Genomic DNA, 109,005 nt, shown 5'->3' on the forward strand with positions numbered 1-109,005 from the left:
CCCAGTCGCTCAGCGACAAGCGCATCCAGTAGGCCCGCCATGACCGACACCGCAAGCCCCCAGACCTTCAGCTCCACCGGCCGCGACACCTTCGTGGGCACCCCGCGCAGCCGCATCGACGGCCCCGCCAAGGTCACCGGCCTCGCCAAATACGCGGGCGAGTTCGCCGCCCCCGGCCTCGCCTATGGGTACGTGGTATCGAGCGCCATCGCCAAGGGCCGGATCATGTCGATCGACGCGACCAAGGCCGAGGCAGTGCCGGGCGTCCTCAAGGTGCTCACTCACGAAAACCGGCCGCGCACCGCGTGGCGGGACAAGAACTTCCAGGATCAGGTGGCGCCCCCTGGCTCGCCGTTCCGCGCGCTCTACGACGATCTGATCGCGTTCAGCGGCCAGCCGGTCGCCCTGGTGGTGGCCGAGGATTTCGAAACGGCGCGCTACGCCGCATCACTGGTCCACGTGACCTACGCGGCGCAGGAGCCGGGGACCGACCTGGGGGACCTGCGCGGCACCGCCTACGACCCGCCGGGCAAGCGCCAGGGCATCAAGCCGCCGCCGAAGCCCTGGGGCGACGCCGACGCGGCTTTCGACAGCGCACCGGTCCGCGTGCAGGGCGCCTACAGCCTCGCCGACGAGCACCACAACCCGATGGAGCCGCACGCCTCCACCGTCGTTGTGGAGCAGGACGGGACCTACACGGTCTACGACAAGATCCAGGGCGTCTCGAACAGCCACCAGTATCTCACCAACGTGTTCGGCCTGAAGCCCGATCAGGTGCGGGTGCTCAACCCCTATCTCGGCGGCGGCTTCGGCTCGGGCCTGCGCCCGCAATACCAGCTGTTCCTGGCGATGCTGGCCGCGCAGGAGCTCAAGCGCTCCGTCCGCGTGACCCTGACCCGCGACCAGATGTGGAGCTTCACCTACCGGTCCGAGGCGCTGCAGACGATCGCGCTCGGCGCCGAGCCGGACGGAACCCTGACGGCTCTGCGGCACGACGCCGTTCAGGGTACCTCGCAGTACGAGGATTACCAGGAGGTCGTCGTCAACTGGTCGGGCGTCCTGTACAAATGCGACAACGTCGCCCTGGGCTACCGGCTGGTGAAGCTCGACACGCCGACCCCGGGCGACATGCGCGCGCCCGGCGCGGTCACCGGCGTGTTCGCCATCGAAACCGCCATGGATGAACTCGCCTACGCGACCGGCATGGACCCGATCGCGCTGCGGCTGAAGAACTACGCCGAATCCGACGCCACCGCCGAGGGCAAGCCGTTCGGCTCGAAGGAGCTGCGGCGCTGCTTCGCGCTCGGCGCCGAGCGCTTCGGCTGGGCGAAGCGCAAGCCCGAGCCGCGCACCACCCGCGAGGGACGGGAGCTGGTCGGCTGGGGCGTGGCCACCGGCATCTGGGAATCGATGATGATGCAGTCGAGCGCCATCGCGACCCTGACGCCGGACGGCCGCCTGACGGTCGGCAACTCCACCGGCGACATCGGCACCGGCACCTACACGATCCTGACCCAGATCGCTGCCGATACCCTCGGCCTGTCGATGGAGTCGGTCACCACCAAGCTCGGCGACACCCGCCTGCCCGAGGCCCCGGTCGCAGGCGGTTCATGGACGGCGGCCTCCTCGGGCACCGCCGTGATGAAGGCCTGCCGCAAGGTCGGCGAACAGGTGTTCAAGCTCGCCCGCGCGATGGAGAACTCGCCGCTCGCCAATGTCGATTTCGACCGGGCGGTGTTCGCGGACGGCCGCATTTCGGTCGCGGGCGATCCCGGTCGCAGTGTTGCCCTGGTGGAGGTGCTGCAGGCGGCAGGCGTCGACAAGGTCGAGGCGGTCGAGGAGGCTGGCCCGGACAAGGACTTCAATCAGGCCTACGAGGCCTACACCCATTCTGCCATCTTCGCCGAGGTGAAGGTCGACGAAGAGTTGGGGCAGGTCCGGGTGACCCGCATCGTCTCGGCGATCGCGGCTGGCAAGATCCTGAACCCGAAGACGGCGCGCAGCCAGATCCTCGGCGGCGTGGTGATGGGGATCGGCTCGGCGCTGGAGGAGGAGTCGATGCTCGACCACCGGATCGGCCGGTTCATGAACCACAATCTCGGCGAGTACCATGTGCCGGTGAACGCCGATATCTACGACATCGACGTGATCTTCGTGGACGAGGAAGACAAGGCGAACCCGCTGGGCGTGAAGGGCCTCGGCGAGATCGGCATCGTCGGCACCGCGGCGGCGATCACCAACGCGGTGTTCCACGCCACCGGCAAGCGGGTGCGCCACTTGCCGATCACGGTCGACAAGCTGCTGTGAGGAGCGGGGTTGGAGCCGCTTCGTGGCACGTTGTGGGCTGGGTCTCAGATCAGGTTCCGCTGACGCTCAACCTATCCGGGAAAGGGCGGCGCAAAATGAATTGCGGCGCCTTCTCCCAGGCGCATGCAGGATCAGCTGAATGCGACTCGGGACCCGGCGCAAGGACACGCCGCACAGCGGCGCTCTCTGAAAACCCGTGAGCCACCTGCTGCAATCCTGGCGCTTCTGGGCGCTCGCCGCCGCAGGGTTCGCGGCGCTCACCGCGATCCTCGCCAAGCTCGGCGTGTCGGGCGTCCCGTCGGATGTTGCGACCTTCCTGCGCACGGCGGTCATCTTGATCTTCGCCGGCCTGATCGTGGTCGCCTCCGGGCAGGCGAGTGGGCTTGCGCAGATTTCTGGCCGCAGCCTCGTGTTCCTGATCCTGTCCGGGCTCGCCACCGGAGCGTCATGGCTCTGCTATTTCCGGGCGCTGTCGCTGGGCGATGCCGCCCGGGTCGCGCCGCTGGACAAGCTCAGCGTCGTGCTGGTGGCGATCCTCGGGACGAGCCTGCTCGGCGAAACGCTCAGCCTCGCCGCCTGGACCGGCGTCGCTCTGATCGCCGCCGGGGCCGCCCTTGTCGCCTCCGGCTGGTGACGTCGCACACCGATCCGTTAACCCGACCGGCGCATTCTGGCGGTGCCTCGTGCAAGGGGACCGCCATGGATTGGCTCTACCGCGGCTTCGAGACGTCGCTCCTCGGTCTCGCCCTATGTCTCGGCCTCGCGGCCTGCCTGACGCTGGGCGCCGACAGGCCGCCAAGCGGCGCGCTCGCGATCACGCTGCCGATGCTGACGGTGACCGCCCCCGCGCCCTGAAGCGATCCGTCAGGCGCCGTCCCGCGCGGCGCGGAACATGAAGCCCCGAGCTTCTTCATCCATCTCGGCCTTGAACGTGTGGCGACCCTTTAACGCTTCCGCCGCCTGGGCAGCCGGCCGGGCGTTGATCGCGTCGAGAAGGCGCTTCACGTTGGGCAGGTCCTTGAAGGCCTCCTCGCCGAGCACGAACGGCACCATCCGGGCCCAGCCCCACACCGCCATGTCGACGATCGTGTAGGTCTCGCCCAGCACGTAAGCGCGGTCCTTCAGCCGCTGGTCGAGGACGCCCCAATGGCGGCGCGCCTCGTAGGTGTAGCGCTCGGTGGCGTAGGCGCCGCCATCCCGCGCGAAGTGGCGGAAATGCACGCACTGACCCGAGAACGGCCCGATGCCGGTGGCCACGAACATCAACCAGGAGAGCATCTCGCCCCGCGCCGGCTCGCCCCCGGGCAGGAACAGCCCGGTCTTGCCCGCGAGGTAGAGCAGGATCGCGTTCGAATCGAACACCGTCACGTCGCCGTCGACGATCGCCGGCACCTTCCCGTTCGGGTTGATCGCCGAATAGCCGGGGTCGAACTGCTCGCCCTTGCGGGTATCCACCGGCACCGTCTCGTAGGGGAGGCCCATCTCCTCGAGACAGAGGGCGACCTTCATGGGGTTGGGGCTGAGATTGTAGAAGAATCGAATCACGGCGCTCTCCCTGAACGATCCCGGAAGGATGTCCGAGGCCGCGCGCTGCACAAGCCGCAACCGCGCAGGGCGGCTATTCGGTCACGATCTTGTAGCTGCGGCCCGGCACCAGCGCGGCGCCGCGTTCCAGCCCGTTGAGGACGAGGAACCGGTCGAGCGCCCGGTCGGGCACCGCCATGCGGCGGGCGAGTTCCTCGGCGCTGGTCGAGGCCGCCTGGACCACCTGCAGATGCAGGGGGCGCAGCACCGCCTCATCCGGGGAAATTGCCCCGAGGGTCTCGGTCCAGCGGCGGAAGGCCGGGTCGGGATCGGTCGCGCCCTTGGCAGCCATGATCATCCGGTAGGTCGAATCGCCGATCCGGATCGCCGCGAGGCGGAAGGTCCATTCCTTGCCCCGCGACAACGCGAAGGCGGCCGGGTGGCCGGCCACCTCCCGGGTCTCGAAGCCCGCCGGATCGAACGCGTCGTTCCAGCTCGCCTTCAGCACGGTGTCGAGGGGCTGGCCGTCCTTGGCTTCGATCTGGTCGAACAGCAGGCGGCGGTTGCCGTCCGTGGTCGTGCCGAGGACCGCCGAGCGGGTGTTCTCGACGGCGAACCCGTCCGGCACCTCGAACGCGATGCCCAGCCCCGGATGGATGAAGAGGTGCCCCCGCACGGCCCCGTCGTGCGGGTTGTCGCCGTAGGCGAGTCCGTCCACCGCGGCGAGGTAGGCGGCCCGGTCGTCGGTGCCAATGCCCGGCGCGCCGATGCGGCGGGCCGCGCGGGTGACCTGGGTGATGCGCTCGGCCGTGCCCGGATGGGTCGCCAGCATGTCGGGCTCGGTGGCGCTGTTCGCCTTCAGCCCCGTCGAGCGGTTGAGGGCGGTCAGGAAGCGGCCGGCCGCGAACGGATCGTAGCCGGCCTTGGCCAGCGTGCGCACGCCGGTGGCGTCGGCTTCCAGCTCCTGCTCCCGGGAGAATCGGGCCAGCGCGAAGCGCGACTGGCTCTGAAGCTGCGCGCCGGTATCGGGATCGTTCAGCACGTCCCGCACGACCCGGCTGACAAGCGCCGAGCGCAGTTCCAGCTCGCTGCGGGCTGTGGCGTGGTTGAGGGTCACGTGCGCCATTTCGTGCGCCAGCACGGCCGCCACCTCCGAGGTGTCGCTCGCCAGCGCCACGAGCCCGCGGGTGGCATAGAGCCGCCCGTTCGGCAGCGCGAAAGCGTTGACCACCGGCGAATCGAGCAGCGTCACCACGTAGCTCTGGTCGGGCCGGTCGCTCGCCTTCACGAGGCGGTCGGTTACCTCCGTGAGCATCCGCGTCACGTTGGGCGCGCGGGCCTCGCCTCCGAAGGAGGCCACGAGCTTGAGATGGTCGGCGTCTGAGACGCGCTCGCGACCCGTCGTGCGTGGCGCCTCCACGGGGACCCGCACCACCGCCGGCTGAATGGTCGCCGCGGTCTGGTCGGCCACGCAGGCACCCAGCAGAATGCTGAACGCCACGGCTGCAGCACAGGGTGCCGCCGCCTTGCGCGGGAAACATCCCGCCACCCGAAATTCCCCCGTGATCCCGCCCATCGCGATCAGCGCCGCAGCCCCCGTTCCGTCTCCGGGCCGGCCTCGGGCCGGTCCGCCTCGCCGAGGACCTCAATGGCGTCGGCCCCGACCTCCAGGGTCGGACCGCGCCAGATCTCCAGGATGCCGCGTACCTGCACGGTTCGGCCTTCGAGCGAGGCCGCACTCAAACCACGGGCACGCACCATTCGCCAAGTGCGTTTCGATACCGTCACCGTGAGCGCGTCCGCGCCCCGGGCCCCGAAATCGAGATAGGTCCGGGCGCCGCGCTCGCCGACATGGTGCAGCCGGCCCTCCACCACGACGAAGCGCCCGGCGAACGCGCGGAGCGCCGGGCCGTCGGTTGCCGCCGGGAGCGGCTCCCGCCACAGGCCGCGGCGTTTTGCCTGCGCGGCGGCCTCGACCAGATGCAGGGACGGGCGGCACAGCGAATCGGCCTCGTTCGCGTCGGCGAAGGCGAGACCTTCGCCGATCAAGCCACCCGCGAGATCCGTGTCGCCCTCCGCGACTTGGATGTCGGCCCGCTCCCGGCCCCAGCGATCGGGGTGCCCGCGGGGCGTCACCGTGAGTCCGGTACCCCGCCGCGCCTCGAGCCAGCCCCGCGCCGCAGCGGCGGGTTCCGGGGCGTCCGGCCAGCGCAGGGAGTCGAGCACCGCACGGGCCCCCGAGGCGAGGCGGATCTCGCCCCGGAGCCCGACGCCCTCCAACACCTCGGCGCGCGCCGGTCCCGTCATGCAATCCGCCACACCGCCCCGCGGTGCGCCCCGCACGGAGGTCACCGTCGCCCACGCCGCCAGCAGCGCGGCTCCGATCCGCTTCGCCGCGCCCACCGTACCGCGCATCCGACACCCCGGGACATCATGCGCCGTGAAGCGCGCCTGTCCACCCGGGCGCGGTTGGCCTGCGGCGGGGGAAATGCTATGGAGCCCGCGGTTGTCTCCGTAGCTCAGCTGGACAGAGCACAGGTTTCCTAGACAGGTTCAATTGGGCGTCGCATCGGGAAACCGCGCGGCGGATCCGCTCAAAGTCGGGGAAAGCTTCCGGCGCCGGCGTCTTACCGTCCGGTACCCTGCCAATCCCGAGCCAAGCCCGCCCGGCGCACTCGCGCCTCGCGGGAAGGTGTAGAGACTAGACGGGCGGCACCTAAAGGCCGGGCGCGAGTCCGGTCCAGGGTGAAGGGATAGTCCAGACCACGAACGCGGCTCCCGGGGCGCGGCGGCGAAAGCCGAAGTGGTATGAAACCTGGGGTCGCAGGTTCGAGCCCTGCCGGGGACGCCATTCTTTCAGGTCCAGGGTGCCGCACAGCCAGACGGTGCGGCCGGATCGTTCACCTTGTCGATCGCCCACCGGTGACAAGTTCGCCGGCGCGCGCTAAGCTTTGCCGCCAGGAATCGTGGCAAGGGGGTGGGCGAGCTTCTTCATGGCGGGTCAGAAAACCGATCAGCGCGACGTCTATGTCGGGCAGCGCATCGCTGAGCAGCGGCGGAAGGCATCCCTCACGCAGCGCCGCGTCGCGCAAAGCTTCGGTATGTCTGCCGCCCAGCTCCAGAAGTACGAGAAGGGCACGAACCGGATCAGCGCCGTCCATCTCGACATCTTCTCCCGGATGACCGGCGTGCCGATGGACTATTTCTTCAAGGGCATGCCGCGGACCGATGACTTCGTCGCCCCCGGATTCGGCGAGCGCGAGCAGGCATCCCTGTCCGACAGCGGGCTGAAGGGGTTGGCCGAGGTCGTGGGTTGCCACATCATCGAGAATTGCTCCGAGGAGACCCGCCGCGACGTCGCCGACGCGATTCGGGCCCTGGAGAACAAGCTCGGCAACTAGAACGGTGCTCCGAAAAGGCGTCATCGGCTTTGGAGAAAAGCTGAGCCGGAGCGATAACTGATAGCATCGTGCCGATTGCGATTCTCGACACGATGAACTCGGTATTCAGCACCGGCCGTTTTTCCACTCACATCGTCCGTTATAGCGGATCCGTTCGGCAATCCGTCTTGACCGGACTCGGGTCGGGTGCGAGAACCCCAACCCAAACTAGGGTCAAGCGCCGCGATCGCGCAGGCGTGCTCTGCAGCCGAGGCCGTCCATGCCGCGTTCCAACTACCTGTTCACCAGTGAGTCCGTCTCCGAGGGGCATCCGGACAAGGTCTGCGACAGGATCTCGGACACCGTGGTCGACGCCTACCTGACGGCGATGCCGGAAGCGCGGCTTGGGGTTGAGACGCTGGCCACCACCAACCGCATCGTCATCGCCGGTGAGGTGCGTGGACCGGACTCGGTCACCTTCAAGGATCTCGAAGCCCTGACCCGCGAGGCGGTGAAGGATATCGGCTACGAGCAGGCCGGCTTCCACTGGAAGAACAACGACGTCGCCATCCACCTGCACGCCCAGTCGGCCGACATCGCCCAGGGCGTGGACGCCGCCGGCAACAAGGACGAGGGCGCGGGCGACCAGGGCATCATGTTCGGCTACGCCGCCGACGAGACGCCCGAGCTGATGCCGGCCCCGATCTTCTACGCCCACCGGATCCTCAAGGACCTCGCCGACGCCCGCCGGGCCAAGCAGGGCGATGCCGCCAAGCTCGGCCCCGACGCCAAGAGCCAGGTCACGGTCCGCTACGAGAACGGCCGCCCGGTCGAGGTGACCCAGATCGTGCTCTCGACCCAGCACCTCGACGAGTCCTTGGACTCGGCGGACGTGCGCGCCATCGTGGAGCCCTACATCCGCAAGGCCCTGCCGGAGGGCTGGGTCAACGAGAGCACTGCCTGGCACGTGAACCCGACCGGCAAGTTCGTGATCGGCGGTCCGGACGGCGATGCTGGCCTCACCGGCCGCAAGATCATCGTGGACACCTACGGCGGCGCTGCGCCCCACGGCGGCGGTGCCTTCTCGGGCAAGGATCCGACCAAGGTGGACCGCTCGGCGGCCTACGCGGCCCGCTACCTCGCCAAGAACGTCGTGGCCGCCGGGCTCGCCCGCCGCGCGACGATCCAGCTTGCCTACGCGATCGGCGTGTCGAAGCCGCTCTCGATCTATGTCGACCTGCACGGCACCGGGAACGTGGACGAGGCCAAGCTCGAAGGCGTGCTGATGGACGCCCTGGACCTCTCGCCCCGCGGTATCCGCACGGCGCTCGGCCTCAACAAGCCGATCTACGCGCGCACCGCGGCCTACGGCCATTTCGGCCGCGCGCCGGAGGCCGATGGCGGCTTCTCCTGGGAGCGGACCGACCTCGCCGACAAGCTGAAGTCCGCGCTGGCCTGAGCCTCGCGCAGTCCGGTTTCAAAAGGTCGAGACCTTTTGCGGGTGCCGGGCTAAAGCCCTGCTGTTGGGCTGCGCCCAATGTCGGGCTCTGCCCTGACGACCCGCCAAAGGGCTCGCGCCCTTTGGAAACCCTTCACTCTTGCGCTGAACCGGCCGAAACCAAGTCGTTGCCATGTCTGAGATGAGCCAGCGACCCGGCCAGCCGGCCGAGGAGCCGGAGCGTGCCTTCTTCGGCCGGCGCAAGGGCAAGCGCCTGCGCGGCGAGCAGGAGCGGCGGCTCGCCGATCTGTTGCCCAAGCTGCGCGTAAGCCTGCCGCCGGACGACCGGCCCCTCGATCCGCGCACGCTCTTCTCCGCCCCACCTGAAGCGGTTTGGCTCGAGATCGGCTTCGGGGGCGGAGAGCACCTCGCCGCGCAGGCCGCGGCCCAGCCCAAGATCGGCTTCATCGGGGCCGAGCCCTTCGTCAACGGCGTTGTGAAGCTGCTCGCCGCGATCGAGGCGCGGTCCTTACGCAACATCCGCATCCGTGACGAAGACGTGACCGCTCTGCTGGCGCGCCTGCCGGATGCCTGCCTGGACCGGGTCTACCTGCTCTATCCCGATCCGTGGCCGAAGCGGCGCCAGCGCAAGCGCCGCTTCGTCTCGGACGCCTCGCTCGCGGAGATCGGCCGGGTCCTCAAGGATGGTGGCCTGTTCCGCTTCGCCAGCGACATCGACGACTATGCCGGCTGGACCCTGGTGCGAGCCGCGCGCTGCCCGGTGCTGACTTGGACGGCGCGCGCGGCGTCGGACTGGACGAAAGCCTTCCCGGACTGGCCCGGCACCCGCTACGAGGCCAAGGCGCTGGCGGCCGGACGGCGGCCGACTTACCTCGAGTTCGCCCGTCTCCCGCGCGGCTCCGAAACCTCAGCCTGACGCGCGCCCGGCTTCCCCTTCGGCTGCCCAGGCTCTAAGCCCGCAGGGATGGGGCACCGCAATTCCAGGGGACCACCTTGCCACGGCCACGCTCGGGCGGCATCCTGATTCGGTCGCGACGGGCGGGAGGCCAGCTCAAGCGGGAGCGCGCTGGGGCGCGTTCGAGGATTCGTCCAAGTGAGTGAGCGGGTGGCTCAGGGCCCGGCGGTGGACGACCCGTATCGCACCGGCTTCGAGGAGGCCGCGATCGGCCTCCTCGTGCTGGCGGCGGACGAGAGCGTGATCGCCGCCGCCAACCGGACCCTGCATGATCTGATCGGATGGGACCCGGGCACGCTGCCCGGCCGGGCGGTGGCCGACGTGCTCGGCGGAGGCCCAGGAGACCGTCAGAACGGCCTCCAGGCCGGCCTTCAGGTCTGGCGGCGGACGGATGGCAGCCCCCTCGACGTGCGGGTAAGCCGGGCCGGCCGCACCCTCGTGGTTGAAGCCGTGGACGTGGATGTGGCCGCCCATTCCGAGGCGAACAGCGAGGCGCTTTCCGCCGCGGGCCTCGGCGAATGGCGCTGGGACCGGGCCACGGGTCTCCTCACCCTGTCTCGGCGCGCGGCACGGATCCTGGGCCGACCGCCGGGCCGCTCCGTTTCGTGGGAGGACATGAAGACCAGCCTGTCTGAGGCCGAACTCGCGCGCCTCAGCGCGCTCATCGCCGAGGCGCGCGCGACCGGTTCGCCCTATCAGTTCGACACGCCCATCACGGTGGCCGGGCGAACGGTGATCCTGCGCGTCCGGGGACAGGCGGTGCTTGGCTCCGACGGCGAGCCCGCCAGCATGGTCGGCGTGATCCAGGACATCACCACCCGGGTCGAGGCCCGGGACGAGATCCTGTCCCGCGACCAGCGCCTGCGGGTCGCGACCACGATCGCGAAGCTCGGGATCTTCGAGTGGCACATGCTCGAGGACCAGGCGATCTGGGAGAACGAGCACATGTACGAGATCTTCGGGCACGCGCCCGAAGACGGCACCATCGGCAAGGCCGAGTTCCTGAACGACATCCTCCACCCGGAGGACCGCCCGGCCGTGCGCAAGGCGATCTCGCGGGCGCTGCGTGAGGATGGGATCCTGCAGATCGGCGGCCGCATCCGGCGCAAATCGGACGGCGCATGGCGCACGATCGACATGGCTGGCCGATTCGAGCGCGATGCCCCCGGCCGCTTGCCGCGCCGCCTGATCGGCGTGGTCGCGGACGTGACCGACCGGCGCCTCGCCGAGGAGCGCCAGAGCCTGCTGATCCGCGAGCTGCACCACCGGGTGAAGAACACGCTCGCCACCGTCCAGGCGATCGTGGGGTCCACCGCGCGGACGGCGTCGAGCATCGAGAGCTTCTACGAGGCCTTCGTCGGGCGCATCAAATCGTTGGCCCACACGCACTCGGTGCTCACCGAGGACACGTGGCAGATGGCCTCGCTGGAGAACCTCCTGCTCAACGAGCTGAAGCCCTACGCGGAGGTGACCGCGGACGGCGGCGCGGAGGGCCGGATCAGCCTGTCGGGGCCGGCCATCGACCTGCCCTCCGAGATCGCGGTGCCGATCGGGATGGCGATCCACGAACTCACCACCAACGCCGCCAAGTACGGGGCGCTCTCGAACCGAACCGGGCGGGTCGCGGTGGATTGGACCCTGGAGCCCGGCGGGCCGGCCGGCATCCTGCGCTTTTCGTGGCGGGAGACCGGCGGGCCGCCGGTGGCGCCGCCGAGCCGCCAGGGTTTTGGCTCGCGGCTGCTCCAGAGGGTCCTGATCGCGCAGGTCCAGGCTGAGGTGACGACCGACTACGCTCCCGACGGCTTCGCCCTCACCATGCGGGCCCCGATCCCGCCGCGCAACGACAGCCTCAACCCGCTGGTGTGATCCACCCGAAACGGGCGCTCAGGCCGCGCCCCGTGAGCCGGATTCGCCGCCGCCGTCCACGAAGGCCTTCAACTCGTCGAGGGACGCGAAGGTGAACCGGCCCTGCGGCGTCTCCGCCTCGATCGAGCCGTTCTCGAACATCACGTAGGTGTTGCCGCCCGAGGCGTAGCGCCCAACCACGGTGCGTGTGTCCGGCTTCGGGGCTGATGGCTGCGGCTCCGGCTCGGGGGTCAGATGCGCAGGCGGCCCCGCCCCCGGTCCAAGGAAGGATTCGGGCGCGGCGAACAGATCATCCTCGGGGGCGATCACGCCTGCCGGCTGCACCCCCACGGACTGCACCGCCTCGGATCGGGGCGCCTCCGGCTGGGACGGAGGGATCGGCCCCCGCGGGACGATGGGCGGCACAGGGGTGTACAGGCTCGGCTCGGCCCGGACCGGTTTCAGTAGATCGGCCGGCACAGGTGAAGCCGCCTCAGGCCGGAGATCCAGGTTCGGCTCGATCCGAGGGCGCTCGGGATCGAAGGGCGGCTCGACCACCGACGGCACGATGAAGGCTGGGGCCGCGGGTAGGATCGGCAGCCGAGCCCGGGCCTCGTCGGCGGTGTTCGGCGCCGCGCCGGGCGAGGATAGGGTCGTGGCAAGGGGCGCAGCTTCGGGCGAGACTTGCCGCGGCCCCGATGTCGGAACCTGTTCGATCGCCCGCGCGACGCGCCGGAAGCTGACAGCGAGCACGCCGAGGCCGAGCAGGACCGCCCCCGAAGAGGCCGCCACCGAGCCCGCGATCACCATCGCGAGCCCGCTCTCCAGCCGTACATACGGGAAGCCCTGGATCACGGCGGCGCAGCCCCCGATGATCATGGCGGCGGCGAGCGCGAACAGCGCAGCGATCATGAGACTCTCTGGCACGTGCCGGCTCCCGCCGGCCCTAAAGACGTAGCGCACAGTAAGGCCTGGCCGGGATATTGCAAAACCGGACGGCGAGATCACCCGGGATAGCGCACGCCGCCGGTTGTCTGCAGGTGAGCCCAAGCGGCCAAGCGGCTTCCGTTTCTGGGAGTTCCCACGTGGCCGGCCCGGAACGGCGTTGCCGTCCTGCGGCGCCCGACTTACCTAGCTGTCTCTCGACTCGGGAGCCCCCGCCGGGACGAGGCTGCCCTTTGCCCATGTTCTTTGCCAAGCGGAGACAGACGCGATGACTTTCACCCTGCCGGAACTGCCCTACGCGTATGATGCGCTCGGGCCGTACATGTCGAAGGAAACGCTCGAGTTTCACCACGACAAGCACCACAAGGCCTATGTCGATACGGGCAACAAGCTGCTCGAGGGCACCGATCTCCAGGGCAAGAGTGTCGAGGAGATCGTCAAGGCCGCCTACAACACCAATCAGCCGCTCTTCAACAACGCCGGCCAGCACTACAACCACATCCACTTCTGGCAGTGGATGAAGCCGAACGGCGGCGGGGCGATCCCCGGCACGCTCGCCAAGAAGATCGATGAGGATCTCGGCGGTGCGGAGAAGTTCAAGGCGGACTTCATCCAGGCGGGCATCGGCCAGTTCGGCTCGGGCTGGGCGTGGCTGGCCGTCAAGGACGGCAAGCTCGCCATCATGAAGACGCCCAACGGCGAGAACCCGCTGGTCCACGGCGCCAAGCCGATCCTCGGCGTCGACGTGTGGGAGCACTCCTACTACATCGACTACCGCAACCGCCGGCCCGACTACCTCAAGGCGTTCATCGAGAACCTCGTGAACTGGGAGCACGTCGAGAAGATGTACGCCGAGGCAACCGCCTGAGGCGTCCAGCCGGTGTCGCGGGCCTTGTGTCCGCGGCACCCTTGAGGTGGCCGATGAAACCGGCTCTTGATGCGCGCATCATCGGATGACCCGGTGTTGAAGGGTCCGGCCATTCCTCTGCAATCAATATCCGTGATGATTGAACAGCGCTCCTTCACGCTTCTGCGGGGGGAGGGGAGCCGCGCAGCGTTGCGCCCGAACCCATGATCCGCTCCATCCTCTCCGTCGGCGGCTGGACCCTGGTCTCGCGCGTCACCGGCTTCGCCCGGGACGTGGTGATGGCCGCCGTGATGGGCGCCGGGCCCATGGCCGACGCGTTCGTGGTGGCGTTCCGGCTGCCGAACCATTTCCGCGCGATCTTCGGCGAGGGCGCGTTCAACACCGCCTTCGTGCCGGCTTATGCCGGGCTCGCGGAGGCCGGTGCCCCGGGCGACGCGCACCGCTTCGCCGACCGCGTCTTCACGCTGATGCTGATCGTGCAGCTCGTGCTGCTCAACCTTGCGCTTCCGGCGATGCCGTGGGTGGTCCACGCCCTGGCGCCGGGCTTCGCCGAGGATGGCGAGCGTTTCCAGCTCGCGGTGGCGCTGACCCGGATCACCTTCCCGTACCTGCTGTTCATGACGCTGGTGACGCTGCTGTCGGGCATCCTCAATGCCCACCGGCACTTCGCCGTGGCGGCCGGCGCCCCGGTCCTGCTCAACCTCGCCATGCTGGCGGCCCTGTCCGTCAGCTTCCTGTTCCCGAACGCGGCCTACGCGGCCGCCTGGGGTGTGGCCGTCTCGGGCGTGCTCCAGTTCGGCCTGCTCTGGTGGGGCTGCCGGCGGGTGCGGGTGATGCCAGACCTCGCCGTGCCGCGGGCCGACCCGGCCTTGAAACGCTTCTTTGCAGTGCTGGGGCCGGCGGTGATCGGCTCCGCCGGGTTCCAGATCGCGGCCTTCGCCGACACGATCATCGCGAGCTGGCTGCCGACCGGCGCGGTCTCGGCGCTCTACTATGCCGACCGGCTCTACCAGCTCCCGTTCGGGGTCATCGCGATCGCAGCCGGCACGGTGCTGCTGCCCGAGATGAGTCGGCGCATCGCCGCAGGGGACGTCGCCGGCGCGCATGCGGCGCAGAACCGGGCGGCGGGCTTCTCCCTGGCGCTGTCGGCGCCGTTCACGGTAGCCTTCCTGACCATCCCGGGCCTGATCATGGCGGCCCTGTTCCAGCGCGGCGCCTTCAGCGCGGAAGATGCCGCCCGGGCCGCCTCGGTGCTGGCGGCCTACGGCTTCGCGCTGCCGGCCGTGGTGCTGGTGCGCAGCGCGACGGCGAGCTTCTATGCCCGCCAGGACACCAAGACCCCGCTCTGGGCCTCGCTCACGGCGATCGGGGTGAACGTCGCCCTCAAGCTCTGGCTCACCGGTTCCTATGGTGTGACCGGCCTGGCGCTCGCCACAGCGGTCGCCCAGTGGGTGAACCTGATCCTGCTGCTCGTCCTGGCCAAACGCCGGAACTGGACGGCACCGGGGCGCACCCTCGGGCTCACCGTCGCGGGGGTCGTGCTCGCCTGCCTCGGCCTCGCGGTGGTGGCCGTCTACGGCCAGGGCCTCGCCCAGGCGCTGGTTCCCGCCCTGACGCACGGGCGCGAACTCGCCATCCTGGCACTGCTCGGGCTCGCCGGCGCGGTGGTCTATGGCGGCCTGCTGGCGGGTTTGCTGCACCTGTTCGGCCTGCGCCTGCGCCGGGCGTGAGAAAAAGGTCGGGCTCGCCGCGGCGCGGGTCCGGCCCCAGATCGGGCGTTAGCACCCAGAGAGGATCGCCATGACCGACGCATCAGGACCGCTCGCGGGCGTGAAGGCCGCTGTCTTCGACGCCTACGGCACGCTGTTCGACGTCAACGCCGCGGTCCAGCGCTACGCAGGGGCGGTGGGGCCGGACGCCGACCACCTGTCCGAGGTCTGGCGCACCAAGCAGCTCGAATACAGCTGGACCCTGGCGCTGATGGGCCGCTACGCCGCCTTTTGGGACCTGACCGTGCGCGCCCTCGACTACGCGCTGGCGGTCCACCCGAACGTCGATCCGGGCCTGCGGGAGCGGCTGCTCGACGCCTACCGCGACCTTGAGGCCTATCCGGAGGTGCCGGGCGTGCTGGCGGTCCTGCGCAAGCGTGGCATCCGCACCGCGATCCTGACCAACGGCAACGCCGCTATGGTCGACCGCGCAGTAGCCTCAGCGGGGTTGGCCGATCACCTCGACGCCGTGCTGTCGGTGGACGACGCGCAGGTGTTCAAAACCCACCCCGACGCCTACCGGAGCGCCCTAACCCGGCTCGCAGTCGGGGCGGGGGATGTGCTGTTCTGCTCCTCGAACCGGTGGGATGTGGCGGGGGCGACCGCCTTCGGGTTCCGCACCGCCTGGGTGAACCGCAAGGGGCTGCCGGAGGAATACGCCGACCTCGCCCCGATGACGGTGGTAAAGAGCCTCGACGGACTACTCTGACCCCGCCGGCGGCGTGCCGGGTTATCTGGCACGCAATCCGATCGCGCGGCTTCGGGGATTTTTAATCCTCCCGGTGTTGGATCATCTCCAACACGAACGGGAGATGTTGCGCGTGTCCTTCAACGGTTCCTTCACGATGATTCGCGCCGGGGCCGCCGCCCTTGCGACGACCCTGGTGCTCGGGGCCGTCGCCCCGGCCACCGCACGCGACCAGACCGGCGCCATCGTCGGCGGCCTTGCGGCTGGCGTGGTCGGCGGCGTCGTGGGCAGCGCCCTCATCAACGGTGCCAACAACCCGCCTCCGCCCCCGCCGCCGGAGTACCGTCCGCGCCGTGTCCTGGTCGAGGAGCCCGAGCCCGTCGTGATCCGCGAGCGCCGCGGCCCGATCTGCCACTATGAGCGCCGCAAGGAGTGGCTCGGCGACGGCGAGTTCACCTACCGCCGCGTCGAGGTTTGCGAGTAATTCTTTTCGCCGAGCTGGTGTCCAGTTCGGCGAAGGGCCCTCTAACGCTTCACCCCTTGGACGGGCCGCACCAGCCGGGGAGGTATCCGGCCTCCTTGGACTTGGCCAACGCCATGGCCTTCTCCAGGGCGTCGGAGAAGTCGTTCTCTACGCGCTTCTCCTTTATGTTGCGCCGGAGGAAGTCCGCCCATAGGAACTCGCTGAACGGTGTCGTGTCCTTGGCGAAGCCGCCGGCGCGGCGCAATTCGCCCGCGAGGCTGCGGAACGGATCGTCCGCCAGATCGGCGATCGCCTTTGGAAGATCGTTGAAATCCCGGCGCACGCCCTCGGCGTCGTACGTGTAGACCCACGACTTGTGGTCGCACACGGTCCAGAACGCATCTTTCTCAAGGTGGTGCAGATCGGCGATCACCGTCACCAGCACGTCCTTGACGCCCTCTTCGAGCAGGGCGCGGGAGAGGTGGTGATGATCGACGACATAGTGGCGCTTCTTGGGGCCCAGCACCGTCGGGATCTGATGCGCGCCAAGGAATTCACGCTTCTTCTCGCCGTCATAGGCGCGCCATCGGCGGCGCTTCTCCGCCACCTCCCGGTAGCCCACGGTCATCTGGGTCGGCCGCAGCTCCGCGATCGGGACGGGCTTGAGCAGCGGTTCGCGTATGGTCATTGGGTCGCAAGTCCTGCGTGGTTCTGTCGCGCGGATGTCACAACGCACGGCAGGCCGGAAGGTCAATCCGGTGGGCGGTCACGTTTGCAGGATCGTGGGCCGGCGCACGGCCTCCAGCACGAACACCCGGATCGCCGAGGACAGGTTCTGGCCGCCACGCCCGGCATCGATGGTGCCGATCAACGCCTGGACCGACTGGCCCCGCGCCTCCGCGACCTCGCGCAAGGCTACCCAGAACGGATCCTCCAGGGACACGCTGGTGCGGTGACCCGCGATCATCACGGAGTGCTTGGTGAGGCCCGCGCTCACGCAGAGGCGGCCGCGCAGGTATAGGACCGGACCCTCATTCCGCCGGATCGGACCCGCCCCGTTCGAGGCGATGGCCCTCGTGGCGCTCGGTCTCCAGGGCCTTGCGCCGCTGCTGCAGGGTCTTAGCCTTCTTCGGCTGCCCGAACGCGATCCGGTTCGATTCGGCCTTGGCATCGTCGGCCGCGCGGGCCTTCGCCTTACGGACCTGACGCAGGTTGATGATCTCGGCCACGGATCGCCTCCCGATGGTGGCGACCGGCGCGTGACATCCGCGCCGGCCAAGTCGCAAATTTAGTCGGCGCTGGGGGCCAGCATGGTCTCCGGCCGGACCACGCGCTCGAACTCTTCCTCCGTCACGTACCCGAGGCGCAGCGCTTCCTGCTTGAGGGTGGTGCCGTTCTTGTGTGCGGTCTTGGCGATCTCGGCGGCCTTGTCGTAGCCGATCGAGGGGGCGAGCGCCGTCACCAGCATGAGCGAGCGACTCATCAGGTCGGCGATCTTGTCCTCGTTGGCCTTGATGCCGACCACGCAATTGTCGGTGAAGCTGATCGCCGCGTCGGCGAGCAGGCGGATCGACTGCAGCACCGCGTTGGCGATCACCGGCTTGAACACGTTCAGCTCAAAATTGCCCTGGGAGCCGGCGAAGCTCACCGTGGTGCCGTTGCCGATCACCTGGGCGCAGACCATGGTCAGCGCCTCGCACTGGGTCGGGTTGACCTTGCCGGGCATGATCGAGGAGCCGGGCTCGTTCTCCGGCAGCGACAGCTCGCCGAGGCCCGAGCGCGGCCCTGAGCCGAGGAAGCGGATGTCCTGGGCGATCTTGAACAGGCCGGCGGCCAGCGCGGCCAGCGCGCCCTGCGTGAACACGAGGGCGTCGTGGGTGGCCAGCGCCTCGAACTTGTTGTCGGCCGAGGTGAAGGGCAGGCCGGTCAGCTCCGCGACCTTGGCGGCGAAGCGCTCGGCGAATTCCGGATGGGCGTTGAGCCCGGTGCCGACCGCGGTGCCGCCCTGGGCGAGCGCCAGAACCCCCGGAAGGGTCGCGGCGACCCGCGAGCCGCCGAGCGCGACCTGGGCGGCGTAGCCCGAGAATTCCTGGCCGAGGGAGACCGGGGTCGCGTCCTGCAGGTGCGTGCGGCCGATCTTGACGATCGATCCAAACGCCTTCGCCTTGGCGTCGAGCGCCCCGTGCAGGTGCGAGAGCGCCGGCAGCAGGCGGCCCTGGATCTCGCGGGCCACGGCGATGTGCATGGCGGTCGGGAAGGTGTCGTTCGAGGACTGGCCGCGGTTGCAATGATCGTTCGGGTGGACCGGCGACTTGCCGCCGCGCTGGCCGCCCAGGCGCTCGTTGGCGAGGCTGGCGATCACCTCGTTGGCGTTCATGTTGGACTGGGTGCCCGAGCCGGTCTGGTAGATGACGAGCGGGAATTCGTCGTCGTAGCGGCCCTCCACCACCTCGGCGGCCGAGGCCGCGATGGCGTCGGCGAGCCTCGGGTCGAGGGCGCCGAGATCCTTGTTCACCAGGGCGGCGGCCTGCTTCACGAGGCCGAGCGCGTGCACCAGCGGCGCCGGCATCCGGTCGGTACCGATCTTGAAGTTCTGGATCGAGCGCTGGGTCTGCGCGCCCCAGTAGCGATGCGCCGGGACCTCGATCGGACCGAACGTATCCGACTCGGTGCGGGTGGCGGTCTCGGTGGGCGACATCGTGGCCTCTACGTCTGGTGCAGTGCGGTGCCTACTTAAAGGAGGCGCGGCTGAATCGCGATGCCGGTTTGTGCCGGCGCACCGACAAGGGCGGGGCTCTGTACCCGCCGGAAGGAGCCGATGAGCGCAACGATCGACCTGCCCGAACCCGCCACCCGGTTCCGTCCCACCGTGCCGCCTCCGCTCAAGGAGCCGCTCGGCCTGTTCGCGTTCCTGCGGGCGGCGCGGAAGAACCCGATCACCACTTGGATGGACGCGCATTTCAAGCTGCCGGTGGTGGCGGCCGAGGGTGCGATGGGCCGGATCACCCTGGTGAGCGACCCGGCGCTGATTCGGTACGTGCTGATCGAGAACGCCGAGAATTACCGCAAGGACGATCTCCAGCGCCGGGTTCTCGCCCCCGGGCTCGGCAACGGCCTGCTCAGCGCCGAGGGCGACGAGTGGCGGCTTCAGCGCCGGACGCTGGCGCCGATCTTCAACGCCCGCACCGTCCAGGGCTTTTCTGACGCGATGAACGCAGCCGGCGCGCGCCTCGGCCGGCGCCTCGCCCGCCGGGCCGGCAAGCCGGTCGACGTCGCCCTGGAGATGACCCGCGTCACGTTGGACGTGCTGGAGCGGACGATCTTCACGCATGGCCTGCCGAGCGATCCGGACGCGCTGGGCCGTGCCATCACGCGCTTTCTAGAAGCGGTGGGGCCGATCGACCCGCTCGACGTATTCGGCGTGCCCGATTTCGTGCCGCGGATCGGCCGGCTGCGGGCGCGCCCGGCGGGGCGCTTCTTCGCCGAGGTGGTCGACGAGCTGATCGCCCGGCGCAAGGCGCTGATGGCGCAGGATGAGGCGCCACGGGATCTGCTGACGCTGCTGCTGGCCGCGCAGGATCCCGAGACCGGCAACGGCCTCTCGGATCTCGCGGTGAAGGCCAACATCGTCACCTTCATCGCCGCCGGCCACGAGACCACCGCCAACTCCCTGACCTGGACGCTCTACTGCCTGTCGCAGGATCCAGGCGCCCAGGCGCGGATCGAGGCCGAGGTCGACGCTGCCGGGCCGGGGGACTTCTCGGTGGAGCGGCTGCCCTACACGCGGGCGGTGATCGAGGAGGCGATGCGCCTGTTCCCGCCGGTGCCGTTCCTCAGCCGGCAGGCGGTGCGGGACGACCGGTTCGGCCGGATCAAGGTGCCGCGGGGCTCGCTGGTGATGGTTGCCCCTTGGGTGCTTCACCGCCACCAGTTGCTCTGGAACGACCCGGAGGCCTTCGTGCCGGAGCGGTTCCTCCCTGAGAATCGCGACAGCATCGCACGCTTCACCTACCTGCCGTTCGGGGCAGGGCCGCGGGTCTGCATCGGGCAGAGTTTTTCCGTTCAGGAGGCGGTGATCCTGCTGGCGCACATCGTGCGGGCGGTGCGGTTCCACCTCCCGGCCGATCACCCGCCGGTTACGCCGCTCCATCGGGTGACGCTGCGGCCGGAGCATGGGCTGCGCATGGAGGCCGAGGGACGGGGCTAATCGCCCCGCCGTGCCTCAAGCTGACGGGTTTTACGGTCGTAAAGCCGCGATGCAATGAAGACACCGCCGAGGCCGAGGGCGGACATCCCAAGGGCCAGCGCAAGAATCTGGTTGGCATAAGCTTGGGTCATGCGATCATTCCTCCTGCCGCAGGAACCTGATCATGATTTGACCTATCAAATGTTAGACGATTGCGGCGATCAGCAAAGTCCAACCACCATCTGAGAGTAGATCCAGATGCCGTTGCGCTAGGGGGGTGATGACCGCGATGCCGATCGTGGCGATGGCCGAAGAATTAAACAGGGTCGCGGCCAGCTTCCGCCCCTCGTTGAAGCACGTGGCGCGGTGCTTCCACTTGTTCACCCACAAACCCGGCTGCGCACTACCCTCGTTCACCCCTGAATCCCCGGGCCGGTGATTCGGCCCGGCCGGTTCAGCTCTTCTTGCGGAACGCGTCCAGGCTCACGACCTCGGCGCCGGCTTCCTCGCCCTCCTTCTTGGCGGCGGGGCGGGGCGCTTTCTCGTCCGGCTTGGGTGAGCCCTTGTCGCTCGCCGCCGCGGGGGCCGGCAGGCCCTTCGGAGCCGCCGCGCCGATCGTGGCGAGCCCAGGACTCTTGGGGCGAACCTCGCCGGGCTCGGAACCAGCCCCGCGCGGGCCCGTCTTGGCCGGAGTGGCGTTCGCCTCCTCGGGCGCCTCGCCGGCCTCGCTCAGATCGAACTTCAGCCCGAACTGCACGGAGGGGTCGAAGAAGCCCGACAGGGCGTCGAACGGAACCAGCAGCCGCTCCGGCACGCCCGAGAAGGACAGGCCGACCTCGAAGGCGTGCTCGGTGACGTTGAGGTCCCAGAACTGGTGCTGCAGGACGATCGTCATGTCCTGCGGGTACTTCTCGCGCAGAGCCTGCGACATCCGCACGCCGGGCGCCTCCGTCCGGAACGAGACGTAGAAATGGTGCTCGCCCATCAGCCCCTCGCGGGCCGCGTCGGTCAGCACCTTGCGCACGACGCCACGCAGGGCGTCCTGTACCAGGAGATCGTAGCGGATCAGGTCGTCTGCCATCAGCGGTTGCGCTCTCGCCCGGTCTGCCCGGCGCCCCGCCGCAGATGGCCGGACCGAGGACTTGGAGTGGAAGCTTCTGGTGCCAGGTGCCTCCGAACCCCGCCTATGCGGTGCTACCCGCTAGGTCTTCAAGTCGGTATTGGGAACCGCTTACGCGGCCACCGCCACCGGAGCAAAGTTGTCGTTGGCAACTCTTGCAAAGGCCCGATAACGGCGGAACCATGCCGAGCGAAAGTCCAACCTTTACGCCCTCGTCGATCCTATGTCGCCCCCGCCGGAGCCCAGGCTTCTGACGACGCGCCTTGCGGCAGCATGTCCTGGGTTCAGGTGGAGGCGCCGGGTACCGCCCCCGGGTCCGATAGGTTTATTGCGAAGAACGTTTATCGCCATAGCCGGCCTCGCGACCGGCTCCCGAGATATAGAGGGGATCGGTCCGGTTTTGAAGCCCGATCGTGTCGCGCCACCGCCTCTTATCGCGCCTCCGGGCGAGGCTGTTGCCGGAAGTGCGCAGTCCCGCGCTCGCGGGCCAGATCGGCGCGGCCGTCTCGACCGGATCTGGTCCGCGACTTGGCGCCTCGGGGCGCTGATCGGCCTCGTGGTCCTCTATCTCGGCGCGGCGAGCCTGCTCTCGCTCGCCGCCGTGCGCGTCGGGTTCGATCTGTGGAGCGGGATCGACCCGTTCTTGCCGCCGGAGCGGCGCCCGTTCCTCGGCGCGGTGGAACTCGCTCACCGGGCGTTCGCGGTCGACGCCCTGCGGCAGGTCTTCCTCGCCCTTCTGGTCATCGGCGGGGCGTGGTTGCGGGACCGGGCCGGGTGGCGCCGCCGCCTCGCTCTCGACCGCGAGCGCCCGAACGGTATGCGACCCGTCCTCCTTCTGGGGATCCTGCTGGTCTGGCCGGTGCTGCACATCGTGTGGGTGACCGGAACGGCCGAGCTGTTCGGCGCGAGTTTCGGCCAGCACGTGCGGCTGTCGCCCTTCATGAGCCCGGCCGCGGTGGCGGCGTGGCTCGCCTATCTCACGATCCTGGCTCCGGTGGCCGAGGAGCTGCTGCTGCGCGGCGAGGCCTTCGCCCGCGCCCAGGCCGCCGTCGGGCCCGTGGCGGCGATCCTGGTCACCGCTCTGATCTTCGCCGCCGCCCACGTGTCGTCTTGGGGGCTCGCCCGGCCGGTCTCGCTGCTGCCGCTGGCCCTGGCCCTCGGCTGGCTGCGCTGGCGGACCGGGCGCCTCTGGCCCGGCATCGCCCTGCACGGCTGGTCGAACCTCGCGCTCGTGACCTATCTGCTCTGGCCGAGCTGATCACCCGGGTGCGCGACGGCGGTGCATAGATGCTGCCGGCGCGCTTGCCCGGCGGCCCGGTCGCGCGCAGGAATGGCGGATGGACGCTTATCACGACCTGCTCCGGCGCATCCTCGACTCGGGCGCCGCCAAGGAGGACCGCACCGGCACCGGCACGCTCTCGGTGTTCGGCCACCAGATGCGCTTCGACCTGTCGGCCGGCTTCCCCCTGGTCACCACGAAGCGCCTCCACCTGCGCTCGATCATCCACGAGCTGCTCTGGTTCCTGGCCGGCGACACCAATGTGGCCGCGCTTAGGGCGAACGGCGTGACGATCTGGGACGAGTGGGCCGACGCGCACGGCGACCTTGGCCCGGTCTACGGCAAGCAGTGGCGCTCCTGGCAGAAGCCCGACGGCGGCACGGTCGATCAGATCGCCTGGGTGCTCGACGAGATCCGGCGCAACCCGGATTCACGCCGCCTGATCGTCTCGGCCTGGAACCCCGCCGATCTCGACCGGATGGCGCTCGCCCCCTGCCACTGCCTGTTCCAATTCTACGTGAGCGAGGGGCGGCTCTCCTGCCAGCTCTACCAGCGCTCGGCCGACGCCTTCCTGGGTGTGCCGTTCAACATCGCGAGCTACGCGCTCCTAACCCACATGATCGCGCAGGTGACAGGCCTCGGGGTCGGCGACTTCGTTCACACCTTCGGCGATGCGCATCTCTACCGGAACCACCTGGAGCAGACCCGCACCCTGCTGGCCCGGGAGCCGCGTCCGCTGCCGCAGCTGCGGCTGAATCCGGCGGTGCGGGACCTGTTAGCATTCCGGTACGAGGACATCGCCATCGAGAACTACGATCCGCACCCGGCCATCGCGGCGCCGGTGGCGGTATGAGACCGATCGTCTCCCTGGTCGCTGCCGTCGCCCGCAACGGCGTGATCGGCCGCGACAACGGCCTCGCCTGGCACCTATCCAGCGACCTGAAGCGGTTCAAGGCGCTCACCATGGGCAAGCCGATGCTGATGGGCCGCCGGACCTGGGACTCGATCGGCCGACCGCTGCCGGGCCGCCGTACGCTCGTCCTGACCCGCGACCGCGCCTTCGGGGCCGAGGGCGTCGAAGTCGTTCACGACTGGGAATCCACACTGGCGGCCGCGTCCGGCTCGGAGCTGATGGTGGTGGGCGGCGCGGAGATCTACACCCTGACCCTGCCGCAGGCCGATCGGCTGTATCTGACCGAGGTTGCGGCTGAGCCCGAAGGCGACGTGCGATTCCCGTCCTTCGACCGAGCCCGGTTCCGTGAGACGTTTCGCGAGGCGCACCCCGCCGGCCCACGCGACGAGCACGCGTTCGCGTTCGTGGATTGGGAACGCGTGCGCTGAGGCGCGCGGCCGCATTTGCCTTTGGGGGCCGGGATGCCCACCTGCCAGCCTTGACAGCACGGGGCGTGCGCCCGCAGGTGCCTGTCAGGTGCGCGTGCTCACGTCGGGCTTGCACATCTTACAGGAAGATGCGCGCGTGCAGGCTCTTAGGCCTCCGACAGGCCCAGGTCGCCCGGCTATCGACCCGGATCGGCGGGACTAGGCGGGCGAGCGTGGCCGTTTAGGCAAGGGGCGCCGGCTGGCATGAAAGTCGGGCGCGGACAGGCGGGAGACGACGGCTAGGATGCCTTGGAGCAATCAGAGCGGCGGCGGAGGCCCCTGGGGCCGGCCCGGCGGGAACGGCGGCAACGGCGGTGGCGGCCCGTGGGGCAACGGCGGTAAGACCCCGCCGAACCTTGAGGATCTGCTCCGGCGCGGGCAGGACCGGCTGCGCGGCCTGATCCCGGGCGGTGGCGGCTCCAGCGGCTATGGCGGCGGCGGCTCGACTGGCCTCGGCGGCGGTCGTAGCGCGGCGGTGATCGCGGCGCTCGCCGTCGCGGTCTGGCTCGCGACCGGCTTCTACACGGTCTACCCGCGTCAGGTCGGCATCGAGACGATCTTCGGCCGCTATGTCGGCACCAAGGGCGAAGGCCTGCGCTACAACTTCCCCTATCCGATCGGCGGCGTGGTCAAGCCTGACGTCGGATCGCAGAATTCGATCCAGATCGGCTTCCGCGCCGGGCCCGGCGGCCAGGGCCGCAATCGCGACGTGCCGGACGAGAGCCTGATGCTCACCGGCGACGAGAACATCGTCGATCTCGACTTCGAAGTGCAGTGGCGGGTCAACCCGCTGAAGGCGTCCGACTTCGTGTTCAACCTTCAGAACCCCGAGGGCACCATCAAGGCGATCTCCGAGAGCGCGATGCGTGAGGTGATCGGCCGCCGCAACATCCAGGCGATCCTGACCAACGAGCAGTCGAGCATCGCCCAGGAGGTCAAGGAGATGGTCCAGAAGGCGCTGGACGAGTACGGCGCCGGCGTGCGCATCGAGGTGGTGCAGCTCGTTTCGGTGAACCCGCCGCCCGAGGTGCGCCCGGCCTTCATCGACGTGAACGCCGCCCAGCAGGACGCCGATACGGCGCAGAACGAGGCCAAGACCTACGCCAGCCGTGAGGTCCCGCAGGCGCGCGGAAAGGCGTCGCAGATCGTCCAGCAGGCTGAGGCCTACCGGACCAAGGCGACCGCCGATGCCACCGGCCAGGCGGCGCGCTTCAGCGAGGTCTACGCCTCCTACAAGGCCGCCCCGGCGATCAGCCGCGAGCGGATCTTCCTGGAGACGATGGAGAAGGTTCTGGGCTCCGTGAACAAGGTGATCATCGACCAGAACGGGACACAGCCGGGTGCCGCGACGGCGGCCGGCGTGCTGCCGGTGCTGCCGCTCTCGGAGTTCGGCGCCCGGGCCCAGACCCAGACGGGAGCTGCCCGATGAAGCAGGCTCTCCGCACCGGCCTGATCGCGGTCGCCGCGATCGTCGCGATCGGGCTCTACGCCTCGATCTTCACTGTCGGCCAGATGCAGCAGGCGCTCGTCCTGCAATTCGGCCGGGTCCGCGCCGTGCTCAACGCCACCGGCGAGGAGAAGCCCGGGCTCTACTTCAAGGTGCCGTTCGTCGAGAACGTCGTGATCTTCGACAAGCGCGTGCTCGACCTCGACCTGCCGGTGCAGACGGTGCTCACCGCCGACCGGCAGAACCTGGAGGTGGACGCCTTCGCCCGCTACCGGATTCTCGATCCGCTGCGCTTCTACCAAGCGGTGGGCAATATCGGGCTGGCCAACCAGCGGCTCGCGAGCTTCACGAATTCCGGTCTGCGCAACGTGCTGGCCCGCTCGACCCGCGACGCCATCGTGAAGACCGATCGCGGCCAGCTGATGCACCAGATCCAGGAGGACGTGAATCGGCAGGCCAAGGCGCTCGGCATCGAGATAGTCGATCTGCGCATGACCCGCGTTGATCTGCCAGCGCAGAACTCGGCCGCGGTCTACAAGAGGATGAAGACCGAGCGCGAGCGCGAGGCCGCCGACATCCGCGCCAATGGCGATCAGATCGCCGCCACGATCCGTGCCAAGGCCGACCGCGAGGTCACGGTGATCCTCGCCGAGGCGACCCAGAAATCTGAGCAGCTGCGCGGTCAGGGTGACGCAGACAAGAACCGGATCCTCGCCGAGGCGTTCGGAAAGGACCCGGACTTCTTCAGCTTCTACCGGTCGATGCAGGCCTACGAGGTTGGGTTGAAGGGATCGGACACGCGCCTCGTGATCAGTCCGAACACGGACTTCTTCCGCTACTTCAGCGATCCGCAGGGCCGCGCCGCGGCAACGCGTCCCCCGCGCCCTGCCGATCCGAACGCGACCACCGGATCCACCGCGGGCGCCGCACGCTGAGCGTGTCGGCGTCCCGGCCCCCGGGATTACTGAGTGCGACAACACGCGGACCCTGATCTCCGGTCAGGGATCCGCGGAGCCGGAAACGCGGTTTTGAAGAGGTCGATTATGCACCCCGTCGCGCGCCCCCCCGTGGTGCCCTTCGGCCGCGCCAAGGCGCAGCCCCGTATCCTGGCCCGTTCCCTCGCCCGCAGCCTGATGGCGGCGGTCCTCGTGGGCGCCTCCGTGGTGACGGCGGGGCTGCCGCTCCCGGCCTTCGCCAAGGGGCCGGCCTCGCTCGCCGACCTTGCCGATCAAGTGACCGATGCGGTGGTGAATATCTCCGCCTCCACGACGGTCGAAGCACGCGGCGGCAGCCGCGCCGGACCTCAGGTGCCCCCGGGCACGCCGTTCGAGGATCTGTTCGAGGAATTCTTCAATCGCCGCGGCGGTCGGGGAGGCGGCGGCGGCGAGCGGGGCGACAACGACACGCCGCGCCAGCAGCGCAAGTCGAACTCGCTGGGCTCCGGCTTCATAATCGACGCCTCCGGGCTCGTGGTGACCAACAACCACGTCATCGGCGATGCCAACGACATCCAGGTGATCCTGCACGACGGCACCAAGCTGAAGGCCGAGATCGTCGGCAAGGATTCGAAGATTGATCTCGCGGTACTTCGCGTGAAGCCCACAGCCGACCGGCCGCTGAAAGCGGTGCCGTTCGGCGACTCGGACAAGATGCGGCCGGGCGACTGGGTAATCGCCATCGGCAACCCGTTCGGGCTGGGCGGCTCGGTCTCGGCCGGCATCGTCTCGGCCCGGGGCCGGAACATCGAGTCCGGCCCGTATGACAACTACATCCAAACCGACGCGGCCATCAACAAGGGCAATTCCGGCGGTCCACTGTTCAATATGGACGGCGAGGTGATCGGCATCAACACGGCGATCCTGTCGCCCACCGGCGGCTCGGTCGGCATCGGCTTCGCCGTCCCCTCGGATACCGCCAAGCCGGTGATCGACCAGCTCCGCGAGTTCGGCGAGGTTCGCCGCGGCTGGCTCGGCGTGCGCATCCAGAACGTCGACGATGCCACTGCCGAGGCGCTGAACCTCAAGGGTGGGGCCCGGGGCGCCCTGGTCGCCGGCGTCGACGAAAAGGGCCCGGCCAAGACCGCCGGGATCGAGGTCGGCGACGTGATCCTGAAGTTCAACGGCACGTCCGTGAAGGCCTCCGGTGACCTGCCGCGGATCGTGGCCTCCACCCCGGTGGGGCAGAAGGTCGATGTGATCGTCATGCGCAAGGGCGAGGAGGTGACCAAGCCCGTCACCCTCGGCCGTCTAGAGGACAGCGACAAGCCGCAGCCTGCCAACCTGCGCCAGCCCGAGCCGGAGAGCGCCACGCGTCAGGCGCTGGGCCTCAACCTGTCCGGCATGACCGACGATCTGCGCAAGAAGTACTCCATCAAGGACACCGTGAAGGGCGTGGTCGTCACTCGGGTCGATCCGAACTCGACGGCGGCCGACAAGCGGATCCAGCAGGGCGAGGTGATCGTCGAGGTCGGCCAGGAGGCGGTGAGCACACCCGCCGACGTGACCAAGCGGATCGATGCCCTGAAGAAGGACGGGCGCAAGTCGGTGCTGCTGCTGGTGGCGAGCGCGACCGGCGACGTGCGCTTCGTGGCGGTCGGGCTGGACTGAACGGGCTCTCAAGCAGGATCAAAGGCTGTCGCTTCGCGAGAAGCGGCGGCCTTTTGCATTTGGGGCGCCGCATTGACGGGGCGCTGCGGGGCGGCACACTGATCCGGCGAGTCGGTGCGGCTCGGATGGTCCTGGGCCTATGTCAGCCGTCGCCTTCGATACCCTGAAGTTCGCCCGCGCCTTGCGCGATAAGGCGAAGCTGTCGCCGGAGCAGGCCGAGGGCTTGGCCGACGCACTGGTCGATGTCTTCGACGGAAACCTCGCCACGAAGGCCGACATCCGCGACGTGCAGGCGGATATCCAACGCGTTCGAAGTGAGGTTGAGACCCTGAAGGTCCAGACCCGAGCCGACATCGAGGCGCTGCGGCTTACAACCAAAGCCGACATCGAAGCCGTGAAGGGCGCCATCGCCGCCGCCAAGGTCGAGACGGTGCGCTGGCTCGTCGGCGCGATCGGCTTTCAGACGCTGGCCGTGCTGGGCGCCGTGGTCGCCCTGACCCGGACCATCCACTGAGCGTTCACCCCACGAATTCCGCCGCCGCGTAGCCCTGCAGGTACAGGAGCGCGGTGAGGTCGCCGTGCTCGACGCGGACCTGTGCCGCGGCGGCCACCGCGGGCTTGGCCCGGAACGCCACGCCGAGGCCGGCCTCGGCCAGCATATCGAGGTCGTTGGCGCCGTCACCGACCGCGAGCGTGTCGGCAGCGTCGAGGCCGAGGGCGCCGCGCAGTTCGATCAGCGTCGCACGCTTCTCCGCCTTGCCGACGATCGGATCCTCGACCGTGCCGGTCAGGCGGCCGTCCGCCACACCCAGCACATTGGAGCGATGCTCGTGGAAGCCGATCATCGCGGCGATCGGGCCGGTGAACAGGGTGAAGCCGCCGGAGACGAGACAGGTCCGGGCGCCGTGTGCCCGCAGGGTCCGCACCAGCGTGGGACCGCCCGGCGTGAGGCTCAATTGCTCGGCGATCAGCCCGTCGACCGCATCGACCGGAATGTCCTTCAGGAGCGCGACGCGCTCCCGGAGCGCGGGCTCGAAGGCGATCTCGCCCCGCATCGCCCGCTCGGTGATCGCCGCCACGTGGTCCTTGAGGCCGAGGGTCCCGGCGAGCTCGTCGATGCATTCCTGTTCGATCATGGTGGAATCCATGTCGGCCAGAAACAGGCGCTTGCGCCGATGCGCATCGGCCGGCAGCACCGCAAGGTCGATCGGCTCCCCGGCCAGCGCCGTCCGCAGTGCGTCGGTCAGGGCCGCTGCAGCCGCTTGCTCCCCGGGCACCAGCAACTCGGCCGCGACCTCACCGTGCAGGATCCGGGGCTGGTGCTCCGTCCGCAGCACCGCGCGTGTCTCGGCCAGCACCGCGTCGGTGATGGACGGCCGATCCGGGTTTGCTATCAGGACCGCGACCAGCATCGTGGAGGTTCGCCTTGCCAGACCGAGAGGCCGGGGGGCGCCCGGCGGCGATCCTCATCGCAGGGCCCACCGCCTCGGGCAAGTCGGCGCTCGCCGCCCGGCTGGCGGAGCGTCACGGCGGCGTGGTGATCAACACCGATTCCATGCAGGTCTACGCCGACCTCCGGCGTCTGACCGCCCGGCCCGGTCCCGACGAGGAAGCGCGGGTGCCCCATCGGCTCTATGGCCATGTCGACGGCGCCGTGAATTATTCCGTGGGGCATTTCTCCCGGGCTGCGACGGCGCTGCTCCTGACCCTGGACGGACGGTTGCCGGTCTTCGTGGGCGGAACGGGCCTGTATTTCCGGGCGCTGGAGCAGGGGTTTTCGGAGCTGCCGCCCGTGCCCGAAGCGGTGCGCGCCCAGGTGCGGGGCGCGGCGGAGGGGCGCCCGACCGAGGCGCTGCACGCCGACCTCGCCCGGCACGATCCCGAGGGGGCGGCACGCCTACGCCCAAGCGACCGGATGCGCGTGATGCGCGCCCTAGAGATCTTCTTCGCCACCGGACGCCCGATCGCGAGTTTCTACGGCGATCCCGTTCCCGGTCCGCTGGCCGGATGGAACCTCGAAAAGATCTTCCTGGCGCCCGATCGCGCGGTGCTGCGCGCCCGAATCGATGCCCGGTTCCGAACCATGATCGCGGAGGGCGCGCTGGATGAGGTCGCCCGCTTGCGGTCGCGAAGCCTGGACCCGATGCTGCCGGTGATGCGCGCCCACGGGGTGCCGGGCCTGATCGCCCATCTCGACGGGGCGGTGAGCCTCGAAGACGCGATTCTTCGGGGGCAGGCGGATACGCGCGCCTACGCAAAGCGCCAGTTCACGTGGTTCCGCCACCAGATGGGGGAGGGCTGGCGCTGGATGGATCCGGGGGCGGCCCAGGTTGAGCTGTGAACGTGCCGTGAAACGCCCGCCTCCGGAGAGGGGCTACCGGATTCACACAGCGCTCTGCCGCTCTGGATTCGGCTGCAACGTTCCAGCCGGGTGATCCCCTCGCCCCGCTTGCGGGGAGAGGGCTCCGGCGGCCTTGTCGTCGCCGGAGCGAGGCGGCAGCCGAAGGTGAGGGGGGCACGAACGGAGGAGTCTTTTCCGGAGCCGCCCCCTCACCGCCGCTGCGGCTTCGCCTCCGCTTCCCGCACGGACGACGAGGTCCGTGCGGGCCTCTCCCCGCCCGCGGGGAGAGGGCAACCCGCGCCTTAGCCTGAGATGTGTGAAGACCGTAGCCCGCAGAGGGGGAGGGACCCTGGCAGGGTCTGGATTGCCGTGCGGGTTCCCCGGCCTTCTGAAGTGCGAAAAAACTCAGCGCTCCAGCCGCGCCACGAGGCTCGACGTGTCCCAGCGGTTGCCGCCCATGGCCTGCACCTCGGCGTAGAACTGGTCGACCAGCGCCGAGACCGGGAGCTTCGCCCCGTTGCGGCGGGCCTCGTCCAGCAGGATCCCGAGGTCCTTGCGCATCCAGTCGACCGCGAAGCCGAAGTCGAACTTGCCCTGGTTCATGGTCTTGCCGCGATTCTCCATCTGCCAGGAGCCGGCGGCCCCCTTGGAGATCACGTCGAGCACCGCCTCGACGTCGAGGCCGGCCCGCTTGGCGAAGTGAACCCCCTCCGACAGGCCCTGGACCAGACCGGCGATGCAGATCTGATTGACCATCTTGGTGAGCTGCCCGGAGCCCACCGGGCCCATCAGCCGGCAGGCCCGGGCGAAGGATCCGATCGCGCCCTCGACCTTGGCGTAGGTCGCGGCCTCGCCGCCGCACATCACGGTCAGCACGCCGTTCTCGGCGCCCGCCTGACCGCCGGAGACCGGGGCGTCGATGAAGCCGACGCCCTTCGCCTCGGCCGCGGCGGCAAGTTCCCGCGCGACCTCGGCCGAGGCCGTGGTGTGGTCCACGAAGATCGCACCGGACTTCATGCCGGCGAGCGCCCCGTCATCGCCCAGCACGACGCTGCGCAGGTCGTCGTCGTTGCCCACGCAGGCGAACACGATCTCGGCGCCCTCGACGGCCTGCCGGGGCGTCGGCGCGAAGGCGCCGCCATAGGTCTTCACCCAGGCTTCCGCCTTCGGGGTGGTGCGGTTGTAGACGGTGACGTCGTGGCCACCCTTCTTGGCGAGGTGGCCCGCCATCGGGCCGCCCATCACGCCGAGACCCAGGAATGCGACCTTCGCCATTGTGCTCTCCTCAAACAGGATTCCGACGGGCTCAGCGGCCCGCCGCGACGGCCGTATTCCGGCCGCCCAGGGTCAGCACCGCGTTCACCAGCACCGCCACGACGATGTTCACGGCGAGCGCCAGGAGCCCGGTATAGAGCGTGAGCTTCGTGTCGCCGAAGGTCAGGCTGTGCAGGGGCTTCAGGCCGTCCGACCACGCGATTAGGCTGCCGGCCACGAAACCCACCGCCCAGCCGGCCAGCAGCGCCGGTGCCCGGAACCACGAGACGTAGAGGCCGAACACCAGGGCCGGCAGGGTCTGCAGGATCCACAGGCCGCCGAGCAGCTGGAGATCGAGCGCGAACTGCGTCGGCAGCACCAGGATCGCCACCAGCGCGCCGAGCTTGACCAGCATGGAGGTGATCTTGGCGACCTGTGCCTCGCCGGCCGACGTCACGTTCGGGTTGACGTAGGCCTTCCAGACGTTGCGCGAGAACAGGTTGGCGGCACCGATCGACATCACCGCCGCCGGCACCAGGGCGCCGATGGCGATCGCCGCGAAGGCGAAGCCCGCGAACCAGCCCGGGAACAGGGTCTTGAACAGGGCGGGCACGATGTCGTTGTTGCTCGTCACCTTCAGGCCGGCTGCGTGGCCCATGTAGCCCAGCATGGCGAGAAGCCCGAGGAGCAGCGTGTAGGCCGGCAGCAGCACCGCGTTCTTGCGGATCGTGTTGCCGCCCGAGGAGGCGAAGATGCCGGTCAGCGTGTGCGGATACATGAAGGCCGCGAGCGCCGAGCCGAGCGCCAGCGAGGCGTAGGGCAGGATCTGCGCCGGGCTGAGCAGGATGCCGCCCGAGCCCTTGGCCTTGAAGGCGGCGTCGGCTGCGTCGAACACCGCAGCGTAGCCGCCGAGCTTCGAGGGCACGATCGCCACCGCCACCAGCACCACGATGTAGATCATGATGTCCTTGACGAAGGCGATCAGCGCCGGCGCCCGCAGACCCGACGAGTAGGTGTAGAAGGCCAGCACCAGGAAGGCGACGATCAGCGGCAGCTCGCCGTGCAGCCCCAGGGCCTTGATCGCCACCTCCATGCCGATCAGCTGGAGCGCGATGTAGGGCATGGTGGCGATCACGCCGGTGACGGCGACCGCGAGTTCCAGCGCCCGCGAGCCGTAGGTGCCGTACACGACGTCGCCCGCCGTGACGTAGCCCTTGTCCTTGGCGGCCTGCCACAGGACCGGCATCACCGCGAACACGAACGGGTAGACGATGATCGTGTAGGGCAGGGCGAAGAAGCCGTAGGCACCCACCGCGTAGACCAGCGCCGGCACCGCGATGACCGTATAGGCGGTGTAGAAGTCGCCGCCGATCAGGAACCACGTGATCCACGTGCCGAACTTGCGCCCGCCCAGGCCCCATTCGTCGAGATGGGCGAGGGTCTCGGGCCGGCGCCAGCGCGCGGCCACGAAACCCATCACGGTCACGAGCAGGAAGAAGAAGACGAAGACCGACAGCGCCGGGATATCGAGATCAGCGGTCATCGCGCACGGCCCGGTAGACGATGTAAAGAATGATAGAGGTCAGCGGCACCCAGGCCAGCTGGTACCAGTAGAAGAACGGGAAGCCGAACAGCATCGGATCGCGCTGGTTGTAGAACGGCACCCAGAGGAGCCCCAGGAAGGGCAGCAGCAGGAGCCACATCAGCGGCGAGCGGCGTCTGGATTCCATGGTCCGGCTCGGATGAGAAAGTTGGGTCCGCATCGAATGTACGCTGTTACACGGTGCGTTTATCGTGCGGTCTGATGCGCTGCATCACAGCTCGGATCGCTTGCGTCAACGGGATGTGGAGAGGATAAACCAGTCCTGTCGCACGGGATCCACGAATCCCGGCCGGGGGGCTCGGGGGAGCCACCCGAGCTCGATGCGGCCTCCGGGAGGGACATCATGGGTACGGCGCTCGGCAGGCATGGGCCCTGGGCCCTGATAGGGGCGCTCGGCGCCGCCGCGCTAGCGATCGTGGCGACCCAGCGGGGCGAGACGATCAACGCCCTCTGGATCGTGGTCGCGGCAGTCTGCGTCTACCTGATCGCCTACCGGTATTACTCCCAATTCATCGCCGACAAGGTGATGCGGCTCGATCCGAAACGGGTCACGCCCGCCGTGCGCCACAATGACGGGCTCGACTACGTCCCCACCAACCGCGGCGTCCTGTTCGGCCACCATTTCGCGGCGATCGCCGGGGCCGGCCCGCTGGTCGGCCCGGTTCTGGCCGCCCAGATGGGCTACCTGCCGGGCATGCTGTGGATCCTGGCCGGCGTGGTCCTGGCCGGCGCCGTGCAGGACTTCATGGTCCTGTTCGTGTCGATGCGCCGGGACGGCCGGTCGCTCGGCGAGCTGATCCGGGCCGAACTCGGCACGATTCCCGGGATCATCGCCCTGTTCGGCACCTTCCTGATCATGGTGATCCTGCTCGCCGTGCTGGCGCTGATCGTCGTCAAGGCGCTGGCCGAGAGCCCCTGGGGCACCTTCACGGTGATGTCGACGATCCCGATCGCCATGCTGATGGGCGTCTATTCGCGCACCATCCGCCCGGGCAAGATCGGCGAGGTCTCGATCCTCGGCTTCGTCCTGCTGATGCTGGCGATCATGGCCGGCGGCTCGGTGGCGGCGAGCCCGGTCTGGGGCCCGGCCTTCACCTTCACGGGCCCGCAGCTCTGCTGGATGCTGATCGGCTACGGCTTCGTGGCGTCGATCCTGCCGGTCTGGCTGCTGCTCGCTCCGCGCGACTACCTCTCGACCTTCCTCAAGATCGGCACCATCGTCGGGCTGGCCCTCGGCATCGCGGTCGTCGCGCCGCACATGCAGATGCCGGCTGTCACCAAGTTCGTGGACGGCACCGGCCCGGTCTGGGCGGGCAGCCTGTTCCCGTTCCTGTTCATCACCATCGCGTGCGGCGCGGTCTCGGGCTTCCACGCCCTGATCTCGTCGGGCACCACCCCGAAGCTGATCGCCAGCGAGGCCGATGCCCGCTTCATCGGCTACGGCGGCATGCTGATGGAATCCTTCGTGGCGATCATGGCGCTGGTCTCAGCCTGCGTGATCGACCCGGGCGTGTACTTCACCATGAACTCGCCCGCGGCGCTCATCGGCACCACGCCGGAAACGGCCGCCGCCGCCGTGACCAAGCTCGGCTTCGCCACGACGCCGGAGGTGATCGCGCAGACTGCCGCAGACGTCGGCGAGCACACGATCATCTCCCGCGCCGGCGGCGCGCCGACGCTGGCGGTCGGCATGGCCCACATCATCTCGTCGGCCATCGGCGGCAAGGCGATGATGGCCTTCTGGTACCATTTCGCCATCCTGTTCGAGGCCCTGTTCATCCTCACCGCGGTGGATGCGGGCACCCGCGCCTGCCGGTTCATGGTGCAGGATCTCGTGGCGCTGGCGGTGCCATCGTTCAAGAACACCACCTCGTGGGGGCCGAGCATCGCGGCGACCGCGATCTCGGTCGGCGCCTGGGGCTACTTCCTGTACCAAGGCGTGACCGACCCGCTGGGCGGCATCAACACCCTGTGGCCGCTGTTCGGCATCTCGAACCAGATGCTGGCCGCGGTGGCGCTGACTTTGTGCACGGTGGTGATCTTCAAGATGAAGCGCGAGCGCTACGCGTTCGTGACCATCATCCCGACCGCGTGGCTGTGCCTGTGCACCCTGACGGCCGGTTGGCAGAAGATCTTCTCCGCCGATCCGAAGATCGGGTTCCTGGCCCATGCCGAGCGCTATGCCGGGGCCGCCGCCGAGGGCAAGATCCTGGCGCCGGCCAAGAATGCCGACCAGATGAGCCAGATCATCCTCAACGACCGGATCGACGCGGTGCTGGCGGCGCTGTTCATCTGCCTCGTCGTGGCCATCGCGGGCTTCGGCATCGCGGCCTGCCTCAAGGCGTGGCGGGCCGATCGCTGGACCGCGCTGGAGACCGAGCCGCGCCTGGTCCCGGCGGAGTAGGGCTCATGCAGCAGCCGAACCTGCGCGCCCGGCTCAGGACGCTGTCCAAATGCGTCTGCGACGGCGCCCGGCTGATGGTGGGGCAGGGGGATTACGCGGTCTATGCCGACCACATCCGCCGCACCCATCCCGACCGGGCGCCGATGACCGAGGTGGAGTTCTTTCGCAATCGCGAGAACGCCCGCTTCGGGGTCGGCAACACATCGGGTTTCCGCTGCTGCTGAGCGGGACCCGATCGGCCCCGGCCGGCGTTTGTCACGCCGGGGGCCGCACGGCCCGCGTGCGAGGCGGAGGGCCGATGGCCGACGAGAGCGAGCAGGATCCGATCGAGCCCCGGGCCGTGAACGTCGGCCATGCCTGGGAGCGGGCCTACTGGGCGCGCCGGTTCATGGTGCCCGTGGAGCAGGTCGAGGCGGCCGTGGCGGAGGTCGGCGACGATCCGGCCCGGGTGGCGGCCCATCTCGGACGGGACTGGCCGGGGCATGAACCCGCCACCTGACCCCGGCATCCCCCGGGCAAGCTCGGCCGCATCTTGACTCGGCGGCCACAATATCCGCCATCTCCGACCGGACGGGAATCGGCATGAGCATTTTCCAAGACGCCATCCTTCGGTTCGGCCGCACGATCATGTCGTACGCGGGCGATGCCGTCTTTCTGCTGGCGGCGGTCTCGTCGGCCGCCAACGTCATCGTGGCGGATGGCGATGTCGCCGAGGAGGAGATCGAATCGGCGATCACCGGGATCCGCGCGAACCCGATCCTCGAGAAATCCTACGACACCCTGCGGGTCGAGCAGGAACTCTACGAGGCGATCGCCCGGGCCAAGACCCGGGCCGGCCGGCTGGAGAACCTGCGCCTCATCGGCGCCATCGCGGAGCGGCCGATCGAACAGCGCCAGGACGTGTTCCTGATCGGCGCCGACGTGGCCGACATCGACGGCATCAGCGCGGTCGAGCACAAGGCACTCGATGAAATCGCCGGGGCTCTGCAAGTCGATAAGTCGGCCTTGCTGCGCTGATCTGGCGGTACGCCGTCCCGGCTATCACGGCGACCGCACGCCGAGATTTCTCCGACCCGCCCACGCCCTCATCTGACGTGGGTGGGTTGACGCGTTGCCATAAGGCCGCGTCCCCTGCGGCGACGCGGCCCGCTCCTTGCCTACCCGGACGTGATAGCGAAACAGTCCGGGTGTAACGGCTCACCGGTACACAACGCGGAGTTGCCGGCCCCGCGCCGGCCGGCGGAGACCGCATGGGCCTCGTCCTCTACGCCCTCAAGTTCCGGATCACGACTTACGTGCTCGCGGTGCTGATGATGCTCGGCGGCATCGGCGCCATCGTGGTCACCCCCAAGGACGTGCTGCCGGTCGTCGACATCCCGGTCGTCGTGGTGGTCTGGACCTATACCGGCCTGTCGGCGCCGGAGATGGAACAGCGGATCACCACCTACGCCGAATACGGCATCTCCAACAACGTCAACAACATCCGCCGCATGGAGTCGACCACGCTCCAGGGCACGGCGGTGCAGCGCATCTACTTCGACCCGACCGTCAGTATCGACCTTGCCATCGCCCAGGTGGTGTCGTCGACCAATTCGATCCGCGCCGTGATGCCCACCGGCACGCAGCCGCCCGTGATCGTGCGCTACTCCGCCTCCTCGGTGCCGGTGATTCAGCTCGCCCTGACCTCGGCCAAGCAGAGCCTCAACGAGGTCTACGATTACGCCCAGTACCGGATCCGCCAGACGCTGGCGCAGGTTCCGGGCTCGACCCTGCCGGCCCCGTTCGGCGGTGCGCCCCGGCAGATCATGGTCGATCTCGACCTCAACGCCCTCCAGGCACTCGGCCTGACGCCGCTCGACGTCACCAACGCCATGACGGCCCAGAACCTGACGGTGCCGTCCGGGCTCACCAAGATCGGCGAGCAGCAGTATCCGGTCCAGCTCAACGCCACCCCGCCCTCGATCGAGACCCTCAACCTCGCGCCGATCAAGATCGTGGCCGGACAGCCCGTGCTGGTGCGCGACGTCGCCTATGTCCGCGACGGCGGGCCCCCGCAGATCAACGTGGTGAGCGCGGACGGCAAGCAGGCCGTGCTGATGCAGGTGATCAAGAACGGCACCGCCTCGACGCTGAACGTCGTCAACAACGTCAAGGCGGCGATGCCGACGATCCGGGCCGCGGCACCCGAGGGCCTGTCGATCCAGCAGCTGTTCGATCAGTCGGTCTTCGTCTCGAACGCCATCGAGGGCGTGCTGCACGAGGCGCTGACCGCGGCGGCGCTGACCGGCCTCGCGATCCTGCTGTTCCTCGGCTCGTGGCGCTCGACCGTCATCGTGCTGATCTCGATCCCGCTCTGCGTGATGACCTCGCTCGCCGTGCTGGCGGCGCTCGGCGAGACCATCAACGTCATGACGCTGGGCGGGCTGGCGCTCGCGGTCGGCATCCTGGTGGACGACGCCACCGTGGCGATCGAGAACACCTACCGGCTGTTCGAGGAGGGCGAGGAGTTCCGCGAGAGCGTGGTCCACGGGGCGGCCGGCATCGCCAAGCCCGCCCTGATCTCGACCCTGTCGATCTGCGCGGCCTTCACGGCGGTGTTCGCGCTCACCGACACGCCGAAGTACCTGTTCACCCCGCAGGCGCTCGCGGTCGTGTTCGCGATGCTGACCTCCTACCTGCTGTCACGGACCCTGGTGCCGCTGCTGATCGACGTGATCGTGGCGCCCGAATATCGGCAGAAGCACGCCAAGGATCGGGACCAGCACGAGCCGCCCCGCCGGGGCCGGATCGCGCGCGCCGTCGGCCTGATCGGCGCCCCCGTGATGCGGCTGGCCGGCCGCATCCATGCCGGCTTCGAGCGCGGCTTCACGCGGTTCCACCGGGGCTATGTCGGCCTGCTGCACGCGGTGCTGCGCCACCGGATCGTCACCGTGGGCGTCGTCGGCGGCGTACTCGGGATGACCGGCGTGCTGTTCGCCTTCGTGGGCGAGGATTACTTCCCGCAGATCGAGGCGAGCCAGATGACCCTGCATCTGCGCACGCGCACCGGCATGCGCATCGAGACCACGCAGCAGGTCTTCGCGCAGATCGAGGACACGGTCCGCGAGGTGATCCCGGCGGGCGAGATCGAGCAGATCCTCGATAATATCGGCCTGCCGTCGATCAACTACAATTTCGCGTTCTCGGACGGCTCGTTCGTCTCCTACAACGACGGCCAGATGCTGATCAGCCTCAAGGAGGGCCACGGCTCGGTGGCGGGCTACACGAAGCGCCTGCGGGCGGTGCTGATGAAGCGCTTCCCCGACGTGATCGCGTATTTCCAGCCCGCCGACATGATCACCCAGATCCTGAATTTCGGCGTCATCACGCCGATCGACGTGCAGGTCTCCGGCCGGCACAAGGAGAAGGATCTGGAGGTCGCCCAGCGCATCGTCCAGCGGCTGAAGCACACCAAGGGCCTCGTCGACGTCCACCTGCAGCAGATCGTCAACGAGCCGCAATTCTACGTCGATGTCGACCGGCGCCTCGCCTCCGAACTCGGGCTCACCGAGCAGCAGGTGGCGCAGAACATGAACATCTCGCTGTCGGGCAGCTATCAGGTGACGCCGAACTTCTGGCCCGATCCGAAGACCGGCATCCCCTATCAGCTCTGGGTGCAGACGCCCGAGTACCGCAACAGCTCGCTCACCGACCTGCGCAACACGCCGATGTTCGTCCGCGCGGCGGCGACCTCGGGCTCCGGCCCCGGCGTGCTGACGCTGCTCTCCAGCCTCGCGGATCTGCGCCGGATGCCGACGCAGACCATGATCAGCCACGTCAACATCCAGCCGACCTTCGACATCTTCGCCTCGGTGCAGGACCGGGACCTCGGCTCGGTGGCGCGCGACATCGACGCGATCGTGCAGGACGAGCAGAAGAACCTGGAAGCGCCCGACAAGATCGCGGTCCGCGGCCAGATCGAGAACATGCGTTCGGCCTTCTTCCGCCTGGAGATCGGCCTCGGCATCGCGCTGATCGCCGTCTACCTGCTGATGGCCGTGAACTACCAGAGCTGGGGCGACCCCTTCGTGGTGATCGCGGCGCTGCCCATGGCGTTCTGCGGCATCACCTTTGCGCTGTTCATCACCGGCACGGCCTTCTCGATCCCGTCGATCTTCGGGGCGATCATGTCGGTCGGCATCGCCTCGGCGAACTCGATCCTGCTCGTCACCTTCGCCAAGGAGCATCGGGAGGCGACGAACTGCAGCGCCCAGGAGGCGGCGATCACCGCGGGCGAGACCCGGCTGCGGCCGGTGCTGATGACCGCCTCGGCGATGTTCTTCGGGCTGATCCCGATGGCGCTCGGCACGGGCGAGGGCGGCGAGCAGAACGCGGCGCTCGCGCGGGCCGTGATGGGCGGCATCGCCTTCGCGACCCCCGCGACGCTGCTGCTGGTGCCGTTCCTCTACGTGCTGATGCGGAGCGGGCCCGCGCAGCCGGTGCAGGATTACCTGGAGGGGGAGGGGCAGCCGGCCATGTGAGGCGCCGCGGCGTCCACGCGTCTCTCTCTTCCCCAGAGGTACGATGGTGACAGATTTCTGGTGGAGACCGCCTCCGACCGCAGAGCGCGACGGGCTCCCTCTCCCGAGCGGGAGAGGGTTGGGGTGAGGGACGAGAACGCTCAGGATTGAGCGCACCCTCGCGGCGTGTCCCAGGGAGCGCCTGATCCGGACACGTCCTACCCCTCACCCTGTCCCTCTCCCTTCAGGAGAGGGGACCCGCGTTCCATACGGAAACCCCGTGGCTGAACGCGTTGTGTGATCCGCAAGCCCGCAAGCCCGCAGAAGGGGGAGGTACAGCCCCCCCTAAACTGCTCAGCCCTCCTTGAACCCATATTCCGGCGTGTCGTCGTCGTTGCCGTAATACTTGTACGGCAGGAACTTGCCCGACATGGTGAGCTTCACCCGGTCGCCCTTGTTGTTGGCCTCCCGGGCCATCTCCATGTTGAAGTCGATCGCCGACATGATGCCGTCGCCGAACTCCTCCTGGATCAGCTCCTTGAAGGTCGTGCCGTAGACCATCACCAGCTCGTAGAACCGGTAGATCAGCGGGTCGGTGGGCGGCATCGACGCGATCGAGCCGCGGTAGGGCGCCTCGTTCAGCATCCGCTCCTCGGCCGCGGTGAGGCCGAACAGCTCGGCCGCCCGCTTGGCCTGGGCCTTGGGCAGCTTCATCTGGCCCATGCAGGCCGCCGTGATCAGGAACGGCGACAGGCCGCCGATCTCCTCGTGGATGTGCTTCCAGCTCCAGCCTTTCTCGCGCTTAATGTCGAGAAGCTTCTCGGTCAGGTCCTGACGCTTCATCGTTTCCTCCTTGACTGATGGTTCGGCCGGTTCCGGCATGAGGGCCGGCCGGCGGTGCGGCCGCGCCCCCTCGGCAAGCCGTATGCCAATCGGGGCGGCGGAAGGCGCCGGAGCGTGCTTTCGGTGCACCGGATGGACGGGAAGCGCACAACCCCGGCCGGAAACCCTTGCATCCGGAGCGTGTTTTCGGACCATGCGTCTTCGGGTCTCGGAGGCGGCTTTGGGCGGAGACGATCGGGACGGGCAGGGGACCGGCGGGCCGGAGGGCGCATCCGCGCTGCCGGCACCGTGGGAATTCGTGCTGCCGGAGGAGCCCGCCACCGAGGATCTCGGTCTGTTCCTGTCGGAGCTCCTGCTCCCGGGGGACGTCGTGGCGCTCTCCGGGGGCCTGGGCGGCGGCAAGACCACGCTGGCGCGGGCGATCATCCGGGAACTCACCGGCGATCCGCGCCTGGAGGTGCCGAGCCCGACCTTCACGCTGATCCAGCCCTACACCGCCCGGGACGGGCGGCCGATCATCCACGCCGACCTCTACCGCCTGCGCGACGCCGACGAGCTGGTGGAACTCGGCTTCGACGAGATGGCCGACGAGGCCATCACCCTGGTCGAGTGGCCCGAGCGGATGCCGCCCCGCGACGGGCCGGTGCTCACCATCGACCTGTCCCTGCGGGCGGAATTCGGCCCCGGGGCGCGGCTCGCCCGGATCGACGGCTCGGGGGGCATGCGCGCCCGCCTCGACCGGGCCCGGGCGGTGCGGCGCCTCCTCGACCGCAGCGGCTGGGACATCGCCGAGCGCGTGCTGATGCAGGGCGACGCCTCGTCCCGTGCCTACGAGCGCCTGACCAAGCCCGACGGCACCAGCGCGGTGCTGATGATCGCGCCGCCCCGGCCCGACGGTCCGCCGGTGCGCGACGGCAAGCCCTACAGCGCGATCGTGCATCTGGCCGAGAGCGTCCACGCCTTCGTGGCCCTCGACCGGGGCCTGCGGGCGCTGGGCTTCTCGGCGCCGAAGATCTACGGCGAGGATCTCGCCGAGGGCCTGCTGATCCTGGAGGATCTCGGCAGCGAGCCGGTGGTCGAGGCCGGCACGCCGCGGCCCGAGCGCTACGCCGAGGCGGTGCGGCTGCTGGCCAGGCTCCACGCCACCCCGCTGCCCGCGGCCCTGCCGGTGGTGGAGGGGATCGACCACGTCCTGCCGCCCTACGATACCGACGCGCTGCTGTTCGAAACGGAGCTGATGCCCGACTGGTACGCCCCGGCGATCCGGGACGTCACCCTGTCGGCGCAGGCACGCGCGGACTTCGTGGATCTGTGGCGGGCCGCGCTCCAGGGGGCGATCCCCGACCGGCCGACCTGGACTTTGCGCGACTATCACTCGCCCAACCTGATCTGGCTGCCGGAGCGCGACGGGCTGGAGCGGGTCGGGCTGATCGACTTCCAGGACGCCGTGATGGGCCACCCGGCCTACGACGTCGCCTCGCTGCTGCAGGATGCCCGGGTCGATGCCAGCGCCGAGTTCGAGCTGCGGCTGCTCGGCCTCTACGCGCGGGAGCGGCGCGGCCGGGACCCGGCCTTCGATGTCGGCGCCTTCGCGACCGCCTACGCGCTGCTCGCCGCGCAGCGCGCCACCAAGATCCTCGGCATCTTCGCGCGCCTCGACCGGCGCGACGGCAAGCCCGGCTATCTCGCCCACCTGCCGCGGATCGAGGGCTATCTCACCCGCAACCTCGCCCATCCGGCGCTCGCCGGGCTGCGGGCGTGGCACGCGGAGCACCTTCCGGGCCTCGTCGCCCCCGCCCCCGAACCCTGACCATCGGATCCCTTCCGCATGAGCGAGCTCGAGCCAGCCGTCAGCCGCGCCTTCGTCCTGGCCGCGGGCCTGGGCAAGCGCATGCGGCCGGTGACCGCCACGGTGCCCAAACCCCTGGTGGAAGTGGCCGGCAGGGCGCTCCTCGACCACGCCCTCGACCGGGTCGCGGAGGCCGGGATCGGCACGGCCGTGGTGAACGTCCACTATCTCGCCGACCTGATCGAGGGCCATCTCGCCCGCCGGGCCGAGGGACCGAGCGCAGGCCCGGCCACGATCGTCTCGGACGAGCGCGCGGCGCTCCTGGAGACCGGCGGGGGCATCCGCAAGGCGCTGCCGCTCCTCGGGGAGGCGCCGTTCGCGGTTCTGAACTCGGATTCGTTCTGGCTGGAGGGGCCGGCCTCCAACCTGCGCCGACTGATCGAGACCTGGGACGCGCAGCGCATGGACGGGCTGCTTCTGGTCGCCCCCACCACCACCAGCCTCGGCTACGAGGGTGCGGGCGACTTCGTGATGGCCGCGGACGGGCGCCTGGAGCGCCGCGGCGAGCGCGTCGTGGCGCCCTTCATCTACGCGGGGGTGGCGATCCTGAGGCCGGGGCTGTTCGTCGACACGCCCGCGGGCGCGTTCTCGCTGAACCTGCTGTTCGACCGGGCGATCGCGGCGGGGCGGCTGTTCGGCATGCGCCTCGACGGCCAGTGGTTGCATGTCGGCACGCCGGACGCGATCCGGGCCGCGGAGGAGCGGGTGAAGGCGAGCGCCCGGGTTCTTTGAGGACCGCAGGACCCGTTGTTGCAAACTCGTCGTCCGGACCGTCTTGCCAAGCCCGATTGGAGCCTCTAGAAGCCCCTTCACACCGGCGGGCCAAGACCCCGCCGCCGTGTCAGGCGCCCGTAGCTCAGCTGGATAGAGCACCAGACTACGAATCTGGGGGTCAGAGGTTCGAATCCTTTCGGGCGCGCCATTTCTACATTTCTCAACTTGAACCTGTTCAAGCAGAACGCTGCCGGCGCGGCTGACAGGGCCGGTATGCGGGTCGGCATCGACGTTCTCTGATGTGACTCGCGTCGTGTTCGACCTCATCGTTCAGAGCTTGCATCCAGCACGAGAACACGCTGGACCGGGTGCCAGCGGTGGTCGTGTCGCGTCACCGTCAGCGTAGTGTCGGTCGGCCGCGTCGGTCACGGGGTGCGCGACGGCTGTACACGGCCAAGGCTAGGCTCGCAGGACGAACATTCCGGGCCCTCATCCCTGGGCGGGAGCACCTGCGAATCCGTGGATGCTGCCGGCGCGCGGGCGACCGCTGCCTGTCTTGACCCTGGCCACGCAAGCCCCGCCCGCACTGGTGCGACGCATCCGAGCCGCCGTTGTGGACCAGCCGGTGGCGCGGCCATGCTTGCGATGACGCGCCTGCGTCGCATGATGTCGATTATGGATTGTATATTCTTCTACATTGAAGTCGGGCCAACGGTTCAATACACCTTTGGGTAGTGCGTCTGGGTGGGATCGCATGCGCCATGGATCGTGGAGGGGCATTCCTTGCCGGAGACTGCGCCTGAACGGATCGCCCCCTATCCGCCGCCGCGTGAGCGCATGATCAGACGCATCGCCGAAGCGCTGGGCCGGCCGGAGACCGTGTTCCGCTGTGAGGGCGCATCGGGATCCGAGTTCGCCGATCAGGGTGAGCTGTTGCGGATCTGGGAGAGTCTGACCGACCACGCGGACCGCCAGAGGATCCTGGCCTTTGCGCGCGGGGTGGCGTCGGAGCGCTCCGGCGTGATCCGCCCATGATCTTCGTGACGAATGCGCAGGGACGGGCGACCTTTATCAGCCCGGAATGGACCGACTTTACCAGACAGTCCCTGGAGGACGCCGTGGGGTTCGGCTGGGCTCGGGTCGTGCATCCGGAGGATCGCGACATCGCCCGCAGAACCGTCGAGTCCGCCATTCAGGCGCAGAGCGCCTTCAACCTGCGCTACCGGATGCTTGCGCCCGATGGCCGGGCCATGTGGGTCGCCGCCGGGGCGGTACCGTCCTTCGGCCCGCCGAACCGGACCTTCCTGGGCTTCCTCGGATCGATCACACCGATGGCCGAAGATCCCGCCGCGGAGATGATGGCCTCCGGTTCGCTCGGGAGTTTCGTGCCGCCTCCGGTGCATCCGGCGCCGCCGCCGAGTTCCATGCTGGAGGCCATGGCGGATCATCTCCTCATGGCTCACACCCTCGTCGAGCCCGCATCCGCGGGGCGTCTGCGCCCCCTCATCGAGCGGTTGCTGCACGAGGTCGGAATCGAGCTCGCGCGTGCCGAGCTGGCGGGGCCGGCCCAGGCCGCCTTTCACTGACGCGACGGAGCGAGCCGAGGCCGCGTAACCCGGATCGTTACGGAGTGAGGGTGCAGGTCGAAACCGGCCGTATCCGGGCCGTGGCCAGCGCGCGGTCATCGGCACACAGCGTATCGGGTCGTTGAGGCGGCAGCGGCACCCGGCGACGGTCGCCACCGGTCTGATTCTCCGCCAGCCTGAGGAAGCCAGCCCCCGGACCCGCACGCTTCAACCGATACGCGGCGGCCTCACGCCTCTCGGCCGCAAGCCGGGCATCGTGTCTCCGCTGGGCCCGGAGGAGCGCCAGGCGTCTGTGTTGGCGTAGGACGCGCAAGCGCGCGGTCCGGGCGTAGCGCCGCGCCCGTGCGGTCAGGCGTACAGGAGTGGGGTCCGAGCGCACGCTACGTCCGCGGGTCGCGTCATGCGTCGGCAGGTCGGCGCTGTGGAGTGAAACCGGCCGCAGGGTGGGGCGTGCGGGCGCGGCCTCCGGGACGGAGGCCGCCGCGACCGCCTCACGCGGCGCCCGCACGGGCAACGGGTTGGACCGGACGATGTCCAGCGCCGGTGGCGGCGCGCCGCATCCCCGGCAGATGGAGGCGGAGATGCGCCGCCACGTCTGCGCGTCCCGATCGACGAGGTCCCTGAGCCGGGCTTGGTCGCTCACCACCGGCCAGCTCCCGCCCCGTGTGTCGCCGGGCATCTCGGTCAGGGACGCGGCCTGAGCGGCGTCGCCCGCGATCAGACTGATGGCCATGATCGCGCGTACGAGACGACGCATCCACCCTCGCTTTACAGGTTGCACAGAGGTCGCAGGAACGCAGCGGGGCTGTTACGGCGCAGCGCGCGATATGGTTCCACGCCGCGTGGCCGCCCAAAACCTCCGGTCGGGGAGTCAGGAGGACGATCGCGTGGCCAAGCTGAACTGGATCGGCTCCCTGACGCGCCGGAAACGGGCCCGCACGAATGCGCGGGCGGATCGGGTGCTGTGTGGCCGGGTGAGGTGCCGTGCGAGGGGGCTGTCGCGAAGGGCGGCCGCTCGGATCCGCGCGCGGCCGCGCTGACGTGTCGGCAGATCCGCCTGCTGGGCGCCGACATCCGGCAGACTGGCCGCGGACGGCGCATCGATATCGACCGGCAGGACGCTCGAGCGCTTGGCCGTCTCGCGGGGCAGATCGGCCCAACGCCGCGGACCGGGCGACAGCTCATCGCGATCGGCAGCGGATACTGCGGATGATACGCGCGTGACCGCGCTGACGGTACGGGGCTCGGCTGGATCGGACCCGCGCGTCGGCAGGAGGGCGACATAGACCCCTGCCCAGAGCGCCACGCCGGCAAGGACGGAACCGGCAAGGGCAACGTGATGGGTCATGGCGCCAGCAACGGCCGGCCCGATCTTATGGTTCCTGCCGAGATACGCCGTCGCGGCCGTCCCCGCCGACATCACGGCGCGTGGCGGTCCGATCTGCCGGCTGCGGGTCTCGCACGGAGGCACGCCAGGGGCCTGCTGGCGCGCTGATGTCCGAAGAAGGTCCTCCGGGGCCGTACCCACTCGCGGTTGAACGGGAGGGGCTACCGGACGTGAGCCGGGCGCCTATGTCGCTGACAAAGGAGCGTTTCGACCCATGATCATGATCATCATCTGCTTCCTCGCGCCGTGGCTTGCGATGTTCCTGCGCGGGAAGGTGCTTCAGGGCATTCTCTGCATCATCCTACACGTGACGATCATCGGGTGGATCCCGGCGACGATCTGGGCGCTCGTCGTCACGCGGCGGGAAACTGCCTGACACGCGCTCCGCCGAGGCGTGCGCCGCCTCGGCATCGCGGTGAACCGAAGATGTGGGGCCGCGCGGTTCGGTCCGGCCCTGTCGGAGGCGCCACGGCGCCGTCGTGGACGGCCTGATTCAGTAGGGGCTGTGGTGCGGACGGCCGATCGGCAGGGCCGCGACCGAGATCAGGAAGGGACAGTCCGGCTCCGTCGATCCGATGTTCGACAAGGGACGCGTCGTGAGATCGACGCGATGACCGCCGGTCCGGCGGCTGAGGCGCTGAACCGCAATACTGAGGGTCTCTTCGTAGGCGGCCTCGTCCGTATCGCCCGCAGGCATGTCGGCACACAATTGGGCGAAGGCGGTACGAAGATCGAAGTCGGCCATGGATTCATCCACCTGAAGTGCTCAGGCCAGGGAACGGGGACGTGGTTAACAGCGCGTTAACCCGGGCCCAGGATCGCGTGACGATACGGGCCTCGGCTCAGGTCGATGTCCGCGGGCGTGAGGGTCGAGAACCGCCCGCCGGCGGGGGACGGTCCGCGACCGATCCGCAAAGGGATTTCTTAACGGTCCGTCCGCATGCTTGGCGGCTCGATGTTGTCATGAGCGTCCCTCGGGCGCCGGAGCCTTCGACGCCATGGCCCTGCTCAGTGCGATCTGCTTGCTCTCAGGCGTGACATTGGCCGGCATGGCGCCGCAACGCTCGGTCCGACAGGCGACGTTCGAAGGCGCAGGCGGCGGCCTGATCATGCTCGGCCTCGTCATCATCGGCGCGGGGCTACCCCTGTTCCGATAGCAACCGGGCGCCGACAGCGCGTCCTGTCCGAAGGATGGGTCGGTGTGGCTTGCCCTGACGTGGCTCCCAACCGACCCGCAGGGTGCGCCGGCACAAAGACCTGGTCAGAAACAGAGATGGCGAGCCGGGTTCGATTGTCCTTGGACAGGGTCAACGACCGTCGCTTGCGGACGGGGTAGAAAGCGCGACCGATCCTACTCCCGTGCGAGCTTGCGGATTTTCAGAACGTCGTCGGATAGGGCTGGTCGGCAACGCGCATTACCCTCCCCCTCTGCGGAGGAGGTTGGCCCTTGCCTGAACAGGGCCACGCCGCCGGTGGTCACAATCCGATCAAACAGCCAAGCGCCCCGCGCCTCGGTGCGGATGTCGCCGCCCCAAGCCGATCCATGCCAAAGACTCCCGCACAGGGCAAAGGCCGACAACCCGAACCGATCGAATCGGATCGGTGTAGCCCGTAGCTCGCACGGGGGAGGGAGACCGGCGCGGGGCGCGGCGCGTCTCATTTCACCACCAGCCAATCCTCGACCACGAGGGCGTCGAGGCCGGTGGTGTAGAACATCAGGATCGCGTCCTCCGCACTGTGGAGGATCGGTTTGCCCATGATGTTGAAGCTGGTGTTGAGCAGGATCGGCACGTCCGTGATTGCGGCGAAGGCCGTGATCAGAGCGGCGTAGGCCGGGTTGCGCGCGGCCGTGACGCTCTGGAGCCGGCCGGTGCCGTCTGCGTGCACCACCGCCGGCACGCGGGCGCGGACCGCCTCCCGCCAGACCAGGGTGCGCTCCATATAGGGGCTGTCGGCGTAATCCTCGAACCAGTCCGGCCCGGCCTCGGCCAGGATCGAGGGGGCGAAGGGCCGGAACGCTTCGCGGTACTTCACCTTGGCGTTGAGCGCGTCCTTGGCGCCCTCCGGCCGCGGATCCGCGAGGATCGAGCGGTTGCCGAGCGACCGGGGCCCGAACTCGGCCCGGCCCTGTACCCAGCCGACGAGGCCGCCCTCCGCCAGGATCCGGGCCGCGGCCTGCGTCGCCGCCGCGTGGCCGACGCGCCGGGCGCGGGGCTCCTGCTCGGCCAGGCGCTCCATCGAGGCGGTGGAGACGGAGCAGCCGAGGTATGGAGTGAGCGGGCGCTGCTCGCGCGGCGGCCCGGCCCAGTCCGGATGATCCTCCGCGTAGGCGAGCCACGCGGCCCCGACCGCGTTGCCGTCGTCGGCCGGCGCCGAGGGAACGTGCAGCCGCCGGAACCCGGACCGGCCGAGCACACGGCCGTTGTAGGACGAGTTCAGCCCGCAGCCGCCGGCGATCACGAGGTTTTCGGACGGTGCCAGTGCCTGGGCCTCGGCCACCAGCGCGTCCATGAGCGTGCCAAACAGATCCTGGCCGCAGCGGGCGAGATCGGCCCAGCCGTTCTCCAGGGCATCCGCCGGGCGACGCGCGCGGACCTCCTCGGCGACGGCCCGGATCGTCTCGGCGGCGGCATAGCGCAGGCGACCGTCCTCGACCGTGCAGAGGCGGGCGAGCAGGGCGGCCAGCTCCGAATCACGCTGGCCGTAGGGGGCGAGCCCCATGATCTTCCACTCCTCGCCCTTCACTTGATCGAAGCCGGCGAGATCGGTGATCAGCCCGTAGAGGAAGCCCAGCGACCCGCGCCCGCGATGGCGGCGCAACTCGGTGATCCGGCCCTCCTCCATCCGGTAGATCGCGGCTGCGCCGGTTTCGCCCATGCCGTCGACCACCAGGGCGGTGGCTTCAGTGAACGGACTGCTCCAGAGACCGTAGGCGGCGTGGCAGAGGTGGTGCGGGTAGCGCCGCTGCCCGGCGATGGTTGCCCGGGGCGCCGCGGCGGTGACCCGCGCCTCCTGGTTCAGCGCCAGCAGGGTGCCGTGGCCGGCCCGCTCCTGCGCGCCGTGGAGATCGGCGATGAACACCCGCTCGGCCTGCTCGGGGACGAAGGAGCGGTTGAGCGCGGTGGTGTGGGCGGCGAGCGCCATCAGGTCGAAGGCGCCGGCGCCGGCTTGGCCCCGCAGGAAGTCGCTGAATTGCGTGCCCCACGTGGAGGCGATCACGAGTTCCGAGCCCGGCGGCACGTGCTCCTTGAGCAGTGAGGCCATCCGGGCCGGGGCGTCCGGCTCGCAGTTCGGCGCGCGCTTGTACTGGAGGAAGCGCTCCGCGGCCTCGGCGAAGAGCAGGGTGCCGTCGGGCCCGACCAGCGCGAGTGCGGGATCGTGAAAGGTGGTGGCGAGGCCGAGATAGAAGCGCATGCCAGCAGGGGGTAGCGCATTTCTGCCCGGGCCGCGAAGCCGGGGCCGCGCGGACGGGTTCAGGCCGCGGCGGCGCGGGGCCGGGCGAGGAGGAGGATCGCCGCGCCCATGAGCCCCGACAGCGCGGAGCCCGCGAGCACGCCGAGCTTCACGGCGGTCTCGTGCTGCGGGTCCGCGAAGGCGAGGCCGCCGATGAACAGGCTCATGGTGAAGCCGATGCCGCACAGCACGGCGACGCCGTAGACCTGCCCCCACCCCGCGCCGGCCGGGCGCTGCCCGAGCCCGAGCGCGACGGCGAGCCGCAGGCTCGCGAACACGCCGGCCTGCTTGCCCAGGAACAGGCCGGCCGCAATGCCGAGCGTCACGGGCTGGAGCAGCGCGTCGCCGGTCAGGCCGGTCAGGTTCACGCCCGCATTGGCGAAGCCGAAGATCGGCACCACGAGATAGGTGATCCAGGGCGCCAGCGCGTGCTCCAGCCGGTGCAGCGGCGACTCCGCATCCTCGGGGCGACCCGGGCTGACCCGGATCGGGATGGTGAGCGCCAGGAGCACGCCCGCGATCGTCGCGTGGATCCCGGAGCGCAGCACGAGGACCCAGAGCAGGAGGCCGAGCAGCAGATAGGCGGGAAGCCACGATACGCCGGCTCGGTTGAGTCCGTAGAGGCCGGCGACCACGAGGGCGGCCAGTCCCAGCATCGTGAGGTCGAGGCCGGAACTGTAGAACAGTGCGATCACCAGCACGGCGCCGAGATCGTCGATGATCGCCACTGCGCTGAGGAAGATCTTCAGGGAGACCGGCGCCCGCGACCCGAGGAGTGCCAGGACACCGAGCGCGAAGGCGATGTCGGTGGCCGCTGGGATCGCCCAGCCCCGCAGGGTGTCACTGCTGAGGTTGGCGAGCGCGTAGAATCCGGCCGGCACCGCCATGCCGCCGAGTGCCGCGAAGCCGGGCAGCATCCGGTCCGGCCAGGTGCGCAGCCGTCCGTCCAGCGCCTCGCGCTTGATCTCCAAGCCGACCAGCAGGAAGAACCCGGCCATCAGCCCGTCGTTGATCCAGTGCTGGACGCTCATCGGCCCGAGGGCGGTGTGGAGTGCGTGTGCGTAGGTCTCGGCGAAGGGCCCGTTGGCGACGACGAGGGCGAGCGCCGCCGCGCCCATCAGGATCAGCCCACCCGCCGCCTCGCTGGCCAGCAGCGCACGGATGGCCGAGAGGGGGCGCGGGCCGCGCCTCGGCGGGGCACGGTGGGGTGCGGGCGATGTCATCGCGACAGGGCTTGCCGCGCATCGGGGGCGCGGGCAAGGGACCGGGGCTCAGAGTCTCTACGACGTCCGCCCCAGAGTCGCGCGGATCAGCGCCAGCCCATCCGGACTCGACCACGCCGCCGGCCCCTTCATCACCCCGAGGGTGCAGCCCTGCGCGTCGATCAGCATCGTGGTCGGCAGGCCGGGGGATTGGGTGTCGCGCTGGATCGCCGGCAGGACGCGACCGCCGGGATCGGCATAGAAGGCGAGGTCGTGGATGCCAGCCTGCTTCAGCCATTCCGGCGGCTTCTCCAGGTTGCGGGTGTCGACGTTGATGGCGACGACCTGGAAATCCGGCCCGCCGAGTTGCGCCTGGAGCCGGTCGAGCGCCGGCATCTCGGCCTTGCAGGGGGCGCACCAGGTCGCCCAGAGATTGACCAGCAGCAGCCGGCCCTTCAGGTCGGCGAGCCCGGTCTCGGTGCCGTCCGGCCCCTTGAACCGGATCTCGGGGGCGGGCCGGGCCTGCGGCAGGGCCTGCATGGCGGCGACCTCGCCCTTCGCGGCGGCGTCGACCCGGGCGAGTGCCGGCTTGGCGGCGGCGCAGGGCTGGAGCGCCCCGCCCGTGTTGCCGGGCAGGAGACCGCTCCCGTATAGGGCGATCCCGAGGACGGCGAGCGCGGCGACGCCTGCGCCGGCCAGGATGGGTGTGCGGCTGGGCATCAGCTTTGCCTGCCGGGACGTTCAGGGCGCGGAAGGATCGACATGAGCAACCGGATGTGGGGCGGCCGCTTCGCGAGCGGCCCGGCGGAGATCATGGAGGAGATCAACGCCTCCATCGGATTCGACAAGCGCCTCGCGCCCCAGGATATCCGCGGCTCGCTGGCGCATGTGGCGATGCTGGGCCAGGCCGGCATCCTTCCCGCCGACGATGTGGCCGCGATCGAGGCCGGGCTCAAGTCCGTGCGCGACGAGATCGAGGCCGGGACCTTCGTGTTCAAGCGCGAGCTCGAAGACATCCACATGTCGGTGGAGAGCCGGTTGACCGAGATCGTCGGCATGGCTGCCGGGCGCCTGCATACGGCGCGCTCGCGCAACGATCAGGTCGCCACCGATATGAAGCTCTGGGTGCGCGACACCCTCGATTCCCTCGACCAGCAGGCCGCCGACCTGCAGCGCGCCCTGGCCGAGAAGGCGCTGACGCACGCCGAGACCGTGATGCCGGGCTTCACCCATCTGCAATCGGCCCAGCCGGTGACCTTCGGCCACCATTGCCTCGCCTATGTCGAGATGCTGGCCCGCGACCGGGGGCGGTTCCGCGACGCCCGGGCACGGCTCAACGAGTGCCCGCTCGGTGCCGCCGCGCTCGCCGGCACCTCCTTCCCGATCGACCGGCACGCCACCGCGTCGGCGCTCGGCTTCGACCGGCCGACCGCCAACTCCCTCGATTCGGTGGCCGACCGCGACTTTGCCCTGGAATCGCTCGCCGCCGCCTCGATCTGCGCCGTGCACCTGTCGCGCTTTGCCGAGGAGCTGGTGGTCTGGACTTCGGCGCAGTTCAACTTCGTGCGGCTGTCGGACGGCTACACGACCGGCTCGTCGATCATGCCGCAGAAGCGCAACCCCGACGCCGCCGAGTTGGTGCGGGCCAAGTCCGGCCGGATCATCGGCGCGCTGACCGGCCTGCTCGTCGTCATGAAGGGGCTGCCGCTCGCCTATTCGAAGGACATGCAGGAGGACAAGGAGGGCACGTTCGACGCGCTCCAGGCGCTGTCCCTGTGCCTCGCCGCTATGACCGGCATGGTGAAGGACCTCGAGCCCAACGCCGCGGTGCTCAGCCAAGCCGCCGGCTCGGGCTACGCCACTGCCACCGACCTCGCCGACTGGCTGGTGCGCGAACTCGGCCTGCCGTTCCGGCAGGCCCACCACGTCACCGGCCGCCTCGTCGGCGTCGCCTCGGCCAAGGGCGTCGGGCTGGAGGAACTCTCGCTGCTCGAGATGCAGGAGGCCGAGCCGCGCATCACCGAGGCGGTTTACGCGGTGCTGGGTGTCGGGAATTCCGTGGCGAGCCGCACCAGCTACGGCGGCACCGCGCCCGACAACGTGCGCAGGCAGGCCCAGGGCTGGATCGAACGGCTCGGCTGATCGGATCCGGGCGCCCTGTGTAGGACGCCCCCTGGTTACGGCGGCCGGTCGATGGCACGGTTCGCCCACGACCTTGTGTGTTCACAGCGCGGGGACCGCGATTCGGGGTCGAATTCGGTACCCGGTCTGATTCGTCAGGCCGGGCGATCCCGCACGTGAACGCCTCCGCGGCCTCGGTCCGCGCTCCCAAGGTCCCTCGCCATGTCCGTGAAGCACGCGACGCTGCACCTCGTGTGCGGCAAGATCGCCGCTGGAAAATCGACGCTCACCGCTCGCCTGGGGCAGGAACCCGACACCGTCGTGATCGCAGAAAATCACTGGCTCGCCCGGCTCTATCCCGGCGCGTAGACCTGTCTCGTCGACTACGCCCGCAACGTGGCGCGGCTGCGTGACGCCATGGGGCCGCATATCGTGTCCCTGCTGCGCCTCGGGATCTCGGTCGTGCTGGACTTTCCGGCCAACACCGTCGCCAGCCGGGCGTGGATGCGGACCCTGTTCGAGGCGGCCGGTGTCGCGCACCAGCTCCACGTCCTCAATGTACCCGTTTCTGTCTGCAAGGCCCGCCTGCGCCGGCGGAACGCCGAGGGCACGCACGACTTCGCGGTGACGGAGGCGGATTTCGATCTGTTCAGCCGCTATTTCGTCCCACCCGCGCCGGAGGAAGGCTTCGATCTCGTCATTCACCGGCCGTGAGAGGCGACCGGTCGAGGGGCGCTTGCGGAATGCAGGGACAGTCCCAAAGGCCAGACCGGAATCGGCGCGTCCGGCTCCGTCTGGCCTGCCCGGCTCGGCCGCCTGCTGATCAACGCCGCCATCGCGTGCAGCCAGTCCACGGCTTCTTCAAACAGCCTATGGGCCTCGATCAGGATGTCCTCATCGCCCGGGCTGCCCGATCCACGCGGAGAAGCGCTGTCGGGTGCGGTTCCGGAATCCACCGGCTGCCGGATCTCGCCGTCGGCCTTCTGCGACGCTGCCGTGTCCGGTGCCCCGGTTTCCGATGCGTCCTGCGTCACCTCGGCGGCGGCCGAGGCCGCCTTTCCAACCAGGGATCCCGCGTCGATCGCGTCTCCGGCCCGGGATGGGGCGTTCATCCGGGCGGCGGCCTTGGCCAGGGCGGGCGATACGACATCCGGCTGCGCCTCCGCGACGGCGTAATCCTGGGCGGCCTCGGCGATCACGCGGGCAAGCACGGCCAGATCCCGGGCAATCTGGCGGGCCGCCTTCCGGTCGCCGGAGGCCGCTGCCGCCCTGGCCTCCGCCTTGAGCCGCGCGAGCTTCCGCTCCGCCTCCTGTAGCGTATGGGCCGCCATGGCGTGCGCTCCTGGCGGAGCCGGGGCCATGGATGCGAGCAGGCTCTCCATCTCGGCCCGCCGCGCGCGGCGCAGGGCTTCCAGGGTAGGGTCGGTGCGGGCGTCGTCCCGCGCCCGGCGCTCGACGGGAGCCGGGTCCCTCACCGCCGTCGCGGAACGCAGGACCGGCAGCACTCTGTTCACGGCTCCGACCATGACGGCTCCACCGCCCGTGGGAGCGGCCCTGTGTTGAATGACGGACTCATACGATGCGGCAAAGAAATGGTCCCGCATCGACGCCGGATTTGCAAGTCAAGTAATCCGGATGGCGAGATAAGTTTGCGTCATTTGGAAATAGGATACGTGTTTTTTGGCGAGGTTCTGAGTCTCTTGAACCATAAGATTCCATCTAGGGCAAATTATAGTTCCAGGTGAAAGCTAGATCTCTGAGATATCCGGAAGTCTCTTCACGTGGTCCACAAATTCATGATGACAAAAACCCGGTGGGGAGGACTGGCCCCGGCTCACGCCCGGGCGGCGTGAGCGCCATCCCGCTTACCCACAGGCGGCGAAGAAAATTGTGCGGCGCAACCATCAGCCAGGCCGTGCGTTCACCATCTGGCTAAGTCCGACCCGCTACAAGCTTTGCCGTGTGGAACGGAGTGCGCAGGATGCCTGTCGAGAGTTGGCTGCAGCCGGAAGAGGTGTCGGATCTGGCGGCACGGGCGACGGCGATGATCGATGCCGCCCTGACCGGTTCCGGCCTGACCCGGGAGGTCTACTGGGCCGCCGTGCGCAAGGGCTACAACACCCCCTACAACGATCCGCCCCGCAAGCAGGCCGTCCCGGCGCAACCGAACGCCGTTCCGATGGCCATCGGTGAACCGGTTGCGGCCGCAGCGGTGGTGATCGCCGCGCAGGCCGTGGAGGCACGCGCGATCTGATGCGGATGGCGCTCTCTCGCCATCTTGCAGACGTTTTACGCAAGCTTCACTAATCCTGAACCCCGGTTCGGCCCTCGAAAGGGCCGCCCGCCGTCAGGAAGTGAAGATGGTCCGCGCTCCACGTCTGCTCCCGCTCGGAGCTCTCGTCCTGCTCTCATCCGGTCTCGTCACCGGTGTCTTCGGAGGTCTGCTCGGCGCCCCGGGCTTGTCTGCCACGGTCGCGTGGGCGCAGGACGCCGCGGTCGATACCAGTGGCGACGATGCGGCCCCGGCCCAGCGTGGGCGTCGGCGCGGCCGCCAGCGGCCGGCGGCCCGGGCCGAGAGGAGGGCGGTGACCCCCCCCGGCATGCAGCAGGCCACACCGGTTGCGATCTTCGGCGACTGGAACGTGTTCGTGAACGGCGACGGCCGCACCAAGCTCTGCTACGCGATCGCGCAGCCGCAGGCCCGCTCGCCCAGGACCCTGAAGCGCGATACCGCCTACCTGTTCGTCAGCGTGCGCAAGGGCGAGAACGTCCAGAACGAGGTGGCGGTGATGCTGGGCTTCCCGTCGAAGCCCGCGGCCTCCCAGGTCAAACCCGGCTCGGCCGCCACCCCCACGGACCCGAGCCTCAACCTCGGCAGCAGCCGCTACGGCCTCGTGGTGAAGGACGGGAACGCATGGCTGCAAAACCCGGCCGAGGAGGCCCGGGTCGTCTCCGAGATGAGCACCCGCAACCCGAAGCTCATCATCAAGACCACGTCGATGCGCGGTAATCCCACGAGCGACGAGTACGCGCTCGGCGGCTTCGCCGAAGCCATGAAGCGCACCCGCGAGGAATGCGGGCGGTAGCGCGCTCCGACCGGACGATCCACCCTCCGCCGAAGCGTGTCGGCTGCTTCGGCGGAGGGGTGTTGCGATGCACCGATCAAGCGCGGCGGAGTTGGGCCCGCTCCTGCCCGGCGCCGGGGTGAGCCCGGGGGCGCACGCGCTCCCGGGCCGCGCGGGTCGCCTGCTCGGCGGTCCGGAAGAGGGTGCCGTCGAGCCCATCGAAATCACGGGCGGATGAGAAGAACCGGACCCCGCGCCCTTCGGGCACGGCGATCCCGGCGGTGATCTCACCGATCTCGATCACCCGCGGCGGCCCGGCCGGACCGGGCAACGGAATGGTGGCCGGATCGGCCGCCTTCAGGCCCTCTCCGGGCGTGTGTTCTGCAAAGAGACTGTGCATGGCACTTGGAACTCCCTGGGCCGGCGTGAAGCCATGCCGGATCGCGATGACTGCTGGATGATGGTCGGCGCGCTAGCGTCGACAGCGCCGGTGTCGGGCGCGGCAGCAAGGCACGTTCGGGAGCGTAGGGTGGTCGACCGGGGGTCTCTTCGACATCGGATGTCCTCCAGACTGAAGGACCGCGCGGCACACAGGCCGTCGCAGTGCTTTAGCGTTTGATGACGCGGCGCAAGCTACGCTTCTCAAATCACCGCGACCGACGCGGGAGCGAATCCGCATCGGCACCACCCAAGATGGCGATGCGCGACGGACCGTCAACGGAATCGATTTCCGTTTTGGGAGCTGCGCCTGGGAGGGAAGCGGCCCCGGTTCCGCTCCCTGGAGACGAGACCCTTCAGGCCTCCGCGATCACCGCGGCAAGATCGGAAAAATCTGAGAAGATCCGGGTGGCGCCGGCCTGCACGAGGTCCGCTCCGGCGGGGTCGTGGACCCAATGGCCGCCGCCTGTGAAGCCGGCGAGCCGCATGCCGGCGCTTCGGGCGGCCGTGACGCCGGGCACGCTGTCCTCGATGACCAGACACGCCTCGGGCGGGACCTCCATCCGGTCGGCAGCGAACAGGAACAGGTCCGGGAAGGGCTTGCCCCGCGGCACCTGCGCCGAGGAGAACACGTGCGCGCCGAACAACGGCAGCAGCCCGGTCAGCGTCAGGGAATGGCGCAGCCGGACCGGATCGCTGCTGGAGGCCACGCAGCGCGGCAGGCCGAGGGCCGCCACCGCTCCGGCAACGCCGCGCATCGCCCGCAATTCGGAATCGAACAGCGCGAGGGTCTCGGCCTTGACCGCGTCGACGAAGCCCTCGGGCGCCGTGACCCCATAGTCCCGGGCGATATGCGCCATGATCGAGGGCATGGAGGTGCCGGTGAAGCGCGCCCGCACGGTGGCGAGGTCGATCGGCACGCCGATCCGGTTGAGTCCGGCCGTGAGGCAGGCGAGGCTGAGGGGCTCGCTATCGACCAGGACGCCGTCGCAATCGAAGATCACGAGGCCGAGGGAGAGTGACGTCGCGCGTGCGTCCAAGGCCGACCGTTCCCGCACGGCCCGCCGCCGCCCGCTGCCTGTGACACGGGCGCCCCGGACCGGCAACCGGACGCGCCGGTGGTTGCAACCGGCGGCCCAGCCCCATACTCCCGGGACGGGCGCCAGCCGGGCGCGCAAGGCTTCGAAGACGTCCGCGATGTTCCGCTTCCTGGTCCGCGTCCTGGGCTTCCTGCTGATGGCCGGCGGCTTCGTCGCGCTGGTCTATGACGGCGCCCGCTCCATCGCCAATAACGGCCTGCGGGTGACGCCGCTCTCCGAGGTGATCGCCGCCCTGTTCAAGGACCGGGCCGGCGCCCTGCAGGGCAGCGTCGAGGGGGCGGCGCCCTGGCTCTGGCACGTGCTGGGCCTGCCGCTCACCCTGGCGCCGGCCTCGCTGATCGGGCTTGGTCTCGGCGCGGTCCTGCTCTGGCTCGGCCAGCCGGGCCGCGAGCCGATCGGCTTCCTCACGAAGCCCTGAGCCGCGACGCCGGATCCCGCTGGGCTCGATCAGCGGGCGTGTCGCGCCCTGGCCTCATTCACCTTCCAGCCGTGCGATCCCGGCGGTCAGCGCGTTGACCCGCGCGGCGAAGAAGCTGACGACCGTGCCGCCGGCATCCCGCACCGGCTCGACGACGCGGGAGTCGTAGCAGGTCGAGCCGGATGTCCTCCGGCTGCCGGATGCTTTCTCCGAAGCGGATACCTCCCCATATCGAGCGGAACCAGAGACCGGAAGGCAACCCGATGTTCCTGTTCCGCAAGCGCCCCGAGATGCCGAACCCCGCCGAGGCCCTGCCGGGGCGCCCGACACCGTTGCGGACGGCCGAGACCCACTTCGTCAACGGCAACCCGCTCAAAGGGCCTTATCCCCCGGGCATCGAGACGATCGTCCTCGGGCTCGGCTGCTTCTGGGGCGCCGAGCGTCGGTTCTGGCAATTGCCCGAGGGGGTGTTCGCGACGGCCGTGGGCTACGTCGGCGGCTATACCCCGAACCCGACCTACGAGGAGGTCTGCACCGGCCAGACCGGCCACAACGAGGTCGTGCTGGTCGCCTTCGACCCGGCTTTGCTGCCGCTGGAATCGGTGCTGCGGATCTTCTTCGAGAGCCACGATCCGACCCAGGGTCTGCGCCAGGGCAACGATGTCGGCACCCAGTACCGTTCCGGCATCTACACGAACGGCCCCGCCCAGGAGGCGACCGCCCGGGCGGTGCGCGCAGCCTATGCCGAGGCGCTGCGGCAGCGCGGCTTCCCGGACGTGACCACCGAGATCAAGCCGCTGGAACACTTCTACTTCGCAGAAGGCTACCACCAGCAGTACCTCGCCAAGAACCCGGGCGGCTATTGCGGCCTCGGCGGCACCGGCGTCAGCTGCCCGGTGGGGACCGGCGTCGCCGCCTGATTCTTTTCAGGACGTGCCGCCGGGTGCTCCTTACGGGCTCCCGCCGGGCTTGGGCGGCATGCCCGGCGAGGCGGGGGCGGGAGCGTTGCCCACGAGCGGAGGCGTGCTGTTCGGGCTGCGCAGCACGATCAGCACGCTGCCCAGGACCGAGAGGGCGATGGCGGTGGCGAAGATGAGGAAGAGCCAGCGGGGCATTCCGGGGCGTTAGCACATCGCGCCGGATCGTGAACTCCCCCCGATCGTCTCACGGTGCCTTCAACACCGCCCGGCACGCGTTCGGGAGCGCCGCCATGGTCATGGCGGGCTTGGGCTTCGGCGGCACCTTCGGGGGCTTCGGGTGCAACACCGCGTCCGAGAACCAGTAGCCGAGGTCTTCGCAGCCGTCGCCGCTCGAGGGGGCGCCCTGCGGCTGGCAATCCTCCTGGTCGGCCGGGCAGGCGAGCCGGATATGGTAGTGGTAATTGTGCCCGTACATCGGGCGTACCTTGGACATCCAGCGGCTGCCCGCGGCGTCACGGCACAGGGCCTTCTTGATCGCCGCGTTGACGAAGATGCGCTCCACCTCCGGCTGCTCGGCGGTGAGCTTGATCAATTGCAGGTGCGTCGGCGTCCAGACGCGCGGGTCGATGTCGAGCCGGTCGGGCCGGACCATGTCGGTGGCGGAGGTCTCCTCGCGCTCCGCCCGGCTCATGCGGTGATCGGGCATGGGCGTCAGCCAGACGTCGGCGTCGATGCCGATCTGGTGCGAGGCGTGGCCGGTGATCATCGGACCGCCCCGGGGCTGGGCCATGTCGCCGACGAGCAGCCCCGGCCAGCCGACCCGGGCGGCCTTCTGCGACAGGCGCTCGACGAAATCGACGAGATGCGGCGTGCCCCACATCCGGTTGCGGGACGGGCGCATGACCTGCCAGTTCGACCCGTCGAGCGGCAGCGCCTCGCCGCCCGCGAAGCAGCCCTTCGCGTAGAACCCATAGATGTGGGCTGGTCCCGCGGTGGCCTTCGTCACGCGCCCGAACAGCGCCTTGGCGGGCGTCGAGGGCGCGTCCGGATGTTCCAGCGGCGGCAGGGGTCTCGGGGCGACGCTGCCGCGATCCTGGGCCTGTGCGGTGGCCGGCAGGAGCAGGGCGGCGAGCGCGAGGCTCGGGGCGAAGGACGAGGCGAGGCGCGGCATCGGCATGCGGTGATGGTCGTCCGTCTGGGAGCGCGGGTGCGGGTGCGTGCCGGAACGTGGCCCACGCCCAGGGCGTTTTTCGGGCAACGCGCGACCTAGCGGGAGGCGCCCACGCTGGCGACCGGTCCGCTTGCCCCGCGGGAACCCCGCCGCCTGATCGCCAGCGACCGGGTCATCGGCACCGATGTGCGCCGGCCCGACGGGAGCCGGGTCGGCCGGATCGAGCGGCTGATGCTCGACAAGATGTCCGGCCGGGTCGCCTACGCGGTGATGAGCTTCGGCGGCTTCCTGGGGCTTGGCGAAGATTTTTACACGTTGCCCTGGTCGGTGCTCCGGTTCGAGCTCCTGCAGGACGCCTACGTGCTCGACCTCACGGAAGAGCAGTGGCGCGCCGCCCCGGCTCGCTCCCCCGAGGGCACCGATCCGGCCGAGGACGGCGCCTGGGAGGAGCAGATCCACCGCTACTACGACGCGGTACCCTGCTGGGGGATCTAGGTGCCCTTGCTATGGAGGTTGTCCATCCGAGGGTGTCGAGCGCGGCTGTGGTTGCGAAACTATCGCGTACCGCGGTCCCGGAATTCTAACCGAGGACTTCCCCCGGGCGGCTTCGGACGGCCGCGACGTCGGACCCGATATCGTTCAGCGCGCAGCGGACCTGTTCCAGGGCGGAGGTCACGAGCTCGGCCGTGTGAGATCCGGCGCAGTCCCGCGCCCGAAGGCCGCGCCCGTCGCATAGATACGGCATCATCTGGCTGTGAAGCGTCGCATAGGCGCCGGGGTTGGACAGCTCGTAGACGACCGCAAGAGCGTGGTAGGCCCGAACCAAGATCTCCAGCGCGACATCCGCCCGGCTCGCGGCCTGTTCCCAATCATCGCTATCCATGCTGCGCTTTAAATTTTATTGCTGTCCAATCGACAGTTAACATGCCCCGTTAAGACTGTCGACGTTCTAAGCTATTGTTATTGCGGCGCTTCGGGGTGTGGGAACGTTTATTGGGGGCTTATGGCTCGACTGCAACACATGTAGATATCGGCTGGCGATATCAAGTCATCATCTGATTGCGCCCGTGTCGGGAAGGCCGAATCATTGTCGCGATCTTGTTTTCCGCCTCGGCCAGCACGCTGTTCACAAGATGAGTCGCATTCTCGACGGTTCCGGCAGACAGGGTTCCGCTCCGGCTCGATTCCTGAGCGATCCGGAAATTGTCCTCGACGAACGCACGGATCTTCCGCTGGACATCGACGAACTCGCCCGGGTGGGCGGTTTCGTAGAGAAGTGCCATGGCCAAGTAAGCACGGCCGACCATATCGAGTGCCAGATCCGCGCTCGTCTCGGAACTCACGATCTCGGTCGAGGCCACGGTGGACAATCCCTGTCGATTACATCCGGCAGGCTAACAGAACGCGAAGGCGTTGCAATCGGCCAAGTTGTTCCGCAGGCCGTTTCCCCTGAGACATCTTGGACCGGCGGATCGGGCTCTGATTCCGTCAAGTTTCCCCCAGCCGGAAACCCCGGATCCATGCCGGGCCGGTCACGGGTTTCTACCGGGTGATTGCAACCGGCGGCGATCCCCGGCGGCCGTACCACCGCAGCCCTCCGGAGGATCTTCGGTCGCGCCGAGCCGGTATCCGGTCCGGCCGCGGGTCGGGCGGCGCACGCGCGTCTGCGTAATCGAGCCTGTCAGAATCCCGACGCTTTCAAGGAGTCGTGGACGGATCGGCCCCCTCGGCTGTGGTCTCGCGCGGCCAAGCCGATTATCGACACCCGCAAAGGGGACGGCCTCGCCCGGCCCGCAGGATCCGGCCGCGTGCCGGAAGCCCAGGAGAGTCATGATCGTGCCCGACAGCACCCCGCGCCCCGTGATGCTCGTGATCCTCGACGGCTGGGGCCTCCGCGACGAGATCGCCGACAACGCTGTCCACCAGGCCCGGACGCCGGTCTTCGACGGGCTGATGCGGGAACGCCCCCAGGCACGGCTGCGGACCTTCGGTGCGGATGTCGGGCTCCCCAGAGGTCAGATGGGCAATTCCGAGGTCGGCCACCTCAATATTGGCGCGGGCCGGGTGGTCCTGCAGGATCTGCCGCGGATCGACACGGCCATCGCGGACGGGTCGCTGGCCCGCAATCCTGCCCTGACCCGGTTCATCGAGGCCCTGCGCGCCACGGGCGGCACCTGCCACCTGATGGGGCTGCTGTCGCCGGGCGGCGTCCACGCGCACCAAGACCACGCGGTGGCGCTGGCGCGCGTGCTGGTCGAGGCCGGCATCCCGGTCCGGCTCCACGGCTTCACCGATGGGCGCGACATGCCGCCCCGCTCCGCCGCCACCTGCGTCGCCGCCGTCGAGAAGGCGCTGCCGCAGGGCGCACGCATCGCCACCCTGTGCGGCCGCTATTTCGCCATGGACCGCGACCGGCGCTGGGAGCGGCTCACGATCGCCTACGACGCCCTGATCGAGGGGCGCGGGACCCGCTTCCCCCGGGCCGGGCAGGCGGTGGCCGCCGCCTACGCGCAGGACGTCTCGGACGAGTTCATGAAGCCCGCCATCATCGGCGACTATGCCGGCATGCGGGACGGCGACGGCCTGCTGAGCTTCAACTTCCGCGCGGACCGGACCCGGCAGATCCTCGACGCGCTCCTCGACCCGGACTTTTCCGGCTTTCCCCGCTCCCGGACAATCCGCTTCGCCGCTGCCCTGGGCATCGTCCAGTACAGCGTCGAGCTCGACGCCTTCGCCGACACCCTGTTCGGCACCCTCGACCTGCCGAACGGGCTGGGCGAGACCGTGGCCCGGGCCGGGCGCACGCAGTTGCGCATGGCCGAGACCGAGAAGTACCCGCACGTCACCTACTTCATGAATGGCGGCCGCGAGGCGCCGTTCGAGGGCCAGGACGCGATTCTGGTGCCCTCGCCGAAGGTTGCGACCTACGATCTGCAACCGGAGATGTCGGCGCCGGAACTCACCGACCGCGCCGTCGCGGCGATCGGCTCCGGGCGCTACGACCTGATCATCCTGAATTTCGCCAATCCCGACATGGTCGGCCATACCGGCAGCCTCGCCGCCGCCGTCAAGGCGGTGGAGACGGTCGATGCCTGCCTCGGTCGCGTGGTCGAGGCGGTGACCGCGCAGGGCGGGGCTTTGCTGGTCACCGCCGACCACGGAAATTGCGAGACGATGCGCGATCCGGAGACCGGCGAGCCCCACACCGCCCACACGCTCAACCCGGTCCCGGTGGCTTTGGTCGGCGTCGATGGGGTGTCGCTGGCCGATGGCCGGCTTGCCGACGTGGCGCCGACGCTCCTCGACCTGATGGGCCTCGCACAGCCCCCCGAGATGACCGGCACGTCCCTGATCCGCCGGGCGGGCTGATGGTCCGGCATGGCGGCTGCACTGCTCAGGCCGTCATGCCTCAGGCTATTGCCATATGTCCCGCCGTGGGACCGGTTTGTATTAGCGCGGGGCTGGGTTGGCCTGTGACTGTGCGGGATCCGCGCGCGCTACCGTCTCTCGCGGCGAGTTTGCGAAATCCCATTTTGCCCAACGCGCCAACGCTGGGCGCATCTCTCCCCCTCGCCCCACTTGCGGGGAGAGGGCTTCCTGCCCCCTTGTTGGGGCAGGAAGCGAGGCGGCAGCCGAGGGTGAGGGGGCGGTTGAGGATGAGACTCTTCTGGAGCCGCCCCCTCACCGCCGCCTCGGCTGCGCCTCCGCTTACCGCCTGGACGACGAGGTCCATGCGGGCCTCTCCCCGCACGCGGGGAGAGGGGGGCGTCGCGCCCCGGCACCGCACATGATCGCCCGGCACAGCCTGATCTATGTCGGCTCGCGCGGCTTCGCGGCCGCCCTGAACATGGCCTCGGTGGCGGTGTTCACCCGGCTGGCGCCGGCGGCGAGCTACGGCACCTACCTGTACGTCCTGTCCTGGGCGCTGGTGCTCTATGGGGCGACCTGCCAGTGGCCCAAATTCGCGTTCTTCGCCCTCTACGACGAGGCCCGCGAGCCCGCGCAGGTCGGCACCGTGGTGCGCATCCTGGCCGGCACGCTGCTGCTCGCCGGCCTCGGCAGCGCGCTGGCGGCCGGGTTCGGGCTGGTCCCGGGGCGGATGGCGGCGGCGGTCCTGGCGCTTGCCTGCGGCACCACCCTGTTCGAAGGCGCGACCGAGATCGCCCGCACCCGCCTGCGAGTCGGGGCGGTCGCGGCCTCAGTGATGACCCGGGCCGTGCTGATCCTCGGCCTCGGCAGCCTCGCCCTGCACCTCTCGGCCGATCCGCTCGACCTCGCCTTCGCGGTGGCCACCGCCAACGCGCTCGCCTCGCTCCCGGCCGCCGCCACGATCGCGCCGATGATGCCCGGGCGGGGCAGCCGGGCCGAGGCCCTGCGCCTGTTCACCTATGGCTGGCCGCTGGTGCTGTCCTTCGGGACCGCGGCGCTGGCCCAGAGCCTCGACCGGCTGATCATCGCCAAGACCGTGGGACCGGCGGGGCTCGGCGCCTACGGGGCGCTGGCGGATTTCCTGCGGCAGAGCTTCATCGTGTTCGGCGAGGCGATCGCCCTGTCGCTGATCTCGCTCGCCAAGCGGGAGGCGCGCACCGGCGGCATGGCCGCCGCCGCGGGGGTCCTGAGCGATGCCGCCCGGGCCATGACCCTCGTGGCGGCCTTCGGCGCCGTGTTCTTCCTGTGCTTCGACGACCTCGTGGTCACGGTGCTGCTCGGGCCCGACTACCGGGCCGAGGCGCGCCACCTCGCCCCGGTGCTGATCCTGGCCAGCATCCTGATGATGTTCCGCGCCTATTATTTCGGGCAGGTGATCTACTTCACCCGGACCAGCGGGCTGGAGGCGGCGGCGGCCTTCGCCACGCTGGCGGCCGTGGCGGCGCTCTCGCTCCTGCTGATCCCGACCTTCGGTGCCCCTGGGGCGGCGCTCGCCTTCGCGGGCGGGCAGAGCGCGGCCTGCCTCGTGCTGGTGTTCGGCGCCCGGCGGGAGGGCACGACGATGCCCCTGCCGCTCGCCGACATGGCGGGCATCGCCGGGATTGCGGCGGCCTGCGCGGCCGTCAATGCCGGGATCGGGCTGATGCCGGGGGGCTTCATGGTGCCGGGGCAGGTTCTGCGCATGGTCCTGCTCACCGTCGGCGCGGGGGCGGCGGCTTGGCGCTACGACGTGCTCGGCTTCGCCGGTGCGATCCGGCACCGGCTCGCGGCCTGACGGATCCCATGCCGGACACCGCCACGCTCCCGCACGGCCTCGTCGCGGCGATCCGGCCCCTCGATCCGGCGGCGCCCTGGATCCCGGCCTGGCGGGCGCTGGGGGACGGATCCGCCATCCGGAACCCGTTCTACGAGGCGGGCTACGCGCTCGCCGCCCGCGACGCCTTCGGCGCCGGGGTGCGCCTGCTGATCGTGGCCGACCGGCCCCCCGAGGCACCGGGCGCGCGATTCCGCGCCGCCTGGCCGTTCCGGGTCGCGCGGTGGCGCTGGGGCCTGCCGCTGCCGGTGCTGATGGGCTGGACCCACGGCTACTGCCCCTTCGGCGCTCCGCTCCTCGACGGCGCCGAACCGGAGGCGGCGTTGGCCGGCCTCCTCGCGGCGCCCCGGGCGCTGGGCCTGCCGCCGCGACTCCTCCTGCCGAACGCCCCCGCGGACGGTCTCTTCGCGGATCTCCTGGCGGCGCGGGGCGCCGCCCGTGCCGCGTACTGGCCGCACAGGCGTGGCCTGCTCGACCTCGGCGCCCACGCCCCGGAGGTGCGGGCCTCCTATCTCGGCCACCTCTCGGGCCAGCGGCGGCGCAAGCTGCGCCGGGCCCATGCGCGCCTGGAGGCGGAGGGCGCCGTGGCGCTCGAGATGCTCGACGCGCCCGCCGCCCTCGACCGGGCGCTCACCGAGCACGTCGCCCTCGAAGCGGCCGGCTGGAAGGGCCGGGCCGGCACCAGCCTCGGCCAACGGCCGGCGGAGGTCGCCTTCCTGCGCGCCGCCCTGGCCGATCTGGGGGCCGAGGGGCGGGTGCGGATTGCGCGCCTGCGCCGGGCGGATCGGACGCTCGCCTCCCTGATCCTGCCGGTCACCGGCTCCGAGGCCTGGGTGCTGAAGATCGCCCACGACGAGGCGGAGCCGGAGGCCGCCCCCGGAATCCAGCTGGTCCACCGCCTGACCGAGACGGTGGCGTCCGGCGGGTGGGCGCTCGACCGGATCGATTCCTGCGCGCCGCCGGATTTCGCCCTCGGCTCGCTGTTCTGGACCGAGCGGCGGACGATCGCCCACCTTCTGGTCGCGGCGGGGCCCGATCCCCTGTTCCCGGTGGCCCGGGCGCTGGAGCGTCTCCGGGAGCGCGTCGCCCAGGCGCGCCTCACCGGCCGGCGGCTTACCAGCCGAAGCGGGCGATCTGCGCCAGCCGTGCCTGGGTCTGCGCCGGATCGCGACCCATGACGGCGACGCGCCCGGACAGGTCGTAGCAGGTCGGGCTGAAGGGGAGCTGGACCAGCACGATCCCGTCGTCGCGGGCGCGGGCGACCGAGGCGATCAGGCAGGGCAGGACCGGCTGGTCGGACGGTCCCGCGATGCAATCGGCGCGGGGGCTGCCGAAGATCGGGCGGTTCGGCCAGCTCAGCATCAGCGTGGTGCCGCCCCGCCGGTCCGGGGCCGGCGGCAGGGTGTAGCTGCGCAGGAACAGCCCGCAGACCAGCAGAAGCAGCCCCGGCAGGATCAGCACACGCATCCGGTTCAATCTCCCGAGTCGAACCGCGTGCGGTAGAAGACCTCGCGCCCGGCGCCGTCGATCACGCGGACGGCCTCGGCCGGCTCGCCCGAACGCTGCGGCACCCGGGCCCGGGCGAACAGGCGCAGCGCCCGCTCCTGCGCGGTCTCCAGGCTGCCGACCCGCACCGAGATCCGCGTCTGGATTTCGCCCGGCTCCGGTCCGAGGACTTCGATGTGGAAGGTTTCGCGCAAGGGCATCCGCCTGATCGAGGGCATTCGGTTGCCGGACCCGGCGGGGTCCGGTCTCCGGATCGCGTGGTCCGACCGGGGCGCGATACCACGATCCGGGGGCTGGCGCCGGGCGATCCCTTCAACACGGTCTTCGGCTGCCGCGCGAAGCGACCCAGGGACGCGCCGCCGCTGCAGCCCTCAGTTGAGCCCCTGGATGCGCGCGGGTCGCCCCCGGGGTCGCGCATCGGGCCGGGTCTGCCGGGACGCCTGCCGGAACTCCGTCGGCGTCAGGCCGTGGCGCTCCTTGAAGCGGCGGGCGAAATGGGCCTGGCTGGCGAAGCCGCTGCCGTAGGCCAGCAGGCCGATCGAGAGGTGGGCACAGGCCGGGTCGATCAGGCGCTTGGCCGCCACCTCCAGGCGGCGCTCCCAGATATAGTCGGAGATGTGCCGGCCGCGCTCGTGGAACAGTTCCTGAAGGCGGCGCAGGGAGACGCCCATCGCGGCGGCGAGCTGGGGCGGGTCGAGGGTCTGATCACTCAGGTTGGCCTCGATATACGCCTTGGCGCGCTGGAGCGTGACGGTGCCGTGGGTGGAGCGCGGAACCTCCTGCGCGAGCCGCTCGGCGAGGCTCGCCACGATCAGATCGATCCCGATCGACGTCATGCGTGTCGCCGCGTCGGGTCCGAGCCGGTCGGCCACGGCTATCAGTTCCTGGATGTACGTCCGCGCCAGGATCGTGGAGGCGAGGTCCCCCCGACCCTGAGGGCGCTGAACAGCCGGGACGGCCCCAGTGCGGTTTCCAGACGATCGCGCGGCAGGTCGAGAACCAGGGCGCTGCCCGTCTCCGTCTGGTGACGGCGGGGCGAGCGTCGACGACGACGAAATCACCCGCGCGGCTCACCGCCTCTTGGTCGCCTTGCTGAATGGTATCTTGGCCGGAAAGCCGCAGGACCGCGTAAACCCGGTCGTGCCGGCCGTTGCGCCGGACCGTCTCGGCCGTCGCCTCGGTTCGCATCGCCGTGTGCGAGAAGTGCGAGATCAGCAGCGGTCCGATGCCCGTCACATCCACCCGGCCCTGGAACGGGACGTCGTCGAGGGTCCGCAGGTCGGCCGGCACCAGCCGCTCGCAGACCATCTCCCGCCATCGGCGGAAGGCATTCTTGGGATGCACTCCACCCGTCGAGAAGAGCGTCTGCATGTGAAGTCAGAGCGTGAAGGCTGTACACCGCCACCCGGCGTGTCGGCTGGAGAGCGTCATACTGTATACTTTTTGCACGATCAATAATAATTAATTAACATTGTTCTATTGGGTCGGTGTGTATTATCGATTGCGCTGTTGTTGGATATAATTCAATTTTCAGCCAGTTCATTTCAGCCAATATATCGCGAAGTACAATATTTTCGCCTCGAATGCGCCGAGCGTCGTTAGCATACCGCGACCGGTCTGCTCGCCGCGCCGCGCCTCGTTGCGGCTGCGGCGTGCGGTCCGGGAGCCGGCCTCATCGCTTCATGCAAGACGTCCGGGACGATGGTGTACGCAAGGCACCGACCGTGCGTGATCCGGTCTTGGCGCCAATCTTGGCGCCAAGTCCAATTGCCTCGCAGCCGCCCGCGGCCCTATGAGGCCTCACGCATCGGGAGACACCACCGGAGAACGCCGTGGACCCGCTCAAGGCCGCCGCCGCGACGCTGCTCTGCCTCGCCCTGTTCTGGCTGGCCTTCCGGCTGACCCGGCGGCTGGTCGATCTCGTCATCGCGGGGGGCTACGCCGAGGAGCGCCGGCGGTTGGAAGAGGAGGCGGCTCAGGCTGAGTTCGAAGCCGAGTCCGTGCCGCAGACCGCCGCCATCCGGGCGACCGCGGCGAGCTTGGCCGCGGACGGGGAGCCGTCATCCGCCGCAGCGATCGGCGTCCACAATCCCTCGACCTCGTCGATCAGCCGCGTGCAGGGCGCCGCCGCTCAGTAGGGGTGGTCGATCCGCGTCCCCGACGGACGCGGATCGGAGCACGCAGGGAGGTGCTGGGCATCCACTGGCCTTTGCCTGGGGTGTGCGGTCCTCTGGGCGCGCCGCGATCGGACACGATCGGCTCCCTCACGAGAGGCGAGCGGTCGGGGCACCCCAGCCACCGCGGGTTGGGCCTTGTCGTCTCGGACGAGCGCTCAGCCGCGCTCGCTCTGTCGGAATGCCGAAGTCCGGTGCGTGAGCAGACGGAACAGGCCGAGGCCGATCAGGCCCGTCGCGCCGGCCAGGATCACGGCTGGGCGGACGCCCGTGCGCGCCGCGGCGCGGTCGAGGGCCACCTCCACGGCCCCCGCGAGATTGGCGGCCAGCGGCACCACCTGGGTATCGAGGAACAGCTTCGGCGCCGACGGACCCGACGGCTTCTTCAGCAAGTAGTCCCGGCTGATGATCAAGCTAACCTCCGTTAAGTTTCAATAATTCTCGCGAACAAAGCTCGGTGCCCACGGTTTCGACGGAGAACGCTGTGACGTAGCTCGTGTATCCCTGGATGCATCGGCCCGGAGACATCCCCCTTGGACAAGCCCGAATTCAAGCCGTACCGCCTGCCATCCGGGGGATGGGGCTCCGCCCTCTCGGTCGGGACCATCCTCAAGCGCGAAGGCGTGCTGGCGAGCGGTCCGATCGTGCTGAGCCGGCACAACAAGGTCGACGGCTACCAGTGCAACAGCTGCGCCTGGGTGAAGCCGGCCAGCCCGCTCCCCTTCGAGTTCTGCGAGAACGGCGCGAAGGCCGTGGCCTGGGAACTCACCGCCCATCGCTGCACGCCGGACTTCTTCGCCACCCACACGGTCACGGAGCTGCTCGGCTGGGACGACTACCAGCTGGAGCAGACCGGCCGCCTGACCCACCCGCTCCGCTACGATGCGGCGACCGACAAATACGTGCCGGTCTCCTGGGGCCACGCGGTCGATGAGATCGCCGGTGAGTTGCGGGCGGTCGAGGACCGGAAGAAGGGCGCGGTCTTCTACAGCTCCGGGCGCCTCTCGAACGAGGCGAGCTACCTCTACCAGCTCTTCGCGCGGCTCTACGGCAACAACAACCTGCCGGACTCGTCCAACATGTGCCACGAGACGACCTCGGTGGCCCTGCCGGTCAGCATCGGCCAGGCGGTCGGGAGCGTGACGCTCGACGACTTCGCCAAGTCTGACTGCATCATGTTCTTCGGGCAGAATCCCGGCAGCAACGCGCCGCGGATGCTGCATCCGCTGCAGGAGGCGAGCCGGCGCGGCGTCCCGATCATCACCTACAACCCCCTGCGCGAACGCGGGCTGGAGCGCTTCCTCAACCCGCAATCGCCCACCGAGATGCTCACCGGCAAGGCGACCCGGATCAGCTCGCAATATCACCAAGTGAAGGCGGGCGGCGATCTCGCGGCCCTCGCGGGCATCTGCAAGGCGGTGCTCGCCACGCATGACGCCGCCAGGGCCAAGGGCGATTCCATCCTCGACGAGGACTTCATCCGCGACAACACGAACGGATTCGAGACCTTCGCCGACTGGCTGCGCGTCCAGGACTGGGACGAACTCGAGCGCCGCTCGGGCCTGCACCGGGCCGACATGGAGTCGACCGCCCACGTCTACTGCCATTCCCGGGCGGTCATCGGCGTCTACGGCATGGGGCTGACGCAGCATCAGGCCGGCGTCGAGACCGTGCAGATGCTGGTCAACCTCTTGCTGATGCGCGGCAATATCGGACGCGACGGGGCCGGGATCTGCCCGATCCGCGGCCACTCCAACGTGCAGGGGCAGCGCACGATGGGGATCACCGAGAAGCCCGAGCTGTTCGACCTGGACCGGCTGGGACAGCAGTTCCAGTTCGAGCCGCCGCGCGAGGCAGGCTACAACACCGTGGAGGCCTGCGAAGCGATCCTGCGGGACGAGGTCCAGGCCTTCATCATGCTGGGCGGCAACTTCGCCCGGGCGATCCCCGATCATGGCCAGATGGAGCCGGCCTGGCGCCGCCAGCGGCTGACCGTGAACGTGATCACCAAGCTCAACCGCACCGCGCTGCTGCCCGGCACGATCAGCTACATCCTGCCGGTCATCAGCCGCCTGGAGATCATCGAAACCGCCAAGGGCCAGCAGATGCTCTCGATGGAGGACACTTCGGCCTGCGTCCACGGCAACCGCGGCGTCCGGCGCCCGGCCTCACCGCACCTGATCGGTGAGATCCGGCTGATCTGCGAGCTGGCGCAGCGGGTGCTCGACCCCAATCCGCGGGTGCGCTGGGACGTCTACAGCGACGATTATGCGGAAATCCGCAGGGAGATCGGCGAGACGCTGCCGAAGTCGTTCTGGGATTACGAGCGGCGCATGTGGGAGCCGGGTGGCTTCCAGCGCGACCTGCCGGCGAAGCGGCGGGAATGGCACACGGAGTCGGGCCGGGCCATCTTCGTCACACCGACCGGGCTCGACGAGGATACCGACATGCCCGATGTCGGCCACGATATCCTGCGGCTGATGACGCTGCGCAGCAACGACCAGTTCAACACCACGGTCTACGGCTATCACGACCGCTTCCGGGGCATCAAGAACACCCGGAAGGTGGTGCTCATGAACCGGTCCGACATCGACCGGCTCGGGCTCAAGGTCGGGCAGCCGGTGACGCTGCGGACGGTGGCGCATGACGGGATCGACCGGACGCTCTCGGGGCTGCTGGTCGTAGCCTACGACATCCCGATCGGCTGCATCGGCGGCTATTACCCGGAATGCAACGTGCTGATGCCGATCTGGCATTACGCGATCGGCAGCAAGACCCCGGCCGCCAAGGCGATCCCCGTGACGGTGCACGCCGACGGCGATCGGGTTCTGGAACCGCAGCTGGAATATGCCACGGGCTGAGCCATCGCTCTCCGGTGGCCTGCGATCGCGCGTCACGACAGGGGCTTGGCGCCGGACCCGCCGGCAACGCGATCGGGCGCGGCTCTAGATCTCGAGCCCCGCCACCTGCCGCAGCGCCTCGCCGGCGATCATCGCGGCAGCCACCGCCACGTTGAGGGAGCGCAGGCCCGGCCGGATCGGCACCACGATCCGGGCCTCGGCCGCCGCGTGGACCACCTCCGGGGCGCCGGCGGATTCGCGCCCGACCATCAGGCAATCGTCCGGGCGGAAGGCGAACGCCGTGTAGGGCAGGGCGCCCGCCGTGGTGGCGAGCACGAGCCTGCACCCCGCACCGGCCCGCCATGCCTCGAAGGCGGCAAAGGAGCGGTGCCGCGTGATCGCCACGTGGTCGAGGTAGTCGAGCCCCGAGCGGCGCAGGTGGCGGTCCGAGACGTCGAAGCCCGCGGGCTCGATGATCTCCACCGCGAGCCCCAGGCAGGCTGCCATGCGCAGCATCGTGCCGGTGTTCTGGGGGATGTCGGGCTGGTAGAGGGCGAGGCGCAGCATGGCCTGGGCCTTGTGGCGGGCGGGTGCCGCCCCGTCAAAGGGCCGTCGCGCCGATGCGCAGTCGGCAAACCGCCGCGCTTTCGACCGCGCCCGGCAGATCGTGCGGAACTTAAGCTCCGCCAGAGCCTTAAGGCGGCGCCACCTTCGTCCGCGGCCCCCGACCGAAAGACCTGATCCGATGCGCAAACCGCTCCTCGCCTCGGCCCTCCTGCTGGCCGGCCTCGCCACCGCCTCGGCCCAGAATGCCAGCCCGAATGCGGGCGGTGCCAGCCCCGCCACCCCGGTGCCGGGGCAGCCCGCCACCATGGCCGACAACCTGCGGCCGACCTTCGTGGTCCAGACCCCGGACGACCGGGTCGCCAGCAAGCTCATCGGCACCAGCGTGGTGAACGGCGCCAACGAGACGATCGGGCAGATCGCCGACATCGTCCTCGACGAGAAGAACGCCGTGAAATCCTGGGTGATCGGGGTCGGCGGCTTCCTGGGGATCGGCTCGAAATACGTCGCGGTCGACCCCTCGGTGGTCACGCTCAACCGGGCCGACGACAAGACCCTCCAGGCCCGGATCGACACCACCAAGGACCAGCTCCGCGCCGCGCCCGAATACATCTATCTCGGCAAGGAGCCGCCGAAGGGCGCGACCCCGGCCAACCCGGCGGGCGACCCGGCGCAGAAGCCCTGACGCCAGCCCTGACGGACACGGCAAGCGGGCCGGCGACACCCGGCCCGCTTGCCTCCACGCGGCGTTCCGTGCTGTGCCCACCTCCGTCCCGAGGTCGGAGTCCGACACGATGCGCCGCGCCCTCATCCCGCTCCTCGCCTTCTGCCTCGGCCTCGTCGGCATCACGGGCGCGGCGGTGTTCGCGTTCATGCCCGAGAAGGCCCCGGTGGGCGTGCCCGGCGTCGGCGGACCGTTCACGCTGGTCGATCAGGACGGCCGCACCGTCACCGAGCGCGATTTCGCGGGGGCGCCGCATCTCGTGTTCTTCGGCTTCACCCATTGCCCGGACGTCTGCCCGACGACTCTGCAGCAGGTCTCGGACGTGCTCGTCGCCCTGGGACCGAAGGCCGCCAACATGCGCGTGGCCTTCGTCACGGTCGATCCCGAGCGCGACGACCCGGCCAGCCTGAAGACTTACCTGTCGAGCTTCGACCCGCGCATCACCGGGCTGACCGGCAGCCCCGAGCAGGTCACCGCCACCGAGAAGGCGTATCGCGCCTATGCCCGCAAGGTCCCCGGTAAGGATGGCGACTACACGATGGAGCACACCGCCATCGTGTACGTGATGGACGCGCAGAACCGCTTCCTCGGCGCCCTGGACCTCTCCCGGCCCGCTGCCGACACCGCCGCGCAGCTCGCCAAGAAGATCTGAGTCTCGGGGTTAGCTCAGCCTCACGCGGATAGCCCGCGTCGTGGTTTCGAAACGGTGAACCCTTTCGCGGGTCCAGGGCAGAGCCCTGGTACGCATCTCAGGGCTCCGCCCGGAGAACCCGCCAAAGGGCTGGAGCCCTTTGGAAACCCGGAATCCCTTTACAGCGTCATCCCGGCGTGGAAGCGGTCGGCGGAGAGCGGCAGCAGGAACTGCACGCCGAACCCGCCGTCGAAGTAGCGCACCAGCCGCCCCGGCGTGCTGCCCACGGTCACAAGCGTTCCGAGTGGCGGCACGAGCGGGCTGGCGATCGCCACGCCCGACATGGAGATGTCGATCAGCCGGGCCTGGACCTCGTTGCCGCCATCGATGCGCAGGGTGACCCCCGGCTGGGTCGGCACGAGGCGCTCGTGGGAGCGCCCCTCCGGCAGGCCGAGCATTTCCCGGTTGGCGAGCCATGTCAGCTGGGAGGCGAGCTTGTCGCGCTTGCGCGGGGTGGCGTTGAGCTGGACCGCGAACCCGTCCGCGCACAGGCGGGCGATCCGGCCCTCGATCCGGCCGATATGCTCGAGATAGAGCACCACTCGTTCGCCGACCTCGCCCCGGACCGCGCAGGTCAGGCGGACGCCGCCCGGCGACATGTCCACGGTCTGGCAGGGATACTCGCGTCGATCCGCCAGCATGAAGCGGCCAAGGACGGAGACCCGAACGCGCTGGTGCCGGCGCTCGTCCGAGGCGCTGCGCGCCGGGTCGGGCGCCACACGCGGCTCCATCTCAGCGGTGAAGTCGACCGCGATCATCCCGGGACTAATCCTCCTGCGCGATCAGCAGAGTCGGAACGTAGAGCGGGACCGTTACGAAACCCTTTTTTTCCCCTCAGCGTTGTACTTGCCCATTATTATATCGCACAGCGCGAACCAGTAGGCCCGGTGCAACCCTCAGGCTTTACTCAACCCCGTCCGCCGGCATGCACGACGAGGTGCCCGCGGCGCACGGGTCCCGGGTAGCCGGCGCTCGACCGGATCGCCGGGCGCGGCGGCGGCAGGGTGTCCGGCCGGCGGCTCGGCAGGATGCGCAACGAGGTGGTCTCCGCCGTCACGATCGGGCGCAAGCCGATCCACGGGGGCGTTCCGTCGAGGCTGAGGGCACCGAGCGCCCGGACCTGGGTGCGGCCGCGGTGGCGCAGGGGCAGGAGCAGGAGTTCGAGGTCGGCCACCTCGCCCGCCGCGTTGGTCCCGCGCAGGCCCGCCACGACGCCGAGGGTGTCGTTGGCCACGATCTCGATGATCCGCCACGGGTCGACCGCCTGGGCGCCCCACAGGGCGGCGAAGGACTGGCCCTTCAATTCCCGGCCGTACAGGGCGCAGACCCGCGTGCCGGCGAGCCGGACGGTGGCTTCGCTGGCTGCCACGTCGAGTTCTAGGATCAGGCTGTCGGCCAGGAGGTGGCGGATCTCGCCCGGCTCGATCTCGCCCCGTTCCGGGGCGGCGCGCTCGCCGCGCAGGCGCTCCCAGTAGGCGTGGAGCATGCGGCTGGTGGGATGCTTCATCGGTGTCCCGACTCTAAACGCCTGTGGTTCATCCCTGGATCGTTCTGGTACATCCGCGAGGCTGTAGCCGGCCGGTCCGGGCCTTCACGGCGTCCGGGCGCACGCCCCGTGCCGGCCCGTGCGCCGGCCGTACCGCTTCGGCGTCGGCGAGACAATCGCGGCCGCTGCATCCCTGACAAACGGGCCATCGACCGACCGGACGGCCCGGCCGGGATTGTCGGCAGCCGGAGGCAGGGGAGACTTCGCAGGATGGCTGAACTGGGGCGTCTGAACTGGTATCTCCGCGTTACGATCAGTCACCACGGAGGCTTCGGCCGATCAGACAATCCGTCTTAGCCGGCTTCAATACGTCGCCGGGGCTTGCCCACCCGCCCCAAGCCCCGACATGGTGCCGCGATGGATGCCTCCCCCGAATTCCCGCGGCAGAGCCGCGTCCCGGTGTTCAACATGCCGGCGGTCGTCACGCTCTCGATCGGGCTGCTTCTGGCGATCCAGGCGGTGCGCGAGTTCCTGCTGCCGGATACCTGGGACATCCGCCTCGTCCTGGATCTCGCGCTGGTGCCGGCCCGCTGGACCCTGTGGTTCGATCCCGGGCAAGCCGCCGAGGTGGTCCGCGCGGCCGGCGATTCGGGCGATCCCGGCTTGCAGGCGGCCCGGGAGGCCTTCGCCCGCTACATCGTGGGCGAGCACGCGTTCCAGCCCTGGACGTTCGCAACCTACGCGCTGCTCCACGGCTCGTGGATGCATGTGATCTTCAACAGCGTGTGGCTCGCCGCCTTCGGTTCGCCGGTGGCCCGCCGCTGCGGCCCCTGGCGCTACGGGCTCATCGCGCTCGCCGGCACCGCGGCGGGCGGCCTGCTGCACGTGTTGGTCGATCCCCTGAGCGCGGGGCCCCTGGTCGGCGCCTCCGCGGGGATCTCGGCCCTGATGGCGGCTGCCGCCCGGTTCGTGTTCCAGCCGCCGGCCTCCGGCTATGGCGGTCAGCCCTGGCAATTGCCGCCGCACCGGCCGGTCGAGACCATCCCCGAACTCCTGCGCAACCGGACGGCCGTCTCCTTCCTGGCGATCTGGCTCGTGACCAACCTGCTGTTCGGCCTCGTGAGCGTGCCGCTGGTGGGCGAGAGCGCTTCCATCGCATGGGACGCGCATCTCGGCGGGTTCATCGTCGGCTTCCTGCTGTTCCCGTTGCTCGATCTGCGGGAGACGCCGCGGGCCTGACCACCTTGCCAATCGGGCGAAACGGCCACACACTCGCCGTATTGTGAAGGAGCCGGGGCCAACCCGGCCGACAGCGCAATCCCGGTGTCGCAGGCTGACGGCGCACCGGACGCGTTACACGGGAGAGAGCCATGACCGTCGCACGCATCCTCGCCGAGAAGGGCAGCTCGGTCGTGACCGTAGCCCCCGACAAGACCCTCGAGGAGGTCATTCAGATCCTCGCCGACCGGCGCATCGGCGCCCTGGTGGTCGCTCAGGACGACGGGTCGGTGGCCGGCATCATCTCCGAACGGGACATCATGCGGGCGTTGGCCGGCCACGGGGGCTCGGCCTTCGACGCGCCGGTCTCCGCGCACATGACCGGGAACGTCACCACCTGCGGGCGGAGCACGACGATCGAGGAGGTCATGACGCTGATGACCGAAGGCCGCTTCCGCCATGTGCCGGTCTGCGAGGACGGGCGCCTGATCGGGCTGGTCTCGATCGGCGACGTGGTGGCGCGCAAGATCGCCACCGTCGAGGCCGAGCATCAGGCGCTGCGGGATTACATTACCATGGCGTAGGCGGGCTGCGGCTCTCCCTCTCTAGCCCGCTACGAGCTGAGCTATCCAGGTCTGAGGTGTTAGTAGGCCCATCGGCCAGCCTGAAGAGGCACGGGTCCCCTCTCCCGTGCGGGAGAGGGACAGGGTGAGGGTCGAGAACTTTCAGAATCAGGCGCGCCCCGTCGGCACATCGATCACGTGCCCAATCCTGAGAGTTCTCATCCCTCATCCCAACCCTCTCCCGCTCGGGAGAGGGGGCCTGTTGCGCCCCTACATCAACGGTGTGCCCCGCACCTGCATCGCCCGCAGCCAGCGGGGCGAGGGAAGGGAGGATTGTCCATCCTCACGCCCGCATGGGGTCCAGCGTCACATGCCAGAGATCCGCGTCCGCCGCGTCCTTGAGCGTCACCGTCATCTGCTCGGTCTGGCCGTCGACCGCGACATGGCCGAAGAACTGGTAGCCGGAGGCCGGTGACAGGTTCACTTGGCCCTTCTCGGGCGCCTTCACGAAGCGCAGCTGCGGCCCGAAGGTGTTGTCGAGCGCGTTCGGCCCGAACGTGCCCGCGTGCAGCGGCCCGGAGACGAACTCCCAGAACGGCTCGAAATCCTGGAACTGGGCCTTGTTGGGGTCGTAGTAATGCGCGGCCGTGTAGTGCACGTCGGCCGTGAACCACACCGTATTGCGGATGCCCGCGCTCTTGATGAAGCGCAGCAGGTCGGCGATCTCCAATTCGCGCCCGAGCGCCGGCCCGTCGCCCTGCGCCACCGCCTCCGAGCCGAAGTTTTTATCGACGTCGTACGTCACCACGAGGCCGAGCGGCATGTCGGCGGCGATCACCTTCCAGGTGGCGCGGGATTCGAGCAGCGCCTGCTTCAGCCACGCGATCTGCTTCGGCCCCATGAAATAGGAATCCGGCCCGTAGGCCGTCTGCGTGTTCTCGCCGTTCGGCCCCCGGTAGGAGCGCATGTCGAGCATGAACACGTCGACCAGCGGGCCGTAGCCGATCTTGCGGTAGACCCGGCCGGGCTCGGACGGCTCGAAGCGCATCGGCATGTATTCGTGGAACGCGCGTGCCGCGCGCAGCTGCAGGGCCAGCACGTTCGGATCGGTGTATTTCTTCTTCAGGTGCTCGGCCCGGGTCAGCGGCTCGCCCGGCCACCAGTTGTTGGTGACCTCGTGGTCGTCCCACTGCGCCAGGATCGGCACGGCGGCGTTCATCGCCAGCACGTTCCGGTCGGTGAGGTTGTACTTGTGCCGGCCGCGGAATTCTTCGAGGGTTTCGGCCGGCTTGGCGACGGCCTCGGTGACGCGGTTGCGCCAGAGGCTGCCATCGGGAAGCTTCACTTCGGCCTGGATCGGCCCGTCGGCGTAGATCGTGTCGCCGGAATGGATGAAGAAGTCCGGCCGGTTCTTCAGGATGGCGGAATAGATCGTCATGCCGCCGCGGGCCTCGTCGATGCCCCACCCCTGGCCCGCCGTATCGCCCGACCAGCAGAACGAGACCGAGCGCCGATCCGCCGGCGCGGTGCGGAACCGCCCGACCTGGGCCGGCCCGACGATGGTCGGCGCGGCAATATCCTGGAGGCGGACGCGATAAAAAATGTCCTGGCCCGCCGGCAGGCCGGTCAGCGCCACCTTCACGGTGCCGTCGGTCTCGGGCAGCGCGTCGGCGAAGACGCCCTGGATGTTGGAAAAACTCTCGGTGGTCGCCCACTCGATGATCGCCCGGGCGGGCCGGTCGGACCGCGCCCAGACCACTGCCGAGTCGGTGCCGACATCGCCGGACTGGAGCCCGTGGGTCAGGAGCGGCCGGTCGGCGGCCCGGCTGAGGCCGGGGCGGGCGAGGCCGGAGGCCAGCCCGACGAGGCCGGCGCCTCCGGTGAGCAGGATCTGACGGCGACTCGTGGACATTGGAACCCCTCCAAATGGTGGGGCGCCCATCGCAGGCCGGCGCGACAGAGGGATGACGACGGATGCGCTGGGGCCTTCTCAGTTTTTCCAGCCCATCTCCTCATCCTGAGGTGCGAGCGCAGCGAGCGTCGAAGGAGGGCTCCAGCCAGCCGCGCGATCCCTGGAGCCCTCCTTCGAGGCCCACTGACGCGGGCACCTCAGCATGAGGGGGTTTGGATTGGATCGTCCACGCGAGCCCTCAAGCCCGCGCCTCAGCCCCCGCTACCACAGCCCGGATCCGCGGCAGCGCCGCCCGCGCCGCTCGATAGCCGATCGCGATCCCCTCATCCGCCCGGTGGAAATCGAACAGCCCGAACGCCGCCACGTCCGGCCCGATCGCCACGTCCGGCGGGTCGCGCTCCAGCCGGGAGCGGGAGATCCGGTCCTGGGTGATGTTGAACGCGTCGAGCACCACCCGGGCGAGGCCCGGCACGGGGATCTCGGGCTCCGGGCGCGGAAACCCCCGCAGGCGGTCGCGCAGCGTGGTCAGCAAGCCGCGGCGGGGGACGTAGGCCGGCACTTCCCGCACAACCGGGCCGCCGGTATCGCCGTTGAGGTTCACGCAGATCACCAGATCGGCACCGAGCGCCCGGGCCAGAGCCACCGGCACCGGGTTGACCAGCGTGCCGTCCATCAGCACCCGGCCCGCATGGGTCACTGGCGGAAACAGGCCGGGGATCGCGTAGGAGGCGCGCACCGCATCCACCGCCAGCCCCTCGGTCAGGCACACCTCCGCGCCGGTGCCGTACTCGGTGGCGACGCAGCCGAAGCGGATCGGCAGACGCTCGATCCGGCGCTCGCCGAGATCGGCGTGGAGCCGCTGGCGCAGGCGGTTGCCGGCGATCAGGCCGGAGCCCGGAAGCCGCGGATCGATCAGACCGACCACCCGGCGCCGGGTCAGGGCCCGCGCGAAGGCCTCCAGCCGATCGAGGCGCCCGGCGGCGTAGCAGGCCCCCACCACGGCGCCGATCGAGCAGCCCGCCACCACGGTCGGGTGGATGCCGGCCTCCTCCAGGGCGCGCAGCACGCCGATATGGGCCCAGCCCCGGGCCGAGCCGCCGCCCAAAGCCAGCCCGATCCGCGGCCCCGCCTTCGGCAGGGGCCGAATCGGCTCGACGGCGCCGGGCAGGAAATACGGAACGGCGGGACACTCTTGCCACCCGGTCGCGGCAAGGGTCGCGGTCATGATCCGGAAAATTCCAGGGTGACGCGGCCGTCCGGTTGCCGGACGACCCCCCGGTAGAAGCAATCCCGCCGGCCGGTATGGCAGCAGCCGCCGTCGCCGCCGACCTCCACGCGGATCAGCAGGGCGTCCTGGTCGCAATCGACCCGCATCTCGACGACGCGCTGGATCTGGCCGCTGGTGGCGCCCTTGTGCCAGAGTTCGGCCCGCGAGCGCGACCAGTACCACGCCTCGCCGGTCTCGATCGTGCGCGCGAGCGATTCGGCGTTCATATGGGCGAGCATCAGCACCCGGCCGTCCCCCGCATCGACCGCGATGCAGGTGATCAGCCCGTCCCGGTCGAAGCGGGGCGTGAAGGCTTGGCCTTCCTCGACCGCGGCGCGGGGGCCGGGGGGCTCGAAGGCGATGTCGCGCGCGGTCATGGCGTGAAGAAGCGCTCCCCGACTCGGCGCGTGCTGTAGACTACTTGGCGCCGCCGCGCACCAGGGTCAGGAAGCGAACCTGCTCGTTGGCGTTGTCCTTGAACACGCCGCGGAACTGGCTGGTGATGGTCGAGACCCCGGATTTCTGGACGCCGCGCATCGCCATGCAGAGATGCTCGGCCTCCACCATCACGGCGACGCCGCGGGGCTTGAGGATGCTCTCGATCACGTCGGCGATCTGGGCCGTCATGGTCTCCTGCGTCTGCAGCCGGCGGGCGAAGGTGTCGACCACCCGGGCGAGCTTCGACAGGCCGACCACGCCCCGGGTCGGGTAATAGGCGATGTGGGCGAGCCCCATGAACGGCACCATGTGATGCTCGCAATGGGAGTGGAACGGGATGTCGCGCACCAGCACGATGTCGGAGTAGCCCTCGACCTCCTCGAACACCCGCTCCAGCAGCTTCTCGGCATTGACGCCGTAGCCGCCGAACAGCTGCTCATAGGCCTTGGTCACCCGGGCGGGGGTGTCGAGCAGGCCCTCGCGGGTCGGGTCGTCGCCCGCCCAGCGCAGCAGGGTGCGCACGGCGGCCTCCGCCTCGGCGCGGCTCGGGCGGCCGGTCTCGATGCCCTCGGGGACGCGGGTGGCGGAAGCCGGCTCCGGTGCGACCTCGACGGGGCGGGTCTCATCCACCGGGCGGTTGTCATTGCGCATGCCGTCTAGACCTTGCCCCTCAATCCCGTTCGGGGGAAAATCCTGCCCGTTCGGGTGAAAACCCTGGCCATCGCTCGGATACGACAGGGATTTGAGCGCGGCATCCATGGCATCCTCGGCCCGGGCGATGCGGGACTTCATCGGGGTGCTGTCGGGCTTGGCGTACATCGTCGGATCGCGTCGGGCGTGTGAGGGAAGTTCCCGGGCCTGAAAATGTTTCAGGCCCGCGGCCCGGAATGGACTGAAGCCGTGGGAACCCCCTCGGACGGATCACCGGAGCCGTGGGCGCGACCCTGGTTGCCGGTCCGCCTCCTCGCGAAGCGACCGTAAGGCGCCTATATCATCGTTCGCGGGGCAACGCGCAATGCGCGAACCGCGCGGCAGCGTCCCGACGGGACCTGTACACACGGCCGAGGACCCGATGCTCGACGATATCTACAACCGCCGCATCCTCGAACTGGCCGCCGATATCCCCCGGCTCGGCCGGCTGGAGAACCCGGATGCCAGCGCCACCGCGCATTCCCGCCTGTGCGGTTCGACCGTCACGGTGGATCTCGTGGTGGGCGAGGATGGCCGGGTGGCGGATTTCGCTCAGGAGGTCCGGGCCTGTGCGCTCGGCCAGGCCTCGTCGTCGCTGATGGGTCGCCACGTGGTCGGCGCCAGCGCCGAGGAACTGCGCGGCGTGCGCGCGGCCATGCGGGCGATGCTCAAGGAGAACGGCCCGGCGCCGGAGGGATCCTGGGCGGATCTCGCGGTTCTGGAGCCGGTGCGGGAGTTCAAGGCGCGCCACGCCTCGACGCTCCTGACCTTCGACGCGGTGGTGGACGCCCTCGACCAGATCGCCGCCAAGCGGCAGGCCGCCTGAGGGCATGGTCCGGCGCGCGGCGCATTGGGGGATCCGCGCCTATCAGCTCACCCTGTCGGGGCTGATCGGCCGCCAGTGCCGCCACTGGCCGAGCTGTTCGGAATACACCGACACCGCCATCACCCGGCACGGGCTGTGGCTAGGGGGGTGGATGGGGTTTGCCCGGATCTGCCGCTGCGGTCCGTTCGGCACCCACGGCATCGACCTCGTACCGGAGCGGCTGCCGACGGGGGCGGTCTGGTATCGCCCGTGGGCCTACGCCCGCTGGCGCGGCGTCGAGGCGCCGCCTTCACCGTTCGCGTGTGAGGCGGTGGGGGAGGGGTGTTCGGCGGAGGGGCGTTGAGGGAGTTCGTTCCTGTTTTGTTTCACGTGAAACACGCGGTCCAACGCCGGGGATCGCGCTCCAAAAGATGTCACAGGTTCTCCCTCCCCCTCTGCGGGCCTGCGGATTCACACATTGGGTCCGGCCACATCGGTTCAGAGTCGAGCGCAGGTCCCCTCTCCCGTGCGGGAGAGGGACAGGGTGAGGGTCGTGAACTTTCAGAATGAGGCACGCCCTGTCGGCGCGTCGGTCGGGTGCCTGATCCGGAACCATCTCATCCCTCACCCCAACCCTCTCCCACACGGGAGAGGGGGCCTGTCGCGCTTCGCCACCGACGCCGGTGTTCACCGGAGATCTGTGAATGTCGTAGCCCGCAAAGGGGGGAGGGGAAGAGGCGGTCCTCCGCTCAGACAGCCTGACGATTGGCCGCCAGCCGCTCCGCGAACTCGATCGCCTCGATCAGGCTGCGCTCGTTGGCGATGCCCGTGCCGGCGATGTCGAAGGCGGTGCCGTGATCGACCGAGGTGCGGATGATCGGCAGACCCAGCGTGACGTTCACCCCCGACAGGTCCATCCACTTGCCGGTGGCCGGGTCGATCTCGAACCCGAGGAGCTTCACCGGAATGTGACCCTGGTCGTGGTACATCGCCACCACGGCGTCGTACTGGCCGGCGCGCAGCTTCACGAACACCGTGTCACCCGGCACCGGCCCGTGCACGTCGAGCCCGTCGGCGTTGGCTTTTTCGATCACCGGGGTGCTGACGTCGATATCCTGGCGCCCGAACAGGCCGCCCTCGCCGGCATGCGGGTTCAGCGCCGCCACCGCGATCTTCGGCCGGGCGATCCCGAGACCCTTCAACGCCTTGTCGGTGAGGTCGATGACGAGGCGCAGGCGCTCCGGTGTCAGGCGCTTGGGCACGTCCTCCAGGGCCACATGGGTGGTGACGTGCGAGACCCGCATGTTGCCGTGCGCCAGCATCATCACCGAGCCGCGCACGCCGGTCAGCTCCGCCAGCATCTCGGTGTGGCCGGCATAGTGATAGCCCGCCTTGTTGAGCGCCTCCTTGTTCAGCGGCGCCGTGACGATGCCGCCGATCCGGTCCGCCATCGCCAGCCGGACCCCGGCCTCGATCGCCTTGTAGGCGAAGCGCCCGCCATCGGCCGAGAGCCGGCCCGGCTCGATCGGCGCGCCCTCCGCATCGGCCTGGAGGCAGCAGAGCGCCGGCCAGTCACCGTCCTCCGCAACCTCGGGGATCGGCTCGGGCAGCAGGCCGAGCGCGGCTTCCGCGCGATGCAGCGCCGGGGCGCTGCCGATGATCACGAGCTTCAGGTCGCCCGCTTCGATCCGATCCTTCAGGCGGGCGGCGGCCTTGACGATGATCTCCGGGCCGATGCCGGCCGGATCGCCCATGGTGATGGCGAGATGCTGAGTCATGCGTCGCTCCTGTCGGGCGTGAAACCGTTGCTTTGGAGTAGATCGCGCCAGACGCCCTCCGTTCCGAAGGCGCCGGATTTCGAGATCACCGCGAGCCCGTCCCAGCGCCCGCCACGCAGGGTCGAGCGCGGCAGGCCGGGGGCGATCTGGCCGGTGACGTCGAGGCGTTCGACCCGGAGCGCGACGCAGAGCGCCTTCAGGGTCTCGCCGCCTGCGACCAGCAGGGTGCCGGGCCTGGGGATCCGCTCGATCACGTCCGTGAAGGTCGCGGCGATCCGCGCGGCGGCGGCCTCCCGGGCGGTGCCGGCGGGCAGGGCCAAGCTCGCCAGCACGACGCCGTCCCGGGCGAGGCGTTCGCCGACCGGTCCGGCATGGTCCGCCGCCTCGGGTGACAGGACGAGGCGATGCGGGCCGCAGGCGTCGAGCTGGGCCGCGGTCTCGGGCCGGTCGGAGCCGAACAGGCCGAGCACCGGTCCGACGAGGCGGTCGCCGCCGGGCGCCGTCACGCCCCGCGCCAGGGCCGCCGCGAGGCCGCCGCTGCCGCACCAGAGCACCGGCCCCTCCCGGCCGAGCTCGGCCATGCGAGCGAGGTCGTCGTCGTGCGACGCGTCGTAGACCGCCACTCCCGCCACCGGGCCGTCGGTGAGGGCAGCCCGGCGCGCCGGAAGGCCGGCATCCCGCAGCGCTTCGGCGATGTCGCCGGAGACCGCTTCCCACATACCGTCGCGCCGGGCGAGCTGTCGCCCGTCGGCGGTGCGGCGGCCCTGATAGGGGAAGGCCGGCGCCACGATGCAGCGTGGCCAGGCGCCGAGGCGCATCACCGCGGCGAGCTCCGCCGCCCAGGGGCCGCGCAGCAGGCTGTCGACCTTCTTGAAGGCGATGTCGGCCCCCCGGAGCCGCGGCGCGAGATCTCGGACGATCCGGTCGGCTTCCGGGGCCGAGACCTCCCGGGTGCCGGAGTCGATCGCGAGGCACCCAGATCCCTCGCCCGGCAGGATCTCCGGCCACGCCACCGGGATCGGCCCGCACAGGCCGGTGAAGCCAGCCGCCGTGTCGAGGGTGCCGGTCAGGTCGTCGGCGATGAGGCGCAGGCGGGTCATGGCAGGGGTTCAACAGACCGCGGACAATTTCGCGTCGCGATGTCCGACCGGTGCGCCCTGCCTGACCGGGCGGAACATCCAGGCTTGTTGTAAAGCTGTCGGGACGCATACAGATGGGGTGCCGAAGCGGTCAAGCGCGTGGCGCCGCCGGCGCAACCCCCATCGACAGATCGAGCAGCCGCCCCTCGAACAGCCGGTCCCGCGAGGCGCCGATATGGGCGGCCATGCGGGCGCGGGCGGCCTCCGCCTCACCGTCACGGATCGCCGCGAAGATCCCGTGATGCTCCTCAAGAACGCCGCGCAGGCCCGATCGCGGCCCCAGCAGGGCGAGGCCGTGGATCTTCATGCCCACCGCTACGTGCGATTGCAGGGCCTGCAGGGAGGCCGCGTAATAGTGGTTGTTCGAGGCGACCGCGACCGCGTGGTGGAAGGCGAAGTCGGCGTCCTCCCGGTGTTGCTCCTGGCGGGTGGCCAGAGCGAGCAGATCGAGGGCCGCCGCGATCCGGTCGAGGGCGCCGGCGTCGCGACGCGTGGCGGCGTGGAAGGCCGCGTCCGGCTCCAGGGTCAGGCGGAACTCGTAGCAGCGCTGGATGTCGGCGATGCTCTCCACCGGTGCGAAGCCCGGGGCGGGGCTGGCCTCGCGGGGCCGGACGAAGCTGCCCGCCCCCTGCCGCGAAACGATCGCACCCTCCCGGCGCAGCCGGTCGAGGGCGGTCCGCACCACCGGCCGCGAGACCTGGAACCGGCCGGCGAGGTCGTGCTCGCTCGGCAGGCGGCCTTGGGCCGGATAGGTGCCGTTGGCGATGCCGGTGAGGATCGCATCGTAGATGCCATCCGACAGGGACGCGGGCGTGGCAACGGCCGCCTTCGCCACCGCGCGGCGCCCCGATACCGCGCCGGGCGCCTGCGCGGGGCCGGGCAGGGCTGACGACATCCGGGATGGCCTCCGTGCGCGTTTCGTCGGCTAAGTCATCAACGCGACAGCCCGATTGTCAACAAGTCTGCAGTTGTCCGCCATGTTGCACGCACTTGTCGAAAAGTTGTAACAGGCCCCGGGGGGTTGAGATTTCAGGTGACGGGCCCGGAACAGGGGTCGCGCCGGAGGACGACCCATGCAGATTCCGATCAAGCGCTCGCTGGAGCGCGTCCCGGGCGGCCTGATGGTGGTGCCGCTCTTCCTCGGCGCGATCCTCCACACGCTGTTCCCCAACACCGCGACCTTCTTCGGCTCGTTCACCGGGGCGCTGTTCAACGGCGCCCTGCCGATCCTGGCGGTGTTCTTCGTCTGCATGGGCGCAGGCATCGATTTCCGCGCCACCCCGGCGATCGCCCGCAAGGGCGGCGTCCTGCTGGCCACCAAGGTCGGCATTGCGGCGATCCTGGGCGTGGTGTTCGGCCATCTGCTCGGCGAGGCGCCAATCATGGGCGGTGCCTTCGTGGGGCTCTCGACGCTCGCGATCGTCGCCGCCATGAACGACACCAATGGCGGGCTCTACCTCGCCCTCATGGGCCAGTTCGGCCGCCCGAAGGATGCGGGCGCCTACGCGATCATGAGCCTCGAATCCGGCCCGTTCCTCACCATGGTCACGCTCGGGCTCGCTGGCCTCTCCGCCTTCCCGTGGCCGACGCTGGTCGGCAGCATCCTGCCGCTCCTGATCGGCATGATCCTGGGCAACCTCGACCGGGACATGCGCGCCTTCCTGTCGAGCGCCGCCCCTGTGATGATCCCGTTCTTCGCCTTCGCGCTCGGCTTCGGGCTCGACCTCGCCAAGATCTGGCAGGCGGGTCTGCTGGGAATCGGGCTCGGCGTCGCCGTGGTGGCGGTCACGGGGGCGGCCCTGTTCGTGGCCGACCGGCTGACCGGGGGCAACGGGGTCGCCGGGGTGGCGGCCGCCTCGACGGCGGGCAATGCCGCCGCCGTCCCGGCCATCATCGTGGCCGCCAATCCCGCCTACGCGGAGGCCGCCGGGCCCGCCACCGTGCTGGTGGCGGCGAGCGTCGTGGTCACGGCCCTGCTGGTGCCGTTGCTCACCGCCTTCGTGGCCGCCCGGGTGCGGCAGGAGGTGGAGCCGTCCGAGCCGCTGCACGAGCCGGTGGCACGGTCCGCGGCGCCCCTGCGCTGATCCATCCACAGGCCTGCATCGGCGCGACGTCGCGGCGGCAACCGAAGACGGGGACGCCCGGTTGTCCTGGCAGACAGCCCGGCACCGCCGCGGCACGGCCAGAGACCGGAGCGGGCACAGCATGTCCACCGAAGCCAGAGGCAAGACGCATATCGACATCTTCGACCGCGCCGCCCGGGAGGCCTGGGCCCAGCGCTTCGGCGTGAGCGAGGACCGGCTGCGCAAGGCCGTCACGATGGTGGGGAGCCGGATCACCAGCGTCGCCGCCTACCTCGAAAGGCCGGCCCCCTGAGCGGGGCGGGCATCGCCATGAAGACCGATCCCTATCCGCCTGCCGGATCGACGGCTCCGGAGTCTCCGCCCCACGCCTCGGAAACCTCGGCCATGTCCGACGACCAGACCGCGCCGTCTCCCGGGCCTTCGCCGTCGGCGCCGGACGCCATCACGTTCGAGCAGATCCGCGAGCGCGCCTACGAGTTATGGGAACGCAACCATCGGCCGGAGGGATTCGAGATCGAGTTCTGGCTCCTGGCCGAGCGGGAGCTGCGCAAGGAGCGCCGGAGCCGGGCGGCCAAGGACGGGCCGGCCGGTTCCGAGCCACCGTCGCAATAGCGTCTCCCCGTCTCTGGCGTGTAGTTTGCGACGCGGCGTGAACGATCGCCGACGCCGTCCGCGATCCGATGATTGGTCGCGCGACGGGGACCCGCCTTGGAGACATCCGCCCTGACCCGCCGCAGCTTCACCGGACTCGGTCTCGGAGGCGCTGTGGCGACGGCGTCCGGTGGCGTCCTGGCCCAGGCAGGCCCCGCACCGTCGACGGCGTCCGACAAGCCCGCTCCCCTCACCAGCGCCCCAGTCTCGCAAGCTGGCCTCGGTCCGCGCCTGACGCTGCATGCCATCGACAATTTCCACGGCACCCCGGCCGCCGGCATGGTCTGCGACCTCGCTTGGCGCGAGGGCGACAGCCTCACGCCGATCAAGACCGTGACCACCGGGGCCAACGGACGGCCGGCCGAGCCGCTGCTGACGGATGCCGCGCTCCGGCCCGGCCATTACGAGCTGCTGCTGCATGTCGGCGCCTATTTCGCCGCCCGCGGCGTCAGCCTGCCGAGCCCGAACTTCCTCGACCGGGTGCCGATCCGCTTCCGCATCCGTGACGCGGGGCAGCGCCATCACCTGCCGGTGCTGTTCACGCCCTGGGGCTATTCCTACTATCGCGGCAGCTGATCCCGTCAGGACACGATATCCATGGCCGGCATCTCGACCCACGTCCTCGACACCGACCGCGGGCGCCCCGCGGCGGGGATCCGCATCGATTTCTCAGTGCTGGACGGGGAAACGTGGCGGCTCGTGAAGAGCGTGGTCACGAACGCGGACGGACGCACAGACCAGCCGATCCTGGCGCCGAGCGACGCGAAGGTCGGCCAGTATCAGCTGGCCTTCCACGTCGATGATTACTTCCGGGACCGCCCCGGCACTGCGGAAGCCGACATCTTCATCGACAACCCGGTGGTGCGCTTCGCGATCTTCGACCCGGCGCAGCATTACCACGTGCCGATGCTCTGCGCCCCCGGCAGCTTCACCACCTACCGCGGCAGCTGAGACCGTGCCCGACCTTGCCACCGTCAACCGGATGGAGGAGGGGGCCTTCGTGGCCTTGCTCGGCGGGGTGTTCGAGCACGCGGCCTGGGTGGCTGAGGCCGCCGTGCCGCAGCGTCCGTTCGCCAGCCTGGCCGATCTGCACGCGGCGATGATGCGGGCGGTGCACGCGGCGGCCCCGGATCTGCAACTGGCCTTCCTCAACGGCCATCCGGAACTCGCCGGCCCGGAGGCACGCGCCCACAGCCTCACGGACGATTCGGCCAGCGAGCAGGGCAGCGCCGGGCTCGACCGTATGGCGGCGTCGGAGGCGGCGGCCTTTGCTCGGCTGAATGCGGCCTACCGCGCCCGGTTCGGCTTCCCGTTCATCATCGCGGTGCGGGGGCGCGGCCGGGCCGAGATTCTCTCCGCGTTCGAGGCCCGGCTCGGCCGGGATCCGGCGACCGAGCGGGAGACCGCGCTTGGGGAGGTTGCGCAGATCACCCGCATGCGGCTGGAGCGTCTGATCGACGCCTGATGGCGCCGGCGGTTCAGGCGGCTGCCGACCGCACGTCCTTGATGGCCGCCTCGAACGCCACGAAGGCGGCGGTCGCCTCGTCCCAGGCCTGGGCGCGGACGTGGCGGATCATCGTTGCAGCCTGCTCGCGGGCCTGCGCCAGGGGTGCCTCCACGGCGGCCGGACGCGCCGGATTGGCCGCGACGGCGACGGGCGGCTTGTCGGCCGGGCGCATGCCGACCAGGGTCGCCGCAATGGCGCGCCGCCAGGCAGCGAGGTCGGCCGGAAGGCGCGCCGTATGCGCCTCCGTCGCCTGGCCGCCATCCTGCCGGTCGAGCAGGTTGCGGCCGAGCGTTTCGATCCGCTCGAGTTCGGCCATGGCGTCCCCGATCTCCCGGCGCGCCTTGTCGGTGCCCTCCGCGATCCGGCCGACGTTGTTGGCGATGTCGCCGGTGGCCTGGATCTGCTGGTTCAGGATCTCGGAGGCCTCACGCATCTGCGACGCGACGTTCGCGACGGCGCCGCTCTCGGCCTCGACGCGGGCGTTGGCCCGCACCATGGCGGCGGCCCCGGTCTCGACCGCGCCGCGGCTGCGCGTGACCGCGGCCTGCATGGCCGCCATCTCCTCACGCAGGCCCGCCACGCGGGCCCGGATCTCATCGGTCGCCTTGGCGGTCTGGGCCGACAGGGTCTTCACCTCGGCGGCCACCACGGCGAAGCCGCGCCCTGCCTCGCCGGCGCGCGCTGCCTCGATCGTGGCGTTGAGCGCCAGGAGGTTCGTCTGGGCCGAGATCGCCGCGATGGTGCCGGCCATCTCCTCGATCCGCAGGGCCGCGGTCGAGAAGCTGTCGAGCCGGCTCCCGATCTCCTCGGTGCCCTCCTCGATGCCGCGCATGCCCTCGGTGGCGCGATGGAGGTCGCCGACGCAGGTGGCGATTCCGGCGCGGGCGGTCTCGGCGGTCTCGGCAGCCGACGCGGAGCGGGCCGCGATCTCGCCCGTGGTGGCAGCCAGTTCCTCGCTGGCGGCCGCGATCAGCCGGGCCTGCTCGGCGGTGCCCGAGGCGTCGTGGGTCATCCAGCCGATCGAGGTGCCGGCATCCGAGGCTGCGGCCGACATGCGCGCCAGGAGCGACTGCCATTCGCGATCGAAGGCCGGGATGGCGGCGGCCTGCGGACCTGCCGCGACCTCGACGATCACCGGTGCCTGCACCGGCGCAGCGGCTATCTGCAGGGCGGCAGGGGCGCCCTTTTCCGAGCGCTTGCGGTTCAGGCCGAACATGCGGAGTTCTCCAATCAACGAGTCGGAGGCGATCTTCGCACGGATCCTTCAACCAATGATGAAGGCTAATCTTATCTTTCTCTAATCGATCCGATGAAGCGCTCCCCTGTAGGGAGCGCTTCATCCTTCGAAAGTCCGCGCCATCGGCCTTAGAGGGCCGGTGGCGCTGCGGCTCACTCGCCGGTCAGAGCGGCCTTGGTGCGGGACCACCAGCCGGCGCGCTTGGGCCGGTCCGGATCGGACGGGGGGGTCAGCACGACCGCCACGGGCTCGCGCACCGGTTCCGCAGCCGACGCGGAGGCCGGCTCGGCGGTGCCGTTCGTCGGTCGGGTCTCAGCGGCCTCCGTTTCCGGATCGGCAACCGGCAGATCCACCGCCGTCTCGCCGCGGATCGGCTCAGGCGTGGCCTCGATGATCTCGGCCACGGCCTCGACGCTCACCGGCTCCTCCGCCAGCCGCACGACCGTCTCGTCGGAGGCTGCAGCCTCCTCCGCCTCGGCGCCCTCGCGGGTGCGGCCGTCGCTGCGTCCACGTCCGCCGCGGCGACCGCGGCGACGGCGGCGTCCCCCGTCGTCCTCCGCCTGGGCGGCCTCGTCCGGACCTGCCGCAGCGGTGTCGGCCGTGTCGCTCTCGGCCGCTAGGGCCATCTCGGCCGGCTCGCCCGCTGCCGTCTCGACGGTCGCCGCGTTGGCGGCCGCCGGCTCCTCGCCGTCCCACTCCTCGTCCCGGCCGTCTTCGTCGGATTGCGGCGCGCCCTGGCGCTCCTCATCGGAACGCCCCTCCGTGCGACCGCCCCGGCGGCGACGACGGCGGCGACGGCGGCGACCATCGCCCTCGTCGCGCGTCCCGTCCTCCCGCGCCTCGGTGCGGCCTTCTTCAGCCTCAGTCTCACCCTCGGCTTCGGCCTCAGCCGCGCCTTCCGCCTCCGCCTCGACCTCAGCATCCGCCTCTTCGATCTCCTCGTCCTCGTCCTCGAACTCCGTGGTCGGCGAGATCGCCTGGGCACGCACGCCCGTCACCGGACCCTCAGCGCGCTGGGCCGGATCGCCCCGGTCGAGCTGGAAGGCGGTGGTCGCCGCCAGCCGCTCGTCGGCCGCAATCGTGATGGTCACGCCGAAGCGCACCTCCAGCTCGCGCAGGTGTCCGCGCTTCTGATTGAGGATGTAGAGGGCGACCTCGGTCCGCGTGCGCAGGATGAGGTTGTGGGCGGCCGACTTGAGCAGCGCTTCCTCGATCGAGCGCAGGATGTGCAGCGCCACCGACGCGGTCGCGCGCACGAAGCCCGAGCCGCCGCAATGGGGGCACGGGATCGAGGAGGATTCGAGCACGCCGGTGCGGATGCGCTGGCGGCTCATCTCCATGAGGCCGAAGGGCGAGATCCGGCCGACCTGGATGCGGGCGCGGTCGTTCTTCAGGCAGTCGTTGAGCTTCTTCTCGACGGCGCGGTTGTTGCGCTTCTCCTCCATGTCGATGAAGTCGATGACGATCAGGCCTGCGAGGTCGCGCAGGCGCAGCTGGCGGGCGACCTCTTCGGCCGCTTCCAGGTTCGTCCGGAGTGCGGTGTCCTCGATGTCGTGCTCGCGGGTCGAGCGGCCGGAATTCACGTCGATCGAGACCAGCGCCTCGGTCGGGTTGATGACGAGATAGCCGCCGGACTTCAGCGAGACGTGGCTGGAGAACATCGCGTCGAGCTGCTGCTCGACCCCGAACCGGGCGAAGATCGGCGTCGGATCGCGGTAGGGCTTCACGACCTTGGACTGGCCGGGCATCAGCATCCGCATGAAGTCCCTGGCCTCGCGGTAGGCGTCCTCGCCGGCGACCAGAACCTCGTCCAGTTCCTTGTTGTAGAGGTCACGGATGGCGCGCTTGATCAGCGACCCCTCCTCGTAGACCAGGGCCGGGGCCATCGAGGTCAGCGTCAACTCGCGGACCGATTCCCACAGGCGCATCAGGTACTCGAAGTCCCGGGCGATCTCGGGCTTGGAGCGCGAGGCACCGGCGGTGCGCAGGATGACGCCCATCCCCTCGGGCACCTCCAGGTCCTGCACGACCTCCTTGAGGCGCTTGCGGTCGGCCGCCGAGGTGATTTTTCGCGATATCCCGCCACCGCGGCCGGTATTGGGCATCAGCACCGAGTAGCGGCCGGCCAGCGACAGGTAGGTGGTGAGCGCCGCGCCCTTCGTGCCGCGCTCCTCCTTGACCACCTGCACCAGGATGATCTGGCGGCGCTTGATCACCTCCTGGATCTTGTACTGGCGGCGGTGGTGGCGCGGACGCTCGGGGATCTCGGCCAGCGCGTCGCCGTTGCCGCCGATCTGAGCGATCCGGGGCTCGGCGTCGGGATCGTCGGATTCCTCGTCCGAATCGTCATCCTCGTCGGACTCGTCCTCGTCGTCCTCCGACTCGTCCTCATCCTCGTCGTCGTCGGATTCGTCCTCGTCGGACTCATCCTCGTCGAGCAGTTCTTCGGCCTCGCCCACGGCCGGGCCGCTGCGGCCCGAGGCCTCCGCGACATCCTCCGCGACGGTCTCGGCCGGCTCCTCGGCCACGGTCAGGGCCTGCGCCACGGCGAGCCGGGCCTCAGGCTCGGCCGGGTCGTCCTGGTCGGTCGCGGCTTCCTCGGCCTGCGCCGTGACCGGCGCGGTATCGTCGGCGAACTCGGCAGCCCGCGCCGGCTCGGCGATATCCCCGGCTTCGGTCTCGGAGGCGAGGGCCTCCTGCACCGCCTCGGGGTTCTCGGCGAGCGTATCGGGCATGCCGGCTGGTGCGATCCCGGCCTCCGGGGGCGTCTCGTCGCGACCCTCGATCCGGGCCTCGTCACCCTCGAGATGCTCGGTCTCGCGCGCGGTCTCGTGCGCGTCCTCGGCGCTCACGGACTCGTCGGTGCCGCGGGTGCGGGCCTCGGCGCGGCGACCGCGGGAGCGGCGGGGCGAGCGACGGCGGCGCTCCTCGCGCTCCCGGTGCTCCTCGGCGTCGCGGGCTTCCTCCTCGAGGAGGGCCTGCCGGTCGGCCAGGGGGATCTGGTAATAGTCGGGGTGGATCTCGTTGAAGGCCAGGAAGCCGTGGCGGTTGCCGCCATACTCCACGAACGCGGCCTGGAGCGAGGGCTCAACCCGGGTGACCTTGGCGAGATAGATGTTGCCGCGCAGTTGGCGCCGGTTGGCGGCCTCGAAGTCGAATTCCTCGACCCTAGACCCTTGGACCGTGACGACCCGGGTCTCCTCCGGGTGCATCGCGTCGATCAGCATTTTGTTGGCCATGTCGGACTCTCGGCATGGCGGCCGACGTCGTTCTCCGTGCCCGTGGTCCCGGCGGCGCCTCGCCCGACGTCAAGCCTGTCGGGCACGGTGCCGGCCTCGTCGCCGAGGCGGATGGGTTCGAGGGGAAATTGCCGTCAACCGCCGGTCGGCGCGCAGGGCGCCTGGGGTTGAAACAGGCCGGGTCGACGGACGGACCGGTGCGACGCAACGTATGCGCCTCCGGGGCACGCGCAGCGCTCTGCTGGGCCGTGCGTCCGTCCATCGTGGTCCCGACCTCGCGAAACACTCTCGGCCGGGTTGGACCGGCCGTGAATTCCTGGGTGCGGCGGAAGATCCGCCGCGACGTGCGACACCTGCCCGATCGGGGAAGACACCCGTTGCCGCCAGGCGGACCAACAGAGCCCGCCGCGACACCACGGCCGTTTTCGCGAGGAATTCGGTCGCGTCCGCGGGCCGTTGCGGCGGCCGGCGGGACCGGAAAGGGTCGGTATCATTACAGACGGCCGCGCGGATTTGGCAAGGGTCAACCGTGAATAGATGTCACGGGGGTGTCACGGGGGCCGGCCGCGGCGTCTGGGGTGCGGGCTGCGTGCGAACTGTCGGATCTGCATCGATCGAGCAGCAGCGGCGCGAATGGGCCATCCAACCGACCTGCCCTCATCCTGAGGTGCCGGAGCGCAGCGGAGGCCTCGAAGAAGACCTCGAAGGATCGCGCGATTTCTGCAGCCGTCCTTCGAGGCCCGCTGTGCTGGCGCCTCAGGATGAGGTGAAGGGTGGGATCACTCGGTCGGCTCGCCGTAAACCGTGGCGTATCCGCGGACAGACGGGCGGCGGAGCCAAACCGTGCTCACTCTGCCGCCTCCAACCGCGGCGCCACCCCAGCGAGCGCCGCCGGCTTCGGGCCGCCGGTCGCCCAGTCGAGCAGCTCCACCGTGTGGACGATCGGGATGCCGGTGCCCTTCCCGATCTGCGTGGCGCAGCCGATGTTGCCGGTGGCGATCACGTCCGGGCGGACGCGCTCGATGTTGGCGACCTTCCGGGCGCGCAGCTTCGCGGCGAGTTCCGGCTGCAGGATGTTGTAGGTCCCCGCCGAGCCGCAGCAGATATGGCCCTCGGGCACGTCCTTCACGGTGAAGCCCGCGCGCTTCAGCAGCGTCTTGGGCTCCAGGCGGATGCCCTGGCCGTGCTGCATCGAGCAGGCCGAATGATAGGCCACCACGAGGTCGGTCTCGGCGACGGGGGCCAGATCGAGCAGCGCGAGATACTCGGTCACGTCCTTGGCGAGCGCCGACACCCGCTTCGCCTTCTCGGCATAGGCCGGGTCGTCGCGGAACATGAAGCCGTAATCCTTGATCGTCGTGCCGCAGCCCGAGGCCGTGACCAGGATCGCGTCGAGCCCCTTGGCGATCTCGGCCTCCCAGGCGTCGATCGTCTGCTTGGCGAGCGCATGGGCCGAATCCGCCTTGCCCATGTGATGGGTCAGCGCCCCGCAGCAGCCCTCCTGCGCGTGGACGACCTCGACCCCGTGGCGGTTGAGCAGCCGGATCGCCGCCGCGTTGAAGTCCGGCCGCAGGACGCTCTGGGCGCAGCCGCGCAGCAGGGCGACGCGCTTAGAGGCCGTCCCGGTCGCCGCCGGGAAGCGGCCGGGCCGGTTCGTCGGATCCCGGGGCGGCATCCCCGAGGGTGCAAGGTCGAGCATGGCGGCGAGCCGGTTGCCCACCCGCGGGAGCCGCGCCACCAGCCCGCGGAACGGGGCTACGAGCTTGGCGCCGATCAGCGCGAGGCGGAAGCGGTTCGGGTAGGGCAGGACCTGCGCCAGCAGCGCCCGCAGGAACCGATCCCCGGCGGGCCTGGCAAAGGTCTCCTCGATATGCGTCCGGGCGTGATCGACGAGGTGCATGTAGTGCACGCCGGACGGGCAGGTGGTCATGCAGGACAGGCAGGAGAGGCAGCGGTCGACATGCTTGACCACCTCCGGCGAGGCCGGCTTGCCGCCCTCCAGCATGTCCTTGATCAGGTAGATGCGCCCGCGCGGGGAATCGAGCTCGTCGCCGAGGAGCAGGTAGGTCGGGCAGGTTGCCGTGCAGAAGCCGCAATGCACGCAGGTCCGCAGGATTTTTTCGGACGCCGCCATGGCGGGATCAGCGAGCTGGGCCGGGGCGAAATTGGTCTGCACGGTCTCTTCCTGCCTGCTCTCGACTGCCTGCGCGCTCTCCTCCCCTGTCAATTCCGGACCTGTCCGGGATCGCTCGAGCTTGCGGGGAGGGGAATTATAGTCCGGCGTACATCCGGCCCGGGTTGAGCACGCCGTTCGGATCGTGCGCCGTCTTGATCCCCGCACTGAGCCGCATCAGCGGCTCGGCGAGAGGTTCGAACACCGGCACGGCGGCACGCACGGCGTCGGGCGCGCGCACCAGCGTGGCGTGGCCGCCCTGCGCCCGCACGGCCTTGCGCACCGTATCGGCCCCGGCATCGCCCTCCGCGCCGGTGGCGAGCCAGATCAGGCCGCCGCCCCAGTCGAAGAACCAGCGCGCGTCGCGCTCGGCCGCCACCGCGGCCACGAGCGCCGGCCCGTGGGTCGGCGCCGTGGAGATCCGCCAGAGCGCCGCATCCCGGGGCTCGGCGAGCGGCGCGGCGTCGCGCACCGACCGCCAGAGGACGGCGCCGGCCTCGCCGTCGATGATCTCGGGCTGGCCGTAGCGCTTCAGCAGGCGCGTCAGCTCGCCCGTGCGGTAGTCGATCGAGTCCGAAAAGCCCTCCAGGCGCATCAGCGTCCGCGCCTGCGAGGCGCCGATCCCGGCCGGAAGGTGCGCCGCCCCGGTCAGCTCGAAGGGCGAACCCAGAGCCTCCGACAGGGCCGTGATCGCCCGGGCATCGTCCAGGCCGGCGAAGGCCAGGGTGGCGACCCGCTCGCTCGCCGGTAGGACCTTGAAGGTCACCTCGGTGAGGAGCCCGAGGGTGCCGTGCGCGCCGGCCATCAGCTTCACGAGGTCGAGACCGGTGACGTTCTTCATCACCCGCCCGCCCGACTTGATCGCCTCGCCCCGTCCGTTGACGAAGCGCACGCCGATCAGGCTGTCCCGGGCGGCGCCGGCATTGATCCGCCGGGGGCCGGCATTGTTGATCGCCGCCACCGCCCCGAGGGTCGGTGCGCCGGTGGTGCCGTAGAGGCCGCGCAGGTCCATCGGCTCGAAGGGCAGAATCTGGCCCTTCGTGGCGAGCAGCGCCTCGACCTCGGCGAGCGGGGTCCCGGCTCGGGCGGCCACCACCATCTCGGCGGGCTCGTAGAGGGTGACGCCGGTGAGCGCCTTCGCCGAGAGCGTCGCGCTGTCCTGCGCGGGGCGGCCGAGCCCCGCCGCGGTGCCGCCGCCTTCGAGCCGCAGGCGCTCGCCGCGCCCGGCCGCCGCCCGCACGATCTCCGCGGCCTCGGCCTCGGTGCCGGGCTCGTAGACGCCCATCGTTTCCGCCCCGGTCTTGTTTGAAACCATTCCACAGCGGGTGTCGCCGGAACGGCTTGCGGATTCAAGCGCAGGTGGAGTCGCGGGGTTTCAGCGGCTCGAATTCCTTGATGGGCCGCTGGGCGGTCGAGGGGTGTGCTCTATTCCGCCGCCACGGCCCGCCCCGGGCGCAGCCGGCCGCCGATCTGCCGGCGCAGCCCGGCGATGTCGAAGATCCAGACCAGCGCCCCGTAGAGAACCATTCCGGCCGGGACCAGCACCGCCAGGGCGGTGGCCGGGGGCAGGTGGCGGAACGGCGCCAGCGCGAGGCCCATGGCCGAGCAGGCGAGCGCCGCCGCCCCGATCGAGCTCCAGGGCAGGTGGATGCGCTCCGGACCCGTGAGGACGCGCCAGCCGAGCCACAGCCCGGCCGTGGCCAGCCCGGTGCTCTGCGCCACGGCGACCCCGATCCCGCCCAGACGCTCCGGCAGGATCAGCAGGCCCACGCCGTTGACCGCGAGCCCGATCAGCGCCGAGGCGATCACCGGCAGGGTCCGGCGGCGGATCTGGAAGACCGGGTTGAGGGCGTAGAACATCATGGTCAGGCAGAACAGGCCCGGCATCAGCGCAACGCTGTAGCTCTCGAACGGGCCGCGATAGGCGTCGGGCACCACCAGCGCCTGGAGCGCCGGCAGCACGGCCCAGAAGCCGACTGCGCATGGCGCCAGCAGCGCGAACACCATGCCGGCATTCTCGGCGACCTGCGCCTCGGCGGCGGCCCGGCCGCGCTGCTCCTCGGCCTGGACGGCGAGCTGGAACAGCAACAGGTCGAGGGCGGTGCCGAGCGTCATCATCGCGCGCGACGTGACGTCGGCGGCGAGCGCGAAGTAGCCGGCCTCCGCGAAGCCGGCATGGCCCGCGATCGCACCCCGGTTGACGAAGGCGACGCTCAGATAGGCGGTGTTGGCGGCGATCAGCGGCAGGCCGTAGCGCGCGAAGACCCGCCATGTGGCCGAGAGGCGCGGCCGCTCGAACGGCGTGCGCGGATCGCGCAGGGGATGACGCAGCAGCACGACCGCAAGGAACTGGCTCAAGCCCGCCGCCGCCAGCACCCAGGCCGGCTGCGGCAGCCACCATGCGGCGGCGGCCATCAACCCGAAGGCGAGGACGTTCTTCACCGCCACGAGGCCGAGATAGAGCTTCCCGTCGAACCGGGCACGCGCCAAAGCCGCGTGATAGTCGAACACCCCGATCCCGAGGGCCGCGAGCCCGGTGCCGCACAGGATGGCCGCGTGCCCGTCCGCCCCATCGGCGAAGCCGAAGGCGCCGCACAGGGCGGCGGCGGCCAGCAGCAGCAGGCCGACCCGCAGGTAGGCCCGGTCGAGCCCGTGGCGGATCCACGGCTCGTCCGCGCGCACCCGCCCCGAATAGAAGCGCGTCGCGGAGAGCCGCAGCCATTCGAACAGCACCGTGTTGAGCACGGTCGCTCCGGTGGTGGCGAGGGCGAATCGCCCGAAATCGGCCGGACCGAGCAGCTTGGCGATCAGCAGGCCCAGAACGAAGTTGAGTCCCGCATTGATTATGAAGGCGGCGATCACGGCCATGAACGGCGTCTCACGGGTGGCGGGGTCTTTCGGGCGGTCGCTGCGCTATAGCGCGGTCGCCGTAAAACTCTTTTAACGGGGCAGCATCGCGGCAGAGACCAGTATCGCATAGTCCGGTCCCGCGGCCGGGGACGGGTCGATACCGCAACCGGCGGACCCGCTGGCGCTCCAGCATGATTCGCGATGCCTGACATCGGAAGCGGTACGCGGCACCTCGGCACGGGGCAGCCTGAGGTGATCTGATTTCGCGTCGATGAACTGTCGATTAAGTCCTAAGACATTCATTCCGGTAAAAAGAGAATAATCTCGTATTTAAATACAGAACCGTAATCTCAGGACATTGTTGATTCAGTGCCCGCCGGTTCGGCCTCGTCGGAGGCATCGGGTATGGCTCCGGCTCGGGGTGAGGTTGTGGGTCGGACAACCTCCACGGCCGTGACTTCTACAGCGCGCGCTCGTAGCGCCACGCCTCCATCCCGTCTTCATAATAGTCGGGCCGCACCGCGAAGCGGGTGTAGCCCCGGCGCTCGTAGAGCCGGATCCCGGCGCCATTGTCGGCCCGGACCTCGAGCCGCAGGCGGTCGCAGCCATGGGCGCGCGCGCGCGCCTCCGCGGCGTCGAGGAGCTTGCCGCCGAGCCCGAGGCCGCCGCGATTCGGCGCCACCGCGATCGAGGCCAGCCGGGCGATCCGGCTGCTGCGCCGCCGCTCCAGCACCGCCGCACCGACCAGCACGGGGGTCGGATCCCCGTCCGGCGGATCGATTAGCGCCGCCAGCACGTCCATCGTGGGCGAGCCGATCGCGTGGCGGATCGCCCGGCGTTCGGCCCGGTCGATGGCGAAGGCGGCGTGTTCCAGGGCGACGAGGGCGTCGAGATCGGCGAGCGTGGCGGTGCGGATCGTCGGCTCGGGGAGCCCGGCGCCGACCGGGTTGCGCAAGGGGGCGCTCATCGACGGGCGCTCATCGACGGGCGCTCATTGGGGGGACGCTCACGCCTGCGCCATCGCGATGGATCTGCCCGGCCCGCCCATCGATCACTCACCCGAATACCCCGCCGTCAGATGCCCGCTTCCGCGGCACTTGGGAAGCCCGTTCGGCCGGCCGGGGCGCCCGGAATGCGCTGTTTTTGCAACGGCCGGCTCCGACTGTGGATGGCGGCCGAAAAAGCCAGTCCTCCAGGTTGTGTCGCCCTTGCCGCCCGGGGGCATCCCCCATATATGCGCCTTGCCCAATTTCGCACGTGCCTGTGGCCGCGTGTCGGTTGGTGGGCATCCGGTCAACTGCCGGACAGCCGCCAGGGGTCTTAAAGGATCGATGGTCGCAAGGGTGGATCCCTACGGCCGGCATCCAGGTGGCAACACCGGACCCCGACAACAACCGGCAGCCGGAGGCGAAACCGGCGAACCCCGCTCTCCACGGGGGACGCAGCTTAAAGCAACGACGAACGGGCTTTTTTGGTCTCGTCGGCCCTCCAAAGGCCGGCACCGAAGAGGCTTGTTTCATCTTTGCCCGGCGTGCGGTGGGGGTCCTCCCTTCCAATCCACGGCAGCTTCCGGGTGCTCTGCGCCCGCACCGACGCACGCGTCTCCAAAGCGCGTGGGCCGGAGCGACGCATCGCCCCCTGACGCCGACGGCCGGTCCTGGCCGTCATCTTCGACAGCGCGCCCCGCGTAAGGGCGCTCGCGAACCCGTGCCGGGAGACGACCATGACCGACCGCATCCGTGACTACCTGCGCGTGCGCCGCGACCTCGGTCAGGACGAGGGCCCCGTGATGGTCCTCGATCTCGATGTCGTGCGCGACAACTACACCGCCTTCGCGCGCTCCCTGCCGGACACGAGGGTGTTCTACGCCGTGAAGGCGAACCCGGCCCCCGAGGTGCTGCGCCTGCTCGCCGAGATGGGCTCCTGCTTCGACACCGCCTCGGTGGCCGAGATGGAGATGGTGCTGGCCGCCGGCGCCACCGCCGACCGGATCTCCTTCGGCAACACCATCAAGAAGGAGCGCTGCATCGGCCGCGCCCTCAAGCTCGGCATCCGCCTGTTCGCGGTGGATTGCCAAGCCGAGGTCGAGAAGATCGCCCGGGCCTCCGAGGCGCTGGGCGTGCCCACCGGCGCGGTGCGGGTGTTCTGCCGCATCCTGTGCGACGGCGCGGGCGCCGACTGGCCGCTCTCGCGCAAGTTCGGCTGCGTGCCCGAGATGGCCGCGGACGTGCTGGAGCACGCCCACCGCCAGGGGCTGGAGGCCTACGGCATCTCGTTCCATGTCGGCTCGCAGCAGGGCAACACCGAGGCCTGGGACGGGGCGCTCGGCTCCGCGGCGGCGATCTTCCACGAATGCGCCGAGCGCGGCATCGGCCTGTCGATGGTCAATCTCGGCGGTGGCTTCCCGACCCAGTACCTCAAGGCGGTGCCCGGGGTGGAGAGCTACGGCGAGGCGATCTTCCGCGGGCTCACCAAGCATTTCGGCAACCGGATCCCCGAGACGATCATCGAGCCGGGCCGCGGCATGGTCGGCAATGCCGGCCTGATCGAGGCTGAGGTCGTCTTGGTGTCCAAGAAGTCCGCGGATGCCGACGAGGTCCGATGGGTCTACCTCGACATCGGCAAGTTCGGTGGGCTGGCCGAGACCATGGACGAGGCGATCCGCTACCCGATCCGCACCGCGCGGGACGGGGAGGCGACCGAGCCCTGCGTCATCGCCGGGCCGACCTGCGACTCGGTGGACGTGCTCTACGAGCGTCAGCTCTACCCGCTGCCGATCTCCCTCTCGATCGGCGACAAGGTGCTGATCGAGGGCGCGGGCGCCTACACCACCACCTACGCGGCGGTGGCGTTCAACGGCTTCCCGCCTCTTCAGCAGATCGTGATCTGATTATTGCGGCCTGAGACTGGGTCCGTTTGAAGGGCCGTGACGTTGCTGCCCCTGCGAGCGAAATGAAGCAATCCGGTAACGCCAGGGCGATAACGCTCGCGCGGTCCTGGGTCACGTCGCTCCGTTCGTAACGGCGGCGCGGGCGACCGTGCCGAACGCTGACCTTCACCACCGCTTCGACCGAGGGCACCCGGCTCTCGGCCTCAAAAGATCGCTTCTCCCGCATGTCGGCCCGGGGAGGGCATTGTGATGATCGAGATCCGCGCGGAGCATCTCAACCACGTCCCGGCGCGCGAGCGCCTGCTCGACGCGTGCTTTCCCGGCAACCGCCGCGCCAAGACTTCTGAGCGCCTGCGCGAGGGCCGTCTGCCGGCGCGCGGACTCGCCTTCGCGGCGACCCGGGCCGGTCGCCTCGTCGGCACGCTGCGGCTGTGGCATGTCGAGACCGGCGACGCCCGCCCGGCGCTGCTGCTCGGTCCGCTCGCGGTCGATCCGGCGATCCAGGGCCAGGGGCTCGGCTCGGTGATGATGCAGGCGGCTCTGGGCCGGGCCGAATCGCTCGGCCACGGCGCCGTGCTGCTGGTCGGCGACGCGCCCTACTACGCCCGCTTCGGCTTCGACCGGGCGCTTGCGGACGGCCTGACCCTGCCCGGACCGTTCGAGCGCGCGCGTTTCCTCGGGCTGGAACTGCGTGCAGGCGCGCTGACGGGCGCCGAGGGGCTTGTCCGGGCGACCGGCGTGCTGTCGCCGGCCGATGCGGCGGCCAACGAGGCCCAGGTCGCGCGACGACACGCTGCCTGAGCGGAGTCATCTTTGACCCAGGGCACCGGGTTTCCAAAGGGTTGAAGCCCTTTGGCGGGGTCTGGGGGCGGAGCCCAGCAGTTCCAGGGCGCTGCCCTGGACCCGCGAAAGGTCGAGACCTTTCGAAACCAGGACTGGAGCTTCTAGCCTGAACGCAGCCCCGGCATGCACCCGATGGCGGCCGCGTCCACTGCGCTGGCCGGCCACATGCATTGCGCCGAACGGTCGCGATCCCGCATAGACGGTCCGCCGGCCTCCGGAGAAGGTTGCTCGACCGATGCAGATCGCCACGCCCTACCTGATGTTCCTGGGCGACGTGCCCGATACGCTGGCGGCCAAGACCGCCTACGGGATCAAGGATTGGCGCCCCGAATGGTGCGTCGGCCAAATGCGCCTGCCGGGCTGCGCCGCCGACCTCGGCATTCCCGACATGACCCTGCCCGAGGCCCTGGCGAAGGGCTGCCGCACCCTGGTGATCGGCGTCGTCAACGCCGGCGGCGTGCTGCCGGACCATTGGGTGAAGGAGATCGTCGCGGCGATCGAGGCGGGGCTCGATGTGGCGAGCGGCCTGCACGTGAAGCTCGGCGCGGTGCCGGCCATCGCGGAGGCCGCCGCGCGGCGCGGTCGCCAGCTCCACGATGTGCGCCACACCGACGAGCGCTTCCCCACCGGCAAGGGCACCAAGCGGGCGGGCCGGCGCCTGCTCACCGTCGGGACCGATTGCTCGGTGGGCAAGAAGTACACCGTGCTGGCCCTGGAGCGCGGGATGCGTGAGCGCGGCCTCGATGCCGATTTCTGCGCCACCGGCCAGACCGGCGTGTTCATATCCGGCAAAGGCGTCGCGATCGACGCCGTGGTGGCCGATTTCATCTCGGGCGCCGTCGAGTCGATCTCGCCCGAGGCCGACTCGAATCACTGGGACCTGCTCGAGGGCCAGGGCTCACTGTTCCACCCGTCCTTCGCGGGGGTGAGCCTCGGGCTTCTGCACGGCGCCCAGGCCGATGCCTTCGTGGTCTGCCACGAGCCGACCCGCACCACGATGCGCGGCGTGAAGCACCCGCTGCCGACGATCCAGCAGGTGATCGACCTCACCGTTCAGCTCGGCAGCCTGACCAACCCGGCGATCAAGCCGGTTGGCATCGCGATCAACACCCAGGCGCTCGGCGAAGCCGAGGCCCGGGCCTTCCTGGAGAAGGTCGGGGCAGAGCACGGCCTGCCCGCCACCGACCCGGTCCGGTTCGGCGTCGACGCGCTGGTCGATCGGATCGTCGCCGACTTCCCGGGAGCCTGACATGGCCCGCCGCCTGACCCTCGCCGTCGAGCGCTTCCCGATCGCGGGCGCCTTCACGATCTCCCGCGGCAGCCGCACCGAGATCGCCGTGGTGGTGGCGACCATCACGGACGCGAACGGGGTCGGGCGCGGCGAATGCGTGCCCTATCCGCGCTACGGCGAGAGCGTCGAGAGCGTCAGCGTCCTGATCGAGAGGCAGGCGGAGGCGATCGCGGCCGGGATCGGGCGCGACGCGTTGATGGCCCGCATGAAGGCGGGCGCGGCGCGCAATGCCCTCGACTGCGCGCTGTTCGACCTCGAAGCCAAGCTCCTGGGCCGCCCCGCCTGGGCCATCGCCGGGCTCGGCGAGCCCCGGCCGGCCATCACCGCCTACACGCTGAGCCTCGGCACGCCGGAGAGCATGGAAGAAGCCGCCCGCAAGGCGGCCCACCGGCCGCTGCTGAAGGTGAAGCTCGGCGGGGCGGGCGACCCGGAGCGCATCGCCGCCGTGCGGGCCGGGGCGCCGGAATCCCGGCTGATCGTCGACGCCAACGAGGCGTGGCGGCCGGAGACCATCGAGGCCAACCTCACCGCCTGCCTGAACGCCGGCGTCGCGCTGATCGAGCAGCCGCTTCCGGCCGATGCCGACGCCCTGCTCGCTGAGATCCCGCATCCGGTCCCGGTCTGCGCCGACGAAAGCCTGCACGACCGTGCCGGCCTCGACGCGCTGGCCGGTCGCTACGACGCGATCAACATCAAGCTCGACAAGACCGGCGGCCTGACCGAGGCGGTGCTGCTCGTTCAGGAGGCGAAGGCGCGGGGGCTCGCCATCATGGTCGGCTGCATGCTCGGCACCTCGCTCGGCATGGCGCCGGCGGCTCTCCTGGCGAACGACGCGGATTTCGTCGATCTCGACGGCCCGCTGCTGCTCGCCCGCGACCGTGATACGCCGCTACGCTACGAGGGGAGCCTGATGTATCCGCCCACGCCGGAGCTGTGGGGATAGGATTCGCCCCGCCTGTCACCTGCGGGGCGTCACAACCCGTTTGGGATTAGGTATACCAGAAGGCTTGCCTTCCGTCCGCCCGGCTGCCATCCATCGCGGATGCCAGTGTCGTCGTGAGTCAACGCGCCGTCCCCGGCAGCCCGATAACAGAACAGCAAGTCTCAATGCTGGGGAGGAACGACGTGGCCAAGAACATCCTGATCCTGGGGGCCTCCTACGGCTCGCTCCTGGGGACCAAGCTCCTGATGGCCGGTCACAACGTGACCCTGGTCTGCCGGCGCAAGACCGCCGACTTGATCAACCGCGAGGGCACCGAGGTCCGCATCAAGCTGCGCGACGAGAAGGAGCACCGGGCGATCTTCTCGCGCGACCTGCCCGGCAAGGTCGACGCGATGCCGCCGGAAGACGTCGACGTGTCGCGCTACGACCTTGTGGGCCTTGCCATGCAGGAGCCGCAATACAACAACCACACGATCCGTGTGCTGATGATCAAGATCGCGGCCGCAAGGCTGCCGTGCCTGTCGATCATGAACATGCCGCCGCTGCCCTACCTCAAGCGGATCCCGGGCCTGGCCGCCATGGATCTCGAGGACGCCTACACCAATGCCGGCGTGTGGGACCGGTTCGAGCCGGGCCTCGTGTCGCTGTGCTCGCCCGATCCGCAGGCCTTCCGGCCGCCTGAGGAGGAGGCCAACGTCCTCCATGTCGGGCTGCCGACGAACTTCAAGGCCGCGACCTTCACGGACGAGGCGCACAACACGCTGCTTCGGCAGCTGGAAGCCGACATCGACGCCGTGCGCCTCGACGGGCACGACGTGCCGGTGAAGCTCAAGGTGTTCGACTCGCTGTTCGTGCCGCTCGCCAAGTGGTCGATGCTGCTCACGGGCAATTACCGCTGCATCACGCCGGGCGAACCGCAATCGATCCATGATGCCGTGCATGGCGATCTGGCGCGCTCCCGGGCGATCTACGACCATGTCGACGGGATCGCCCGGAAGCTTGGCGCCGACCCGGCCGATCAGGTGCCGTTCGAGAAATACGCCAAGGCGGCCGAGAGCCTGCTCAAACCGTCTTCGGCGGCGCGGGCTGTGGCGAACGGTGCCCCCTATATCGAGCGGGTGGATCTGCTGGTGAAGCTGATCTCGCACCAGCTCGGTGAGCCCAGCGATGAGATCGACCGCACCGTCGCGACCGTCGATCGCAAGCTCGACGAGCGCATCATCGAGGGCTGACGCTCCCGCATCCCGAAGAGCACAGCGGAGCAAGCCGAGATCGTATAAAGCCTCGGTGTGCTTCGCTGCGCGCGTAAAGCCGGTTGGCCGGCCTCGGATCACTCCGCCAACTCCAAGAAGTGCCGGCCCTGGCGGTCGTCGATCTCGATGATCCAGAGGTCGGAATCGAACCGGATTTCCTTGGTCAGGCGCTCCTCCACGTCGAGCGGGGTGCCGCCGGTGACGAGGGCCGCGAAGCGGCGGTCACCGCTGTCCTCGGCCTCGAACAGGGCCTGCGGCGCTGGCCCGTAGAGATCGGCGCTGCCGTCGAGGCGATCGACCTTCACGAAGATTGCCCCCGCCTCCGCGGCCCCGCGCCGCCGCAGCACCGCCGGGATGCCTTCCACATCGAGACGGCGCAGATGGGCCGAAGCCCAGAAATCGGAACGCAGGCGCATGCGGTGGAGCCTCCCGGAAACGCGCCTGAGATGCGTGATCCGGCGCCTCCTGACAACGCACGGCTGCGGCGCGTCCGACACGGTGCACGCCCGTGCATCGCAAATAATCCTGAAATAAATTCAGAGTCTTTCAGGATTGAAGTTGGAGTTAATGCCGTGTGTAATCGCACATCCGCAGTATTTTTTGCTGATTAACTGAGAAAAAGACAAAAGGGGGAGCATCCTTCGACGATTTAAGGAGCAGTTTTATGCAGAGACGATCCTCGCGCCTCACGGTGATCGCCGCCTGCCTGTGCCTGCTGACTGCGTCGTCGCCTGTCCCCGCGCAGACCCTCATGGATCTGCTTGGACAGCGGGAGGCCGTCTCGTGCCCGCGCTACCAGCGGACCCCGCAGGATCGGTGCAACATCGTGGTTCACCGCCCGGGCGGCAATCCGACCCAGGACATGACCGGTTCGATCGGCCACGCGAAGTCGTGGCAGGGCAATGGCGGGCCGCACTGCAAGACGATCCGCCGCTTCACCGGCACGCAAGACTGAGCTGCGTGATCCACGCCTGCGTCGGAGCGCATCCGGCGCGGGGTTCCCGCGATGGCGTCTTGGAGCGCTCTCCGACCAAGTGGATAGCGGTTCGGCGCAAGAGAGCGCGTCACAACAAAAGCTTGGGGCCGCGACCGATTGCAAAGCGATCGGGCACGGCTCTAACCGTGGCTCGCCCGGGCCGTCAGTTCGCGCAGCGTTCGGCCCGTGGCCTCTCCGGTCACCGGCAGCTTGGCGCTGCGCTCGAACTTCTCGATCGCCGCCCGGGTGCCCGGACCCATGGCGCCGTCGGGCTTGATCGGATAGCCGAGCTTCGACAACGCCTTCTGCGCCCGGAGGACCGGATCGGACTCCGTCTCGGCCTTCTTGACGGGCTCCTTGGTGGCCGGCTTCGCAACCGGCTTGGCGGCCGTCCGGACCGGGGCCGCCTTCGGGGTCACCGATGCGGTCGTGTCGTCGGCGCGGATCAACTCGCCGATTGCGTCCCGAGCCGCCGGCTTGGCGGGAGATTTTTCCAGTTCGGAGCGGACCGGATCCCGCGCGATCTCCCGCACCGGCTCCCTGGTGGCCTCTCGGGCGACATCTCGGGCGGGCGGCGCGGCCTCGCGCGGGGCGGGGGCCTTCTGTGCGAGCTTGGGCAGGATCGGGGCCGGATGGCGGCCGGCTTGGTAGCCGAGGGCGTTGACGCAGATGAAACCGGCCGCGCCCAGGCCGACAAGGCTGCTGAGCACGGTGCCGGGGCTGTTCCGGCAGGTGCTGCCGGCCGCCCGCAGCGCGCCGACGAGGACGGAGCGCCAATCCCCCTGCACGGCGCTGCGCCGCGCGGCCGGGCGACGGGCCCGGGCGGCCTCGCCCGGTACGGTGATCTCGCGGTAGCCTGACATCGTGTCTCCTTCCGGGGGATCGTGTTCCGGGGGGATCTTGGGCTCAGCCGGTCCGACGCAGCGCCGAGCCCGGCCCGCTGCTCAGCGTGGGCCCCGGCTCAGCATCGAACAGGCCGAGCGGCAGGCGCACGACCCGGCGCGGCTGAGGCGCGCCCCGCACGGCTGTGCGGATTGGCACCGGGCCACAGGCGGTCTCCGGCGCGCGGCAGACCCGGGGCAGCGTCACGGTGACGACCGTACCGGACTGGGGGGCGCTCTCGATCCGCATCGCGCCGCCGTGGAGGCCAACGAGCCCCTGCACCACCGAGAGCCCGAGGCCGGTCCCCTCATGCTGGCGCTTGTAGTCGCCGCCCCCGGCCTGGAAGAACGGCGTGCCGAGCTTAGACAGATCCTCCGCGCCGATCCCGCAGCCCGTATCGGCGACGACGATGTCGAGACCCTCGACGCCGCGGCGCAGGGACAGGTCGACCCGCCCGCCGCGCGGGGTGAACTTCACGGCGTTCGAGACGAGGTTGATCAGGATCTGCCGGCAGGCGCCGGGATCGGCGGTGATCTCGACCGGGTCGGAAGCGGCGATCG

Annotated in this window: 112 protein-coding genes, 1 tRNA gene, 1 other RNA gene and 2 pseudogenes (2 of these 116 only partly in view); 63 read left to right on the plus strand and 53 right to left on the minus strand. The window is 69.8% G+C overall.

What is annotated here, in order from left to right; translation table 11 throughout:
* From MKK84_RS17725 to MKK84_RS17740, 4 genes are all read left to right on the plus strand, one after another.
* A protein-coding gene (locus MKK84_RS17725; RefSeq protein WP_243921962.1) for an FAD binding domain-containing protein crosses the window boundary here: on the plus strand, nucleotides 1-32 show its 3' portion. 976 nt of this gene lie to the left of the window's left edge; the window shows 32 of its 1,008 coding nt (coding positions 977-1,008); its start codon lies off the left edge, out of view; its stop codon occupies nucleotides 30-32.
* Nucleotides 33-39: 7 nt separating this feature from the next.
* Nucleotides 40-2,307 carry a xanthine dehydrogenase family protein molybdopterin-binding subunit gene (locus MKK84_RS17730; RefSeq protein WP_243921964.1) on the plus strand — a complete coding sequence of 756 codons (2,268 nt, stop codon included), beginning with the start codon at nucleotides 40-42 and terminating at the stop codon, nucleotides 2,305-2,307.
* Nucleotides 2,308-2,503: 196 nt separating this feature from the next.
* Nucleotides 2,504-2,941 (plus strand): EamA family transporter, encoded by a 438-nt coding sequence (locus MKK84_RS17735; RefSeq protein ID WP_243921966.1) that lies wholly within the window; start codon nucleotides 2,504-2,506, stop codon nucleotides 2,939-2,941.
* A 65-nt stretch (nucleotides 2,942-3,006) separates the two neighbouring features.
* The gene (locus tag MKK84_RS17740) at nucleotides 3,007-3,162 is read left to right on the plus strand and encodes a hypothetical protein (RefSeq protein WP_243921968.1); all 156 of its coding nucleotides are present in this window, start codon (nucleotides 3,007-3,009) and stop codon (nucleotides 3,160-3,162) included.
* Nucleotides 3,163-3,171: 9 nt separating this feature from the next.
* Here MKK84_RS17740 and MKK84_RS17745 read toward each other — a convergent pair whose 3' ends face one another.
* The 3 genes from MKK84_RS17745 to MKK84_RS17755 form a co-directional block, all read right to left on the minus strand.
* Complete coding sequence (locus tag MKK84_RS17745; RefSeq protein ID WP_243921970.1) at nucleotides 3,172-3,852, minus strand: glutathione S-transferase family protein; 681 nt, start codon at nucleotides 3,850-3,852, stop codon at nucleotides 3,172-3,174.
* Nucleotides 3,853-3,925: 73 nt separating this feature from the next.
* On the minus strand, nucleotides 3,926-5,407 hold the full coding sequence (locus MKK84_RS17750; RefSeq protein ID WP_243921972.1) for a M48 family metalloprotease: 1,482 nt from the start codon (nucleotides 5,405-5,407) through the stop codon (nucleotides 3,926-3,928).
* Between the two features lie 5 nt (nucleotides 5,408-5,412).
* Nucleotides 5,413-6,246 carry a thermonuclease family protein gene (locus tag MKK84_RS17755; RefSeq protein ID WP_243921974.1) on the minus strand — a complete coding sequence of 278 codons (834 nt, stop codon included), beginning with the start codon at nucleotides 6,244-6,246 and terminating at the stop codon, nucleotides 5,413-5,415.
* Nucleotides 6,247-6,824: 578 nt separating this feature from the next.
* Here MKK84_RS17755 and MKK84_RS17760 point away from each other — a divergent pair.
* The 4 genes from MKK84_RS17760 to MKK84_RS17775 all read left to right on the plus strand — a co-directional run bounded on the left by MKK84_RS17760 (nucleotide 6,825) and on the right by MKK84_RS17775 (nucleotide 11,491).
* Nucleotides 6,825-7,232, plus strand: coding sequence for a helix-turn-helix domain-containing protein (locus MKK84_RS17760; protein WP_243921975.1), 408 nt, complete (start codon nucleotides 6,825-6,827; stop codon nucleotides 7,230-7,232).
* Between the two features lie 259 nt (nucleotides 7,233-7,491).
* Complete coding sequence (gene metK, locus MKK84_RS17765) at nucleotides 7,492-8,670, plus strand: methionine adenosyltransferase (protein WP_243921977.1); 1,179 nt, start codon at nucleotides 7,492-7,494, stop codon at nucleotides 8,668-8,670.
* Nucleotides 8,671-8,842: 172 nt separating this feature from the next.
* Nucleotides 8,843-9,586: a tRNA (guanine(46)-N(7))-methyltransferase TrmB gene (locus MKK84_RS17770; RefSeq protein ID WP_243921979.1), complete on the plus strand. Its 744-nt coding sequence runs from the start codon at nucleotides 8,843-8,845 to the stop codon at nucleotides 9,584-9,586.
* 177 nt (nucleotides 9,587-9,763) lie between these two features.
* Nucleotides 9,764-11,491, plus strand: a complete 1,728-nt coding sequence (locus MKK84_RS17775; RefSeq protein WP_243921981.1) for a sensor histidine kinase — start codon at nucleotides 9,764-9,766, stop codon at nucleotides 11,489-11,491.
* An 18-nt stretch (nucleotides 11,492-11,509) separates the two neighbouring features.
* On the opposite strand, the gene MKK84_RS17780 is transcribed toward MKK84_RS17775, so the two are convergent.
* Complete coding sequence (locus MKK84_RS17780) at nucleotides 11,510-12,382, minus strand: hypothetical protein (RefSeq protein ID WP_243922209.1); 873 nt, start codon at nucleotides 12,380-12,382, stop codon at nucleotides 11,510-11,512.
* Nucleotides 12,383-12,683: 301 nt separating this feature from the next.
* Here MKK84_RS17780 and MKK84_RS17785 point away from each other — a divergent pair, with 301 nt between their 5' ends.
* From MKK84_RS17785 to MKK84_RS17800, 4 genes are all read left to right on the plus strand, one after another.
* Nucleotides 12,684-13,283, plus strand: coding sequence for a superoxide dismutase (locus MKK84_RS17785; protein WP_243921982.1), 600 nt, complete (start codon nucleotides 12,684-12,686; stop codon nucleotides 13,281-13,283).
* Between the two features lie 203 nt (nucleotides 13,284-13,486).
* Nucleotides 13,487-15,013 carry a murein biosynthesis integral membrane protein MurJ gene (murJ, locus tag MKK84_RS17790; RefSeq protein WP_243921984.1) on the plus strand — a complete coding sequence of 509 codons (1,527 nt, stop codon included), beginning with the start codon at nucleotides 13,487-13,489 and terminating at the stop codon, nucleotides 15,011-15,013.
* A gap of 70 nt (nucleotides 15,014-15,083) precedes the next feature.
* Nucleotides 15,084-15,761, plus strand: a complete 678-nt coding sequence (locus MKK84_RS17795; RefSeq protein WP_243921986.1) for a haloacid dehalogenase type II — start codon at nucleotides 15,084-15,086, stop codon at nucleotides 15,759-15,761.
* Between the two features lie 103 nt (nucleotides 15,762-15,864).
* Entirely contained in the window at nucleotides 15,865-16,224 is a 360-nt protein-coding gene (locus tag MKK84_RS17800; protein WP_409566521.1) for a hypothetical protein, read from the plus strand.
* Nucleotides 16,225-16,273: 49 nt separating this feature from the next.
* Here MKK84_RS17800 and MKK84_RS17805 read toward each other — a convergent pair whose 3' ends face one another.
* From MKK84_RS17805 to fumC, 4 genes are all read right to left on the minus strand, one after another.
* Complete coding sequence (locus tag MKK84_RS17805) at nucleotides 16,274-16,891, minus strand: ParB-like protein (RefSeq protein WP_243921988.1); 618 nt, start codon at nucleotides 16,889-16,891, stop codon at nucleotides 16,274-16,276.
* 78 nt (nucleotides 16,892-16,969) lie between these two features.
* Nucleotides 16,970-17,200: a ribbon-helix-helix domain-containing protein gene (locus MKK84_RS17810; protein WP_243921990.1), complete on the minus strand. Its 231-nt coding sequence runs from the start codon at nucleotides 17,198-17,200 to the stop codon at nucleotides 16,970-16,972.
* 34 nt (nucleotides 17,201-17,234) lie between these two features.
* On the minus strand, nucleotides 17,235-17,432 hold the full coding sequence (locus MKK84_RS17815) for a DUF4169 family protein (RefSeq protein WP_243921992.1): 198 nt from the start codon (nucleotides 17,430-17,432) through the stop codon (nucleotides 17,235-17,237).
* Nucleotides 17,433-17,491: 59 nt separating this feature from the next.
* On the minus strand, nucleotides 17,492-18,901 hold the full coding sequence (gene fumC, locus MKK84_RS17820) for a class II fumarate hydratase (RefSeq protein ID WP_243921994.1): 1,410 nt from the start codon (nucleotides 18,899-18,901) through the stop codon (nucleotides 17,492-17,494).
* A gap of 120 nt (nucleotides 18,902-19,021) precedes the next feature.
* On the opposite strand from fumC, the gene MKK84_RS17825 reads away from it, so the two are divergent.
* Entirely contained in the window at nucleotides 19,022-20,410 is a 1,389-nt protein-coding gene (locus tag MKK84_RS17825; RefSeq protein ID WP_243921996.1) for a cytochrome P450, read from the plus strand.
* Here the strand turns inward: MKK84_RS17825 and MKK84_RS35495 are convergent.
* The 4 genes from MKK84_RS35495 to ssrA form a co-directional block, all read right to left on the minus strand.
* Nucleotides 20,407-20,541, minus strand: a complete 135-nt coding sequence (locus tag MKK84_RS35495; protein WP_267358045.1) for a hypothetical protein — start codon at nucleotides 20,539-20,541, stop codon at nucleotides 20,407-20,409. The two genes, MKK84_RS17825 and MKK84_RS35495, sit on opposite strands and share 4 nt — an antisense overlap.
* 52 nt (nucleotides 20,542-20,593) lie before the next feature.
* Nucleotides 20,594-20,806 (minus strand): hypothetical protein, encoded by a 213-nt coding sequence (locus MKK84_RS17830; protein ID WP_243921998.1) that lies wholly within the window; start codon nucleotides 20,804-20,806, stop codon nucleotides 20,594-20,596.
* 37 nt (nucleotides 20,807-20,843) lie between these two features.
* Nucleotides 20,844-21,470 (minus strand): SspB family protein, encoded by a 627-nt coding sequence (locus tag MKK84_RS17835; RefSeq protein ID WP_243922001.1) that lies wholly within the window; start codon nucleotides 21,468-21,470, stop codon nucleotides 20,844-20,846.
* Between the two features lie 65 nt (nucleotides 21,471-21,535).
* Nucleotides 21,536-21,918, minus strand: a transfer-messenger RNA (tmRNA) gene (gene ssrA / locus MKK84_RS17840).
* On the opposite strand from ssrA, the gene MKK84_RS17845 reads away from it, so the two are divergent.
* The 7 genes from MKK84_RS17845 to MKK84_RS17875 all read left to right on the plus strand — a co-directional run bounded on the left by MKK84_RS17845 (nucleotide 21,910) and on the right by MKK84_RS17875 (nucleotide 28,735).
* Complete coding sequence (locus MKK84_RS17845; protein WP_243922003.1) at nucleotides 21,910-22,767, plus strand: CPBP family intramembrane glutamic endopeptidase; 858 nt, start codon at nucleotides 21,910-21,912, stop codon at nucleotides 22,765-22,767. The genes ssrA and MKK84_RS17845 overlap by 9 nt on opposite strands.
* Before the next feature lie 79 nt (nucleotides 22,768-22,846).
* The gene (locus tag MKK84_RS17850; RefSeq protein ID WP_243922005.1) at nucleotides 22,847-23,641 is read left to right on the plus strand and encodes a thymidylate synthase; all 795 of its coding nucleotides are present in this window, start codon (nucleotides 22,847-22,849) and stop codon (nucleotides 23,639-23,641) included.
* Nucleotides 23,638-24,129 (plus strand): dihydrofolate reductase, encoded by a 492-nt coding sequence (locus tag MKK84_RS17855; protein ID WP_243922007.1) that lies wholly within the window; start codon nucleotides 23,638-23,640, stop codon nucleotides 24,127-24,129. Before MKK84_RS17850 ends, MKK84_RS17855 begins: the two co-directional genes overlap by 4 nt.
* 283 nt (nucleotides 24,130-24,412) lie before the next feature.
* Nucleotides 24,413-25,597, plus strand: a complete 1,185-nt coding sequence (gene hflK / locus MKK84_RS17860; RefSeq protein WP_243922009.1) for an FtsH protease activity modulator HflK — start codon at nucleotides 24,413-24,415, stop codon at nucleotides 25,595-25,597.
* Nucleotides 25,594-26,550, plus strand: coding sequence for a protease modulator HflC (hflC, locus tag MKK84_RS17865; protein ID WP_243922011.1), 957 nt, complete (start codon nucleotides 25,594-25,596; stop codon nucleotides 26,548-26,550). Before hflK ends, hflC begins: the two co-directional genes overlap by 4 nt.
* A 108-nt stretch (nucleotides 26,551-26,658) precedes the next feature.
* A complete protein-coding gene (locus MKK84_RS17870) occupies nucleotides 26,659-28,221 on the plus strand; it encodes a DegQ family serine endoprotease (RefSeq protein ID WP_243922013.1) in 1,563 nt (520 codons plus the stop codon).
* Nucleotides 28,222-28,360: 139 nt separating this feature from the next.
* Nucleotides 28,361-28,735, plus strand: a complete 375-nt coding sequence (locus MKK84_RS17875) for a CCDC90 family protein (protein WP_243922015.1) — start codon at nucleotides 28,361-28,363, stop codon at nucleotides 28,733-28,735.
* Between the two features lie 4 nt (nucleotides 28,736-28,739).
* Here MKK84_RS17875 and serB read toward each other — a convergent pair whose 3' ends face one another.
* A complete protein-coding gene (serB, locus tag MKK84_RS17880; protein ID WP_243922017.1) occupies nucleotides 28,740-29,633 on the minus strand; it encodes a phosphoserine phosphatase SerB in 894 nt (297 codons plus the stop codon).
* 14 nt (nucleotides 29,634-29,647) lie between these two features.
* Between serB and miaA the strand changes: the two genes are divergently transcribed.
* Nucleotides 29,648-30,562 (plus strand): tRNA (adenosine(37)-N6)-dimethylallyltransferase MiaA, encoded by a 915-nt coding sequence (miaA, locus tag MKK84_RS17885; protein ID WP_243922019.1) that lies wholly within the window; start codon nucleotides 29,648-29,650, stop codon nucleotides 30,560-30,562.
* A gap of 405 nt (nucleotides 30,563-30,967) precedes the next feature.
* Here the strand turns inward: miaA and MKK84_RS17890 are convergent, their stop codons facing one another.
* Genes MKK84_RS17890 through MKK84_RS17900 form a run of 3 tightly spaced genes read right to left on the minus strand, consistent with a single transcriptional unit; the run spans nucleotide 30,968 to nucleotide 33,546 of the window.
* Nucleotides 30,968-31,855: an NAD(P)-dependent oxidoreductase gene (locus tag MKK84_RS17890; protein WP_279599597.1), complete on the minus strand. Its 888-nt coding sequence runs from the start codon at nucleotides 31,853-31,855 to the stop codon at nucleotides 30,968-30,970.
* Between the two features lie 13 nt (nucleotides 31,856-31,868).
* Complete coding sequence (gene mctP / locus MKK84_RS17895) at nucleotides 31,869-33,359, minus strand: monocarboxylate uptake permease MctP (RefSeq protein ID WP_243922023.1); 1,491 nt, start codon at nucleotides 33,357-33,359, stop codon at nucleotides 31,869-31,871.
* Complete coding sequence (locus tag MKK84_RS17900) at nucleotides 33,349-33,546, minus strand: DUF3311 domain-containing protein (protein ID WP_243922025.1); 198 nt, start codon at nucleotides 33,544-33,546, stop codon at nucleotides 33,349-33,351. Before MKK84_RS17900 ends, mctP begins: the two co-directional genes overlap by 11 nt.
* Nucleotides 33,547-33,762: 216 nt before the next feature.
* Between MKK84_RS17900 and MKK84_RS17905 the strand changes: the two genes are divergently transcribed.
* The 5 genes from MKK84_RS17905 (at nucleotide 33,763) to MKK84_RS17925 (ending at nucleotide 40,343) form a co-directional block, all read left to right on the plus strand.
* Entirely contained in the window at nucleotides 33,763-35,823 is a 2,061-nt protein-coding gene (locus MKK84_RS17905; protein ID WP_243922049.1) for a carbon starvation CstA family protein, read from the plus strand.
* Nucleotides 35,824-35,828: 5 nt separating this feature from the next.
* The gene (locus MKK84_RS17910) at nucleotides 35,829-36,047 is read left to right on the plus strand and encodes a YbdD/YjiX family protein (RefSeq protein ID WP_243922051.1); all 219 of its coding nucleotides are present in this window, start codon (nucleotides 35,829-35,831) and stop codon (nucleotides 36,045-36,047) included.
* A gap of 74 nt (nucleotides 36,048-36,121) precedes the next feature.
* Nucleotides 36,122-36,322 (plus strand): DUF3606 domain-containing protein, encoded by a 201-nt coding sequence (locus tag MKK84_RS17915; protein ID WP_243922053.1) that lies wholly within the window; start codon nucleotides 36,122-36,124, stop codon nucleotides 36,320-36,322.
* 83 nt (nucleotides 36,323-36,405) lie between these two features.
* Nucleotides 36,406-36,840 carry a tellurite resistance TerB family protein gene (locus MKK84_RS17920; RefSeq protein WP_243922055.1) on the plus strand — a complete coding sequence of 145 codons (435 nt, stop codon included), beginning with the start codon at nucleotides 36,406-36,408 and terminating at the stop codon, nucleotides 36,838-36,840.
* A 233-nt stretch (nucleotides 36,841-37,073) separates the two neighbouring features.
* Nucleotides 37,074-40,343, plus strand: a complete 3,270-nt coding sequence (locus MKK84_RS17925; protein ID WP_243922058.1) for an efflux RND transporter permease subunit — start codon at nucleotides 37,074-37,076, stop codon at nucleotides 40,341-40,343.
* A 333-nt stretch (nucleotides 40,344-40,676) separates the two neighbouring features.
* Here the strand turns inward: MKK84_RS17925 and cynS are convergent, their stop codons facing one another.
* Nucleotides 40,677-41,165 (minus strand): cyanase, encoded by a 489-nt coding sequence (cynS, locus tag MKK84_RS17930; protein WP_243922060.1) that lies wholly within the window; start codon nucleotides 41,163-41,165, stop codon nucleotides 40,677-40,679.
* A gap of 193 nt (nucleotides 41,166-41,358) precedes the next feature.
* Here cynS and tsaE point away from each other — a divergent pair, with 193 nt between their 5' ends.
* The 5 genes from tsaE to MKK84_RS17955 all read left to right on the plus strand — a co-directional run bounded on the left by tsaE (nucleotide 41,359) and on the right by MKK84_RS17955 (nucleotide 45,314).
* Nucleotides 41,359-42,975: a tRNA (adenosine(37)-N6)-threonylcarbamoyltransferase complex ATPase subunit type 1 TsaE gene (gene tsaE, locus MKK84_RS17935; protein ID WP_243922062.1), complete on the plus strand. Its 1,617-nt coding sequence runs from the start codon at nucleotides 41,359-41,361 to the stop codon at nucleotides 42,973-42,975.
* Between the two features lie 18 nt (nucleotides 42,976-42,993).
* The gene (locus MKK84_RS17940) at nucleotides 42,994-43,746 is read left to right on the plus strand and encodes a nucleotidyltransferase family protein (RefSeq protein WP_243922064.1); all 753 of its coding nucleotides are present in this window, start codon (nucleotides 42,994-42,996) and stop codon (nucleotides 43,744-43,746) included.
* Between the two features lie 113 nt (nucleotides 43,747-43,859).
* A tRNA-Arg gene (locus MKK84_RS17945) sits at nucleotides 43,860-43,936 on the plus strand.
* Between the two features lie 575 nt (nucleotides 43,937-44,511).
* Entirely contained in the window at nucleotides 44,512-44,763 is a 252-nt protein-coding gene (locus MKK84_RS17950) for a hypothetical protein (RefSeq protein ID WP_243922065.1), read from the plus strand.
* A complete protein-coding gene (locus tag MKK84_RS17955) occupies nucleotides 44,760-45,314 on the plus strand; it encodes a PAS domain-containing protein (RefSeq protein ID WP_243922066.1) in 555 nt (184 codons plus the stop codon). Before MKK84_RS17950 ends, MKK84_RS17955 begins: the two co-directional genes overlap by 4 nt.
* A gap of 37 nt (nucleotides 45,315-45,351) precedes the next feature.
* On the opposite strand, the gene MKK84_RS17960 is transcribed toward MKK84_RS17955, so the two are convergent.
* The gene (locus MKK84_RS17960; RefSeq protein ID WP_243922068.1) at nucleotides 45,352-46,071 is read right to left on the minus strand and encodes a hypothetical protein; all 720 of its coding nucleotides are present in this window, start codon (nucleotides 46,069-46,071) and stop codon (nucleotides 45,352-45,354) included.
* Nucleotides 46,072-46,185: 114 nt separating this feature from the next.
* Complete coding sequence (locus tag MKK84_RS17965) at nucleotides 46,186-46,662, minus strand: hypothetical protein (protein WP_243922070.1); 477 nt, start codon at nucleotides 46,660-46,662, stop codon at nucleotides 46,186-46,188.
* 253 nt (nucleotides 46,663-46,915) lie between these two features.
* Between MKK84_RS17965 and MKK84_RS17970 the strand changes: the two genes are divergently transcribed.
* Complete coding sequence (locus MKK84_RS17970) at nucleotides 46,916-47,077, plus strand: YqaE/Pmp3 family membrane protein (protein WP_243922072.1); 162 nt, start codon at nucleotides 46,916-46,918, stop codon at nucleotides 47,075-47,077.
* Between the two features lie 117 nt (nucleotides 47,078-47,194).
* Here MKK84_RS17970 and MKK84_RS17975 read toward each other — a convergent pair whose 3' ends face one another.
* Complete coding sequence (locus MKK84_RS17975; RefSeq protein ID WP_243922074.1) at nucleotides 47,195-47,446, minus strand: hypothetical protein; 252 nt, start codon at nucleotides 47,444-47,446, stop codon at nucleotides 47,195-47,197.
* Between the two features lie 253 nt (nucleotides 47,447-47,699).
* On the opposite strand from MKK84_RS17975, the gene MKK84_RS17980 reads away from it, so the two are divergent.
* On the plus strand, nucleotides 47,700-47,858 hold the full coding sequence (locus tag MKK84_RS17980) for a hypothetical protein (RefSeq protein WP_243922076.1): 159 nt from the start codon (nucleotides 47,700-47,702) through the stop codon (nucleotides 47,856-47,858).
* A gap of 499 nt (nucleotides 47,859-48,357) precedes the next feature.
* On the opposite strand, the gene MKK84_RS17985 is transcribed toward MKK84_RS17980, so the two are convergent.
* From MKK84_RS17985 to tlpA, 3 genes are read right to left on the minus strand one after another with little or no spacing between them, the layout of a single operon-like run.
* The gene (locus MKK84_RS17985; protein WP_243922078.1) at nucleotides 48,358-50,115 is read right to left on the minus strand and encodes a carbamoyltransferase; all 1,758 of its coding nucleotides are present in this window, start codon (nucleotides 50,113-50,115) and stop codon (nucleotides 48,358-48,360) included.
* Nucleotides 50,116-50,174: 59 nt separating this feature from the next.
* Nucleotides 50,175-51,377 carry a Na+/H+ antiporter NhaA gene (gene nhaA / locus MKK84_RS17990; RefSeq protein WP_243922080.1) on the minus strand — a complete coding sequence of 401 codons (1,203 nt, stop codon included), beginning with the start codon at nucleotides 51,375-51,377 and terminating at the stop codon, nucleotides 50,175-50,177.
* Between the two features lie 57 nt (nucleotides 51,378-51,434).
* Nucleotides 51,435-52,076 (minus strand): thiol:disulfide interchange protein TlpA, encoded by a 642-nt coding sequence (gene tlpA, locus MKK84_RS17995; protein WP_243922082.1) that lies wholly within the window; start codon nucleotides 52,074-52,076, stop codon nucleotides 51,435-51,437.
* A 42-nt stretch (nucleotides 52,077-52,118) separates the two neighbouring features.
* Here tlpA and argH point away from each other — a divergent pair, with 42 nt between their 5' ends.
* Nucleotides 52,119-53,498: an argininosuccinate lyase gene (argH, locus tag MKK84_RS18000; protein ID WP_243922084.1), complete on the plus strand. Its 1,380-nt coding sequence runs from the start codon at nucleotides 52,119-52,121 to the stop codon at nucleotides 53,496-53,498.
* 201 nt (nucleotides 53,499-53,699) lie between these two features.
* Nucleotides 53,700-54,191 (plus strand): annotated as a pseudogene (locus MKK84_RS18005) (AAA family ATPase).
* On the opposite strand, the gene MKK84_RS18010 reads toward MKK84_RS18005, so the two are convergent.
* The gene (locus MKK84_RS18010; protein WP_243922085.1) at nucleotides 54,179-55,003 is read right to left on the minus strand and encodes a hypothetical protein; all 825 of its coding nucleotides are present in this window, start codon (nucleotides 55,001-55,003) and stop codon (nucleotides 54,179-54,181) included. The pseudogene MKK84_RS18005 and the gene MKK84_RS18010 sit on opposite strands and share 13 nt — an antisense overlap.
* Before the next feature lie 455 nt (nucleotides 55,004-55,458).
* On the opposite strand from MKK84_RS18010, the gene MKK84_RS18015 reads away from it, so the two are divergent.
* Complete coding sequence (locus MKK84_RS18015) at nucleotides 55,459-55,731, plus strand: hypothetical protein (protein WP_243922087.1); 273 nt, start codon at nucleotides 55,459-55,461, stop codon at nucleotides 55,729-55,731.
* Nucleotides 55,732-55,837: 106 nt separating this feature from the next.
* The gene (locus MKK84_RS18020) at nucleotides 55,838-56,563 is read left to right on the plus strand and encodes an invasion associated locus b family protein (protein WP_243922088.1); all 726 of its coding nucleotides are present in this window, start codon (nucleotides 55,838-55,840) and stop codon (nucleotides 56,561-56,563) included.
* Between the two features lie 76 nt (nucleotides 56,564-56,639).
* Here the strand turns inward: MKK84_RS18020 and MKK84_RS18025 are convergent, their stop codons facing one another.
* Both MKK84_RS18025 and MKK84_RS18030 read right to left on the minus strand, forming a co-directional pair.
* The gene (locus MKK84_RS18025) at nucleotides 56,640-56,942 is read right to left on the minus strand and encodes a hypothetical protein (RefSeq protein ID WP_243922090.1); all 303 of its coding nucleotides are present in this window, start codon (nucleotides 56,940-56,942) and stop codon (nucleotides 56,640-56,642) included.
* A 394-nt stretch (nucleotides 56,943-57,336) separates the two neighbouring features.
* Nucleotides 57,337-58,020: an HAD family hydrolase gene (locus MKK84_RS18030; RefSeq protein WP_243922092.1), complete on the minus strand. Its 684-nt coding sequence runs from the start codon at nucleotides 58,018-58,020 to the stop codon at nucleotides 57,337-57,339.
* Between the two features lie 157 nt (nucleotides 58,021-58,177).
* On the opposite strand from MKK84_RS18030, the gene MKK84_RS18035 reads away from it, so the two are divergent.
* Nucleotides 58,178-58,498 (plus strand): PetM family of cytochrome b6f complex subunit 7, encoded by a 321-nt coding sequence (locus MKK84_RS18035; protein WP_161392694.1) that lies wholly within the window; start codon nucleotides 58,178-58,180, stop codon nucleotides 58,496-58,498.
* A gap of 263 nt (nucleotides 58,499-58,761) precedes the next feature.
* Nucleotides 58,762-59,418, plus strand: a complete 657-nt coding sequence (msrA, locus tag MKK84_RS18040) for a peptide-methionine (S)-S-oxide reductase MsrA (RefSeq protein WP_243922094.1) — start codon at nucleotides 58,762-58,764, stop codon at nucleotides 59,416-59,418.
* Between the two features lie 30 nt (nucleotides 59,419-59,448).
* On the opposite strand, the gene MKK84_RS18045 is transcribed toward msrA, so the two are convergent.
* A complete protein-coding gene (locus tag MKK84_RS18045) occupies nucleotides 59,449-59,613 on the minus strand; it encodes a hypothetical protein (protein ID WP_243922096.1) in 165 nt (54 codons plus the stop codon).
* Between the two features lie 49 nt (nucleotides 59,614-59,662).
* Nucleotides 59,663-60,595 (minus strand): penicillin-insensitive murein endopeptidase, encoded by a 933-nt coding sequence (mepA, locus tag MKK84_RS18050; RefSeq protein WP_243922098.1) that lies wholly within the window; start codon nucleotides 60,593-60,595, stop codon nucleotides 59,663-59,665.
* A gap of 108 nt (nucleotides 60,596-60,703) precedes the next feature.
* Here mepA and MKK84_RS18055 point away from each other — a divergent pair, with 108 nt between their 5' ends.
* Nucleotides 60,704-61,084 carry a PRC-barrel domain-containing protein gene (locus MKK84_RS18055; protein WP_243922212.1) on the plus strand — a complete coding sequence of 127 codons (381 nt, stop codon included), beginning with the start codon at nucleotides 60,704-60,706 and terminating at the stop codon, nucleotides 61,082-61,084.
* Nucleotides 61,085-61,169: 85 nt separating this feature from the next.
* On the opposite strand, the gene MKK84_RS18060 is transcribed toward MKK84_RS18055, so the two are convergent.
* The gene (locus MKK84_RS18060) at nucleotides 61,170-61,472 is read right to left on the minus strand and encodes a hypothetical protein (protein ID WP_243922100.1); all 303 of its coding nucleotides are present in this window, start codon (nucleotides 61,470-61,472) and stop codon (nucleotides 61,170-61,172) included.
* Nucleotides 61,473-61,632: 160 nt separating this feature from the next.
* A complete protein-coding gene (locus MKK84_RS18065) occupies nucleotides 61,633-61,950 on the minus strand; it encodes a hypothetical protein (RefSeq protein ID WP_243922101.1) in 318 nt (105 codons plus the stop codon).
* 469 nt (nucleotides 61,951-62,419) lie between these two features.
* Here MKK84_RS18065 and gpmI point away from each other — a divergent pair, with 469 nt between their 5' ends.
* The 3 genes from gpmI (at nucleotide 62,420) to MKK84_RS18080 (ending at nucleotide 67,009) form a co-directional block, all read left to right on the plus strand.
* Nucleotides 62,420-63,958 carry a 2,3-bisphosphoglycerate-independent phosphoglycerate mutase gene (gene gpmI, locus MKK84_RS18070; protein WP_409566522.1) on the plus strand — a complete coding sequence of 513 codons (1,539 nt, stop codon included), beginning with the start codon at nucleotides 62,420-62,422 and terminating at the stop codon, nucleotides 63,956-63,958.
* Nucleotides 63,959-64,376: 418 nt separating this feature from the next.
* Nucleotides 64,377-65,792: a lipopolysaccharide biosynthesis protein gene (locus MKK84_RS18075; protein ID WP_243922103.1), complete on the plus strand. Its 1,416-nt coding sequence runs from the start codon at nucleotides 64,377-64,379 to the stop codon at nucleotides 65,790-65,792.
* 8 nt (nucleotides 65,793-65,800) lie between these two features.
* Nucleotides 65,801-67,009 carry a GNAT family N-acetyltransferase gene (locus MKK84_RS18080; RefSeq protein WP_243922105.1) on the plus strand — a complete coding sequence of 403 codons (1,209 nt, stop codon included), beginning with the start codon at nucleotides 65,801-65,803 and terminating at the stop codon, nucleotides 67,007-67,009.
* Here the strand turns inward: MKK84_RS18080 and MKK84_RS18085 are convergent.
* From MKK84_RS18085 to MKK84_RS35960, 3 genes and pseudogenes are all read right to left on the minus strand, one after another.
* Nucleotides 66,945-67,298, minus strand: coding sequence for a hypothetical protein (locus tag MKK84_RS18085; protein ID WP_243922107.1), 354 nt, complete (start codon nucleotides 67,296-67,298; stop codon nucleotides 66,945-66,947). The genes MKK84_RS18080 and MKK84_RS18085 overlap by 65 nt on opposite strands.
* A gap of 5 nt (nucleotides 67,299-67,303) precedes the next feature.
* Nucleotides 67,304-67,531 (minus strand): hypothetical protein, encoded by a 228-nt coding sequence (locus MKK84_RS18090; protein WP_243922216.1) that lies wholly within the window; start codon nucleotides 67,529-67,531, stop codon nucleotides 67,304-67,306.
* 177 nt (nucleotides 67,532-67,708) lie between these two features.
* Nucleotides 67,709-68,708 (minus strand): annotated as a pseudogene (locus MKK84_RS35960) (helix-turn-helix domain-containing protein).
* Between the two features lie 461 nt (nucleotides 68,709-69,169).
* Between MKK84_RS35960 and MKK84_RS35965 the strand changes: the two are divergent.
* On the plus strand, nucleotides 69,170-69,475 hold the full coding sequence (locus MKK84_RS35965) for a hypothetical protein (protein ID WP_409566523.1): 306 nt from the start codon (nucleotides 69,170-69,172) through the stop codon (nucleotides 69,473-69,475).
* Nucleotides 69,476-69,669: 194 nt separating this feature from the next.
* Here the strand turns inward: MKK84_RS35965 and MKK84_RS18105 are convergent, their stop codons facing one another.
* Nucleotides 69,670-69,924 carry a hypothetical protein gene (locus tag MKK84_RS18105; RefSeq protein WP_243922109.1) on the minus strand — a complete coding sequence of 85 codons (255 nt, stop codon included), beginning with the start codon at nucleotides 69,922-69,924 and terminating at the stop codon, nucleotides 69,670-69,672.
* Nucleotides 69,925-70,044: 120 nt separating this feature from the next.
* On the opposite strand from MKK84_RS18105, the gene MKK84_RS18110 reads away from it, so the two are divergent.
* On the plus strand, nucleotides 70,045-72,372 hold the full coding sequence (locus MKK84_RS18110; protein ID WP_243922111.1) for an FdhF/YdeP family oxidoreductase: 2,328 nt from the start codon (nucleotides 70,045-70,047) through the stop codon (nucleotides 72,370-72,372).
* Nucleotides 72,373-72,456: 84 nt separating this feature from the next.
* Here MKK84_RS18110 and MKK84_RS18115 read toward each other — a convergent pair whose 3' ends face one another.
* On the minus strand, nucleotides 72,457-72,918 hold the full coding sequence (locus MKK84_RS18115; protein ID WP_243922113.1) for a tRNA (cytidine(34)-2'-O)-methyltransferase: 462 nt from the start codon (nucleotides 72,916-72,918) through the stop codon (nucleotides 72,457-72,459).
* Between the two features lie 178 nt (nucleotides 72,919-73,096).
* On the opposite strand from MKK84_RS18115, the gene MKK84_RS18120 reads away from it, so the two are divergent.
* Entirely contained in the window at nucleotides 73,097-73,600 is a 504-nt protein-coding gene (locus tag MKK84_RS18120) for a PRC-barrel domain-containing protein (protein WP_243922115.1), read from the plus strand.
* 109 nt (nucleotides 73,601-73,709) lie between these two features.
* Nucleotides 73,710-74,291, plus strand: coding sequence for an SCO family protein (locus tag MKK84_RS18125; protein WP_243922117.1), 582 nt, complete (start codon nucleotides 73,710-73,712; stop codon nucleotides 74,289-74,291).
* A 158-nt stretch (nucleotides 74,292-74,449) separates the two neighbouring features.
* Here MKK84_RS18125 and MKK84_RS18130 read toward each other — a convergent pair whose 3' ends face one another.
* Complete coding sequence (locus MKK84_RS18130; RefSeq protein ID WP_243922119.1) at nucleotides 74,450-75,088, minus strand: PilZ domain-containing protein; 639 nt, start codon at nucleotides 75,086-75,088, stop codon at nucleotides 74,450-74,452.
* A gap of 149 nt (nucleotides 75,089-75,237) precedes the next feature.
* The gene (locus MKK84_RS18135; protein WP_243922121.1) at nucleotides 75,238-75,837 is read right to left on the minus strand and encodes a PAS domain-containing protein; all 600 of its coding nucleotides are present in this window, start codon (nucleotides 75,835-75,837) and stop codon (nucleotides 75,238-75,240) included.
* Between the two features lie 396 nt (nucleotides 75,838-76,233).
* Here MKK84_RS18135 and MKK84_RS18140 point away from each other — a divergent pair, with 396 nt between their 5' ends.
* Complete coding sequence (locus MKK84_RS18140; RefSeq protein ID WP_243922123.1) at nucleotides 76,234-77,055, plus strand: rhomboid family intramembrane serine protease; 822 nt, start codon at nucleotides 76,234-76,236, stop codon at nucleotides 77,053-77,055.
* Between the two features lie 131 nt (nucleotides 77,056-77,186).
* On the plus strand, nucleotides 77,187-77,618 hold the full coding sequence (locus tag MKK84_RS18145) for a CBS domain-containing protein (protein WP_243922125.1): 432 nt from the start codon (nucleotides 77,187-77,189) through the stop codon (nucleotides 77,616-77,618).
* 322 nt (nucleotides 77,619-77,940) lie between these two features.
* On the opposite strand, the gene MKK84_RS18150 is transcribed toward MKK84_RS18145, so the two are convergent.
* The 4 genes from MKK84_RS18150 to folE form a co-directional block, all read right to left on the minus strand.
* Nucleotides 77,941-79,509, minus strand: coding sequence for an alkaline phosphatase D family protein (locus MKK84_RS18150; RefSeq protein WP_243922127.1), 1,569 nt, complete (start codon nucleotides 79,507-79,509; stop codon nucleotides 77,941-77,943).
* Nucleotides 79,510-79,747: 238 nt separating this feature from the next.
* Nucleotides 79,748-80,734: a patatin-like phospholipase family protein gene (locus MKK84_RS18155; RefSeq protein ID WP_243922128.1), complete on the minus strand. Its 987-nt coding sequence runs from the start codon at nucleotides 80,732-80,734 to the stop codon at nucleotides 79,748-79,750.
* A complete protein-coding gene (hisI, locus tag MKK84_RS18160) occupies nucleotides 80,731-81,153 on the minus strand; it encodes a phosphoribosyl-AMP cyclohydrolase (protein WP_243922130.1) in 423 nt (140 codons plus the stop codon). The genes MKK84_RS18155 and hisI overlap by 4 nt, the downstream gene beginning before the upstream one ends.
* A 40-nt stretch (nucleotides 81,154-81,193) precedes the next feature.
* Complete coding sequence (gene folE / locus MKK84_RS18165; RefSeq protein ID WP_243922132.1) at nucleotides 81,194-82,033, minus strand: GTP cyclohydrolase I FolE; 840 nt, start codon at nucleotides 82,031-82,033, stop codon at nucleotides 81,194-81,196.
* A gap of 253 nt (nucleotides 82,034-82,286) precedes the next feature.
* On the opposite strand from folE, the gene MKK84_RS18170 reads away from it, so the two are divergent.
* Both MKK84_RS18170 and yidD read left to right on the plus strand, forming a co-directional pair.
* Complete coding sequence (locus tag MKK84_RS18170) at nucleotides 82,287-82,730, plus strand: iron-sulfur cluster assembly scaffold protein (protein WP_243922134.1); 444 nt, start codon at nucleotides 82,287-82,289, stop codon at nucleotides 82,728-82,730.
* Between the two features lie 4 nt (nucleotides 82,731-82,734).
* A complete protein-coding gene (gene yidD, locus MKK84_RS18175; protein ID WP_243922136.1) occupies nucleotides 82,735-83,073 on the plus strand; it encodes a membrane protein insertion efficiency factor YidD in 339 nt (112 codons plus the stop codon).
* A 385-nt stretch (nucleotides 83,074-83,458) separates the two neighbouring features.
* Here yidD and pdxA read toward each other — a convergent pair whose 3' ends face one another.
* The 3 genes from pdxA to MKK84_RS18190 form a co-directional block, all read right to left on the minus strand.
* Entirely contained in the window at nucleotides 83,459-84,487 is a 1,029-nt protein-coding gene (gene pdxA / locus MKK84_RS18180; RefSeq protein WP_243922139.1) for a 4-hydroxythreonine-4-phosphate dehydrogenase PdxA, read from the minus strand.
* A complete protein-coding gene (locus tag MKK84_RS18185; RefSeq protein WP_243922140.1) occupies nucleotides 84,484-85,587 on the minus strand; it encodes a four-carbon acid sugar kinase family protein in 1,104 nt (367 codons plus the stop codon). The genes pdxA and MKK84_RS18185 overlap by 4 nt, the downstream gene beginning before the upstream one ends.
* A gap of 130 nt (nucleotides 85,588-85,717) precedes the next feature.
* Complete coding sequence (locus MKK84_RS18190; RefSeq protein ID WP_243922142.1) at nucleotides 85,718-86,521, minus strand: FadR/GntR family transcriptional regulator; 804 nt, start codon at nucleotides 86,519-86,521, stop codon at nucleotides 85,718-85,720.
* 178 nt (nucleotides 86,522-86,699) lie between these two features.
* Here MKK84_RS18190 and MKK84_RS18195 point away from each other — a divergent pair, with 178 nt between their 5' ends.
* The 6 genes from MKK84_RS18195 (at nucleotide 86,700) to uraD (ending at nucleotide 89,826) form a co-directional block, all read left to right on the plus strand.
* Nucleotides 86,700-87,710 (plus strand): 2-keto-3-deoxygluconate permease, encoded by a 1,011-nt coding sequence (locus MKK84_RS18195; RefSeq protein WP_279599586.1) that lies wholly within the window; start codon nucleotides 86,700-86,702, stop codon nucleotides 87,708-87,710.
* A 121-nt stretch (nucleotides 87,711-87,831) separates the two neighbouring features.
* Nucleotides 87,832-88,002, plus strand: a complete 171-nt coding sequence (locus tag MKK84_RS18200) for a DUF3606 domain-containing protein (RefSeq protein ID WP_243922144.1) — start codon at nucleotides 87,832-87,834, stop codon at nucleotides 88,000-88,002.
* Between the two features lie 92 nt (nucleotides 88,003-88,094).
* Nucleotides 88,095-88,322: a DUF2934 domain-containing protein gene (locus tag MKK84_RS18205; protein WP_243922145.1), complete on the plus strand. Its 228-nt coding sequence runs from the start codon at nucleotides 88,095-88,097 to the stop codon at nucleotides 88,320-88,322.
* Between the two features lie 96 nt (nucleotides 88,323-88,418).
* On the plus strand, nucleotides 88,419-88,937 hold the full coding sequence (gene uraH / locus MKK84_RS18210) for a hydroxyisourate hydrolase (RefSeq protein ID WP_243922147.1): 519 nt from the start codon (nucleotides 88,419-88,421) through the stop codon (nucleotides 88,935-88,937).
* Nucleotides 88,938-88,958: 21 nt separating this feature from the next.
* Nucleotides 88,959-89,312, plus strand: coding sequence for a hydroxyisourate hydrolase (uraH, locus tag MKK84_RS18215; protein WP_243922149.1), 354 nt, complete (start codon nucleotides 88,959-88,961; stop codon nucleotides 89,310-89,312).
* A gap of 4 nt (nucleotides 89,313-89,316) precedes the next feature.
* On the plus strand, nucleotides 89,317-89,826 hold the full coding sequence (gene uraD / locus MKK84_RS18220) for a 2-oxo-4-hydroxy-4-carboxy-5-ureidoimidazoline decarboxylase (protein WP_243922151.1): 510 nt from the start codon (nucleotides 89,317-89,319) through the stop codon (nucleotides 89,824-89,826).
* Between the two features lie 13 nt (nucleotides 89,827-89,839).
* On the opposite strand, the gene MKK84_RS18225 is transcribed toward uraD, so the two are convergent.
* The 6 genes from MKK84_RS18225 to MKK84_RS18250 form a co-directional block, all read right to left on the minus strand.
* Nucleotides 89,840-91,084 (minus strand): methyl-accepting chemotaxis protein, encoded by a 1,245-nt coding sequence (locus tag MKK84_RS18225; protein ID WP_243922153.1) that lies wholly within the window; start codon nucleotides 91,082-91,084, stop codon nucleotides 89,840-89,842.
* Between the two features lie 173 nt (nucleotides 91,085-91,257).
* Entirely contained in the window at nucleotides 91,258-94,344 is a 3,087-nt protein-coding gene (locus MKK84_RS18230) for a ribonuclease E/G (RefSeq protein WP_243922155.1), read from the minus strand.
* A gap of 847 nt (nucleotides 94,345-95,191) precedes the next feature.
* A complete protein-coding gene (gene glcF, locus MKK84_RS18235; protein ID WP_243922157.1) occupies nucleotides 95,192-96,520 on the minus strand; it encodes a glycolate oxidase subunit GlcF in 1,329 nt (442 codons plus the stop codon).
* A 94-nt stretch (nucleotides 96,521-96,614) separates the two neighbouring features.
* Nucleotides 96,615-97,802: an FAD-binding protein gene (locus tag MKK84_RS18240; protein WP_243922159.1), complete on the minus strand. Its 1,188-nt coding sequence runs from the start codon at nucleotides 97,800-97,802 to the stop codon at nucleotides 96,615-96,617.
* Nucleotides 97,803-97,942: 140 nt separating this feature from the next.
* On the minus strand, nucleotides 97,943-99,385 hold the full coding sequence (locus MKK84_RS18245) for a lipopolysaccharide biosynthesis protein (protein ID WP_243922161.1): 1,443 nt from the start codon (nucleotides 99,383-99,385) through the stop codon (nucleotides 97,943-97,945).
* Between the two features lie 442 nt (nucleotides 99,386-99,827).
* The gene (locus MKK84_RS18250) at nucleotides 99,828-100,334 is read right to left on the minus strand and encodes a GNAT family N-acetyltransferase (RefSeq protein ID WP_243922163.1); all 507 of its coding nucleotides are present in this window, start codon (nucleotides 100,332-100,334) and stop codon (nucleotides 99,828-99,830) included.
* A 756-nt stretch (nucleotides 100,335-101,090) separates the two neighbouring features.
* On the opposite strand from MKK84_RS18250, the gene MKK84_RS18255 reads away from it, so the two are divergent.
* The 5 genes from MKK84_RS18255 to MKK84_RS18275 all read left to right on the plus strand — a co-directional run bounded on the left by MKK84_RS18255 (nucleotide 101,091) and on the right by MKK84_RS18275 (nucleotide 106,566).
* A complete protein-coding gene (locus MKK84_RS18255) occupies nucleotides 101,091-102,257 on the plus strand; it encodes a type III PLP-dependent enzyme (protein ID WP_243922165.1) in 1,167 nt (388 codons plus the stop codon).
* A 249-nt stretch (nucleotides 102,258-102,506) separates the two neighbouring features.
* Nucleotides 102,507-103,058, plus strand: coding sequence for a GNAT family N-acetyltransferase (locus MKK84_RS18260; RefSeq protein ID WP_243922167.1), 552 nt, complete (start codon nucleotides 102,507-102,509; stop codon nucleotides 103,056-103,058).
* 277 nt (nucleotides 103,059-103,335) lie between these two features.
* A complete protein-coding gene (gene dgcN / locus MKK84_RS18265; protein WP_243922169.1) occupies nucleotides 103,336-104,349 on the plus strand; it encodes an N-acetyltransferase DgcN in 1,014 nt (337 codons plus the stop codon).
* A 1-nt stretch (nucleotide 104,350) separates the two neighbouring features.
* Nucleotides 104,351-105,334 (plus strand): N-acetyl-D-Glu racemase DgcA, encoded by a 984-nt coding sequence (gene dgcA / locus MKK84_RS18270; protein ID WP_243922171.1) that lies wholly within the window; start codon nucleotides 104,351-104,353, stop codon nucleotides 105,332-105,334.
* 182 nt (nucleotides 105,335-105,516) lie between these two features.
* Entirely contained in the window at nucleotides 105,517-106,566 is a 1,050-nt protein-coding gene (locus MKK84_RS18275; RefSeq protein ID WP_243922173.1) for a ketopantoate reductase family protein, read from the plus strand.
* 98 nt (nucleotides 106,567-106,664) lie between these two features.
* Here the strand turns inward: MKK84_RS18275 and MKK84_RS18280 are convergent, their stop codons facing one another.
* Complete coding sequence (locus MKK84_RS18280) at nucleotides 106,665-107,003, minus strand: DUF1491 family protein (protein ID WP_243922175.1); 339 nt, start codon at nucleotides 107,001-107,003, stop codon at nucleotides 106,665-106,667.
* A gap of 248 nt (nucleotides 107,004-107,251) precedes the next feature.
* Here MKK84_RS18280 and MKK84_RS18285 point away from each other — a divergent pair, with 248 nt between their 5' ends.
* Nucleotides 107,252-107,542, plus strand: coding sequence for a hypothetical protein (locus tag MKK84_RS18285; RefSeq protein ID WP_243922177.1), 291 nt, complete (start codon nucleotides 107,252-107,254; stop codon nucleotides 107,540-107,542).
* 161 nt (nucleotides 107,543-107,703) lie between these two features.
* Here MKK84_RS18285 and MKK84_RS18290 read toward each other — a convergent pair whose 3' ends face one another.
* A complete protein-coding gene (locus tag MKK84_RS18290; RefSeq protein WP_243922179.1) occupies nucleotides 107,704-108,426 on the minus strand; it encodes a peptidoglycan-binding domain-containing protein in 723 nt (240 codons plus the stop codon).
* A 43-nt stretch (nucleotides 108,427-108,469) separates the two neighbouring features.
* Nucleotides 108,470-109,005, minus strand: partial view of a PAS domain-containing sensor histidine kinase gene (locus MKK84_RS18295; protein ID WP_243922182.1) — the final stretch only. It continues 1,354 nt past the right edge of the window; 536 of the gene's 1,890 nt are visible here — the last part of the coding sequence; its start codon lies off the right edge, out of view; its stop codon occupies nucleotides 108,470-108,472.

The sequence above is a fragment of the Methylobacterium sp. E-065 genome, from assembly GCF_022829605.1.
GTDB lineage: Bacteria > Pseudomonadota > Alphaproteobacteria > Rhizobiales > Beijerinckiaceae > Methylobacterium.

Excerpts from the sequence above, each read along its gene's own strand:
- serB (WP_243922017.1), bottom strand. The coding sequence starts at position 29,633 with ATGCTGGTCGCGGTCCTGATAGCAAACCCGGATCGGCCGTCCATCACC.
- MKK84_RS18245 (WP_243922161.1), bottom strand. The coding sequence starts at position 99,385 with ATGGCCGTGATCGCCGCCTTCATAATCAATGCGGGACTCAACTTCGTT.
- MKK84_RS17965 (WP_243922070.1), bottom strand. The coding sequence starts at position 46,662 with ATGACCCATCACGTTGCCCTTGCCGGTTCCGTCCTTGCCGGCGTGGCG.
- MKK84_RS18015 (WP_243922087.1), top strand. The coding sequence starts at position 55,459 with ATGCCTGTCGAGAGTTGGCTGCAGCCGGAAGAGGTGTCGGATCTGGCG.
- MKK84_RS17870 (WP_243922013.1), top strand. The coding sequence starts at position 26,659 with ATGCACCCCGTCGCGCGCCCCCCCGTGGTGCCCTTCGGCCGCGCCAAG.
- MKK84_RS18080 (WP_243922105.1), top strand. The coding sequence starts at position 65,801 with ATGCCGGACACCGCCACGCTCCCGCACGGCCTCGTCGCGGCGATCCGG.
- MKK84_RS17755 (WP_243921974.1), bottom strand. The coding sequence starts at position 6,246 with ATGCGCGGTACGGTGGGCGCGGCGAAGCGGATCGGAGCCGCGCTGCTG.
- MKK84_RS17905 (WP_243922049.1), top strand. The coding sequence starts at position 33,763 with ATGGGTACGGCGCTCGGCAGGCATGGGCCCTGGGCCCTGATAGGGGCG.
- hisI (WP_243922130.1), bottom strand. The coding sequence starts at position 81,153 with ATGACCGCGCGCGACATCGCCTTCGAGCCCCCCGGCCCCCGCGCCGCG.
- MKK84_RS18010 (WP_243922085.1), bottom strand. The coding sequence starts at position 55,003 with ATGGTCGGAGCCGTGAACAGAGTGCTGCCGGTCCTGCGTTCCGCGACG.
- MKK84_RS18290 (WP_243922179.1), bottom strand. The coding sequence starts at position 108,426 with ATGTCAGGCTACCGCGAGATCACCGTACCGGGCGAGGCCGCCCGGGCC.
- MKK84_RS17795 (WP_243921986.1), top strand. The coding sequence starts at position 15,084 with ATGACCGACGCATCAGGACCGCTCGCGGGCGTGAAGGCCGCTGTCTTC.
- MKK84_RS18195 (WP_279599586.1), top strand. The coding sequence starts at position 86,700 with ATGCAGATTCCGATCAAGCGCTCGCTGGAGCGCGTCCCGGGCGGCCTG.
- yidD (WP_243922136.1), top strand. The coding sequence starts at position 82,735 with ATGGTCCGGCGCGCGGCGCATTGGGGGATCCGCGCCTATCAGCTCACC.
- MKK84_RS17915 (WP_243922053.1), top strand. The coding sequence starts at position 36,122 with ATGGCCGACGAGAGCGAGCAGGATCCGATCGAGCCCCGGGCCGTGAAC.
- MKK84_RS18185 (WP_243922140.1), bottom strand. The coding sequence starts at position 85,587 with ATGACCCGCCTGCGCCTCATCGCCGACGACCTGACCGGCACCCTCGAC.
- MKK84_RS18155 (WP_243922128.1), bottom strand. The coding sequence starts at position 80,734 with ATGACCGCGACCCTTGCCGCGACCGGGTGGCAAGAGTGTCCCGCCGTT.
- MKK84_RS18045 (WP_243922096.1), bottom strand. The coding sequence starts at position 59,613 with ATGCCCCGCTGGCTCTTCCTCATCTTCGCCACCGCCATCGCCCTCTCG.
- MKK84_RS18200 (WP_243922144.1), top strand. The coding sequence starts at position 87,832 with ATGTCCACCGAAGCCAGAGGCAAGACGCATATCGACATCTTCGACCGC.
- MKK84_RS17960 (WP_243922068.1), bottom strand. The coding sequence starts at position 46,071 with ATGCGTCGTCTCGTACGCGCGATCATGGCCATCAGTCTGATCGCGGGC.
- MKK84_RS17855 (WP_243922007.1), top strand. The coding sequence starts at position 23,638 with ATGAGACCGATCGTCTCCCTGGTCGCTGCCGTCGCCCGCAACGGCGTG.
- MKK84_RS18225 (WP_243922153.1), bottom strand. The coding sequence starts at position 91,084 with ATGTTCGGCCTGAACCGCAAGCGCTCGGAAAAGGGCGCCCCTGCCGCC.
- MKK84_RS18250 (WP_243922163.1), bottom strand. The coding sequence starts at position 100,334 with ATGAGCGCCCCCTTGCGCAACCCGGTCGGCGCCGGGCTCCCCGAGCCG.
- MKK84_RS18135 (WP_243922121.1), bottom strand. The coding sequence starts at position 75,837 with ATGAAGCATCCCACCAGCCGCATGCTCCACGCCTACTGGGAGCGCCTG.
- MKK84_RS18145 (WP_243922125.1), top strand. The coding sequence starts at position 77,187 with ATGACCGTCGCACGCATCCTCGCCGAGAAGGGCAGCTCGGTCGTGACC.
- MKK84_RS18120 (WP_243922115.1), top strand. The coding sequence starts at position 73,097 with ATGCGCAAACCGCTCCTCGCCTCGGCCCTCCTGCTGGCCGGCCTCGCC.
- dgcN (WP_243922169.1), top strand. The coding sequence starts at position 103,336 with ATGCAGATCGCCACGCCCTACCTGATGTTCCTGGGCGACGTGCCCGAT.
- tsaE (WP_243922062.1), top strand. The coding sequence starts at position 41,359 with ATGCGTCTTCGGGTCTCGGAGGCGGCTTTGGGCGGAGACGATCGGGAC.
- pdxA (WP_243922139.1), bottom strand. The coding sequence starts at position 84,487 with ATGACTCAGCATCTCGCCATCACCATGGGCGATCCGGCCGGCATCGGC.
- argH (WP_243922084.1), top strand. The coding sequence starts at position 52,119 with ATGAGCAACCGGATGTGGGGCGGCCGCTTCGCGAGCGGCCCGGCGGAG.
- cynS (WP_243922060.1), bottom strand. The coding sequence starts at position 41,165 with ATGAAGCGTCAGGACCTGACCGAGAAGCTTCTCGACATTAAGCGCGAG.
- mctP (WP_243922023.1), bottom strand. The coding sequence starts at position 33,359 with ATGACCGCTGATCTCGATATCCCGGCGCTGTCGGTCTTCGTCTTCTTC.
- MKK84_RS18255 (WP_243922165.1), top strand. The coding sequence starts at position 101,091 with ATGACCGACCGCATCCGTGACTACCTGCGCGTGCGCCGCGACCTCGGT.
- MKK84_RS17750 (WP_243921972.1), bottom strand. The coding sequence starts at position 5,407 with ATGGGCGGGATCACGGGGGAATTTCGGGTGGCGGGATGTTTCCCGCGC.
- MKK84_RS18260 (WP_243922167.1), top strand. The coding sequence starts at position 102,507 with ATGATCGAGATCCGCGCGGAGCATCTCAACCACGTCCCGGCGCGCGAG.
- MKK84_RS17985 (WP_243922078.1), bottom strand. The coding sequence starts at position 50,115 with ATGCGCTTCTATCTCGGCCTCGCCACCACCTTTCACGATCCCGCACTC.
- MKK84_RS35495 (WP_267358045.1), bottom strand. The coding sequence starts at position 20,541 with ATGACCCAAGCTTATGCCAACCAGATTCTTGCGCTGGCCCTTGGGATG.
- MKK84_RS17940 (WP_243922064.1), top strand. The coding sequence starts at position 42,994 with ATGAGCGAGCTCGAGCCAGCCGTCAGCCGCGCCTTCGTCCTGGCCGCG.
- MKK84_RS17875 (WP_243922015.1), top strand. The coding sequence starts at position 28,361 with ATGTCAGCCGTCGCCTTCGATACCCTGAAGTTCGCCCGCGCCTTGCGC.
- hflK (WP_243922009.1), top strand. The coding sequence starts at position 24,413 with ATGCCTTGGAGCAATCAGAGCGGCGGCGGAGGCCCCTGGGGCCGGCCC.
- MKK84_RS18085 (WP_243922107.1), bottom strand. The coding sequence starts at position 67,298 with ATGCGTGTGCTGATCCTGCCGGGGCTGCTTCTGCTGGTCTGCGGGCTG.
- MKK84_RS17760 (WP_243921975.1), top strand. The coding sequence starts at position 6,825 with ATGGCGGGTCAGAAAACCGATCAGCGCGACGTCTATGTCGGGCAGCGC.
- MKK84_RS18230 (WP_243922155.1), bottom strand. The coding sequence starts at position 94,344 with ATGGCCAACAAAATGCTGATCGACGCGATGCACCCGGAGGAGACCCGG.
- MKK84_RS18240 (WP_243922159.1), bottom strand. The coding sequence starts at position 97,802 with ATGGGCGTCTACGAGCCCGGCACCGAGGCCGAGGCCGCGGAGATCGTG.
- fumC (WP_243921994.1), bottom strand. The coding sequence starts at position 18,901 with ATGTCGCCCACCGAGACCGCCACCCGCACCGAGTCGGATACGTTCGGT.
- msrA (WP_243922094.1), top strand. The coding sequence starts at position 58,762 with ATGTTCCTGTTCCGCAAGCGCCCCGAGATGCCGAACCCCGCCGAGGCC.
- MKK84_RS18060 (WP_243922100.1), bottom strand. The coding sequence starts at position 61,472 with ATGGATAGCGATGATTGGGAACAGGCCGCGAGCCGGGCGGATGTCGCG.
- MKK84_RS17970 (WP_243922072.1), top strand. The coding sequence starts at position 46,916 with ATGATCATGATCATCATCTGCTTCCTCGCGCCGTGGCTTGCGATGTTC.
- MKK84_RS18150 (WP_243922127.1), bottom strand. The coding sequence starts at position 79,509 with ATGTCCACGAGTCGCCGTCAGATCCTGCTCACCGGAGGCGCCGGCCTC.
- MKK84_RS17835 (WP_243922001.1), bottom strand. The coding sequence starts at position 21,470 with ATGGCAGACGACCTGATCCGCTACGATCTCCTGGTACAGGACGCCCTG.
- metK (WP_243921977.1), top strand. The coding sequence starts at position 7,492 with ATGCCGCGTTCCAACTACCTGTTCACCAGTGAGTCCGTCTCCGAGGGG.
- MKK84_RS17925 (WP_243922058.1), top strand. The coding sequence starts at position 37,074 with ATGGGCCTCGTCCTCTACGCCCTCAAGTTCCGGATCACGACTTACGTG.
- MKK84_RS18190 (WP_243922142.1), bottom strand. The coding sequence starts at position 86,521 with ATGTCGTCAGCCCTGCCCGGCCCCGCGCAGGCGCCCGGCGCGGTATCG.
- MKK84_RS18075 (WP_243922103.1), top strand. The coding sequence starts at position 64,377 with ATGATCGCCCGGCACAGCCTGATCTATGTCGGCTCGCGCGGCTTCGCG.
- MKK84_RS17770 (WP_243921979.1), top strand. The coding sequence starts at position 8,843 with ATGTCTGAGATGAGCCAGCGACCCGGCCAGCCGGCCGAGGAGCCGGAG.
- mepA (WP_243922098.1), bottom strand. The coding sequence starts at position 60,595 with ATGCCGATGCCGCGCCTCGCCTCGTCCTTCGCCCCGAGCCTCGCGCTC.
- MKK84_RS18025 (WP_243922090.1), bottom strand. The coding sequence starts at position 56,942 with ATGCACAGTCTCTTTGCAGAACACACGCCCGGAGAGGGCCTGAAGGCG.
- MKK84_RS17850 (WP_243922005.1), top strand. The coding sequence starts at position 22,847 with ATGGACGCTTATCACGACCTGCTCCGGCGCATCCTCGACTCGGGCGCC.
- MKK84_RS18280 (WP_243922175.1), bottom strand. The coding sequence starts at position 107,003 with ATGCGCCTGCGTTCCGATTTCTGGGCTTCGGCCCATCTGCGCCGTCTC.
- murJ (WP_243921984.1), top strand. The coding sequence starts at position 13,487 with ATGATCCGCTCCATCCTCTCCGTCGGCGGCTGGACCCTGGTCTCGCGC.
- MKK84_RS17805 (WP_243921988.1), bottom strand. The coding sequence starts at position 16,891 with ATGACCATACGCGAACCGCTGCTCAAGCCCGTCCCGATCGCGGAGCTG.
- MKK84_RS17730 (WP_243921964.1), top strand. The coding sequence starts at position 40 with ATGACCGACACCGCAAGCCCCCAGACCTTCAGCTCCACCGGCCGCGAC.
- MKK84_RS18170 (WP_243922134.1), top strand. The coding sequence starts at position 82,287 with ATGCTCGACGATATCTACAACCGCCGCATCCTCGAACTGGCCGCCGAT.
- MKK84_RS18205 (WP_243922145.1), top strand. The coding sequence starts at position 88,095 with ATGTCCGACGACCAGACCGCGCCGTCTCCCGGGCCTTCGCCGTCGGCG.
- dgcA (WP_243922171.1), top strand. The coding sequence starts at position 104,351 with ATGGCCCGCCGCCTGACCCTCGCCGTCGAGCGCTTCCCGATCGCGGGC.
- gpmI (WP_409566522.1), top strand. The coding sequence starts at position 62,420 with ATGATCGTGCCCGACAGCACCCCGCGCCCCGTGATGCTCGTGATCCTC.
- MKK84_RS18130 (WP_243922119.1), bottom strand. The coding sequence starts at position 75,088 with ATGATCGCGGTCGACTTCACCGCTGAGATGGAGCCGCGTGTGGCGCCC.
- MKK84_RS17785 (WP_243921982.1), top strand. The coding sequence starts at position 12,684 with ATGACTTTCACCCTGCCGGAACTGCCCTACGCGTATGATGCGCTCGGG.
- MKK84_RS17780 (WP_243922209.1), bottom strand. The coding sequence starts at position 12,382 with ATGATCGCTGCGCTGTTCGCGCTCGCCGCCGCCATGATCATCGGGGGC.
- MKK84_RS18020 (WP_243922088.1), top strand. The coding sequence starts at position 55,838 with ATGGTCCGCGCTCCACGTCTGCTCCCGCTCGGAGCTCTCGTCCTGCTC.
- nhaA (WP_243922080.1), bottom strand. The coding sequence starts at position 51,377 with ATGACATCGCCCGCACCCCACCGTGCCCCGCCGAGGCGCGGCCCGCGC.
- MKK84_RS17975 (WP_243922074.1), bottom strand. The coding sequence starts at position 47,446 with ATGGCCGACTTCGATCTTCGTACCGCCTTCGCCCAATTGTGTGCCGAC.
- tlpA (WP_243922082.1), bottom strand. The coding sequence starts at position 52,076 with ATGCCCAGCCGCACACCCATCCTGGCCGGCGCAGGCGTCGCCGCGCTC.
- uraH (WP_243922149.1), top strand. The coding sequence starts at position 88,959 with ATGGCCGGCATCTCGACCCACGTCCTCGACACCGACCGCGGGCGCCCC.
- MKK84_RS17980 (WP_243922076.1), top strand. The coding sequence starts at position 47,700 with ATGGCCCTGCTCAGTGCGATCTGCTTGCTCTCAGGCGTGACATTGGCC.
- MKK84_RS17800 (WP_409566521.1), top strand. The coding sequence starts at position 15,865 with ATGTTGCGCGTGTCCTTCAACGGTTCCTTCACGATGATTCGCGCCGGG.
- MKK84_RS17900 (WP_243922025.1), bottom strand. The coding sequence starts at position 33,546 with ATGGAATCCAGACGCCGCTCGCCGCTGATGTGGCTCCTGCTGCTGCCC.
- folE (WP_243922132.1), bottom strand. The coding sequence starts at position 82,033 with ATGTACGCCAAGCCCGACAGCACCCCGATGAAGTCCCGCATCGCCCGG.
- MKK84_RS18115 (WP_243922113.1), bottom strand. The coding sequence starts at position 72,918 with ATGCTGCGCCTCGCCCTCTACCAGCCCGACATCCCCCAGAACACCGGC.
- MKK84_RS18140 (WP_243922123.1), top strand. The coding sequence starts at position 76,234 with ATGGATGCCTCCCCCGAATTCCCGCGGCAGAGCCGCGTCCCGGTGTTC.
- MKK84_RS17920 (WP_243922055.1), top strand. The coding sequence starts at position 36,406 with ATGAGCATTTTCCAAGACGCCATCCTTCGGTTCGGCCGCACGATCATG.
- MKK84_RS17740 (WP_243921968.1), top strand. The coding sequence starts at position 3,007 with ATGGATTGGCTCTACCGCGGCTTCGAGACGTCGCTCCTCGGTCTCGCC.
- MKK84_RS17910 (WP_243922051.1), top strand. The coding sequence starts at position 35,829 with ATGCAGCAGCCGAACCTGCGCGCCCGGCTCAGGACGCTGTCCAAATGC.
- hflC (WP_243922011.1), top strand. The coding sequence starts at position 25,594 with ATGAAGCAGGCTCTCCGCACCGGCCTGATCGCGGTCGCCGCGATCGTC.
- MKK84_RS18125 (WP_243922117.1), top strand. The coding sequence starts at position 73,710 with ATGCGCCGCGCCCTCATCCCGCTCCTCGCCTTCTGCCTCGGCCTCGTC.
- MKK84_RS17825 (WP_243921996.1), top strand. The coding sequence starts at position 19,022 with ATGAGCGCAACGATCGACCTGCCCGAACCCGCCACCCGGTTCCGTCCC.
- MKK84_RS17955 (WP_243922066.1), top strand. The coding sequence starts at position 44,760 with ATGATCTTCGTGACGAATGCGCAGGGACGGGCGACCTTTATCAGCCCG.
- MKK84_RS18035 (WP_161392694.1), top strand. The coding sequence starts at position 58,178 with ATGTTCCGCTTCCTGGTCCGCGTCCTGGGCTTCCTGCTGATGGCCGGC.
- MKK84_RS18285 (WP_243922177.1), top strand. The coding sequence starts at position 107,252 with ATGCAGAGACGATCCTCGCGCCTCACGGTGATCGCCGCCTGCCTGTGC.